Here is a 115,343-nt window from a genome sequence, read left to right as displayed (position 1 = left end):
CGACAACTTCCAAACTTTCCGCATAGGCCTGTTTGGGCTGGATAAGCTGCACCATACGGAGCGCAGCGTGGAGAGCCTAGAACAGGCGATCAAGGCAGTCTTATAAGATAAAAAATGCCCGCTATTGCATAGTTGCATAGCGGGCACGATCAACGACTCCCTCAACACTATTGGTCTGGTTACGAGAGGAGTATTCAGTCCACAGGAAAGGCGCTGTCAAAGACTATATATACCCCACACCCCGAGGCATCATGCCCAGGTGGTTTTCAACTCGGGTAACGCCCGGCACGTTCTCAGCAGCCACCGTCACCGCCTGTTTCTGCTCAAGGGATTCGACCAACCCCCAGACGGCCACCACGCCGCCATCCACAATCACACTGATGCCTGCAGTTTGCACGCCTGTGTGGTGCTCCACCTCATTCAGAATGGCCTCCCGTATCTGGCGGTCATCCGTAGGCGACTGCGTTGATGCGACCACTGCGTTGGCAATACCTTGCAGCAAATTGGCGCGGCTGACGATGCCCACTAACCTGCCTTCACGCACAACCGGCACGCGCTTAATGTGGTGCTTTTCTAACAGCCGGGCAATGGTATGTAGCGGCGTGTTCTCTTCAACGGTCATGGGGTTCGGGGTCATCACTTCATGGGCTTTACGACCATGAGACTTAACATAGTCGCCAGCATCCTTGCCGCCGCTGAACAGCGTCAACCACCACGAGTGGCCATGCTCGCTGTCATCTTTTACCCGACGCATCAAATCGCCTTCGCTGACAATCCCAACCACCCGGTGCTCATCATCTACCACGGGAACCGCACTGATCCGGTGTTTGAGCAACAGTTGTGCAATGTCACGCACTTCAGCATCGGGTCCTACACTTACCACTTTGGGTGTCATGATATCGATAGCTTGCATGGTTATCCTCCTTGCGCCCAGCCCTTGAGTCAGCCCTCTTTTCAAGACTCACCTGCCTATTCTTTTAGACTAGTTCGCTGCAGAAAATTTATCCATACCAGCTAAGTATCTAAGCCCGCGCGTTGAGACTATTTTGATCTAACGCAGTTTATTGCCATTTTGTTCAGCGCTGCTCTCCGCGACTCTTTCCACCGCGACGATGCCAGAGCGGCTGACCACGACCTTCCAGCGCGCCAAATAAGGCGTATCTTCACTGCCCGTTTCACGGATTACCAAGTTGAATAGATGGCGCCGCTCCACACTCTCGCGCACCGCCTGACCATCTTTGAGCCGGTAGATGTGGTGCTTCTCTTTGCTCATTAGGCGGGTCAGCATCGAGAGGTCGATATGCAGCGTTTCTCGGGTGTGTTCATAACCACTGAGAAAGCGCGTTGGCGACATGCGCGAGCTGGAGCGATAGTGCATCACCACCTCGTCACGCTGGGCCACGGTGCGCCGCCGCATCTGCTGAATATCGTCACCCAGAGCGGAATAGCGCTTGTAGTCGAACCACTCAAGTTGCCGCCCTACCAGGGCGTTGCGGGTGGGGTCGATGTATTGGCGACGCCATTTGGGGCGGCCACGGCGCAGCCAGCGCCATAGCGTGTTACGCAGGTCATCTTTGAAGACTTCCCGCAGCGCATAGAGCAGCGCCATGGCCAGCACAAACAGTGCGGTGATATCTCCTAATGCGTTGCGTAGCTGCAGAACACCCAGTGACACAAACGCCATCACCACCGCCGTAGCCAGCGCTTTGACCGCCTTTTGTTCGCCGCTACCCAGCTCCAGGGCACGCTGCTTGAGGGTGATCGGTTGCTCAATCAGGCGCCGCAGCAGGCGCATTTTATTCGACATACGGGTCGGGTCTTCCATCACCCGTTCGGCGTTATACTCCTGCGCTTGGCGGTACTCCCCTTCGCGCTGGCAAATAATAATAAAGCGCCGCTTGATGTCACTAAACGGCCCGCCCCGTGGCATATGCGCGACTAGGGCTAATAGCTGCTGTTCGGTAAACCAGGAGAGGTAGTTGTCGATATTGGCAAAGTATTTGTACAGCCGCTCGTCACTGGGCGGATTGCGCCGTAGGCGTTTTAATATGCCGTCACTGAGATCGCTCATCTCGGCGAGCTGCTCGCTCAGCGCGTCGGCTTTCTCTTGCCAAGCGGAGGGGTCATCGCCTGGCTCCCGACGCAGTTTACGGGCATCAGAAAGCAGTTGTTGCGTGGTGCGCTCCAATGCACCCACGTATTGATAGGCGTAAAGGCTGAGGCTGAGGCGGTAAGAATCGCTGCCCAACTGGTTACGGCTGGCCAGTCGGCTATGGACCAGCGGCAGATGGTATTCATCGCTGTAGTAGGTGCGCGAGACGCTAATCGCACCGTGGTAAAATGCCTCTTCGGAGATGACTTGGGTGCTTAACCCCAGCTCTTTGGGCACAAACAGATACACATCAAGCGTATGCGACGTTTCTTCCTTTAGCCGCCGCGACAGGCGTAGCTGGAAACTATTTTTACGCTCAACGTTGATCACCTCACTAATCTCCTACTTCATTGCCAAACACGATGATATACCATGGTTAATTCGCCATAGTGGTCTGCTAAACAGAGGCTACGGTTTACTACTTCGCCTTGGAGCTAGGGAATGTCCATCGCCCGTTTTTCACCCTTTGAGCTGCTGCTGCTCAAAAGCCGCAGCCAAGTGGATACGGCTACACTGCTACTGCTGGGCTGGGTGCTGGTGCACCGCCAGCACGTCTCGGAAGGCCAGCGGCGTCGCCGTTTGGCCCAGGTGACGGCGCAGTTTCGCCACGGGCATGAACTAGGGCCAGTCATGAGCATTGCCCACAGCCAAGACCTGCACGCCATCCAGCTCGCCGCCGAGGTAGTGCGCAAAGAGTGCTCTAAAGAGCGTAGCCTGAGTGTGATGCACCAGGCGATTACTGTCGCGACAGACGACGGTGATATCTCGCTTGCCAACCATTATATCCTGCGTTTTTTAGCCGACTTGCTAAACGTAGCTCCGGCCACCTTGGGCACGCTTTTTCAAGAGCTGACCGGCCAGCCCTTGCGCCCACCAGAAGACCCAAGCCGAGACGCCTATTGGCAAACCCACGACCCGGCTTATTACGCCCAGAAGGCGCAAGAAGAGGCCGACGCCGCCCAACGCGAGAAGGCATCGCAAGAACAAGCTGAACAGCAGCAGCGGGCCAAAACGGATAAACAGCAGGAAAAGAAACAGAAGCAGCAGGAAAAAAAGCAGCAAAAAGAGGACGCCCGCCGTGCCAAAGCGCGGGCGGAGCAGTCCAGCGCCGAACAGGCCAAAGCGGAGAAGGCCAGAGCCGAGCAAGCGCGTCAGGAGCAGGCCCGGCAAGAGCGCCAACGCCAAGAGCAGGCGCGCCAGGAAGAAGCGCGACAGCGCCACTATCAGCGCAGCAGCCCGCCGCCACCTGACCGCACTACCCGCGCCCTGGCCGTGCTGGGGTTAACCCCCGGTGCCAGCAAAACTGACGTGCGCCGGGCATATCGGCGCATGGCTCAGCTCCACCACCCTGACCGTTTCTATTCCGAAAGTGAGCATCAGGTAGCGCTGGCGTCGGCACGTTTTCAACGTATCAAAAATGCCTATGATTACCTGATGCAAACCTATTAACCGTTACCACTTGGGGAGTGATCACCTAGATTATGCGCGACCTGTATCAACGCCTCGCTCTGACGCCGGATGCCAACAACCAGCAGATTAAGAGCGCCCTGGCCCGCTGCCCGAACAGCGCGCTACGCCAGGATGCCACGTCAGTGCTCGCCGTTGCCCCACACCGGGAAACCTACGACACTCTTCACCACACGCTGAGCGACATTGGACGTCTGCGCGCCCGGTTGGGCCTAACCCATGGCGCCCACTGGCAGGGCGATGTAGCCAATGATTTTTCGCTGCCGCCGGATAACGCGATCTCCCGCCACGATGAGCTAGTCGACCGCGTCAGCCACGCGGTCTCGCTCTATAACCGCTGGCGTCGCCTGCGCGGGCCTTGGTTACTCATCTCCGTTTTCACCGTGGGGGCGGGCATAGGCCTCGCTTTGGGGTTTGCCTTGAGCCTGGGGCTTGGAATGGGCTGAAGCACCGTTGCGCTCCCGCTCATCCTGGCGTATTTCTGCCTGGGTGGGCCGCGGTGCGGGCTTCGGCGGCGCAGGCTTTTTATGCGCCTCGTCCTGTGCAGAAGCGCTGCTCTCCTCGCCCCGCTCCATGCTTAAATCGGTGCCGGAGGTGTCTTCCATACGCGACTCAGAGCGTGCCTCCATGCTGACACTCAAACGCGGTACGCCCAGATCGATCTCTTGTGCTTCCATGCGCTGCTTCAGCAGCAGGTTGAAGGCGCGGGAAACATCCCACTGCATTTCCGGCGCGGTGCGAAAGCGCATCCGCAAAATCGGGCAGCCCTCTTCAAAGCCCTGCACGCCCTGCATCTCCAGCGGCGACCAAATATAGTGGCGCATCATCGGGTCTTTACGCAGCTCCTGGGCGGTCTCCTGCATGAGGGTAATCGCATCGTCGATTTTCATATCGAACGGAATACGAATACGCATCAGGGCAATGCCGAACTGACGGGACATATTGTGGATCGACTCAATGCGGCTAAAGGTGATGATATGCACCACGCCATCCAGGTCTCTAAGCCGCACGGTGCGCAGTGTTAACCCTTCTACTGTGCCCATATGGCCGTTGATTTGCACAAAGTCATCCACCGCCAACGAGTCTTCAATCAGAATAAAAATACCGGTGATTAAATCCTGCACCAGGGTTTGGGCACCAAAACCAATCGCCAGACCGATCACACCGGCACCCGCCAGCAGTGGCGTGACGTTCACCCCAAGGTTGGCTAGCCCCGCAATCACCGCGATGATCAAAATAGCGACAAAAATCACGTTGCGAATCATCGGCGTAATGGTTTGCGCCCGCGCCTGGTTCACGCGCCGCCCGCGGGAGCGAGCCGACGACGTCAACGCCCGCTGAATGGCCGTATCGGCAAAAATCCATACCAGCCAGGCCAGCAAAATCGTAGCACCAAGGCTCACCAGCGCTTGCCCGATCCGGGCGCTCGCCACGGCCTGCTGCCCCAGCCCAAACAGCGACCCTCCCCATACCTGCATGGAGAGCTCGGCAAACACCATCCACGCGCAGATATGCGCCAGCACAAAGCCAAAGCGCTCTAAACGCTTGCGGTACTGGCTAAAACGACGGCGATGACGGCGTTTATTAAGCCGCTCTGATTGCCGACGCAACAGCCCAGTGACCACTAGCGTTAATACCAGCAGGCTGGCAGAGACAATCGAGCGTGCCAGGGCCGTGCCCACATCGCCCACGGTAATAAAAATCGCCAGCAGCGAGCCGCCCACCATCAATAGCGCGGGGATATGCCAAAGCCCGCCCAGGGCACGAATCATCTCAACAGCGGCGCTGGCATCCCGGCGCTGCTTGTAGGGCCGGTTGCAAATCAGATGACGTATGGGGCGCTGAAACTTAAAGATAAAGCGCGCCGATAGCAGCGCTGCCAGCATATTCGCCAGCACCGATACCAAGCCGGAAAGCTCTGCGCCCAGTAGTTCTACTAAGCGCGTGGAGTTCACCGCATCGCCCAGAGCAATCAACGCGCCAATCACAAACAGGCCACGCAGCGCTTTATGCTGTAGCACCTGCACCGCAGGGAAGCGATGGCCCCGACTGAAGAAGGCGATCACGGTCTCAAACACTACCGAGAGCGCGCGGCCACATAGGCAGATATATGCCACCACCAGCACCACGGCACGCCCTGGGCTGTAAGGCAGGATTTGACCAATACCGAGCGTAATGGCAAATGACAGCGTCCACGGCAGCATGCGACGTAAAAAGTGCACCGCCAGTAGCCACGCTTTGGGGTCGCGGGGAAGATCCAACGGCCAGTGGCGACGCGTGGCGACTAAGCGGCCAAAGGCAATCATCACTACCAACAGCGCGCTCCATACAAAGGCCAGCACGGCGCCGTCGGCCACCGCGCGAATGGCCTCCCCTTGGTCAGCGCCATCATTTAAAGCGCGTAAGTCATCCGCCCCCTGCACTAGCTGGCGTGACCACTCGTCAATCGGTGAATCACCAGCCTGGGCCTGTTCGCCAATGTCGGTTAGCGTATCGGCCAGTGCACCTAGCAGGCCTTGCCTTACCACGCCCTCGTCTTCGACCGCATCGGTGCTTACCTGAAGCTCCCGCAGCGACTCAAGTAGCGCAGTACGCTGCTGCTCGTTTTCGAGCATGGAGATCACATCGCTAAGCGAGCGCTGAAAATCTTCGTTACTTACCTCGGCCTGTTCCGACGAGTCGCCACCCGTCAGGTTAGGCAAGGAAACACTCTGCGCCAGTGCCGCCGCGCTGAGCAGCATGCTGAGCACTACGCCTACGATGATTTTGGTTATCCAGTGCTGTCGCACACGTCACTCCCGACATAGACCGGCCACAGGTACCGGTGATTAACATTTACTTCGTTGATTACGCTCAGCCTCAACGCGTGACTATGATAGGCTGACCCTTCAAACGTTCCTCTCAAGGATACCGAGATGACGCTGCAAGCCCCACCCAAACGCGTAAATAAAGATGGCCAAACACGCTGCGTCGGCGTTGAAATCGAGTTTGCCGGGCTACCGCCCCGCGAGACGGCTGAGCTGGTGCGCACGCTATTTGGTGGGGAGCTTAACGTGGTCAGCCCTCATCGGCTACAGGTGGAAGGCACACGTTGGGGAGAGTTTGGCATTGAGCTGGATACCCAATACGCCCACCCTGATAAAGCACTGCTGGAAGAGCACCATGAAAGCGACAGTGAATGGGCGCGCCAGCAGCACCAGCGGCGAGTAGAGTTTCACCAAAAAACCCGCGAGCTGATCGGCGATATGGTGACCGGCTTGGTGCCCACCGAAATCGTCTGCCCGCCTATTCCTTGGGACGAGCTAGAAACACTCGATACGCTCTTTGAAACGCTGCGGGAAAAAGGCGCCAAAGGCACCGATGCCAGCCTGCTCTATGGTTTTGGACTACACCTGAACCCTGAGGTGGAAAGCCAGGAGGTGGAGTACCTGCTCGCCATGATGCGCGCCTACCTGCTGCTGGCCAATTGGCTGCGTGAAGAAATTAAGGTGGATATCACCCGCGAAGTGCTGCCTCACGCCAACCCGTTTCACAAAGAGTATGCCCTGAAGGTGCTGGACGTCCGCTACCAACCGGATCTAGATACCTTTATCGACGACTATTTACACTATAACCCGACTCGTAATCGGGAGTTGGATCTGCTCCCGCTGTTTGCCTATTTGCGCCCCGACCACCCCCACGAGCTGCTGCATGGCGAGCTCACCAAACCGCGCCCGACCTTTCACTACCGCTTACCTAATGCGCAGCTCTCTCAGCCGGGCTGGGGGTCAGTGGTGGAGTGGAACCGCTGGGTAGAGGTAGAGAAGCTGGCTGCTGACGACCAAGTATTGCGGGCGCGCTGCGATGAGTACATCGACGAGCATAGCAAGCCATGGTGGGCCCGCTTAAAAACTAAGCTACTGAGGCCATTTAGCGCTTCTTAAAACGACGCTCACCCTTCACCCTACTGGAAAGACGAGACGCCGCCTGCATGCCTCGACCACTCATCGGAATTACCACCTCGGATCGTAAAAGCCAGCTTGCCTGGTGCTTTGACTGGTTTGCCGTATGGCGTCACGGCGGCAAACCGCTACGTCTGTCGCCCTCTCGCCCTCTGCCCGAGCACCTGGATGGGCTGATCATCGGCGGCGGCGATGATATTCAAGCGCAACTGTACGGCGGCGAAGTCCAACTCGACGTGCGCTTGGACCCCGCCCGGGACGAGTTAGAATTGAGCTTGTTGAATCGGTTCATTCCGCAAAACACACCGGTGCTTGGCATCTGCCGGGGCGCTCAGTTAATTAACGTACATTTGGGTGGCACGCTGGACCCCGATATTTACACAACCCATGAAGGGTTGAAGCGGCGTCGCACCGTGCTGCCGCGTAAAACGGTGGATATCGCCGGAGACAGCCAACTGTATCAACTGCTGGGAGTGACTTGGTGCCGTGTGAATAGCCTACATCACCAGGCCGTTAACCAGGCGGGAAAAGGCATTAAAATCGTCGCGAGAGACAGAGATGGACTGGTACAGGGGATCGAGTCCGAAGCTCACGACTTTCTGATTGGTGTACAGTGGCACCCCGAGTGGCTGATTTTCAACCGCCCCCAGCAGCGCTTGATTAGCGCGCTGGTGGGGGCTGCCCAACAAGGGCGCGAACGAATTAGCCGTTGAGCACCGCGAGAGCCGCTTCGTAATCCGGCTCGTCTTTCAGCTCGCTTACCAGCTCGCTATGTAGCACGCGGTTGTCCGCATCCAGTACGACGACCGCGCGGGCACACAGCCCTTCCATGCTGTTGTTACACAGCGCCACGCCCCAGGCTTCCTGGAACTCCCGATGGCGGAAGGTGGAGAGCGTCTCAACGTTATCCAGCCCTTCGGCTCCGCAGAAGCGCTTGGCGGCGAACGGCAGGTCAGCCGAGACTACCAGTACAACGGTATCTTGCAGGCTGGAGGCCAGCTCATTAAACCGCCGGGTAGACATCGCACAGGTGGGCGTGTCCACACTGGGTATAATGTTCAACACTTTACGTTTGCCTTGGTAGGTGTCCAGCGTGACATCTTCCAGGTCGCTGTTGGTCAGCGTCATCGCCGGGGCAGCTTGCCCAACGACAGGTAGAGTACCTGCTACATCTATCGGCTGCCCTGCACGAGTAATCTGTTGCATATCAAGCTCCTAATGTATGGTAAAACGGTAATTAAACAAGACGTTTCAGCTTACAGCGTAATGACCTGATTCGGCTATCTTTCCACCGCCGCGACACGATAACGAGAATGCCATGGCCTCTTTAGTCATTATTAAAACCGGTGACGCCTTCCCTGAAGTGGTCGACCAACACGGTGATTTTGAGCAGCTGTTTATCCGGCGGCTGAACGATGCGCTACCCGAGCAGTTAACTCTAAAGGTGTGGGACGCGCGGCTGACGGCGACACCTCCCGACGACATTGCAGGGGCAGTGATTACCGGTTCGCACAGCATGGTGAGCGAGCAGCCCCCCTGGAGCGAGGCGCTTAAGCCCTGGCTGCAGCAGGCACTAGCCGATAACCTGCCGCTGCTGGGCGTTTGTTATGGTCATCAGCTAATGGCGGCGGCGTTTGGCGGTATTAGCGACTATCACCCCGCTGGCCGAGAATCGGGCACGCGGACGGTACGCTTAACCCAGGCAGGCCAGCAAGACCCGCTCTTTAGCCAACTACCTGGGCACTTTCCTGCCCACCTCACCCACGCTCAGTCGGTGATGCAGCTTCCTCATGGCGCTACTATTCTGGCCCACAACTGCCACGACGCCCACCAAGCGCTACGCTACGGGCCGCGCCAATGGAGCGTGCAGTTTCACCCCGAGTTTTCACCGCCCGTCATGCGCGCCTACATTGAGCGCCAGCGCGCTGCCCTGCGTGACCAGGGTGACAACCCAGACCAACTGCTGAGTGAGATTATTGAGACGCCAGAGGCGACCAGTCTGCTGCAGCGTTTCATCGGCTTTATTTAACGCTTCTTTTGATCTCGCCGCGATGCCAGCCGATCTGCCAAGCGGGTCGGCTCAGGCAGCTTGGTTGGGCCCAGGCAGCGCATTACCCACTCAAGGGAGGTATCCAGCGAAAGCCGATGCCCTGGCGAGACGAATACCGGCTTTACGTTCGCCCGCGAGCGTAGTACGGCACCAATCACCTCTTGCCCGGCCATGAGCGGTACCCAATCGCCCCGCGCTTCACCAACCTCTGCATGCTTACCAGTCAACCGTGACTTGGCGATACCGATGGTAGGTAGATCAAGCCAAAGCCCTAGATGTGCCGCGACCCCTAGCCGCCTGGGGTGGGCGATGCCTTGGCCATCGACCATCACCAGCTGTGGCTGAGTCTTGAGCTTGGCAAACGCACCTAGCGCAGCGGGGATTTCGCGAAAGGAGAGTAGCCCTGGAATATAGGGCATGCGTGTGGGTTCGCGATGCACCACTTGCTCGACCACCGGTAGATGCGGAGCCTCTTCTGGCAACCACTGCAACACCACCACTGCCGCCCGCGTCACCGCCCCGCCCTCTTCAAAGCCAATGTCTACCCCCGCGATATACGTCACCGGGTTGATGCGGTCACGGCTCTCTAACTGCTGGGCGAGTTGTGACTGCAGCGCAATCGCCTGTTTGGGTGACAGGCTCCATTCGTGTAGCGCAGCGTCCATGCAGGCTCCTTGTGACTATCAAAGTGAGGTACGTATAGCGTAGCCAAAAAAAATCCCCCTACGCCAGTTGGCACGAGGCCAGTGGCATAGGGGGATCGACGTGACTCAAGCGTTAGGCGATGTTAAGCGCCCAAGACTGAGTTACGCACGTTCGCGGCGGCGAACCGGCGCGTCACCATCGTCACGACGGCGGCGCGGTGCACGCTCAGGCGCACGGTCTTCGCTGATTTCCAGCGGGCGACCGGCCACACGGGCACGAGCCATTTTCGCTAGAATCGTGGAAGGCAGACCGCTAGGCAGTTCAACGACCGAGAAAGCGTTGCGAATATCGATACGACCGATACGTGCGCCTTCAATGCCGCCTTCGTTCGCCAGCGCGCCGACCAGTTGACCCGGCTTGACGCCGTCTTTATGGCCAACGGAAACACGGTAGCGGGTCATGCCTTCGCTGGGCGCGCTGGAGCGCTCGCGACGAGCACCGCCCGGCTTGCCCGGAGCGCCATCACGCGGTGCGCGCTCTTTACGCGGCGCCTGCAGGCGGCCAATCGGCGCTTCGTCGGCGCGGGCCATGGCGGCAAACGCGCAGGCTAGCTCAACGGCATCGTGACCCTCTTCCACCAAACGCTCGACCAGTGCGCGCTGCTCTTCTGCACCTTTCGTCAGCGCGGCAACAACGCGATGATGGAACACTTCATCACGGTGGGCGCGAATAGCGGCTTCGTCAGGCAGCGGCATTTCAGTCATTTTCTGACCGGTTGCCTGCTCCATCCAGCCCACTTTGCGACCTTCACGGAAGCCCGCGAAAGTGATTGCGATGCCGCTACGGCCCGCACGACCGGTACGACCGATACGGTGGGTGTAGGCTTCAGCATCTTGCGGCAGGTCGTAGTTGATGACGTGCGTAATACGCGGAACGTCAAGACCACGGGCAGCAACGTCAGTCGCAATCAGCACGTCCACTTTGCCACGCTTCAAGCGGGTAATCGTGCGCTCACGCAGGCTCTGATCCAGGTCACCCGACAGGCCCGCTGCGTTCACACCACGGGCCGTTAACTGCTCAACCAGCGTGGTACAGGCAGCACGGGTACGTACGAAGACGATCGCGGCATCTACCGGCTCAACTTCTAGGATACGTGCCACGGCTTCCAGCTTAGCGCCACCGTCAACGCGAACAATGCGCTGTTCGATGTTTTCACCCGTGGTGGTGCGCGACTCAATCGCTACCTTCACCGGGTTAACCAAATAACGGTTAACAATGCGCTCAATTTCAGTCGGCAGGGTCGCCGAGAAGAACACACGCTGAGCATCTTTCGGGGTATCGGCAACCACGCGTTTTACGTCGTCGATAAAGCCCATGCGCAGCATTTCGTCGGCTTCGTCCAGCACCAGCGCAGACAGGCCATCTAACTTCAGGCTGCCACGATCCAGGTGGTCAATCACGCGGCCCGGCGTGCCCACTACCACTTGGGCACCACGCTTCAGCGCGCCTAACTGCTCACGGTACTCTTGACCACCGCACAGGGTAGCAACTTCTAAGCCCTGCAGGTTTTGACCATATTTACTAAAGGAAACAGCGACCTGCTGAGCAAGTTCGCGGGTAGGTGCAAGCACCAGTACTTGAGGCTCGCGGCGCTGCATATCGAGACGCGACAGCAGCGGCAGTGCGAAGGCAGCAGTTTTGCCGGTACCGGTTTGTGCTTGGCCCAGCATATCGCGGCCTTCCAGCAACGCAGGAATCGTCTGCGCCTGAATAGGCGAAGGAATTTCATAGCCCTGTGCTTCAACAGCAGACAGAACGGCAGGCAAAAGAGCCAGATCGCCGAAGCTCGGCGAGGCGACAGAAGTCGAGGTCATTAATCACACCTTGGTAGGCCGGCTGTACCGGCAAAAAACATCGTAAGCGTCTCTGACTCTGTTTCATGCTGCGCGTAACGGTGCGCAACAAAAGAACAAGGGTCCGCATAGCGGATATCGTCATCAGTGGAGTCGGAGACGCCGGTCGCACCTAGCATTCGGTTGGCAACACCGCACTTGCGGGCCAACCGCTGTGGCGACCTTCTGCGCCGATTTCACCCGTTTGGTGAAATGCTGGAGGCGCGCCATCTTCACAGCAATGAACATCTGCAACTGGTGAGATGTTCCCGCAAACGTTTCTGCTTAGCGTGGCTATTGAGGCTCAGCGACAGCGAAGAACGTTTATCGTCATGATGGAGGGGTCAACACATGCGAGGAGGGCGCATCCTAACACTGCCGATAGGTTCTGACCAGCCTTTTTAATTTAATCCATATCAATACCCGAGCTTGCACTTGTGTATAGGTCGTCTAACCTGAGAGGTGCCTGATGACGTTCACAAACTTCAAGGAGTGATGCACATGAACTGGGATCAGATTGAAGGCAGATGGACTGAAATGAAGGGTAAAGCTCGCGCTAGCTGGGGCGAACTGACAGATGATGAGTTGTCGCAAATTGGCGGCAAGAAAGATCAACTGGTTGGTAAGCTACAGCAGAAATATGGCCTGGAACGCGAAGAGGCGGAGCGCCGTGCCGATGATTGGGCGAACGGGCTCTAAGGTCACCACCCTCTGCTGGCATACGATGCTCGGCAGCTAAAGCGAACCACCTTCATTGTTAGCGTTAAAACGCTACTTTTATAGCCACATGGAGAGAAGCTATGCGTAAATCAATCCTCACGACTGCAATTACAACGGCACTGCTTGGCGGTATGGCCTTTAATGTTCAGGCGCAAACAGAGCCGCAGGGTATGTACTCTGCCGATGATATCCTTGATGCAGAAGTGTTCTTTGCCAATGGGTCAGGCGAAGAGATTGGCGAAGTCGATGACATTTTGTTTGACGAAGAGATGCGTATTTCAGCCCTCGTAATCGAGAGTGGCGCTGTACTTGGCTTAGGCGGACGCGAAATTGTAGTGAACACTGACCAATTTACGCTTGAGACACATACTGAAAACGATGGCGACACTGAGCATCGCATCATGTTGGAAGCTACATCTGAAGAAGTGGAGTCTTTCCCAACGTATGATCGCGACTGGTGGGAACAAACCAAAGCGAACGCACGCGATGCTTGGCAAACCACTAAAGAAGGTGCACAGAGCGCTTGGCAGTCTACTCGTGAAGCAGTAGATGCCAATGAGTAACACGCTTATTTGCTGATACACAGCAATATAGAAAAGGGCCACCCAAGCGGGTGGCCCTTTTTCGTACATAGCGTACAGCATTTAGCGGCTTAGCGGCGTCGTATCCCCTGCCCCGGCAAACGCTCCCGGTCGTGCGGGCGCATAAAGTCCAGTAGCGGGCCTGCTGGTACAATACGCGTGGGATTAATCGTGTCGTGGCTGTAATAGTAGTGTCGCTTGATATGATCCATATTGACGGTCTCCGCCACGCCCGGCCACTGGTAAAGCTCACACACGTAGTTGGAAAGATTCGGGTAATCTTCAATGCGTTTGAAATTACACTTGAAGTGGCCAAAGTAGACCGCGTCAAAGCGAATTAGCGTTGTGAAGAGGCGAATATCCGCTTCGGTGAGCCACTCCCCCGCTAGGTAGCGATGCTCTGCCAGTCGCTTCTCAATACGCTCTAACGCATCAAAGAGTGCGGTCACGTGCTTCTCATACACCTGCTGCTCGGTGGCGAACCCGGATTTGTAAACGCCATTATTGATATGGTCGTATACGTCATCATTTACTTCGTCGATGACGCTGCGCAGATCTTCTGGGTAGAAATCCAGGTTATTGCCTGTCAGCTCATCGAAGGCTCGGTTGAAGATACGCAGCAAATCAGCGGATTCGTTATTGATAATCGCGCTGCGCTGTTTATCCCACAATACCGGCACCGTGACCCGCCCAGTGTAGGTCGGGTTGGTCATGGTATAGAGCTGGTGGTGAAACTCAGCGTGATTGATCGGATCGCCGCTGGCGCCTTCGTCTTGATGGTATGTCCAACCGTTGCCCAGCATCAGCGGGCTAACGTGAGAAGTACCTATCAACGGTTCCAGACCTTTCAGTTTGCGCATGATCAGCGCACGGTGCGCCCAGGGGCAGGCGAGCGATACATAAAGGTGGTAGCGATCCGCTTGGGCCGGATAACTGTCGCCTTGCGACTCTTCACTACTGCCCACCCAATCGCGCAGTTGCGCGGACTCACGTACAAACTCACCGCCATGCTTTTTGGTGTCATACCACTGGTCTACCCACTCACCGTTTACAAGCAGTCCCATCAGGCGTCTCCTACGTTGAACGTTTTATACTGTGATTGACGTTCAGCATACCCCCGACTGGTTCAGGCTCAAGCGCATGTTTTACGGCTGTTCATTCGAGGGAATCGAACGTTGCTCGCAGACTTCTTTTACTGCCCGCTTTAACGCTGCCGCCATGGCATGGGCCGCGGGGCCTGCGCGGTCACGGTCACGGAAGATCAATTGAACGGGGACTTCGCGTATACCCCCGGCGCTTAGCGGCAGCGGCTTCAACTGACCGCTGGCCAACTCATCGGCAATACGCGTTTCCGGTATCCAGGCAAACCCTAGCCCGCGCAGCAGCATATCCAGCGAGGTACTCACATGCCCGACCGTCCAGCGCTGCTCGGCTTTTAACCAGCCAGCGTTGGTAGACTGTCGTAGCGCCGAGTCGCGCACCACTAACTGTCGATGCTGCGCCAAGTCGCGCAAATCCAGCGAGCGCCCCAACTGATGCAGCGCATGGCGTGGATGCGCGACGGCCACAAAACGCACATTCACTAGCGGCTCCCCCAGAAATCCCTGCGCTTCGATGCCAGAAATCACCAAGTCCGCCCGGCCGTCGTAGAGCATTTCAGTACCGCCATTGAGCACGCTCTCGTGAAGCTGCACTCTGACCTGCGGGTAGGTGTCAGAGAAGCGCTCCAACGCTTTTGCCTGAGCAGCCGCAGGAAAAATTTGGTCGATGGCCACCACCACTTCAGCCTCTAAACCCGCCGCAAGCCGCGACGCTACATCTTCCAGTGACGCCGCACTCTCGATCAATTGGCGCGCACGGCGAAGCAGCAGCTCGCCTGCTTCTGTTAGGCGCACCTGTCGACCTACCGGCTCAAGCACCTGAATACCCAACTGCTCTTCTAATTTATGGACCGCATGATTAAGCGTGGAGGGACTTTTGTGGATAGCCTCTGCCGCCCGTGCGAATCCACCGTGATCCACCACGGCGGCCAGCATCTGCCACTGCGCTAGTGTTACCCGAGACATTTCGATTTCCTCGACGCCATACAGCGAAACAACCCACTTCATCTTCGAAAAAATACCACTAGAATGCCAGGAAATAGCGTCGAGTACTCGTTCGCTGACAAACACTGCGTAAACGGCAGCGCGCTAAGACAAAAGCTCACTCGCCAAAAATACAAAAAATTACAAAAAACCTGTTCGTTATCTTTAACGCTGCCTCAATTATTTGAGTAATGATCATCGTATAGGCTGCTAACGTGGTGTAGATCCTCTCGCTCAGACCCTGTTTGGCTGCTCATTAAAGTCGCAAAAAGAGATAAAAGTCTTTTAAATTAGACGCAAGCTGTATAGCAGCTTTCGCAATGCCTAACTTTCGTCTATGGTTAAGGGCAAAATAATGAGGGCCGTCGCACACCAGCATGCACGTTCAACGTTACTTTTGTTAGCAAACGGCGTTCATAAATCCTCACCCAAGTTGAATAATTCCGCTTTTTGGCGGAAGTATGTTTTGTGTATAGATATACAGTCTATTCACTCCTGCCTCCATGGGGTATGGTTCCCGAGTTTGCTTACTATCATGTTACTTTTATTTCACGAACTCGGCGGCCCATTTACCCATGTTGCGAATCCTTCATTCGCTGCCCCGCACGCATAAATTATTACTGTTACCCGTGGCCACCATGGTCACCGTGCTGGGCGCACAGAAACTTATCACCACGTACCACGATTTAAACCAACCCCAGACTCCGCTGGAAAGCGTGTTAGTTCCGCTTCCCAGTGATTCTGCCCCGGGCGTGCCTTCGCTTCGCCAAGAGCGAGCGCCCGTTGCAGAAGCGATTGACCGTGCCTCGCGCGCGCTCGACGCTACCCGGGAACATATCCCCTTAAGTGAATTAGCTGCCACCGAGATCGTTGATCTCGACGTGATTACCAGCGCAGAAGCCTCTATGGCGAGTGAAGCTGAGCCACGCGATGCCCAATCTCAGGTAGCGCTGCACGAGGGGGCACTGGATGACGGTGCCCTTCATATGGCCATCGTGTTAGGCACAATTACAAGCGGCATGCTCAATGTCGACGAACCCGTCGAAATCGCTGATGCCACTTCTTATGATGCTACTTCTTATGAAGATTATGGCGTAGAACTTTACGACGATGTCTCTTTCCTTGAACTAGAACTCGCGGCAGACGAGCCATTTGTTCCTGAGTGGGAAACACACATCGTTGAATCCGGTGAAACCTTTGCCGTGCTGGCGCAAAATGAGCTGGGCCTGGGTTACAGCGAAGTATTAGCACTACTAGATGACCTACCGGACCCGCGCATGCTGACTCACTGGAGAGCGGGCCACAGCTTCGATTACCAGTTGGATGAAGAGGGCCAGCTGCTAGCTCTGCGCATGATGAAGAACACCCGCGAAGGGGTTCTGCTTGAGCGCGACAGCGACCACTATGCTATTACAGCGATTGAGCGCCAAGGTGAGCCGGTACAGCGCCTTTATGCTGGTAACGTGAGCGGCAGCTTTGCTCGCTCAGCCCAAGCCACGGGTTTGAGCAGCAGCTCCGTCACCGAGCTGACGCGCATCCTGGAGAAGAAGCTGGATTTCCGTCGCGACAGCCGCCGGGGGGATCAGTTTCAGGTCTTGGTTGAGTCCGACATGATCGATGGCGAAACCCTCGACTCCCGCGTACTGGCAGTGAAGTACGATGGTGATCGGATGGACCTAACCGTAGTTCGCAACGCCAACGATGATAACTTTTATACCCCAGAAGGCAGCAGCCTCGACCCTGCATTTGCGCGCCGTCCGTTTGAAGGCAGCTATCGCCTGAGCTCCAACTTTAACCCGCGCCGCCTGCACCCGGTCACCGGTCGCGTTAGCCCGCACAACGGCACCGACTTTGCGATGCCCATTGGCACGCCCATCACAGCGCCAGCCAATGGCCGTGTTGAGCGTGTCGGCAATCACCATGCAGCAGGGCGTTACATTGTTGTACGCCACGATAACGGCTACCGCACTCGCTATCTGCACCTCTCCCAGCCCCTGGTTAGCCAAGGCGAGCGTATAACGATGGGTGAGCGTATTGCATTGTCTGGTAACACTGGGCGCAGCACCGGCCCTCACCTGCACTACGAAGTCATCGTGAATAACACGCCAGTCAACGCGATGACCGTAGAGCTACCGGAAAACACCAGCCTAAGTGGCGATACGCTAATTGCTTTCCAGCGCCAAGCAGAGCCTATGCTAGCCGCGCTTGAAAGTGGTGAGACAGGCAACATTAGCGTCGCTAACAACCAGCGCGCTGATGAGAGTGACGAAAGCGTTCAGTAATCTCTTTTATCAGCGCTAACGCAATAAGCCGCCCACACGCAGGGGCGGCTTTTTTATCGTTGGCTTCAAGCAGCGCTTGCTATGCCGTTCCGGTAGAGAGCGCGGCTAGTAGCGCGGCATCGCGGCGGTAGACATCCTCTCTGAACACCACTTCTCCTTGGCTATTAGGCCAAGCAGTCAAATAGTGCAGTGCCACAGGAATACGCGTGGGCAAGCTAACGTTACGGTCACTGCGGCCACTATTGATCAACGAGCTGAGCTGGTAGCGGCTACCGCTATCTTGCAGCAACAGTTGCGCGAACTCCGTTACGCCTTCCACACGGACACACCCGGAACTCAGCGCCCGCTGATCCCGCTGAAAAAGCCCTCTAGCCGGGGTATCGTGCAAGTAAATCATATCGTTATTGGGAAAGCGCACCACTACACGCCCAAGTGGGTTACTGCTGCCCGATACCTGACGAAGCATCACCCCACCAGGGCGCTGCCAATCAATCGTTTGGGCATCCAACGTTTCACCGGCTAGGCTCACGACCTGAATATTCTGTCGCGTTAGATAGTCCACATCCTGGCGAACCCGTGGCAGCACATCTTCACGCATAATCGTAGGCGGAATCGTCCAGCTCGGATTAACTGTTAAATGGCTGATGGAGGAGTGAATAATCGGCGTTTCACGGCTGGGTGTCCCCACTACCACACGGGTATCCCAGTGCTGGCCGTTAGGGCGAACATAGTGCAACCGATAGCCCGCGATATCGACCCATACCCGAGGCTCAGACTGCTGTATCGGCCGAATCCAGCGGGCACGCTCCAGATTAACGCGCAGTTGATCAATACGCGCAGTTACCGGCATATTGAGCGCCAAGCGGGTGCGCTCGCCAACCACGCCATCCTCTTGTAGCTGGTGACGCCGCTGAAAACGCATCACCGCCCGCTCTACCTCACTATCAAAGGCGCGATGGTCGCCGCCGGCAGACTGCGCCCCAATCATAGGGTAAGCGCTGCTATCCGCCGCTAACAGATGCGGCTCCCCCCAGAGTGTCAGGCGCTGGCGTAGCGTTTGAACGTCGTCATCAATATCGCCGGGACGCAGCGACTCCTCACGCCCCGGTAAGTAAGGCACGCTGCCCTGCTCTGCCAAACGGCGGTAATGCGTCAACGCTTCGCGCAGCTGAGCATACTCAGGAGATGCGGGGCGAGCGAAAGCCAGCGCCTGATGCACATCACCCTCTTCAACCGCCTGCACTACCCGAGGAAGTGCATAACTCCGCTCAGGGCGTGGCAAGTCCCAGTTGGGCTCGACGTCTTTTGGATTCACTTTACCTAGCGATAAATGATCCAGTGCTAACAGCAGCGAACGGGTAGCGCGCACATCGAAACTTGCTTTCGCTTGGGCATCTAGCTGCTGACTAAGCTGAAAATCATCCAACAGAGAAGCGGCTTGATAATCACTCGGCGTTAAACCGTCATCCACGAGGCTATTCAATGCGCTGACCAGCGCTTCAACACGGTTGATAGCCTGCCAAGCAGGCTGCCCATCCCTCAGTTGGTAAAACGACTCTACCGGCAGCGCTTCTCCGCTTTGCTGAATGCGTTGTGTCAGCGCTTGCTGTAACGCTTCGCTAGCGGGTTCGCTTGCGGTGGCCATCAGTGGGTAGGTCAGCGTCAGACAGAGCGCTGCCCCTATCGCCCATCGTCTTAGTGGCTGATTGTCGTTCATCGCCTCTCCTTGCGTTACTATGCAGCGTTGTGGTGTGGCTTCACTCTTTTTGCTTAACGTCATATCAGCTGTTCCCGTACCGATACGCGTTTTTTATCATAGCCGTTTACATTTACTCGTGATGACTCTACGTGTGTACCCTTTTTTCGTCACTTTAGGCAGGATTGCACCCATGCTTTTTAGCTCACGCATAACCACTGTACTGTTTTCTTTACCTATCGTGTTACTTTCTTACCCGCTTCAAGCGGCGAGTTTTTTCTCCCAGGTGGCAACAGCACCGCCCGCAGGTGTTTCTCCTCTTCACCACCAGTTACTCCAGTTAGCACCAGGGGCCACGCCCGAGGCACTGCGCCTTGCTGCCCAGGCACTAAGCTGTGCAGACCCATCAGCAGAGCGCCTAGCCGTAATTGATTACTCGCTCCCCTCTTCAGAGCCACGCATGTGGGTATTTGACCTTCACCAGCATACCCTGTTGTTTGAAGAGCTGGTGTCACATGGCCAGGGCTCTGGCGATGCGGTGGCCAGTACTTTCTCGAATACACCTGACAGCCATCAGTCCAGCATTGGCCTGTTCCGCACTATGAATAGCTACTACGGCCGTAATGGCTATTCGCTGCGCCTGGACGGCCTGGAGCCAGAAGTGAACGATCTAGCTTTTGAGCGAGCAATTGTTATTCACGGCGCCGACTATGTTAGCGATGACTTTATTGCGCAAACCGGCCGCCTTGGCCGTAGCCACGGCTGCCCCGCCGTGCGTGAAGACATCACATATCCGCTGATTGATAGTTTGAAAGAGAACCAGTATGTCTTTGCTTACTACCCTGACGAGGAGTGGTTAGCTACTTCTCAGGTGATTAACTGCCCTACCGCACTGTCGTTAGCTCGCCGCTAAAGGGTAGGAACCAACTGCAACAAACACCCAGACAAGCTGGGTGTTTGTTGCTTCGCCCAAGGCTTAGAAGGAGTCCCACTCATCATGCTCGTGTTCGAGCTGACGACTAGGCGATCGAGAGGGCATGTTGCTAGCCGGTCGGGCGTTTGAAGTTTGGCTAGGTAATGCTGTTGAAGCTGCCGAATCACCCAATACAAACGCGGCTAGCAGTGTCGATAAGCGCTCCGCTCCCTCCCGCAGCTGCTGGGCAGCGGTTGCACTTTGCTGCACCATAGTCGCATTCTGCTGGGTCATGCTATCCATTTCCGCGACAGCTTTATTGATCTCACTAATGCCTGAACTCTGCTCACGGGCACCCGCACTGATTTCGGCAATGACATCGGTAACCCGTGTCACGCTGTCAACAATCTCCTGCATGGTAGCTCCAGCATCGTGCACGAGTTCACTGCCCTCGCGGGTACGCTTAACGGAATTATCGATCAATTGACGGATTTCACCTGCCGCCTCGCTGGAGCGACCCGCTAGCTTCCGTACCTCTTCAGCAACGACGGCAAAGCCACGACCATGCTCGCCCGCACGAGCCGCCTCTACTGACGCATTCAGCGCCAATATATTGGTTTGAAAGGCAATGGCATCCATCATGGTAATGATTTCGCCGATCTGAGTAGCTGATTGGTCGATTTCAGCCATGGTGCTTTCCACCCGCTGCATAGCGGAATTGCCCTGACGCGCCACGTCAACAGCACTATTGGACAGTTGAGATGCCTGCTCGGCACCCTCGGTGGTGTTATATACGGTGGAAGTAATTTCCTCTACCGATGAGGAGGTTTGCTGTAAATTAGCGGCTGCCTGCTCGGTACGGCTGGCTAGCTCGTTAGTGCCTTGATCAATCTCACGCGAGGCTAGCAACACACTTTGCGTGGTTCGATTAACATCTTGCAACGTCAGCTGGATACGTTCAATAAAGGCATTAAACTGTCGAGCCAAGTTACCCACCTCATCGTCTGTCTCGACGGTCAGGCGCTTCGTTAGATCCGCGTCACCGGAGGCTACCTCACTCATGGCAGCAGCAGCATGGCGTATCGGGCTCAGTGCGCGACGAACCAACAGTGCCATGACAACGCCCACAGTAATAAGCAGTAGTAGAGTCACCAAACCTTTCTGCCATTGGTCCTGCTTAAACTCTTGCCACGCCTGTGCTTCAACGGCCTCCAGACCTTCATCAATGTCGCTTAGGTAGATGCCCGTCCCAATCATCCAATCCCATTCTGGTATTGCAATGGAAAGCGAGTGTTTGGGTTCAATCTCTCCTGTCGCTGGGTTAATCCACAGGTAATCGTAGAAGCTATCGTTTCCGCTGCGCGCACGTTCAATAAGGTCATCCACAAAGGCGTTGCCTTCACTGTCGGTGATACCCGACATATTAGTGTCAATGCGTTGGGGCGCTGCAGCCAGTGCTTTTGCCGTGCCATCATAGCTAAAAGCAAAAACGTAGTTCTCGTTACCAAAGCGGAAGTTTTGCAAAATTTGCTGGGCCTCTGCCTGCGCGTCGGCTTCGCTTAGATTTGGATTGTCAACCAAATGCGAAATAGCATTACGTGCTGACTCTACTAAATAGTGTACTGTCGTCTCTCGCTCATCGACCAGTACCTCGCGCTGTTCCGCTAACGTTTCTTCAATCCGCGTCATGGAACTACGCACCTCCAGTAGCGATAGTACTAACGCAAGCACCAGCATAGGCAGTAGCGTCAACAGTACCATTTTGCTTTGTAGCGTCAGCTTTAACCGGGATGTATTCGCGACCTTCATCTAGACCTCTTTCACAGCTCATTATGATTATTGGTTAAAAAAACAGCTGCCTATCGCACCACCTTAGCGCAAAGGTAATATTTTCTTATTAGTTTAGTGCACCATAATTTACGGGATTAGCCAAGAATATTAAGGAAGAAATAGGTCATGCAATAGCAGTCAATTATCACTAATCATCGCTGAAATAGGTTTACTGCTTATATGTGGCGGCCTGAGTGCTAGGCGCTCGTCAGCAACCATAATAATTAAATAAGACTTAGGTATAAGATACTACCCACACTCATTAACAATTAAGAAAAGCAGTCGTGAGGCATGAAAATACTCCCTCTTTTTATATGCAAGAGGTTGATTTTGATCGTGAATCGATACTCTTTCCAGGCAGACATGGAAACCCTCTGCAATACTCTGTGACAAAAGATCACACAACGCTCCACTACTGCAGGTATTGGTCATGTTTGCCTTTATGCACCCCTTTCAAACGATCCGCCGTTTAGAGCATGAAGTTACCGAGCTGCGTACTCAGCTTGCGACTGAAAAAAACGTTCATGGTTGCCGTGCTATTAGCCTGATGACACCTGTTGAATCGATCAGCATGCTCCAGTCCAAAGGAGCAGATATGCTGACTTCATTAAGCACGGGGGCCGAACACCATGCCGAGCAGTTAGCGAGTGAACGGGCCACATTGTCGGACTTATTTGCGCGGCTTCATCATGCTGAACAAACGGCTCAGACGATCAAACACCAGTGTCAACGCTTCCAACAGGCAGATGTTCACTATGCAGCCCCACTCGCTAGCGAACAGGCGCTGCACGAGCTACGCAAAATCGGTGTAGAGCTATCCCGTAACGCCGGGCATACCCGTGCACTTGCCATGACCACGGCGCTAGAGGAGGCTCATATACACCAGGAGCCCTCTGGCTTACCTGCTATCGTCAGCGATATCCAGCACCTTGCCGACCATACGCAGCATCTAGGCCACCAATTGGATCACTGGATTGAGCAGGTTGCCATATTGCTAAAAGAAGATGCTCGCGTGCAGGCCCATCAGCGGGAAACATCTACGGCGCTGGCCAATGCAGCCCAAGCGGCAGAGCAGGTGATAGAGCAACTCACGGATCAAGCACGTCATATGTACAAAGTGATTCACCACAGCACCACGACGGCCTGTTTGCACGCTGCCAAGCTAGAGCACGCCGTTTGGAAAAGTCGGATCTACCACCAGCTACTGTCCGCCTATTTCGAGGATCACATGGTGGATCATCAGCACTGTACGCTAGGCCGCTGGTACTTTACGGGCGAGGGGCAGCGCTATAAACATACCGAGGCGTATCGCTCGCTGGCGGCTCCTCACCGCCGCTTCCATGAAAGCGGCTTGGACGCTTTGCGCTATGCACGACAAGGGGATCATACGGGTCAACTGGCCTCCCTAGCACTCATGGAGGAAGCAAGCGTAGCACTTGCTAAGCAACTTGATCAGCTTATGGAGCAGGCTGTTTATGAGATACCGATGTCAGCAAGTCATCCTTCACCGCTTGCTGATGCGCCTTAAATAGCTCCCCGTATAACACTCCTTCCGTAATGCGTTATTTATGCCATGCTGAGCATGGCACTCATAACGCAGACGGTAAGGATGACGATGGCAGCTGCAAAGAAGCTAGATCTCGCGCTACAAGGCGGTGGGGCCCATGGTGCTTATACCTGGGGAGTTATTGATCGACTTCTGGAAGATGACCGTATTGAGATTGAGGGCATTAGTGGCACCAGCGCAGGCGCTATGAATGGCGTAGTCATGGCAGATGCCCTTACCCGTGGTGGTAAACAGGCCGCCCGGCAATCTCTCAGGGATTTTTGGAAGGCGGTAAGCCGCGCGGGCATGGCAAGCCCTATCCGCCGCTCGCCGATGGATGTATTAACCGGCAATTGGAGTTTGGAGCACTCCCCCGGCTATATCGCCATGGACTTGATGACTCGCCTGGTGTCGCCCTACCAACTCAACCCACTCAATTTGAATCCATTGCGCGATATTGTGGCGGCCCACATCGACTTTGAGCGGGTACGCCAGTGCGACCAGCTAAAGCTCTTTGTGGCAGCTACTAACGTGCGCACCGGCAAACAGCGTGTGTTTCGTCGAGAAGAGATGAGCGTCGATGCGGTCATGGCATCGGCTTGTCTGCCCTTTATGTTCCAGGCTGTGGAAATCGACGGCGAAGCATATTGGGACGGCGGCTACATGGGCAACCCAGCCCTCTTCCCCTTAATGGAAGAGTGCAGCGCAAGGGATATTCTGTTGGTACAGATCAACCCGATTCGCCGTGATGAACTACCCACCTCCGCTTCGGCCATTATGAACCGCCTTAACGAAATCACCTTTAATGCCGCGCTGATTAAAGAAGTGCGCATGATCGCGCTGTTGAAACGTACCCTTGAAGAGCAGGATATTGAAAACTGCTACCAGCAGTCGCTTTTTCACCGCATTAGTGGCGACCAGGCACTCGATAGCTTATCGGTTTCAAGCAAACTCAACTCTGAATGGCCATTTTTATGCCACCTGTTTGACCAAGGGAGAGAAGCCGCCGACAACTGGATCACGGCTAACTTTGATGCCATCGGCCAACGCTCAACCCTGGATATTGATGCGGTATATCTGCACGAATAACTCCCTTCAGCCATCCAGCACTGCCCCAACTTGGCGCACTCTGCTCATGAGGAGTGCGCTCACTTGATGAATCTAGTGATTTTATTTCCCTTAGCACTGCTTTGAAAAAACATTAAGCAACTGATTTAAATATTTAAAAAGACAGATGGCGGAGTATTTGCTTATTGCTATGCAGTAGTAGTAGGCGTGGACCAGGCCCGCAAGGGTACGAGTGCGTCGAACCTGACCTTCAACGGCGAAGGCATGTTCTCGTAACCACGCAACGCCTGATGCGTTGTGTCTCGGCAAACTCGTTCTATGCTCTGTGAGGCCATCCATGGACATTCGCAATAAAGCCAACCGCATTCGACTGTTGAACTTCTCAACACCGCAAATGCGCGCGTTTCACCTCTCCTGGTTCGCATTTCATATCTGCTTTTTCGGCTGGTTCGGCATTGCGCCGCTGATGGCGGTGGTTCGCGAGGATCTATCGCTCACCCAAACCCAAATCGGCAATACCATTATTGCCTCGGTGGCGATCACCGTGGTGGTGCGCCTGTTGATTGGCGTGCTGTGTGATCGTATTGGGCCACGTAAAACCTACACAGGCCTACTGATGCTCGGGTCCATTCCGGTTATGGGAATTGGTCTGGCTAACAGTTTTGAAACGTTTTTGCTGGCCCGCCTAGCGATTGGCGCTATCGGAGCTTCGTTTGTGATTACCCAGTACCACACCACTATGATGTTTGCGCCCAATGTGGTTGGCACAGCTAATGCCACGAGCGCAGGTTGGGGCAACCTAGGCGGCGGCACCACACAAATTGTTATGCCGCTGATTTTTGCGGGCATGCTGATGCTAGGCGTTAATGAAGCGCTCGGCTGGCGTCTGGCCATGGTCGTGCCTGGCGTAGTGCTATTTTTTACCGGTATCGCTTACTGGCTGTTCACTCAAGATGCCCCAGACGGCAACTTCAGCGAGCTGCGCGCCCGCGGTGAACTACCGCCAGCCACCGGAGAGCATGGCGCAGCCCAGAGCTTTTTAGCGGCGGCGAAGGATATCCGCGTTTGGGCGCTGTTTGTGGTGTACGGACTCTGTTTTGGGGTCGAGCTGACCATCAACAATATCGCGGCAATCTACTTCTTCGATAAATTCGACCTTACCCTGGCAACCGCCGGCTTAATCGCAGGCCTGTTCGGCTTAATGAACATTTTTGCTCGTACCCTTGGCGGCGTTTTTTCCGACCTATTCGCTAAACAGGGTGGGCTAAAAGGACGCGTCCGCTGGCTCTTTATCGCACTAGTATGCGAAGGCATCGCTCTCGTCGCCTTCTCGCAAATGCATGTACTCAGCTTGGCGATTGGCATCATGCTGGTATTTAGCCTGTTCGTGCAGATGGCGGAAGGCGCCACCTTTGGTGTGGTGCCCTTTATCAATAAAAAAGCCTTGGGCGCAGTGGCCGGTATTGTCGGTGCAGGCGGTAACGTGGGCGCTGTATCGGCAGCGTTTCTATTCCGTAGCGAAAGCCTCAGCTACCAGCAAGGCCTCTTTTACCTCGGCTTAACCGTATTGGTACTTGCCTCCTGCGTACTGGTCGTTCGCTTTAGTGATGCCACCGAAGCAGAAGAAGCCAGCGCCTATCGTGATGCTGTAGGCAAAGACACAGGAGCAGGCGCGCTGTCATTGCGTTAATATTAATTAACACCGCCCCTGCATGCGCATCGCTGTGGGGGCTTTTTACCTTTAGGCGGCGAGTAATAAGGAAATCAACATGTCTTCTGCCCAACAGCTACTCTTAACCGCCCTGCGCTGCGACATTGATAACCTTCACCACTTAGCAACCACAGCAGATATCGTCAGCGATATCAGCCAGTTTATTCATGTGCTTCAACGCGAGCGAGGAGCCTCGACGATTTACTTAGCCTCAAAAGGCAAGCGTTTTAAAACTCGACGAGCCACTTACCTGCAGCATAGTCAAGCGGCGGAAGCCTCGATGCGTCAGCGTCTCGAAGCGCTTAGCCAGGAGTCACGGCCACAGGCGACAGCGCGCTTATTACGCCGCATTGCTGCCGTCTGGCTGTCACTGGATGAACTAGATGTATTACGGCATGCAATTGAGACCTTCAACATATCGCCAGATGCAGCAACTCAAGCGTTTAACCATCTCATTAGCAGTCTCTTAGCGATTGTTTTTGAAGCGGCCGACACAGCGGTCGACCCAGACATTACCCGTGCCCTGGTCGCTATTTTTCATCTTATGCAGGGTAAAGAGCTGGCGGGGCAAGAGCGCGCCTGCGGCGCCTTTGGTTTTACTCTCGGTCATTTCGACAATGCCCACCGTACGCTGCTGAACCAGTTGGTTGACGCTCAACAGCGCTGCTTTGACACCTTTGTAGAATTTGCCACCCCAGAGGCTCTGGGGACTTGGCAACAATCCCTCTCTCCTAGAACACTGGCGGGCATTTGTCAGTTGCGAGATATTGCTTGCCAGCGTTCTCACCACCAAACGGCATCAGGCAATACGGGCAATACGTTAGGTGAAACCTGGTACGAGCTCACCACCCTGCGTATTGATACGATTAAAACGGTTGAAGACACCCTGAATACCCAATTAACGGCCCTTTGCCATCATAAAATTGTCCAGGCCCAAGCAGAGCTAGAACAGACGAAGGCGAAGCCTGACAGACCGCTGCCTGCGCCCTGTGAACAGTTACTAGCCCTTCACTCTACTCAGCCGCTTGGAGACCTAACCGCCAACGCCCTCAACTCTCCGCTTAGCCGCTCACTACTGGAGCTCACTCATGCTCAATCCAGCCGCTTACAGGGGCTAAGCGACGAGCTGGAGAATACCCGCAAGGCTCTCCGTGAACGCAAGCTAATTGAGCGGGCAAAAGGATTAATCATGGCGCATCAGTCCATGAGTGAAGAGGAGGCCTACCGCTTTCTGCGAAAAACCTCAATGGACCAAAGCAAAAGCATGGCGGAGATGGCACAGTCGATTCTTGACCTCTCTGCCATGCTGCAACGTAAAGAGTAAAACAGCAGCGCTGAGCCCGATTTGCAACCTGATTAGGTTTTAGCCATGCTGAAAGCTCACCCAGTTTAATAAGCAAGGAGAGCAAGCGATGCATGACCGCGTACTGTTAATTACCGGCGCTTCCAGCGGCATTGGTGCGGCCACCGCTCGTGCAGCGGCTCGTGAAGGCTACCAGTTGGTACTTGCCGCTCGTTCAGCCGATAAGCTGACATCGCTTGCTCAAGAGCTTGGTCCAGAGAACGTACTCACCTGCGAAGTTGATGTCACCGACTTAAGCCAGCAGCAAGCTATGGTGGAACAGGCGATTGAAACCTTTGGCCACATTGATGCAGTATTCGCCAATGCAGGTCGCGGTGGCTCACCGGGTGGGTTTAGCAGCGCCGATCATGTTGCTTGGCGGGAGATGATTCTCACCAATGTCTACGGCGTTGGCCTTACGCTGCAAGCCTGCTTGCCAGAGCTAAAACGCCGCCAGGGTCATATTCTTTTAACCGGCTCTGCCGCAGGCCGCACCACCATCCCAGGCTCCATGTATAGCGCCACTAAGTGGGCAGTAACGGGTATTGGTTATAATCTGCGCGAGGAGTTACGCGGCACCGGCATGCGGGTGACGCTGATTGAGCCTGGCATGGTCGATACTCCCTTCTTTGATGAACCACCCGAGTACGCGCTAGCAGACCGCGATATCGCCAATGCGGTGATCTATGCTCTGTCGCAACCACCCCATGTTGACGTTAATGAAATCCTAGTGCGACCCACACCGCCCCGAGAGTAACTCTGCTCGCTTGACGCCTTGTTTTTGCTCGTTGCTGCCCGCATAAACATAGTATTATGAAGCGTGCTAACAACTTGGCCCGCCGACCATGCATGTTTATTAGGTGACTTATGAGCCAACTTGCCTCAACCGTCCTCTCTGTTCTTGACCTAGCGCCCATCCGCCAAGGCGGCAGCGCTGCTGAAACGTTTCGTGATAGCGTCTCTTTAGCCCAACACACAGAGTCTTTGGGCTACCAGCGCTATTGGTTAGCTGAACACCACAACATTGCTGGCATTGCCAGTGCGGCCACCGCCGTACTGATTGGCCACGTGGCAGGCCAGACGTCCACTATCCGCGTGGGTAGCGGGGGTATTATGCTGCCTAACCACCCACCGCTAGTGATTGCCGAGCAGTTTGGCACGCTGGAAACCCTCTACCCAGGGCGAATTGACCTTGGCCTGGGCCGCGCGCCTGGCTCAGATGGTGCCACCATGCGGGCTATGCGCCGCCACGCCCATGCAGGAGTTGATGATTTTCCAGAGCTACTTGAAGAGCTGCGCCGTTATTTAGACGATGCGGACCCTCGCCAAACCGTTAAAGCCGTTCCAGGCCAAGGCACCCATGTCCCCATCTGGCTACTGGGCTCCAGCGGTTACAGCGCGCAGCTCGCAGCAAAGCTCGGCCTACCCTTCGCCTTTGCTGCGCAGTTTGCGCCGGGCTATCTCTTTGAAGCACTGCGCCTATACCGAGATAATTTCCAGCCATCTGAGCATTCAGAGGCACCTTATGCGATGGTGGGCCTGCCTGTCATGGCGGCGGAAAGTGACGAGATGGCGCACTACTTGGCCACCACCGCTCAGCAAAAATTCTTAAACTTGATTCGTGGTAAACCGACCCAGTCACTGCCCCCCGTCGACACGTTAGACTGGTCCCCCATGGAACGCGCTCAAGTAGAGCAGTTTTTGGGGGCAGCTATTATTGGCGGCCCGGAAACAGTAAAAGCGCAATTAGAAGAGTTTCAAGCACGTACCGGCGCTAACGAACTTATGATTAATAGCGACTTTTATAGCCACGCTGATCGGCTGCGTAGCTATGAGATTGTTGCCCAAGCCGCACGTTAAGCCGCTCTATTCACCCTTTCGCAACGAGAAAAGCACCTGCCGCTACCATCAGCGAGCCTGCGGTACGGTTGGTGCCTTTCTGAGCGCGCGCCGATTGAAAAAAGCGCCGCGCAGAGGAAGCAAACGATGCTACTAGCATTAAGCCCATCATCAACCCAACCAGCGTTAAGCCCACCACCAGAAACATATCGCTCCGGTTTAGCACGGTGAGATCGATAAAGGTGGGTAAAAACGCAATATAGAACAGAATGACCTTCGGATTAGAGGCCGAAATCAGAAAGCCTTGTAGAAAGCTCTTAAAGATATCCCGCCGCCAAGCGCCGCTACTAAGCGGAATAGTATCTAGGGCGTGAGGCGTCACGTCCGCGGTCCACATCTTCCAGCCCAGGTAAAACAGGTATGCGGCCCCCGTATAGCGCAGCAGCGTAAAAGCTTCTCCCCAGTTTTCGGCCAGCGCTGCTAGGCCATAGAACGCCAGCAATAAATAGATCACATCGCTCACCGTCATACCCAGCGCCAGCGGGATACACGGACGCGTACCCGCCGACATCCCCTTAGCTAGTAACGCAAAAATTCCTGGGCCAGGCGTCACGGCAAACACAAAGATAGCTAAAAAGTAGGTCAGTGCGCTCTCGATGGTCATTGCCAAGCCCTCTCGTTGTAATTTATGGCCCACTCGGTGGGGAACGATGCAACTGCGCTGAGCCGCATCAGAATATGCTAACGTAGCTTATGCCTTAATGAACGAGAAAAGACCCATGCAAACCCTTCAATTTTCACCAATGACTGCGGATGAGTTCGCCCTATTTTGGCCCACGTTCCAGGCCATTGTAGCTGCCGAAGAAACCTACGCGATAGATCCTAACATCACTTATGACGACGCTTTTTCACTGTGGTGCAAAACACCACTGCTCAGTATTGCAGTGAAAGACGAACAGGGGCAGTTGCTAGGTAGTTACTACTTAAAAGCGAATGCCGCTGGCCCTGGTAGCCACGTGTGTAACTGCGGCTATATGGTAACGCCGCACGCGCGAGGTAAAGGGGTTGCGCGAGCCATGTGCGAACACTCACAGCAAGCTGCGCGCCAACATGGTTTTATAGCCATGCAGTTCAACGCCGTAGTGGCCAGCAACCAAGTCGCCGTGGCCTTATGGCAACGTCTGGGGTTTAGCATCGTCGGCACCGTTCCCCATGCCTATCAGCACGCCTCACTTGGTTACGTTGATACGCACGTCATGCATAAATCGTTAACCGAACACTAAACAGCGTTATTCTTTTCATCGACAGGCCTCTGGCCTGCTGAACATTCAACGCTGCAAAAAATGGCTTCGTATCTCTCAACTTATCTCCCTTTATGTCGATAATATACAGGCAAGGCTCTCCTCCTTGCCTGTCAAACTCCTTACTTTCCTTGCCTATGAGAGCAATCAACATGAGAAACCTATCTGTCAAACATACATTGGCAGTGGTACAAGGCCTGATGCTAGCTGCACTACTGGCCATTGCAGCGACAGGTATTATGACAAAACTCGATGTTATGGAAAGTTTACGTAGAGTTGATGAAATTGCGGCACAGCAAGTCTCCGCCATTAACAGAGCTGAAGTTAATTTAATGGAACTAAGAGTACGGCTAGGACGCTTTAACGAATATAGCGAAGATGGTAATACTGTCGCCGCTCAAAAAACATTAGATCTCGCCCGGACGGCCCTAGAGCGTGCTGAATCTCGCTTTGCACAGTTCACAGCCGTCGAGGTACCTAGCACAGCTTTACGAGCTCCCATCATTCAAACGCTTCAGACGAACTTTGAACTGTTGGTGACCAATGATCTGCGCAGCGACTTAGCAACAGAAAATTTAGCCATATTAATGAGTCATCGTGATCGAATTAATGACAACTTTGGCCCCTTCACTGACGCGGTGCGTAATTTCAACCAACGTGCGCAAACCCTAGCGACGGAGGAAATTACCGCAGCAGAACGTTTGCATACCATTACAATGTTTATTAGCGGTGTACTGATTTTCCTCGCTCTGGCACTGTTTATTGGCGTACGTATTGGCATCAACCGCATTATTGTTCTCCCACTACAGCGCGCCGTTCAGCTATGTGAGAACATTGCCAAGGGAGACTTGACTAGCAAAATAGAGTCTCGTGGAAACAACGAAATTGGGCGCCTTTACAGTGCAATGCACGATATGCAGAACAAACTACAAGCAATGGTAGGTACGCTCTCCCAAAGCAGCATTACCGTGGCCGCTAGCTCACGGCAAATTGCCGACGGCAGTCAGGATCTTGCTTCACGTACTGAACAGCAGGCAGCCGCTATTCAGCAAACTGCCGCTAGTATGGATGAGATCTCTTCTATCGTACGTCAAAATGCAGACACTGCTGCTCAGGCTGAACTCCTTACCCAGGATGCCTCAAAAAAAGCCGCTCACGGCAAGCAAGAGTCCGAACAAACCAGCTTACTTATGCGAGAATTGGAAACTAGTTCACAGAAAGTGAACGAAATCATTCAGGTCATCGACTCCATCGCCTTCCAAACTAATATCCTTGCCCTAAATGCGTCGGTGGAAGCGGCACGTGCAGGCGAGCATGGTCGTGGCTTTGCCGTAGTAGCTAGCGAAGTACGCTCCCTTGCTACTAAAACGTCCAACTCATCGAAAGAAATTCGCAAGATGATTGAGGATATTGCTTCTCGCATCGCAGATGGTGCCGACCAAGCATTGAAAAATGGCGAAAGCATGGACGACATTAACCAAGCCATTATTCGCGTGAACGATATGATGCAGGAACTAGCACTTGCAGCGAAGGAGCAAGAGTCAGGCATTAGCCAAATCAGCACCGCGATTGCTGAAATGGATTCTGCCACTCAGGAGAATGTCTCCTTGGTGGAGGAGACCAGTACGGCGTCGGCTTCCCTACAAGATGAAGCTTCACGCTTGGCAGAACTGGTCGCGGCGTTCCGGTTAAACGCATCCAGCCGTCAGGCAACGCTTGCTCAACCCTCGGCCACTGCGCCCGCCCAACGTTTACATGCCCCATCGCAAAACATGAGCACCACACAGCGCCAGCGCCCAATCGCTGAACCAGAGTGGGAAGAGTTTTAAATAAAACCTAACAGACTAGCGCGGGCCATCAGCCGTTTTTGGCCCGCACAGTCAAATCTGCAGCGTTGACCCTCCCTATTAGTGCGATAACAAAAATTAAGATAGGGTAACCAATCATAACGACAACTCGCTTGGCCCCCTCAATGCCTCACCACTGCTCGCTCCTACGGCGCATCTCCCTACGCGCAAGAATTATTGGCCTTACGACCTCGTTGGTGGTCGCTCTTACCTTACTGCTTAGCTGGGTAGCCTCCCGAGAGGCTGCCATTCAGCTTGAAGCCAATATTGGCCACGACAGTGCTGATACCGCCTACCAAATGGTGGATAAACTCAACCGAAGTATGGATGCGCGGATTAAAGAGGTGCGGCTACTTCTAGGCATTAAAGAGTTTTCTGACTCTTCGGGTCGATTTTGGATACGTGAGCAATTAGAACACCTGCAGCGTAACTATGACGTACTCTCATGGATTGGCGTGACAGATGCCGTTGGTACCGTTATCGCTTCAACTGGTGGCATTCTGGAAGGCAGTTCGATTGCCCAGCGGCCTGTGTTTATGGAGGGCCAGCATGCACTGTGGGTGGGGGATGTGCACAATGCCGTGATGCTGGCGCAGCTACTGCCTAACCCCACGGGGGAACCTATCCAATTTGTAGATATTGCCGCGCCTCTCCACAACCAGCGCGGTGAGTTTACTGGCGTTCTGGGGGTTCATCTAAGCTGGGAGTGGGCGACTCAAGTGAAAAACTCTATGTTTTCACCAAAACTGCGCGACCAACAAACGGACCTGCTCTTGCTCTCATCGGAAGGCACTGTGATTTTGGGTCCTGACGAGATGATAGGGCAACCTCTGGCGTTTATTCACTCTTCTTCGAACAGCACCACCCCTGAATGGTCTGTCGAAACTTGGCCGGATGGGCAGCGCTACGTCACAGGCGTCGCTCGTAGCCAAGGGTTTGGAGACTTTCCAGGACTGGGCTGGGTGGCCGTGAGCAGGCAGCCCGTGGCCACCGCCTTTGCCCCTGTTGATAAGCTTTACGAGCTCATTTTAGGTACTGGTTTGCTGGTGGCGTTGCTATTTTCCATTATCGGATGGATTGTTGCCTCTCGCTTAGTCGAACCCCTGTCCCGCCTTGCCAGAGCCGCCGATAACATCCAAACCGTCAAAAGCCGCCTTGAGTTTACCCAGGAAAACGGTTCTCCCGAACTTAAACGGCTCTCTACCTCTATGCGCGATATGGTGGAGCGTCTGATTGACCAGCGCCAAACCATTAGCCGCCTAGAGGACTTGGCCAATACCGACCCATTAACAGGCCTGCCCAACCGGGCTTTCTTAAATCAATATCTTCAACACACCCTGCCAGAAACAGAACGTCAGCAGCAAAGTATTATTGTGCTGCTCTTTGATCTGGATGGTTTCAAACGTGTAAATGATGAGTTAGGGCATCATGCAGGGGATTTACTGCTTATCGAAATTTCGCAGCGGATAAAAGCAACGCTACGCAGTGGAGATGTGGTGGCGCGACTAGGGGGCGATGAGTTTGTGATGGTGTTAAAGAGCCCTTCATCCACCAGCGCTGCATTAACTCATGAAGTTAGCCAGCGCTTACTCACTCGCATCGCTACCCCAGTGAATCTACCGGATGCTCAAAACGCCCATGTAGGCTGTAGCCTAGGAGCCTCTATTTGGCCCCAACATAGCAATGACATTCAGCAAGTTTTTCAACTGGCGGATACTGCTCTATACGCAGCTAAGGGCAAAGGCAAACACCGCTTGGTTATTTATGGAGAGTCGGGTTAAGACACTGCTGTAGCTGTGCTTCAGCGGCTTCACTACCTAACTCGGTGAGATAGGCGATATTGCGCTCGGGGATAGCCGCGGTATCGCCATAAAAAGCGATGGCCTTCTCAACGCTGGCTTCGCGCAGCAAATGCACCATGGCATAGGGCGAGCGGTTTGAGTAATTCGCTGCGTCCTCTGGCTCTGCATCGGCAAAACAGTAATCAGGGTGAAACGTCGCTAGCTGGTAAATACCTTCGTAGCCCAACTCAACGAGCAGTTGCTCGGCAAGCTCTACATAATCCAAGTAGTGGTCGAAGCTTTTAAAAAGTGTCGGAAACACCAGTAGGGTAGTTTCTGCTTCAGGGTGCTCGTTAAGCCACTCCAGCTCCGCCACTAACTCCTCAAGGGCCACATCCACTTTTTTCGAGCGCACAACTTCAACACGAATCGTATTGCTATCCAGCTCACGTTTAGCAAAAGGGCAAATGTTGTGTCCAACAATAAAATGGCTCACCCATGCCAGCGTTTGGTCCACTACCTGCTGATCTGCTTCTTGCGTCATACCCGTTCCACCTACGACCTACTGCTATTTTGAATAAGTATGGCAACTGCCACGTACTAAGCACCAGTGTACAGGCAAGCCCTCACAAATACGCTAAGCATGCTGCTGATAACGGGCCAATGCGACTTCATAGGATTTATGAATATGATCGTCCATCAATGCTCGTGCGGCTGACGCGTCGCGCTGAAGCGCCAGCTCCACTAACTGATGGTGCTGCTCATCTAACTCTTGGCGAATGGTGGGCATTTTTGGCCCCAAGCGCCGATAACGATCAAACTGGTCGTGCAATTGCTCAATAAAACGCAGCAGCCATACTGAACCGCAGGGCGCTACCAAGGTACGGTGAAACTGAGTATGCAGGCGCTCCCACTCTTCGCCTTTATCTAGTGTAATGTCTGCACGCTTTAGGCGATGTGCCGCCGCCAAAAGGTCTGCTTCCCATACCGCATCGCCATGAGTAATAGCTCGCTCCAGTGCCATACCTTCAAGCTCGGTGCGCAGTCGCGCAATATCGTCTAACTCTTCACGTGAGAGCTTAGGCACTCTGAACCCACGCTGATTCTCTTGGATCAGCAGGCCGTAAGCCGCCAGTTTATTAAGCGCTTCACGCAGCGGACTCAGCCCTACCTGGTACTGCTCCTTGAGCGTATTAATGGCGAGTTTCTCACCTGCTTTAAAGCGCCCTCCCACCAAATCGCGGCGCAGTAAATCATAGATAGAGCTAGATGCTTTCGTGGAGGAAAGCTGCATTGGCTTGTTCATACCGGAGTCCTTTTGCGTACCTTCGCAAGGCATCAGTTGACGGAGATTCCATGACTAGGTGTTGACGCCTCTTGTCTGGCTCACCTATATTCTATTTTAGACAGAATAATCGATTTTTTAATCTACAAACGATAAATAGGCAATCTCGATGCTTTTTACTGTGATGCTACCGCTGCGGGCAATGAGCGTATGAAGCAAACAGCACTTTTTTGGGCGTTTTTCCGCGTCGGCATTTTCGGCTTTGGCGGTGGGCCTGCCATGATACCGCTGGTGAGAGCGGAAGTCGTGACACGCCACCAGTGGCTAACCGATGAAGAGTTTGCCGATGTGCTGGCGATTGGCAATACCCTCCCCGGTCCCATCGCCACCAAAATGCCTGGCTACATCGGCTACCGAGTAGCGGGCATTAGCGGCTGCGCGGCAGCCGTCATTGCCGTCATCTTACCGATGATTGTGGCCATGATTGTGATGTTAGGCATTTTTAGCCGCTACCGCGACGTTGGCTGGATACGTGGCATGGGACAAGCGGTCATTCCCGTGGTGATGGTAATGATGGGCCAACTCACCTGGGACTTCTTCGATAAATCTAAGGCCGCCCTTGGCTGGCTAACCAGTGCCTTGATGGCGGTGGTCGCCGGCGCGGTAATTTACTGGCTCGGCGTGCACCCCGGCTGGGTGATCGGGGCTATTCTGCTGGCGGCCCTCCTACGTCCATCCCGTAAAAAACGCGCGGAGGGTGCCGCATGATTTATTGGGATCTCTTTTTAGCGTTTTTCATTCCTAACATCATTGGCTACGGCGGTGGCCCCGCCATCATTCCGCTGATCGAGGCGGAAGTGGTAGGCCGCTACGGCTGGATGACCTCACAGGGCTTTGCCGAAACCTTGGCGCTCGGCAATGCGCTCCCTAGCCCGATCGCCACCAAAATGGCGGGCTATGTGGGCTACGAGGTCGCCGGTATTGGTGGGGCGTTCGTTGCCGTAGCTGCCACAGTGGTTCCCTCCCTGCTGCTCATGCTTGGCGCACTCGGGCTTCTCTATCGCCACCGCGACTCCCCGCGCGTCAAGCGCATGAGCCAGTGGGTACGACCAGTGATTGCCATGATGATGGCGTGGCTTACCCTCGGTTTTTTCACGGAAAGTTTGGCGGCAAGCGGCCTCCTCCACACGCTGATTATCGGTATCGTGGCCGCGATTGCGCTTGTGCGCTTTAACACCCATCCCGCCTTTGTTGTTATCGGCGCCTTGGTTTATGGAGGGCTCTTCTTAGGTTGACCTGTTGTGCACTCAAGACCATTCACTGCAGACAATAAGAACCCAATATGGGACCACGCGCTCACCACACCGCTGCTTAATCTCAGCGGATCACCACACCAACTCAATCAAAAAAGGTGTATAGAGAATGACGCGTTCAAAACTTGCTCTAAGTACGACACTCGCCGCCATTGGACTCACCTCCAGCCTGACGTTCATTTCCACTGCCCATGCGGACTATCCTGAGCAGGATGTTCGTTTAATTATTCCTTATGGGCCCGGGGGTGCCACGGACATTATTTTCCGTCTGGTATCACAAGAGGCCGAACAGCACTTAGGCGCCTCGATTGTTCCGGTCAATATGGCTGGGGCAGGCGCGACACTGGGGTCACGCAACGTCAAAGATGCGACGCCTGATGGCTACACGCTGCTGGGCAGTCATGACACGATTGCGCTTTCAAAGCTCGCAGGCACCGTCGATTACTCCTACGACGCTTTTGAACCCATCGCCCTGCTCACACAAACCATCAATATCCCCACGACTTATGCCGGCCACCCAGTAGAAAGCGCGGCCGATATTGCTGACTACGTGCGAGAAAACCCAGGCCAAGTACGTTTCAGCATGATCCCAAGCTCCACCGACCACTTCTTTTGGGCGCAGTTTTTCCAGGAAGCCGGTATTGATATGGCAGATGTGCGCTTAGTGGGTTACCCCGATACCGGCCAACAAGTATCGGCGTTGATGGCAGAAGAAGTTGATTTTGCCATGTTCAACCTGCCATCTGGTGGCGCTTTTTACGAAGATGGCACCTTTAAACCCCTTGGCATTGCGCATCCCGAGCGCCTAGACAGCATGCCCGACGTCGCCACCCTGCGAGAGCAGGGTATTGAGATGGACCACTCCACCAGCCGTGGCATCTTTGCGCCTAAAGACACCCCCCAAGAGGTATTAGACGCCGTGGCTGATGCCTATGGGCAAGCACTTGAGGATGAGCAGGTACAAAGCCGTATCGAAAATGAGTTCGGGTCGGTTGTGCGCTTCCTAGCCGGTGATGACTATCAAGCGTTCCTAGATGAAAACGAAGCGGCGCTCTCTGCCGCTGCCGAAAACATCGAGTTTCAAAACTAAGCGCTTTACATGTCATTACTCGCTAATGCTCCCAGGTTTCGACCTGGGAGCTCATGGAGGCATCGCTAATGCTAACGCTTACCAAAGACCGCGCGCTGGCGCTGGCGCTGCTATTGATGGTGGCTGTCATGTGGGTGGAGTCGGGGTCTATTCGCCCACCGACTAGCTGGCAGCCCTATGGATCAGCACTGTTTCCACGCATCTTGCTAGTGACGATCGGTCTCTTATCAGTACTGCTGCTAGTCCGCTCTCTGTTTACCCGCGTCACTCCTGTGGCGTCATGGCGTACAGAGATCAGCGATTGGTTTACTCGACGTAAAATCGTCGTAGCGCTGTTTGTACTGTTTGGGCTGTATGCAGCACTTCTCCCCTTACTGGGCTATATCGTTGCCACCATCAGTTTTTTAGTGGCGTCTTTTGCCTTGTTATTGGGCATAGATACAAAGCGTAAATGGGCAATCAACCTAGGGATCAGCCTCACACTTGTGCCGCTGGTATTTGTCATTTTCCGTTACGGCTTAAACGTATGGCTGCCCTAATGTTGAGGACCAACAAATGACTAATTTCTTTCTTCAAGCACTCAGCGAAGTCGGAAGCTTCTCGGTAATGGGCTTGATCATACTCGGCGTGCTATTCGGAATTATAGGCGGGAGTATTCCAGGCTTTACCGTGACCATGGCTATCCTAGTGGTATTCCCGTTCACCTTTGCCATGGACCCGGTCAGCGGCGTATCGCTGATGGTGGGTGTCTTCGTAGGTGGGTACTCGGGCGGTATTGTATCGGGTGTTATGCTGGGAATACCTGGAACACCCTCCTCCATTACCACTGTCTATGACGGCTACCCCATGGCTCAAAAGGGTGAGCCCGGCCGAGCCTTAGGCATCGGTGTCATGTCCTCCTTTCTTGGCACCATTATCAGCGTGGCCGTGCTGGTCTTTTTTGGGCCGTTAATAGCCAGCTTTAGTATGAATTTCCGCCCCTGGGAAATTACCGCGCTGATTATCTTTGCGCTAACACTGGTGGCAGGCCTATCAAATGGAGCACTCCTAAAAGGGCTATTAGCCGCCGCGCTGGGCTTACTGATCACCACTGTGGGGTATGACCGCAACAGTAATCTGCGCTTTGATTTTGATCTGCCCGCACTCAGCTCGGGGTTTGAGATGCTGCCCGTGATGATTGGGGTGTTTGCGTTCTCTCAACTGCTCGGCAATATCGAAAAACTGCGCGACGGCGATGGTAACGGCAAAGGCGTGGACACTAACGTGTCAATTCCTTACCGCCAAATTATGAAAGATATGGCAGGTCAAAAACTCAACACCTTGCGCTCTTCTTTAATTGGTAGCCTGATCGGTGCGCTACCGGGAACTGGCGGCACCGTGGCTAACTTTGTGAGCTACGACCAGGCGAAAAAGTTTTCGCGCCACCCTGAAACGTTTGGCACGGGCACCCCTAGCGGGATTGTGGCTTCCGAGGCATCTAATAGTGCCGTTGCTGGCGGTGCATTCGTGCCGACCTTAGCACTGGGCATTCCGGGTGATCTGCCGATGGCCATCATGATGGGCGTGCTGATACTCCACGGCATCACCCCAGGCCCGATGATGTTTGAACAAAACCCGGTGCTGGTGGGCGCGATCTACGCAAGTCTCTTAATCGGTGCGGTGGTCATGGTGCTGTGTAATCTGCTGCTCGTGCGCTGGTTCGCCAAAATCTCGTTAATCCCACAACAAATCCTAGTGCCGGTTGTGCTGATGCTCTGCGCCATTGGTGCCTATGCGCTCAATAACAACCTGTTTGATATCTGGGTGCTGTTTATTTTCGGGGTGATTGGCTACTTGCTTTGGAAAGCGGGTGTTCCTCTTACACCGCTCATACTCGGCGTGGTGCTGGGCAACAATTTAGAACGGCAGCTTTTCCGCGCGCTAGAGCTCGACCCTAACTGGCTAACCTTCCTGACACGGCCACTCTCTGCACTGTTCTTAGTGTTGGCTGTTGCTTCGGTCGTTTTTTCGCTCTACCAAGACCGTAAGCTGAAACGTCTAAAACCTGCGACATCCCAATAGCGATGACTCATCGACGCAAAGGATCATAAACATGCACAACGACGCTCTCTATTACCCCAGCGCCTCGCGACGGATGGCCACCTTTGGCAAACGTGGCATGGTAGCCACTTCCCAGCCGCTCGCCGCCCAGGTAGGTATCACTATTTTGCAGCAAGGCGGCAATGCCATTGATGCGGCGATTGCCACCGCCGCCGCGCTTACCGTGGTAGAGCCTACCTCAAACGGTATTGGCAGCGACGCCTTCGCGATTGTGTGGGTCGATGGAAAGCTACATGGCCTCAACGCCAGTGGCCCTGCTCCGCAGGCGGCCACCATTGAAGCTTTGAAAGCGCTTGGCCATGACGCTATGCCTAACCATGGCATGCTGCCGGTCACCGTGCCTGGCGCGCCTGCGGCCTGGGCAGCACTCTCTGAGCGCTTTGGTAAACTGCCCTTTGCGGATCTGCTAGCGCCTGCCATCGCGCTGGCAGAAGAAGGCTTTGCGGTGACGCCGGTGATCCACCAAATGTGGGAAGAGGCCTTCCATAACTACGCGACCTACCCCGACGCGGCCTTCCAACCCTGGTTCGATACCTTTGCGCCCAAAGGCCGGGCACCGCGCCCAGGCGAGTTATGGTCCGCTCCTGACCACGCGAAAAGCTTGGCCGCGATTGCCAACACAAACGCCGAGGCGTTTTATCGCGGTGAACTGGCTGAGGCCATCGATGCGTTCTCCCGCGAACATGGCGGCTTAATTCGTAAAGAGGATTTGGCCGCTTACCAGCCCGAGTGGGTCGACCCAATTAGCGTGCGCTATCAAGGCCATGATATTTGGGAAATTCCACCGAACGGCAGCGGTATGATCGTGCTGCAGGCGCTCGGCATGCTGGAACGGTTAGACCCGTGCCCAGGCGATGCGGTTGAAACCCTGCACCGCCGGATTGAAGCCACTAAACTTGCCTATATGGATGGCTTTAAACACATCACCGAACGCAGCGCGATGGCTCCCACCACCGAGCAAATGCTGGATGATGCCTACCTGAAAGCGCGCGCAGCGCTGATCGGCGATCAGGCCGTTGACCCGGCACACGGCAACCCGTTGCAAGGCGGCACCGTCTACCTAGCCACTGCCGACGACGAAGGCAATATGGTGTCGTTTATCCAAAGTAACTTTAAAGGCTTTGGTTCCGGCATGGTCATCCCTGGCACCGGGATTAGCCTGCAAAACCGTGGCTGGTCATTCTCGCTAGACCCGGAGCATGCGAATGCCCTGGCTCCCGGCAAGCGCACCTACCACACCATCATTCCCGGCTTTATCACCAAAGATGATCGAGCCGTTGGGCCCTTTGGCGTCATGGGCGGCTATATGCAGCCTCAGGGCCAAGTGCAGGTGGTCACTGCGATGATTGAGGATCAGCTCAACCCACAGGCCGCATTGGATATGCCCCGTTGGAAGTGGACGACTGGCAGAACCGTGGAAGTGGAAGCCGACTTCCCTAACCACTTGGCACTGGCCCTCGCTCGGCGCGGCCACAAGATTGTTAAGGTGGCGGATTCGATTAGCTTTGGCCGTGGCCAAATCATTCTCCGTAATTCTGATACCGGCGTGCTGCAAGGCGGTACTGAACCACGCACCGACGGTGCAGTGCTACCGCTGTAGCGGCTGGTGCTGTGTCGCTACTGCCCACCCAGGTGGGCAGTAGGCTCGCGGAATCAACCGCTATCTCCTCTGGCTATCTCCTCTGGCTATCAACGCCGAAGCCACGCATCATGGCAGCCTCTTTTTGCTTACCTTGATGTTGCTAACGCCATGATGCCGTCCTATTCCTCCCCCTCCCCCTTCAGCGGCTTCTTTAGCGTGTTTCGCTATAGCCGCCGTGCGCTGGCCTTGGTATGGGAAACCTCCCGCTGGATGATGCTGGGCTTGGCGCTTTGCACGCTGGTGGCTGGCGTGCTGCCCGCTGTGGCGGCTTATGTGGGCCAACTGATTGTTGATGGCGTGCTGGCGGCGATGGAAAGCTATGAGGCAGCGAGCAACCCTGACTTATGGGCAACGCTCACTCCAGTGCTGGGGTTAGTGGCGTTGGAAGGCGGCATCATTGCCCTGATGGCGTTAGCCCAGCGTGGCCTCTCGGCCCAGCAGTCGCTGTTAAGAGCGCTGCTCGGGCAGAAAGTGAACGTGATGATTTTGGAAAAAGCGAGCACGCTGTCGCTGAGCCAATTCGAAGATTCAGAGCTTTATGATCAGCTCACCCGCGCCAGGCGTGAAGCATCAACCCGCCCACTAGCGCTGGTCAATAAAACCTTTGGGCTGCTGCAAAATGCCATTTCCCTTGGCAGTTTTGCCTTCCTGCTGGTGCAGTTTTCTCCCTGGGCACTGCTGATTTTGGTAGTGGGGGCGCTGCCGGTGTTTCTTTCTGAGGCGAAATTCTCCGGCGATGCCTTCCGGCTATTTCGCTGGCGCTCGCCGCAAACCCGCATGCAGATGTACCTGGAAACCGTACTGGCTCGTGAAGACAGCATTAAAGAGGTCAAACTGTTTGGTTTAGAGCAGCGCTTTCTTCAGCGCTACCGGGCTATTTTCCACCAGCTATTTTCCGAAGACCGCCGCCTGACCCTACGCCGAGAGAGCTGGGGGTTTATTCTAGGGCTACTGGGCACGCTCACTTTCTATGCTGCCTATGGCTGGGTCGTGGTGGAAACCGTGGCAGGTGCGCTAACGCTAGGTCAAATGACCATGTACTTAATGGTCTTCAAACAGGGGCAAAGCGCGTTATCTGCCAGCCTCACAGCCGTGAGCGGCATGTATGAAGATAATCTCTACCTCTCCAATTTATATGAATACCTGGAACAGCCCACCGAAGCCGACGCTGGCCATTTAACCCAAGGCGCAGTACCTAACGACGGGCTGCGCTTTGAGCACGTGAGCTTTGCTTACCCCGGTGGCCAAGAGGTGCTGCACGATATTTCGCTACACATTGTGCCCGGTAGCAGCTTAGCCCTGGTGGGTGAAAACGGTTCGGGCAAAACCACCTTGATTAAGCTCTTAACGCAGCTCTACCGCCCCACTCAAGGGCGAATTTTGCTAGACGGCAGCGACCTCAACGACTGGGACACTCAGGCGCTAAGAGCACGGGTGGGCGTGATTTTTCAGGACTTTGTACGCTATCAGCTCACCGTGGGTGAAAACCTTGGAGTGGGCGATACCACCGCCTTCGATGATCAGCAGCGCTGGCAGCAGGCGGCGAAAGACGGGCTGGCCGATCACTTCATCAAGCGCATGCCCGACGGCTACCAAACCCAGCTAGGGCGCTGGTTTAAAAACGGCCAAGAGCTCTCCGGCGGCCAGTGGCAGAAAGTGGCACTCTCCCGCGCTTATATGCGCAAAGATGCCGATATCTTAGTGCTGGACGAACCCACTGCCGCCATGGATGCGGCCGCCGAGGCGGATGTCTTTGCCCGCTTTCGTGATCACAGCCACGACAAGATGACGATTCTGATCTCCCACCGTTTCTCGACCGTCCGCAGCGCCGACCAAATCATCGTCATTGATCAAGGACGCATCATCGAACGCGGCACCCATGAAACGCTGCTTGAAGACAATGGACGCTATGCGTCGCTGTTTCATTTGCAGGCTGAAGGGTACAAATGAGATTTATTTTCATTTTAAAATTCATATAGAGAGCCAAACGTAAACAATAGTGACACTTCCCCGCGTATTATCGATAATAAATTGATCGAATAGTATATTCAAAGCATCCTAAATCCGGGGTACAGGGTGCCTGAAAATGAAAATGGTTAACAAAATCAGCTTTAAATATGCAGCCGCTTTTACAACAGTTGCTCTATCATTATTAGCTGTTGTAGCTGCTGACTTTTTACTTGTGAATATGGCAAAAGATAAATTTCATGAAGTTGTTGATATTTATATACCTGCCATGTCAACCACTCTTAATGCTGACAGAGATCTTTATCAAGCTCGTGTAGCTGAAATTGAATATGTTCTCACTTCCTCTTCTTCAAGCAGAAGTGCTCAGCTATTAGCCAGCTATGAAGAAAATGCGCAACAAGCTTACGACCGGATGCAAGCGTACTTTCAAAGCATGCAATCTCACCCTGAGCTTTTAGCACAACTCTCTAATTTTGAAATCACTTATAGTAAGTGGAAGCAAGAAAGCAGCCGTGTTTTTGAGCTTCATCAATCAGGTGATATTAATAGTGCTTTAGATATTCTTTCAGGCTCATCTCTTGAAAGCTTTGAAGAATTGCGCTCTCTGTATGACATTTCAGGACAAAATGTTGAAGCAGTAGTATTAGCCACTGAGCTAGCGGTAGCCGACAGAATAAAGCTACAACAGGCTTCTACATTAATTTTTTCTTTAGCCGTATTTGCTCTCGTCATGTTGGTAGCAGTCATGGGGCCTAAAATGATGTCCAGAGCAATACAACAAGTAAGCGCAAGAATTCAAGAAATTACTGAAGGTGATGGCGACTTAACGGCACGCATTGACAGTAAACGTAAAGATGAAATTGGTGAGCTAGCCGCACAGTTCAATGCTTTTATCAAGCGTATCGACGACACGCTGCAGTCCGTCAGCCAGAGCACTGTGAGCCTTCAGCACGCCTCCACAGAAATTGCCAAAGGCAGCCAAGAACTTGCTTCACGCACCGAACAGGCCGCTGCAAATCTTCAGCAGACTTCCGCCTCTATGGAGCAAATTGCGGCGGTGGTGAACAATGCTTCGGAGTCTGCCCAACAAGCCAACCAGCTTGCACTATCGACTCGCGACATTGCACATCAAGGTTTGAATGCCATGCAGGGCGTTCAGAAAACCATGGGCAGCATTAGCGAGTCGTCCAGCCAAATCGGTGAAATCGTGACCATGATTGAAAGCATTGCCTTTCAAACGAATATTTTGGCACTGAACGCCTCAGTGGAAGCGGCACGAGCGGGAGAGCATGGCCGAGGCTTTGCCGTCGTCGCACAGGAAGTGCGTATTCTAGCCAGCCGCACCAGCGAAGCATCAAAGAGTATTTCAGAGTTAATCAGCACTTCGTCTGAGCGAACACTCTCTGGTGTATCCCAGGTTAAAGCAGCTAGCGATACGTTACACAGCATGATGCAAAGTATTGAACGTGTCGCCGATGTGGTCGCAGAGATCAGCGCAGGTGCCAAAGAGCAGAGCGTGGGCATTGGTCAAGTCAATGACGCGGTGAACGAACTGGATAGCATGACGCAGCACAACGCATCGATGGTAGAAGAGTCTAGCGCCGCTGCCGCTGAGCTGCGTGAACAGGCGGATCGACTGAGCACATTGGTGGGCTCTTTTAAACTGAGCAATAGCCCATCCATCGTTGATTCAGGGCGTCACGTATCTCTTGATCAAACTAATAAAAGCACACTACAGTTAGCTTCAAAGCTACCTAGAAATTTGGTTCGTCAGCCTTCCCCTGAATGGGAGTCTTTTTGATGATGCCCACTAAGCCAATCGTTTAGCCCTATTCATCTCTGCGTCTTCAGGCTCCTCCCCTGGCACCTGAAGGCGCTTTTGCATTGCCGACTCAGGCATTGCGTCAGTGCGCTGGCAATAACACTTACTTAAAACGCTGCGCGTACCTATTTGAAAGGACATATCATGCCGCCCAGTGCGTTAGTAATTGATGATGACGTCGATATCCAGCTGCTAGGCAAAATGTTGCTAAGCCGCCATGGTTTTGACGTTGCCACCGCCGGATGCTTGGGAGAGCTGGCGCGTAAACCTGCCCTACTTAACACTAACCTGATTGTGCTGGATTTTGGCTTGGGCGATTTTACCGGGCTGGATATCCTGGATTATCTCTATGATCTAAAAATGAATGCCCCTATTTTGCTGTTAAGCAGCTGCTCTGATGAAACGGCCGCCCACGCAATTGCCGAAGGTAAATCTAAGGGGCTAAAGATGCTGGGCTTTTTACCTAAAGCCAAGCTAATGACCGGCCTTAGCGCGTTTATCGAGCAAATTGAGTCATCGCCGAAACCACCCTCGGTGGGCGAGCTGGCCCAGGCAATCAAGCAGCAGCATATTTGCCTAGCACTGCAGCCAAAGGTATCGCTGGCGACAGGCGCGGTTGTAGGCGCAGAGGCCTTAGTGCGCTGGGAAGATCCAACGCGCGGTACCATTTACCCTGATAACTTTATTCCCCTGGCCGAAAGAAGCGGACTGATGGTGCCGCTGACTTGGTGTATTTTAGAGCTCTCGTTTGCACAGCTGGCTGCTTGGCATGCCCGTGGGTTGCCGCTAAGCATCGCAATTAACGTGCCTGCAGAATTTATCAAAGCCGAAAAAATGCTGTCGATGTTCGATACGCTATGCAGCCAGTATCCCATCGATATGACTAACGTTACGCTGGAGCTGACAGAATCCGTCGGCGTGGAGTGCTTGGGCTATGCTCGACACGTCTTGGATGAACTACGTAAACGGGGATGCAAGTTAGCGCTTGATGACTTCGGCACGGGTTACTCATCGTTAACACAGCTCTACCGACTGCCGTTTGATGAGTTAAAAATTGATCGAAGCTTTGTATCTCTCATCGATAGCGAGCCCAGCGCCCAAGCTATTACGCTCTCCATTGTCGAGCTTGGCGCGCGTCTCGGGATGAGCGTCGTGGCAGAGGGGATCGAAAGCGCAGAGCAGCAGGCGCTGCTCGCCAAAGCGCACTGCCCCATTGGGCAAGGCTACTTCATCTCTCGCCCTCTCTCGTCAGTGCAGTTCGATGGGTGGTTGGATCATCAAATGACAATCGCTAAGCGCGCCTACTCGACACCAACGATTCTCTTGGCCAAATACTTCCAGCGCTACCCCGAATAGCGCTGGACATGGTCTTATACCGCCAACAACCCTTGGTCTAAAAGTGCTTGCTGAGTGATGAGTTTCAGCGCTTCCAGCGCATCCAGCAACCCAACGACTGACGCTTCCCCTTCCTGACTAGCGCCTTTTTCCAACAATGCAGCCCTTTCGGCAATTGCCGCGCAGCCTAGCGAAGCGGCGGCCCCTTTTAGTGAGTGAGCCTCTTTACGTAACGACTCATTATCTCCCGCAAGCCAACACGCCCGCAGGCGAATTAAACGCTCCTCCAGCCGGGTCAAAAACGCGTTCAACAGCGCATTGAGTGACGCTGGATCAAACGCCTCCTGAAGCTCTGCGCAAATTTTGCGATCCAGCACGTCCAGTGCGTCTCTCTCTGTTGGTGAGTCACCTAGCGCACTCTCCTGCTCGCTGACAGCGCGTCCGCTTTGCTCGACACTCTCCATCGTTACGTCAGCGGTGGGAACGTAGCGACTGATGAGTTGATACAGCTCTTCTCGCGTGAACGGCTTGTTGATCATGTCGTCCATACCGCTTTCAAAGCAGCGCTCGCGATGTTCGGGCATAACGTTTGCCGTCATCGCTACAATAGGCAACCTCGGCAGCGCGTTCGCGGTTTCAAAAGCTCGCCAGCGCTGTGTGGTTTCTGGGCCATCCAAAATCGGCATTTGCATATCCATTAATACGAGATCAATGGCCGAATACTCCTCTTGAAGCTGTGTAAGCGCAGACTGGCCGTTATCGGCAATAGTCACGCGCTGCCCAAGCTGCTCCAACATGACTTTCGCGACGGTCTGGTTAATGGGGTTATCTTCCACAATCAGAATATGGTGGTTATCCACCAGCGCTGCTTGCTGTTCGCTGTGGTGATAGACCTCCATAGCCTCTGCTTCCGGTAACGCCACCGCAAACCAGAAACGGCTCCCCATCCCTACTTGGCTGGTCACGCCAATCTCACCGCCCATGGCATGCACGAGTCGCTTACAAATGGCGAGCCCCAGCCCTGTGCCTTCGTGGCGACGCGCCATCGAAGTATCTACCTGCGAAAAGGCTGAAAAAAGACGCTCTTGATCTGCCGCTTCAATACCGCACCCCGTGTCGTACACTTCGAACAGCAGTCGATGGTCATCACCTGGCGAGGCGTGAAACTTCACAAAACCCTCTTCAGTGAATTTCAGCGCGTTATTGATCAGATTCATCATGACTTGGCGAAGGCGAGCGATATCGCCCACCACAAACCGAGGCAGCGACGGATCAATGGAGTAGTTAAACACGACCGATTTGCTCTTCTCCTGCAGCACATAGCCTGTACAGAGCGCTTCTATACATTCACGCAGATCAAAAGTACGAGCATCCAAATCAAGCCGTCCGCTCTCTATTTTGGTGTAATCCAGAATATCGTTGATCACGGCGCGCAGGCTCTCAGCGCTGCGTTTGAGTGCCGATAGGTAAGCGTGGGCTTTAGGAGTATGTACTTCTTCACTCAGTAGGTCGGCCATACCCACCACACCGTTGAGCGGCGTGCGAATTTCATGGCTCATCACTGCCATAAACTGGGATTTGGCCTGGCTGGCGATTTCAGCGCGCTTGGCCGTCTCTTTCAGCTCTCGGCTCTTCACCTCTAACGCTTGGGCCTTACGAATGCTGACCTTCCCTTCGATAAGCAGAGCGCGAACCAATAGACCGCCCGATAACATCAACGAGAGCAGTATGATTAATGCCAGCCCGTAGAGCTGTGTCATCTTTTCACGCTCTAGCGTGCGCAGTCGCGCCACGCTTGCGTTGGTCTCTATCAAGATGGTGCCGGTTATTTGCTGCAGTTGAACCGTGCGCTCCAAGGCTTGACGAATTAGCTCGTCGTTTAGGGCGTTAGCATCGTCCCAAAGCGGCTCGATCAGGTGGTCGATCTCATGAATCACGGCGGCGGCTTGTTCTACCAGTGCATTCACGCCCTCAATTTTAGACACTGCCAGGTTGATTTCCCCCTGCTGAAACAGCGTCTTCCGGCTAAACAGTATTTCAAAACGCAGCAGCAAATCCTCGCTGCTCATGTGACCCAGCTGGCTATCCACCAGCGTCAGGTGAAACTCGCGCACTTCCCTATCAAACTGATACCCCGTCCACACGAGGTTTTCCAACAGGCGATTTTCGATGGCGTGCTGCCGCTGGAAGATGACTCCGCCCGTAATAATGGCAGATAGAAAAAAGAGGATTGCTGAAAAGGTAGCAACCCTCACACGACGCGAAAAGTAGTGTCTCAAAATGGGCAACATGGCGTTTACCTAGCAGACGCGACCGTTACTCGACCTCTATTCGCTTAACCTGCCATACGGAGCGGGTAAGGATCTCTTCGTTCAAGAGTGAAGGATTTTCATCGAAGGGATAAATGATAAACAGCGGCCCATGATCGCGAACTCTCAGCGGTTGACCATCTGCGCGCATGGCCAAGATGACCTCATGATCGTAAAAATCACTGACCGGCACCATAGAGGAGTAGTCATTGAGCGCCACCACGTTCAACTGCTCCCCTTCAGCGCCCACGGCTTCTAATAATGCCCTTCCCAGCGGCCCCTCAAAGCTCACCACACCATCATGCCAAGGCGTGCTGGTGTCAGTGGTACGCTGCGTTAACGCTTCTAGCATGACTTTATCGAAATGCGCTTCATCCCCCACGTTGGTTTGGGTAATGTTGCCGGTCACTTTCAAAATGACGCTACCGGTAGGTGAATCGAGCGCTTGCGCGATGTTGCATACAAACGCACTAACCACTACAAGAATAGATCTATTAATCATATACTTAGACATTTTTAACCTCCTAATTGTAAACGAATTATAGCGCTACGACTTAAGCGTTAACTGTAAACCTTTGTGTCGTTCCCCTTACCTAAACTAGAATTAACGCATGAGTAGTCCCTCCCGGTGGTGTGAGATGTATCACACGATAAAAAATAGGTAATTCACTATGCATATCGGCGTGCTGGAAGATGATCTCGACCAACAAGCGTTTATCGAGCAGTGCCTGCTTTCTGCAGGGCATCAGGTGTCTCTGTTTGGTAGGGCAAGTGAGCTAAGACGAGCTACGCAAGAGCAGCGCTTCGACTTTCTAATTATTGACTGGCGGCTGCCGGATGGTTGCGGCATGGATGTGGTCAGCCATTTACGTCAAAACGACGGTTGGCGTGGACCCATTCTGTTTATTACGGCAAGTCAGGGGGAAGATGACGTGGTAAAGGCACTGGAACAAGGTGCCGATGATTTTCTAGCGAAACCACTGCGCCCTAAGGAGTTTCTGGCGCGTGTCAGCGCGCTGGGTCGGCGTGCCGGTTACGACACTCCCCGCCCTTCAGCGACCTGCCCCAGAGCGTTTTCGATTAATACCGACGAGCACACTATTAAGGTCGATGACCACACTGTTGAGCTAACCGAGCGGGAGTATCGATTGGCAACCCTGTTCTTTTCCAAAGTGGGTGAGTTGTTAAGCCGCGCGCATTTGCTGGAACTGGTATGGGGAATAAAAGGCGATGTATCAACGCGCACAGTTGATACCCATGTAAGCCGATTGCGCCGCAAATTAGAGCTGGATGGCAGGCACGGCTTGCGCCTACGTAGCGTGTATCAATCGGGTTACCGCATGGAAGTGTGCAGTATCTCTACCGTAGAGCAAGCGGCCAATTGACATAAAAAAGCCGACCTTGCGGTCGGCCAAAAGCTGATGAGAGTCTGCAGACTGGCAAATTGCCTGCAGCGATGCCTGGGGAAGGCATCGCCAAAACGCTGATTTAAGCGGCTTGGCGATGCCCTCTCAGGACGCCGTAGCAAATAGAAGGTTGCCCCTTCTGTGCATGACGCCCTTTGCGAGAGTAGCTGCCTTTGCCTTTCTTGGGCATTTGCTGCTGCATTTTGAACATGGGTGTGCGTAACTTGGCTTTCAGCGCGTTATCGCGAACCTTATACTGTTTCACACTGTACTCCTGGTTTATTAAGAGAAGCTTAACAGGGCGGCGAGTAACAGCCACCGCCCTTAAGAACACCCTCTGCGCCAACAGTTTCCCTTAGCGCGCAGGTTTTACAATAGAGTGGACTGCCTAGCCACCTAACGGCTGGTCGTCCCACTGTGGGGCAAAATCTGGGTTTGCAATACGCTCATGGCGATCCAGCTCAGCAATCTGTGCCATTTCTGACTCACTCAGGGTCAGTTTGAAAGCGTCGATGTTGCTTTGAATATTGCGCGCCTTGGTGGACGACGGAATAGTCAGGTAGCCCAGTTGATGGATCCACGCCAAGGTCACTTGCGCCGGGCTGGCCCCATGTGCATCCGCAATGCGCTGCAGCGCAGGCTCATCGAGCACTTTGCCAACAGCGAGCGGCATAAAGGCCGTCACTTTGATGCCGAGCTTTTCGCAGTGCTGCACTAAGCGGCGATTTTGCAGGAACGGGTGAACCTCAATCTGGTTCGTAAAGATCTCGCCAGCGCCTAAGATATCCACCGCTTCATCGAGCTGTGCAATGGTAAAGTTCGACACGCCGATATGTCGCGCTTTGCCCGCCTGCTTCACTTCTTTTAAGGCGGTTAAGTAGTCCGCCATAGGCACCGCATCATCCGGCGATGGCCAATGGATAAGCAGCAGGTCTACATAATCGGTGCCCAGCTTTTCCAGGCTTTCATCGACGCTGGCCTTCAGCGCGGCGGGTTCGAGCTTGTCGAACCACACTTTCGTGGTCAGAAAAATCTCTTCACGGGGAACGCTGCTAGAGGCAATCGCTTTGCCAACGCCCGCTTCGTTATCGTAAAACTGAGCGGTATCGATATGGCGGTAACCGGCCTCCAGGGCCGCGTGAATGCTCTTCGTTAACGTGTCGCCTTCCAGGCGAAAAGTGCCAAAACCGGGGTTCGGAGCGTCATTGTGCATCCCTTCTCTCCTTTGCTTCATTTGATAGCGTGTTAACGAATATGGGGAGAGCACTCCAGGACTTCAACCCTGGCTTTTAACATTCTTTCGTAAAAAAACAACACCCCGCCATCAGGCCTGCTGACAATGCTGCTCCTGTGCGCCCGTAGCAGCTGGGCTATGGGTCACCATACTGACCACACTGCCCACCATAATGAGGCAGGGCGATGGCAGCGGCTGAGCGGCGAGGCGTTCGGGCATATCGGCTAGCGTGCCCACCAGGGACTGCTGCTCGGGCTGGCTGGCGTTGGCCACCAGCATGATAGGCCACGTATCGGGCAGGCCCGCTTGGCGCAGGCCATGGCAAATGGCAGCCACTTTGGAGAGCCCCATGTAGAACACCAGGGTCTCGTCTTGACGCGCCAGCGACGCCCAGTCCGGCATACCGCCTTCCCGGCATAGCTGAGCCGTAATAAAACGCACCTGCTGGGCGTGGCCGCGATCAGTAAGCGGGATTCCCATCCCCGCCGCTGCGGCGGAGGCGGCGGTAATACCCGGCACAATCTCTGCGGGCAGCTCGGCCTCTGCCAGAGCCGCTAACTCTTCGCCCATGCGCCCAAACACGCCGGGGTCGCCACCCTTCAAGCGCACTACCGATTTGCCTGCCTGGGCCAGGGAGACGATCAGCGCACCAATTTCTGCCTGAGGCATGCTGTGATGGCCGCTGGCTTTGCCGACGTAGTAGCGCTCGGTGCCCGGAGGAATGAGCCCTAACACCTCGTCCCCGACAAGGCGGTCATACACTACTGCGTCTGCCTGCATTAGCAACCGCGCGGCTTTTAACGTCAGCAGCTCGACATCGCCGCTGCCTGCGCCGACTAAATAGACGGTTCCCGGCTGGCACTCACCGCTTAACGGCAGGTGTAAACGAGCGGCGGTGTCGCGACTAAAAGGCGCCCACGCCCTCTGACCCAAGCGCCACAGCGCTTCAGGCCACTTCTGTGTTAGCTGTTTGCTTAGCGCGCGCATGGGGCCGCTCCTCTTCAAGTATCGCTTTTAGTTCGGGTAGGCAGCTGCCGCACTGGGTGCCGCAGGCCAGTCGTGCGCCTAACGCTTCTACGCTGGTATCGCCCGCATGAATCGCTTTCACAATGCTGGCTTGGCCAACCTGGTGGCAGCTGCACACCACCGGGCCGATATCAACAGCACCATCATCGCACCCGGCCAGCAGGCGTCTACGGTGCTGTGTCTCCAGGGTAGCGTCAGTGAAGCGCGCTTCAAGCCAGGCAAGCCCGGGCAGTTCGTCGGGTGGCCCCACCATCAACCACCAGCGCAGCCGCCCGTTCACTACTCCCGCTGCGCGCAGCCTACCCGTTGCCGGGTCGTCACACCACAAAGAGACAGGCATGCCGCACCACGCTTCCACCTGCGCCAGCCAATCCTTAACTGGCTGGCTATCCGCTAGCTGCCAACGGGTGCAGCTTGCCATCGGAATGCGCGCCCAGTAGTCGCTGCGACACCAGGGCGATGGTTGCGTATCCAACTCGTTGGCTAGCAGCAGCGTCGCCTGCCAAGCAATGGGGAGCTTACTCACCGCCACCGCCCCCTGCTTGGCTTCCGGCTGCCCGGAGAGCGGGTCGGTATAGCCTTTAATCAGTGCACCGCTGCGACCCTGCTTGGTAAAGCAGTCGGTCCAGTGCATCGGCACGAAGACTTCGCCTCGGCGCTGGGCGTTGGAAACCCGCACCCGCCCACGGTACTCCCCGGCGGCAGCGGTCAACGTCGCCAAACCCTGATCCGTTAAGCCTGCCTGAGCCGCATCGTCTGGGTGCAGCTCAATGAACGGTTCGGCGCGGTGGTTCATCAAGCGCGGCGCACGGGCGGTACGCGTCATGGTATGCCACTGATCCCGCACGCGACCGGTATTCAAGCGCAGCGGGTAGTCGTCGCTCAGCGGCTGCTCCGGTGGTCGCGGAGTAATCGGCAGCAGTTTGGCTCGGCCATTCGCCGTAGCAAACCGGCCATCTTCGAACAGCCTTGCCGTGCCGCGAGGAGCCTGCTGAGTCACGGGCCACTGGATTGGTGCGAGCGCATCATAAGCCGCTTGGCCCAGGCCTACCAGCCCTGAGATATCGAACAGCCGCTGGGTCTCGCCGCTATTCTCATAGCCAGAGAGGCGTGCGTGCTCATCGAAAATCTCCCACGGGTGGGTATAGCTGAACGCCTCACTAAAACCTAAGCGCTTAGCCACTTCGCAGAGTATCCACCAGTCGTGCTTCGCTTCTCCGGGAGGAGGCAGCATCCCCCGCTGGCGGGAAATTCGCCGCTCTGAGTTGGTCACCGTGCCATCCTTCTCCGACCAACCCGACGCGGGCAGCACGATATCCGCAAAGGGCAGCAGGTCAGTATTGGCGACGCACTCCGAAACGATCACCAGCGGGCATTTTGCCAGCGCGCGGCGCACTTTCTCCCCATCCGGCATGCTCACCGCCGGATTGGTCGCCATCACCCACAGAGCGGTAATCTCGCCACGCTCGATGGCGTCAAAGAGTTCTACCGCCTTGTAACCCGGGGCGTCAGGCAGTGCCGGGGTTAAATGCTTGGTGGCCCAGAAGCGGCTGACTAATTCACGAGCGCCCGGCGTGTGGTAATCCATATGCGCCGCCAGTTGATTGGCCAACCCACCCACTTCTCGCCCGCCCATGGCGTTGGGCTGGCCGGTGATTGAAAACGGCCCCGCCCCCGGCAAACCGATTTTCCCGCCCGCTAGGTGGCAGTTGATAATCGCGTTGCACTTATCGGTACCGCTGGAGGATTGATTCACCCCCTGGGAGTATAGCGTGACCACATGCAGCTGGCTGGCAAACCAGTAGTAGAAGGTTTCCAGGCGTTCAGGGTCCACATCACACTCGCGGGCGACGGCTTCCACACTGTCTGCACTCTGCCTAGCAGTGCTCAGCGCTTCGTCTACCCCCTCTGTGTAGCGTTCTAGGTACACGCTATCCAAGCGGTTGTGGTCAGCCATCCACGCCAACAGCCCGTTAAACAGGTAAGCATCGCTACCCGGACGAATGCCCAAATAGAGATCGGCAATTTCGCAAGAGTCGGTCACTCGCGGGTCGATCACCACGACCCGCATGAGCGGGTTGCGCTCTTTGGCCACCTTCAATCGTTGATAGAGCACCGGATGATTCCAGGCAAGGTTAGAACCCACCAACACCACCAGCTCCGCCTCTTCTAGGTCTTCATAATTGCAGGGCACCGCATCGGCACCAAAGGCGCGCTTGTAGCCCGCCACGGCGGACGCCATGCAGAGCCGTGAGTTGGTATCCAGATGAGGAGTGCCTAAGAAGCCTTTAAACAGCTTATTGGCAACGTAATAATCTTCGGTTAAGAGTTGCCCAGACAGATACGCCGCCACCGACTGCGGGCCATGGGCGCTGCGCTGCGCTTGCAAGCGTTCGGCGGTGGTGGTGAGCGCCTGCTCCCAAGAGACCTCTTGGCCGTCCACGCGCGGCTTCAGCAAGCGCCCCTGCTCGCTCAGCGTTTCGTGCAGCGCGGTGCCTTTCACGCACAGGCGGCCATAGTTGGCTGGGTGCTCGCGGTCTCCTTCGACGGCGATGAGCTGCCCGTTCTCCAGCGTGGCGGTAACGCCGCAGCCGACGCCGCAGTAGGGGCAGGTGGTTCGGGCGAGCCGATTGGCCTGTGGCATGGCAGTTTCCTCCGGCGTTAAAAAGCAAAAAGCGCCCAAGCCAGCCTCGAAAGAAGCCTGCCTGGACGCCGTTGTCTCAGGAGCACCGCTTACCGGGTGCCGTACTCATCAGTGATTTGCTGCAGTTGGTATTATTCGACGCAATTAGTCGTTGTGATCGTTATGGGCAAAGACCCTGCACTGAGCCGTTGTTGCTTGTTACTGGAATAACTGCAAACCCTGCGCCCACGCTGCTCTAAAACCATTAAAATACTTAATAAACAATCATTTATAAACGCAGCCTGCATTTCTACTTTTCGCGAAAGGCATGCCCTTTGTCGAATAATCGGTTGAAGAGAGTGCATTAACCGCCGCTTAAGCACCAAAGTGGGGCAAGCCTAGCTAACCATGAGCGGCCTGCCGCTTCTTCATAAACGCTTAATACCCTGATTAGGCTGAATTAAATCCACCGACGGCAAAAGCTGGCGGGCTTTTTGCTCACCGTAAGGCAAGACAGTTCGGCAGCCAACGGCGGTTGCTGTGCGTTATCAACGACGCCAACGGGCAACGACGCCCCTGATACTCCCTTCTTGAAAGGGCTGTGTCAGGGGCGTTTTTTATTTGCTGAACATTATGTTTCAACTACAGGAGCTACCTATGGAAACCGCTTCCCGGTGCTCACCGAACGAACACCTCGTCATTATCGGTAACGGCATGGCTTGCCACCGACTACTTGAAGCGCTGGTTAAACATTCGCAGCGCCCCCGCCGTATCACAGTGGTGGGTGAGGAGCCGGTACCTGCCTATAACCGCATTTTGCTCTCTCCTTTATTGGCGGGCGAACTGGCGCCTGAGGCGCTCACTCTGCAAGACGCCTCCTGGTACGCCGATAACAACATCACACTGACGCTTGGCGACCGCGTGACCTCCATCGACCGCGAACGCCGCCTGCTCCTCACGCATCGCGGCGACATCTTAAGCTATGACCGTTTAGTGATGGCCACTGGCTCGCGCCCCACGCTGCCAGCGGTGCCTGGCATCACTCTTGACGGTGTTCATACGTTTCGTGACCTACGCGATGCCGACGCCTTAGAAGCTATTGCTCAGCAAGGCGGCAACGCCGTGGTGATTGGCGGCGGCTTACTTGGATTGGAAGCCGCTGAAGGGCTGCGCAAACGGGGCGGTAGCGCGCTCACCGTCAGCGTTTTACAGCGCAGCGAGCGGTTGATGAACCGCCAGCTAGACACCACCGCCGCCCAATTGCTGGAAGCCACGCTGCGCGAGCGCGGCATCATCATTGAAACCGGCGCATCGCTTGCTGCCTTGGAAGATAACGGCCATGGGCAGGTGCAGTCGGTCACACTGAGCGATGGCCGGAAGCTAGCTGCCGACAGCGTGATTGTAGCGGCGGGTATTACCCCCAATGCGGAGCTGGGCCAGCAAAGCGGGCTTATGTACGACCGCGCCATTGTGGTGGATGGGCACCTCACCACCTCAGACCACCACATTTATGCGCTGGGCGAATGCTGCCAGTTCGAGCAGCACACTTATGGGCTGGTGGAGCCAATTTGGCGGCAGGTAGAAGTGCTGGCCGCCGTGCTGTGTGGTGAAAATCCAGCGGCGTATCAAGAAGCCCCCACGGCCACCAAACTCAAGGTCAGCGGAGTGAGCCTGTTTGCCTTTGGCCCCACCGAGGCCGCCGCCAAGCACGAAGAGCTTCGTTATCAAGACCCGGAAACCGGCGACTACTGCCGCCTGCTGCTCCATCAAGGCCGCCTCATCGGCGCGGTGCTGTATGGCGATACCCGCCACGGCCCCTGGTATTTCGAGCAGGCGCTGGCCGCGACCGACTTAACCGCGTGCCGCCACCTGTTGCTGTTTGGCGCAACCGATGCCCAAACAGCGCTCGACAACCCTCTCGACACCCTGTCATCCCCTTTATCTCTCACCCGTGAGGCGGCTTAGCTATGGTGAATCACACAATGTCTACTCCAACCACGTCTTCCAACACGCAAAAGTTGATCATCGTCGGCAACGGCATGGTCGGCCACCATTTTGCCGAGCAGCTCGTGGAAAGCGGCGCGCTGGCGGGGTTTGAGGTGACGATTTTTGGCGAAGAGCGCCACCGCGCCTACGACCGCGTGCACTTATCCGAGTACTTTAGCGGCCGCGATGCGGAGTCACTGGCGCTGTGCGATGGCGATTACTACCACACCCACGGCATTCAACTACGCAGCGGTGAAGCGGTCACCGCGATTGACCGCGAACAGCAGCTGGTGGTGACCGAACAGGGCCACTACGCCTATGACCAGCTAGTGCTGGCCACCGGCTCCTTTCCCTTTGTGCCGCCCATTCCCGGCAACGACAGCGAAGGCTGCTTGGTCTACCGTACGTTGGATGACTTGGATGCCATTCAGGCAGCGGCCAAAAACGCCACCAACGGCGTGGTGGTCGGTGGCGGCTTGCTCGGCTTGGAAGCCGCCAACGCGCTGCGCGGGCTGAACCTGGATACCGCCGTGGTGGAGTTCGCCCCGCGACTGATGCCCATGCAGGTAGATAGCGAAGGCGGCGAGCTGCTGAAAGAGAAAATCGAAGCCCTCGGTGTTCAGGTACTCACCGAGCGGGCCACCCAGCGTATCGAACCCGGCGACACCAGCCGCCTGCGGATGGTCTTCCAAGACGACAAAGTGCTGGAAACCGACCTGATCGTCTTTTCCGCCGGTATTCGCCCGCAAGATACCCTCGCCCGGGAGTGCGGCTTGACCATTGGCGAGCGCGGCGGCGTAGTGATCGATGACCAGTGCCGCACCAACGACCCAAATATCCTCGCCATCGGCGAGGTAGCGCTGTGGAATCAGAGTATCTTTGGCCTCGTGGCACCTGGCTACCAAATGGCCAAAACGGCCGTCGCCACGCTGACGGGGGGCGATACCTGCTTTAGCGGTGCCGATATGAGCACCAAACTAAAACTGCTGGGCGTGGATGTCGGTTCTATTGGCGATGCCCACGGCAATCAAAATCCTGGCGCCCGCATGTTCCGCTACCTCGACCCGCTCACCCAGGTCTACCGCAAGCTGGTCGTCACCAGCGACGGTAAGAAGCTGCTGGGGGCCATGCTGGTGGGCGATAATAGTGTCTACGACACGCTGTTGCAGTACTACGCCAACGGCATCGAGCTTCCCCAAGAGCCCGCATCGCTCATTCTGCCGCAACAAAGCGGTGCTGCCCCGGCGCTGGGGCCGGATGCCTTGCCGGAAACGGCGATGATTTGCTCCTGTCACAACGTGACGAAAGGCAGCATCTGCAGTGCCATCGACGCAGGCGCGGCGGACCTTGGCAGCGTTAAAGGCGCGACCAAAGCCAGCACCGGCTGCGGCGGCTGTGCGGCGCTGCTCAAAAGCGTGGTGGATCACGAATTGGAAGCCCGCGGCGTCGAAGTGGATAAATCGATCTGCGAGCACTTCGCCCATACCCGCCAAGGGCTTTACGACATCGTACGTGTCGAAGGCATCAAGACATTCAGCGAGCTAATGGAGAAGCACGGCAATGCCGAGACGCATCGCCTCGGCTGCGATATCTGCAAACCGGCGGTGGCCTCGATTCTCGCCTCCTGCTTCAATGAACCGATTACCGATGCCGCCCACGTGCCGCTGCAGGACACCAACGACACCTTCATGGCCAATATGCAGAAAAACGGCACCTACTCGGTGGTTCCGCGCATTGCGGGCGGTGAAATTACCCCCGACAAGCTGGTGGTGCTAGGGCAAGTGGCCCAGAAGTACCAACTCTACACCAAGATTACCGGCGGCCAGCGCATCGACCTGTTCGGCGCACGGCTAGAAGACCTGCCGGCCATTTGGGGCGAACTAATTGAAGCGGGCTTTGAGACCGGCCACGCCTACGGTAAGTCGCTGCGCACAGTGAAATCCTGTGTGGGCAGCACCTGGTGCCGCTACGGCGTGCAGGACAGCGTGGGCATGGCGATTCAGTTGGAGAACCGTTACAAGGGCCTGCGTGCACCGCACAAGATCAAGTTCGGGGTTTCCGGCTGTACCCGCGAGTGCGCCGAAGCGCAGAGCAAAGACATTGGCATTATCGCCACCGAAAACGGCTGGAACCTCTACGTGTGCGGCAACGGCGGTATGCGCCCCCGCCATGCGGAACTCTTCGCCACCGATTTAGATGACGAGCAGCTCTACCGCACCATCGACCGCTTTTTGATGTTCTACGTACGCACCGCCGACCGCTTGCAGCGCACCTCGGTATGGCGGGAAAACCTGGAGGGCGGCCTGGACTACCTGAAAGAGGTGATTCTGGAAGACAGCCTGGGAATCAGCGATGAGCTGGAGCGCCAAATGCAGCACGTGGTGGATAGCTACCAGTGCGAGTGGGCCAACGCCATCAGTGATCCGGAAAAGTTAAAGCGTTTTAGAAGTTTCGTGAACGATGCACGGCCCGACCCTTCCATCATCATGACTTCCGAGCGCGGCCAGCTACGCCCTGCTTAACCCAGTGACCAAAGAATCGAGGACGACCATGACCGCCACCGCACTTAAACCGACGAACCGCAACGACACTTGGCAGCCGCTCTGCACCAGAGCAGACCTCGTGGCCTTTTCCGGCGTCGCCGCATGGCTAACTACCTCAGCAGGCCCTGCCCAAGTGGCGCTGTTCTATTTGCCCGGCCACGCGCAAGAGCTCTATGCCCTGGACCACTTCGATCCTTTCTCGAAGGCCTATGTGATTGCCCGCGGCATCGTCGGCGATATCAAAGGCAGCCCCGTGGTGGCCTCTCCGATCTACAAGCAGCACTTCCGCCTGGAAGATGGCCAGTGTTTGGAGGAGGATGAGGTACAGCTACGCACTTGGCGCGTCGCCTTCAAGGGCGATGAAGTGTGGGTGGAAGGCTAGCCGAACGCTTACCTCTAACGCCCCCGCAACGCAAACAGCCGCGCCGCCTATCCAGGCGGCGCGGCTGTTTGAGAGTGACGCTACTTATTGATCCAAAAACCGAATCAGCGCCTGATTGAATGCCTCGGGGTGGGTGGCGTTAAGCCCATGCGGGCCACCCTCGATCACTTCTAGCGAAGCGTTGGGCAGCAGCTCAGCGGCGCGCTTGCCGCTCACTTCAAACGGAACAATGCCATCAGCATCCCCATGGAGAACCAGCGTCGGAATGTCGACCTTGGGTAAATCCTTGCGGAAGTCGGTGTAGCTAAACGCTTTGATACAGTCGTAGGTCGCTTTGGGCGAGGCGAACGCCGCGATATCGCGGTGATAAAGCCGGTTCGGTTCGCTGATCAGGTCGCTCTTGTCGTTGGCGGTAAAGAAGCTCTTGGTGAAGTCATCCAAGAAGGCGATGCGGTCGCCCTTCACGCCTTCCAGGAACTGGTGAATCGTGGCATCGTCCAGGCCGCCTTCCGGGTTGTCGTCGGTTTTATACAGATACGGTGGCACCGCCGCTGCCAACACCGCCTTGTTGACACGCTCGGTGCCGTAGCTCGACAAATAGCGAGCGACTTCGCCGCCGCCCATGGAGAAGCCCACCAGGGTCGCGTCGTTAAGATCCAGCGCGTCCAGCAGCTTTTTTAGGTCAGAGGCGAGGGTATCGTAGTCATAACCGCCATCCGCTTGGGTCGAATGGCCAAAACCACGGCGGTCATAGGTCACCACCTTGTAGCCCGCATCCACCAGCGCAGGCACCTGCTTCTCCCAAGAGCGGCCACTCAGTGGCCAACCGTGAATCAGTACGACCGGTTTTCCTGCCCCGTGAACCTCGTAATAAATCTCAACCGGTGTGCCCTGCTCCGTCCCTGCATTCAGAAATGGCATCGCATCAACCTCCTGGTTTGGCGTTTACGGAAAACGTTATTCAAGGCTAGTACAACGCTTTCCCGGTTGCCAAATAGCTCTGCGAGGCGTTCATTCAGCGGTATCATCGGGGCAAAGTTGCTATGCTTGCCAGCCTCTTGATTCGGTAGGCATGGGAGCCATACGTTCGTGAAGACAGAATCCAGTACGTTAGCCTTTTCCGCCTTCATGGCGCTGCTCATTGGCTGTGCCGGTATCGTGGCCACCCTGGCCTCGAACTCCCAGGCCATCCTATTGGATGGCTTGTTCAATCTTATCTACTTTAGCGTATCGCTGGTGACCATCAAGGTCAGCAAGCTTGCCAGCCGCCCAGATAGCGAGTCGTACCCCTTTGGCTACAGCTACTTCGAGTCGTTGGTTAATTTATGCAAAGGTTTGCTGATTTTGGGGGTATCGATCTTCGCACTGGTGGATGCCGTGGCCGCACTGCTTACCGGTGGGCGAGAAATTTCCGCAGGGCTTGCGGTGATTTATGCACTGTTCGCGACCGCCGCCTGTTCGCTGACCGCTTGGGTTATGCACCGCAGCCAGCGCCATGTCAGTAGCCCCTTGGTGGCCGCCGACAAACTAAACTGGCTGGTGAACAGCGTGATTTCAGGGGCCGTCCTGGCGGCTTTTTGCTTAGTGATGCTGTTTGAACGCCTCGGCTGGCAAGCTGTTTTGCCCTATGTGGATTCCGTATTGGTGATTGCAGTGGTGGTGCTCTGCCTGGGGGTACCCGTGCGCATGGCGTCGCAAGCGTTAAGAGAGCTGCTCAACAAAACCCCGGAAGAAGCCGTCGCTGAACCGGTGCGCCAAGCCGTCGCCCGTGGCCTTGCCGATATCGATACCCTGGAGGTGCGCGTGCGTATGGTACGCCCCGGCCGCCTGCTTTACGTCATCGTCCACGTGGTACTCCCCAAAGAGCTGCCCGAAGCGACCCTGGCAAACCAAGACGCGCTGCGTCAGCGCATCGATGAAGAAGTGCGCCGCTACTACTCGCCCGTGGTATGCGACGTGGTTTTCACCGCTGACAACCGCTGGGCAGCGCCCTCTTGTGGGCTGCTGGTGGATACACACGCCTCCTCGCCAACTAACAATGCTTAACGGACTACAGCGAGCGGCGCAGCAACAGCGCCGTTATCATCACACCGCCCAAGAGGGCTAATCCAAACAGAGACAACGCCAGAACATGACCGACTGCATCAATGAGTAGTCCGGTCATGATCACCGGGAGACTGAAACCAATATATGCCATCAAAAAGTAACCGGCGCTGGCCTGAGAAACAGCAGCCTCGCCCGCTGCCAACACACCACTCAACCCACCCAGGTAGATAAACCCGTAGCAAGAGCTGCTGGCGGCAACCGTTCCCACCAGCACTGCCGATAGATAGCCTTGAACAGCACCCCAGGCGATTAGCGTATAGGCCATTGGCAAAATGGCCAGCCCCAGTAGCGTTGCACTGCGTGGTGTCAACTTTCTTGCCCAAGGTTGAAACAGCACACCGCAACTGCAAATACCAAACGTGGCGAATCCACTCCAGACAGATAAACCGTGGCGCTGCAGGGCGGAAGGGAGTGTCGCAATCACTAACCCTACTGTTGCCCACGCCAGTAAAATGGCTAGCCCGAAGGCGAAAGTACCCCGAGGGAAGCTTGGCAAACGCAGCAGAGAGCGCTTATTGGCACTCGGTGGGGTATCCCCCAGAGTAGAAACCGCTATAAGCGCCAGCGTCGCGGCAGCCATATAAATCCACAAACTGGGGGGCGACATACTAGTGGTATGGAAGAGAAACAGGCTAGTGACCGCGGCTCCCAGACCAAAACCCAGCGAGGTACTGGCCGTTACGTAGTTGGTGGCAACACGGTTATCCTCCGGGCTCACGAGCAGTTGCATATAAGCAGGCGCGACTGCCGACGTCAGCCCCATGCTGATGCCCAGTAGAAAGCGGGCTACTCCTAGTGCCACCAAACTGGGGGCTATTAAGGTCGTTGCAGTCGCCATTAGACTTAGCAGTAGCGCGGCCATGATTAATGGCTTGCGCCCCACTCGATCTGCCAGTCCGTTTAAACCCAGCAGAACCGGCAAGACACCCACTACGTAGCAGGCAAAGGCGATCGTTGTCGCCCCTACCCCCAAGCCGTCGCGCGCGGCGAGTGCATCGTAGAGCGGAGCCTGTAAATTAACCGCTGTGGTAATCATGCACAGCGCAAAGGCCAGATAAACAGCACTGCGGACAGTGGCTCGAGGTAAAGCGCGGTTCATAGCGTTATCCTAAATAAGCAGGTATTTGAACCACTAAGCTCCCACGCTTGCCGATCACCGGTAAGATACACTTGGCAACCAATTTCAAGACACTGTTCCGCCCTTTTCGAGAACAGTTTTACAGCACAGTTTTAAAGAAAGACTGTAGAGAACCGTTGTGAGCCACAGGGTCCACTATGAAGCTCAAGGTTAACCGCGACTCCCCTACCCCTATCGCGCAACAGATTGAAACGGGCGCTCGCGCCTGGATCGCAGCACATGGTGCTGGCGGAGGCCGCCGTTTACCCTCAATTCGTCGCTTGGCGGCAACCCATCACATTAGCCGTAATGCCGTGATTGAAGCTTACGAGCGACTGGTCGCTGCGGGCTTAGTACGCTCACGGCCCGGTTCAGGGTTTTACATCGCGGATAGCGCGGCAGCACTAATATCACAGCCAGTAGCCACGAGCGGCCTGGAAGAAGTCACCAACGGGCTTTGGGGGCTTTTCAATGCTAATGAGCACACGCTCAAGTTGGGGTGCGGCTGGCTGCCAAGCGATTGGCGAGAGGGAGACGACCTAACCCACGCCATTCGCCAAGTGGCACGTAAAAGCCGTTCGGGAATTTTCGAGTACAGCACTCCTCAAGGGCCGCAGGATTTGCGTGATTTAATACAAGAACGCCTGCGCCTATTAGCGATTAACGCCAACGCCCAGCAAATAGTCATGACCGGCGGTGGTAGCCATTCACTCGATCTTTTGGTTCGAATGCTGCTTGAGCCCGGCGATGTTGTCTTCGTAGAATCGCCAGGCTATTACAACCTGTTCGGCCTGTTGCACTTGCAACGCATACATGTGGTTGGCGTACCGCGGCTAGCCGACGGGCCAGATATTGAGCGTCTGGAAGCGTTGTTGGCTCAGTTCCAGCCCAAACTATTTTATATCAACAGCGTGTTTCATAACCCTACCGGTAGCACGATTACCCCAGCAGTAGCTCATCGGGTGCTGCAGCTCGCCCAACAGCACGACTTTCAGATCGTTGAGGATGATATCTGCGCGGATTTTCAGCACGCACCAACGACTCGCCTAGCTACATTAGACGGCTTGAATCGTGTGTTCTACCTGGGCAGTTTCTCCAAAAGCCTCTCTTCTTCGCTGCGGGTAGGGTTTATAGCTTGCCCCCTTTCACGGGTACAACGCTTGGTCGATATTAAGATGCTGACCAGCATTTCCGCATCTCGCTTTGCAGAGCAAGTGGTCACTACGATGCTCCAGAACGGCAGCTACCGAAAGCTGGCCGAGCGGCTTCGTGGCAAGCTTTCCTACCAAATGGCGTTGGCGCTAAACATGCTTAAAAAGGCAAACTGGGCGATCCATACCGAACCGGCTGGAGGAATGTTTGTGTGGGCTAAACCTCCGGTCGATATGACGCCTGAAGCGCTAACTGAACTGGCCGAGAGGTGCGCAGTGACACTGTCACCGGGCCACCTGTTCTTTGCGGATCATCAACCCACTCCCTGGATACGTATTAACGTCTCCTACATACAAGATCCTAGAGCCAAAGAGTTTATTGAGTTGGCGAGTTAGCAGATTAAAAAAAGCGGCCTTTTGCGATAGCGAAAAGGCCGCTCGTCACACTTTTTATCTATTCGCTTTATCTATCCGCTTCTTTAGCCTCTCTCACCGGCCACACATCCTCATCCACCAACTCTGGATTTTTAAGTATGGCGGGGTCGAACAGCGGTTCCTCAATGCCCTGGCGACGCTGGCGCTCGTAATCCTTCAACACCGAGACCGCAATCGGTGCCATCAGTAGAATGGCAAACAGGTTGGTGGTGGCCATTAGCCCCATGGCTAGGTCGGCAAAGTCCCAGACCACGCTGAGTTCGGCAACAGAACCTAGCAATACCATGGCGAGGATAATGATCTTAAACACACCGACCGCTTTTTTGGCGTGGTGGCGGAACAGGTATTCAATGTTCACAGAAGAGAACGAGAAGTTCGCCAGAATGGAGGTAAAGGCAAAGAACAGAATCGCGATAGCGATAAAGATCTCACCAAAGCCCCCCAGATGATCCACCATGGCATCTTGGGTGAGCTGAATGCCTTCGATACTCTCCCCCGGCGACTCGGACAGCAGCCGCTCGTATACACCAGAGAGTAGAATTACCACCGCTGTGCAGCTACAAATCACGATGGTATCGACAAAGACCCCAAAGGATTGCACCAGCCCTTGGGCCGCTGGATGCTTCACGGTGGCCTGGGCGGCTGCGTTCGGGGTCGAGCCCATACCGGCTTCGTTAGAGAAAAGACCGCGCTTGATGCCGTTTTCCATGGCGGCTTTGATGGCATAGCCTGCCGCGCCACCGACCGCCGGGCCTAAGCCAAAAGCGCTCATGACGATCAATGACAGCATGTCGGGCACGGCGGAGAGGTTGGCAAACAGAATCCATAGCGCCACCAGCAGATAGGCAATCGCCATCACCGGCACGATCTTCTCGGCCGTACGTGCTACCGATTTCAGGCCGCCATAGATGACGACACCGGCCAGTGCCGCAATCACCACACCGGTCACCCAGTTGGGAATGCCAAAGGCGCCGCTCATGCCCTGGGCAATGGTATTGGATTGCGCCGCGTTGAATGCCAGCCCATAGGCAATGATCAAGAACACCGCAAACAGTGAACCAAGCCAGCGCCAACCCAGGCAACGTTCGATATAGAACGCAGGACCACCGCGAAAGACGCCATCTTCATGGCGGTGCTTATACACCTGCGCTAACGTCGATTCGATAAACGACGTTGCAAACCCCAATAGCGCGGTCACCCACATCCAAAAGATCGCACCTGGCCCGCCAATCCATAGCGCTAGAGCAACCCCCGCCAAATTACCGGTACCGACCCGTGCGGCCATGGAAGTCGCGAACGCCTGAAAGCCACTAATGCCATCCCCTGCCCCGCGGGCGGTAAAGGTCACGTGGGCCATGTGCCGAAACAGACGAAACTGCATACCACGTGTCATGACCGTGAACAGCAGGCCTGCACCCAGCAACAGGTAAACAAGAATATAGCTCCAGATAAAGTTGCTGACGGGCATCATGACTGCATATAAACCATCACGAAGTGGCCCTAGCACTGTTTCTAATAATTCCATCGCCTATCACTCCCTGTGGTTGTATGAGCAACTGTTATCGTCACAGGTAGGAGTGTAGCTAGGTTATAGAGCAGCGCGTCATTTCAGCCCTTATTCGCCCACAGTGACCACCCAATCAGGCCGAAACAGCGACGGCGAAAACTCCTCCGGGTAACCACCCGGGTTGGCGATGACGCGCGTGCCGCTGTGCCTTGTATCCACCGGCTCGTGGACGTGGCCGTGAATCCAAAGATCCATCTTGCCCATCAGTTGCGGGAGGTGGGAGGCAAAGGCGGGTGAGAGCGCGTCGCCTATGTACTGCTCGGGAATGCAACCGTGCAGCGGGGCATGATGGCTCACCACTACGCGGGGGCCATCGAAAGGCTGTTGAAGCTCGCGACCCAACCACTCTATCGCCTCACAGTGCATGTCTTGGCTGGCTGGGGGCGTGAACACTTGGCCGGGAGCCGTGGTAATGATGCGAAAATCGGGCATATAGCGCAGCGCTTTCGCTTCGGTATCTAAGGGGTTGCGGGTAGGGTCGTCGGCATAGAGCGCAAAATCTGTCCAGAGCGTTGTGCCGTAAAAGCGTACTCCGCCAATGGTCACGCTACGATTATCCAGCAGCTCAATATCATACCGAGCGGCTTCTAGTGCTAACTCTTGGCGCAGCAGCGGCATGCAGGTGCCGTAGAACTCATGGTTACCCGGCACGTAGAGAATCGGCAGGTCGGAAAACTGCTGCCGCGCCCATGCCAGCCCTTCTGCTCTGCGATGAATATCCCCTGCCAACACCACCACATCCGCCTCGGCAGGCGGCAGTTCGCGGTGTCCGTCAAAATGTTCTAAATGAAGATCGGATAAGACTCTTAAGCGCATAGAACGTCTCTCATGGTGCTTACATGGGCTTGAGATTAAGCCGTTAATAGGCAAGGCGAGCGATAAATTGGCGGGCAAACTCGACCACCACGGCTTTGGCTTCCCGGTGAGGAATATGACCGATGCCGGGTAACATTTCGCAGTGAGCGGGACCTTGGGTATAGCGGGCAATACGCTCTGGCTGACGATGAGACCCGTACTCGTCTTTTTCGCCATGCAGCACGAGTGACGGGCACTGTACTTTTTCAAGCGCAGGGATGAGTGACCACTCTGCAAACGCGGGGCTTAGCCATGTGTCCACCCAGGCGTTGAGTACCCAGCGGGCTTTGTCGCCGTGGTACCTGGCCAGCTTGGCGAACTGTTCCGGCGCCTGAAAGGCAACGTTTGCCTCCTCAATCCCCTGCCGTGTGCGGTTTTCGTTAAACGCTTGGGCAGCAATGGTCACCAGCCCTTGGCACTGATCCGGGTAACCCCCAGCACAGTGCACCGCCATGCACCCCCCAACGCTATGGCCCAGGGCGATAAAGCGTTTGATTTGGTAGGCCTCGCGTAGTGCTGCAAAGCTTCCCGTGGGTTCATCGTCGATAAAACTGAGCGGCAGAGGCGTTGGATACGCATCGGAGCGGCCAAAGCCAAGCCGGTCGTAAGCAATAACCCGTTGTCGCGTTGCGGCGCAGAGCGCCGCGGGAAAGCTGCGCCATAGATCTACACAGCCAAGGGAGTCGTGAAACAGCACAATAGGGACATCCGAACGAGTGCTGCCTGATTCCCAAGTCCGCGTAAATATTCGACCACTGGTTGTATTCACCCAGCGGTCATGGTGATGAATAGCCGACGTTAGCGTCATAGCATTGCTCTTAATGTTGTCAGTTTGTCATGAGCCACTGCCAACATAGCATGCGACAAGCCGCTAGCGTTTTAAGAAGTTACTTTTGACTAAGTGAACCACCTCGTCCATGCGCCCGCTCAATACGGCTTTAGCAGAGTAGAGCGCTGTTGAAGCGACCTGCCCGGCCTCTACCTTGGGAGGCATCACCAGCTCCATGGGGTTCACCACCACATCTAATAAGGCAGGCCCCGGCTGGGCAAGCCACTGGCTAATCGCTACATCCAACTCGGCCTCCTGCTCGACCCGGCGCCCCCATAACCCCATGGCGGTGGCGACCTCGCCAAAGTTGGGGTTTTTAAGCTCCGTGTAAGCATCGAGCAACCCTTCTACTTTTTGCTCTAACTCTACAAAACTTAGAGAGCTGTTGTTATACACCACAATTTTTAGCGGAATTTGCTGCTGCACTAAGGTCAATAAATCCCCCATCAGCATGGTTAACCCGCCATCTCCGCACATGGCAATCACTTGGCGGTGGGGATACGCCAACTGTATCCCCAACGCCTGAGGATACGCATTGGCCATGGTGCCGTGCTGCAAACTCGCCAGGGTGCGCCGCTGCTGGGAGGCGCGAATATGGCGCAGCATCCATACGTTGACGCTGCCGGTATCAGCCGTAAAAAAGGCATTCTCCGCCGCGTGGCGGTCAATGGCCAACGTCAGCTCTTGTGGGTGAATCACTTGGCTATCGCGGCTTTGATGGGCCGATTTTTCCAACGATTTGGCGTAGCGCTTGCGACACTTCTCTAGCCAGTGGCTGCGCGTATTCTCCTTAACAACTTGAGTGAGCGCCTCGCAGGTATCCCGCGTGCTGCCGACGATGCCTACGTCCACCGGATAGCGTTTGCCGATATGCGTAGGGTCTTGGTCCACCTGAATAATCGTCGCACGCTCTGGGTAGAACTGGCTAAACGCAAAATTACAGCCGAGTAGCAGCAAGGTGTCGCACTCGGCAACCGCGTGATAGCCGCCTTCCAGGCCATACACGCCCGTCATGCCAACGTGATAAGGGTTGTCGTGCTCTATGAAATCCTTCGCCCGAGAGGTCCAGGCAATCGGGGCCTGCAGTTTTTCCGCCAGGGCGATCACCTGTTCCCGCGCATCCTCGCAGCCAGCGCCGGCAAAAATAGTGATGTTGCCGCCTTTATTGAGCTGCTCGACGGCGGGCACCAGCGCTTGTGCCGTTGGCCGTAGCGAGTAGCTAAACCGATGCGTGCGATAGCCCAACTGATTATCCGGCGTTTGCGTCATCACATCGCCCGGTACGATCAGCACCGCAACGCCGCGCTTGGCGAGCGCCGCCTGGGCGGCTAAAGCGGCCATACGGCGCGCCTGCTCGGCAGAGACAACGGTTTCACAAAACACGCTGTACTGTTTGAAAATGGCGCTTTGATCGACTTCCTGGGGAAATTGGCTACCGGTATCACTGAGCCCAATTTGCGAGGCGATTAGCACCACGGGAGAGCCATTACGGTGGGCATCAAACAACCCGTTCACAAAATGCAGGCTACCGGGGCCGCAGGAACCTGCGCATAACGCTAGCTCCTGGGTCATATACGCCTCGCCACCGGCTGCAAAACCACCCACTTCTTCATGACGGACGCCAATCCACTGGATATCGCTTTGCCGTAAAGCGTCCGTAAAGTGATTCAAAGTATCACCCACCACGCCGTAACAACGCTTTGCAGCGTTTCGACGATGATTTCAGCGACATTTGTGCTCATGTGCGACTCCTTTCGCAGGGGAAAATGAACAGATCAGCCTGTCAAGGCTAGCTGCAGATGGGATATTTTGCTGGGTAGTCTTCATATCCCAAGCATTATGCTGCAGCGCAGCAAGAAAGGGACTACACTGTTGAGTGTTGTCCCACAGGAGGACCATGTGATGACAATCATGAAGGCAATCCCAGCACGTAATGATGAAGTGCTCGCGTTTTGGCAATGTCAGGCGCAGTGGCAACGCGCCGCTAATGACGCACTCGCTAACTTTTACTGCTAACGAGCGTTTTCTCGCCTGTTTTACCCCCTATAGACGAAAAGATAACACCCCAAGCCGACGACTGATGTCGGCTTTTTTGTATTATGAAAACCTTTTCCATTCAATAAGCTAGACAGAAGCGGTGCTTTTTTTATCCCATTTTGTAAGCTATTTCTTACGCGCCATGGCATATCACTTACATCTTTTGGACTAGCCACGCCTTGCTAAAGCGCCTAATATTCATATCACAGCTATTTTACTGCATTGCACAACGCAAACTGTGTATAACAAAAATGATTCCTCTACCCCTGTACCAGGAGTGTTCGCCATGAAAAATGCCGCTACTCAGCAACCGGCCATGGAAGTCGATGTTATGGAAGTGTGGGCAAAACGTGCTCAGCAGCAGCGCGCTGCCTTTGATGCTCTGGCAGCGTACATGCGTCAGCAATAAAGCACCTTCCGTGCCCCGGTGGGCAACATGTTACCCACCGGGGTGCTGTGGTCATCTCATCATTAGCCCCAACCGCCCTCTTCCTCTGGCTGCGGGCCTAGCTGAGCTAAATAGGTGTCTTGCAGAATATACATTCGCTTCACATCACGGTATTTGCCGTTGATGAAAAACTCCTGCACTAAATGTCCTTCTTCTATAAACCCACTCTCCTCGTAGAGGTGGATCGCTTTTACATTCTGGACCGCCACAATCAGGTAGACCTTATGGAGGTTGAGAATCGTAAACGAGTAGTGCAACGCCTGACGAATGAGCGAGCGAGCAAACCCTTTGCCTTGATGTTCAGGTGTAATAATGATTTGAAACTCGGCGCTGCGATGGATGTAATCAATTTCAATCAGCTCTACTAAGCCAATCGCTTCCCCGCTGCTGTCTTCGGCAACAAAACGCCGCTCCGCATTGTCGTGAATATGCTTGTTATACAGCTCCTCAAGCTCATCAAACGACTCATAAGGCTCTTCAAACCAGTACGACATAATGCTCTGATTATTGTTGAGCTCATGCACAAAGCGCAGATCGTTACGCTCTAGAGCACGTAAAAACAGGGTGGGGCTCATGAAAACACTCACTTATCAATTACATAATGCTCACCAGCAGGCAAGACGCACCTGCTGACAAAACACACATTCATCCATATTCGTAGTGTAGCGGTTTACTTACCGATAGGTGATTGGCCAGACACTACCGCTGAAATGAGAATAGCGCGCTTAACGGGTGCTGACGGCCTTCAATGAGCGCGCGCAGCAGTTGTGCGCCTATCATGCTGTAGGTAATGCCGTTGCCACCATAGGCCATGGCAAAATGTACCCGTGGCCCTAGCGCCTCATGAGGCCCGAAATAGGGTAAACCGTCGTCCGTTTCCGCAAAGGTGCCGCCCCAACAAAACGTCGGGTTGATCTTTAAACCCGGCCAGAGCGTTTCCACCTTTGCGGCCAGCGTCTGGGCTTTTTCCATCACACGCGCATCCCGGCGCTCCGGAATATCTTCCTCATCATCTTCACCGCCGATGAGCAGCCGCCCATCCTGGGTAGAGCGTAAGTAGAGATATGGCCGCGCCGACTCCCACACCAGGGTATGGCTTAGCTTGCCCAGCACATCAAGTGGCAACGGGTCAGTGACAAACGCGTAGCTGCTGCGATTTTCGGCTACCTGTTCAGGCAACCACGACTGGCTCTCGTAACCCGCTGCGATAATCACCTGTTGGCAGCGCAGCGTCGCTCCGTTGCGCAAGATCACCTCGACACCCTCGGCGTTCGGCTCAAGCCGCTCGACCTGTGTGCGATCAAACACACCTCCGCCACGCCGCACCACATTCTCCAGCAGATGATACGCCATACGGTAAGGGTCGATGCTGGCGGCCAGCGAGGAAAGAATCGCCCCTGGGGCTGAAAAACCGTAGCCGGATTCAAGCGCACGCTGGTCAAGCCAGACAACGTCAAAGCCAAAGCGCTTGCGCATCGCAAGCTCCGCTTTCAAGGCCGCTACATCGCCGTCATGACTGGCGAAATAGAGGCTCTCTTGACGGCTAAACGCCACATTGCCAAGTTCCGCTGCGAGTCGCTCCAGTGAATGAATCGCTTCGGCACAGCTGCGATAAGCCATCACCGCATTGGCCTCCCCGTACTGCTCGGCCAAGTGCACCATGTGGGTATCAATCTCGTACTGCAGCAGCGCCGTACTGGCCGCAGAACTGCCCCACCCTACGTCCCTGCGTTCAAGTACCACGACTTGATGACCGTGGCGACTTAGCTCGTCGGCAATTAACGCTCCCGTAATACCGCCACCGATAATCACCGTTTCCGTTTGGTGATCGTGGGTAAGCTGCGGGAAAGCCGTTAACAGACCATTTTTCACCGTCCAAAACGGGTAACCACTTTTAAGATCCATCTAATTGCCTATGCTAGGTTGCCATGCGGTAGGAGTTGGTTATACAAACGATGATCAATGTTTGCGATAGCCATGTTTGCGATAGCTATGTCTGCGATAACCATAGCTGTTAATATCCATAGTGCCCTGTTCGGGAGGGCCGCCGGGAGAGAATCATATGATTGATTTACGTAGCGATACGGTGACACGCCCTACCGCCGCCATGCGCGACGCCATGATGTCGGCGCCGCTAGGAGACGATGTGTGGGGCGACGACCCGACGGTGAATGCCTTTCAAGCCACGTTGGCCGAGCGAGCTGGTAAGGAAGCCGCGCTGCTATTCCCCAGCGGCACCCAGAGCAACCTGGTGGGATTAATGGCCCACTGCGAGCGAGGCGATGAATATATCGTGGGCCAGAGCGCCCACACCTATCGCTATGAAGGGGGCGGTGCCGCCGTATTGGGCAGCATTCAGCCGCAGCCGATTGAAAACGCCCCAGATGGCAGCCTGCCGTTAGAAAAAATCGCCGCTGCCGTGAAAGCCGACGATTTTCACTTTGCTCGTACCCGGCTCTTGGCGCTGGAAAACACCATTGGCGGCAAAGTACTGCCGACCGAATACGTTCAGCAGGCCACCGAGCTTGCACACGCACACGGGCTGGCTACTCACTTGGACGGCGCCCGGCTCTTCAATGCCGTTGTCGCAACGGACACCTCATTAAAGCAGCTTTGCCAGCCCTTCGACAGCGTTTCACTATGCTTTTCGAAAGGGTTAGGCACGCCGATGGGTTCGGCACTGGTGGGCTCTCAGGCATTGATCGACCGCGCTCGGCGCTGGCGTAAAGTAGTGGGAGGCGGAATGCGCCAGGCAGGTATTATTGCCGCCGCCTGCCAGCACGCGCTGGATCACCATGTAGCGGATTTGGCACACGATCACCGCCGTGCGGCCCGCTTGGCGGAAGGCTTGGCCGCCTTTCCCGCCATCGAGGTGACCTCACAGGCCACCAATATGGTGTTTGTTCAGATCGACAAAGCGCATGTCGCGCCGCTGGCCGCTTGGCTTAAAGAGCATGGCGTACTGATAGAGCTGCTCTACGCCACGCGTATGGTGGTGCATCGTGATATCAGCGACAGCGATATTGAGCAGGTATTAGATATCATCAAGCGCTACTTCGATCAGGTGTAACGCGTCAATCAACCCCTACAACAGCGCCGAGCCGAGTGCGAGGTGCACCGCGATGGCAGCCATCATCAGGCCAATCAGCCCATCGATGGTGCGCCAAGCGCCGGGGCGAGAGAGCCAGGGCGACAGCGCCGCCCCGCCCCAGGCCAGCAAGCTAAACCAGAGAATCGAAGCCGTTGACGCTCCGGCAACGAACACACCGGCGCTCTCCTGCTGAGCGCCAATGGCGGGAATTAACAGCAGCGTATCGAGGTAGACTTGCGGGTTAAGCACCGTGACTGCCAACGTAGCCAATAACACGCCGCGTAAGCTGCGCGCTTTGGCACTGTTGGCTTTTAAACCTTCGCGGCCGCTGGCAGCGCGCCATAGTGCCTGTGCGGCCAGCCAGCTCAAAAACAGCACGCCTACCCAGCGCATGGCTTCCATGGCATTGGGCATGGTGAGCAAAAACGCGCTGGCACCAAACATACCGGCCGTGAGCAGGATGATATCCGCGCTAATACACAGCCCCGCCGACCACCAGTGATACTCGCGGCGAATGGCCAGCCCCAGCACATAGGCGTTCTGCGCCCCAATCGCCATGATAATGCCGCCGCAAACCACTAAGCCCGTTAGATAGCTTTCCCACATCGCCACTCGCCTTATGCTTGAGTAAAGAAGGCGCTAGGGTAAGGGAAAGCATACATAACGAAAAATCATCCTGCTAATGGTGTATTAGCAAAGCTTATGCACATCGACACTGAGCGCTTATAACCGCCGCAGCCCCCACATAAAGTAGGCCCCACCGATCAGCGAGGCCACTAAGCCTGCGGGAATCTCATAAGGGAACATGATTTGACGGCCTACCCAGTCGGCCAGCACCATCAACAGCATACCAATCAAGGCAGCGCCTACTAAGTGCTGGCGGGCGCGGGAGAAGCCCATTAGCCGAGCCATATGCGGGGCCAACAAGCCAATGAAGGAGAGCGGCCCCACCACTAGCGTGGCGCAGGCGGTGAGCAAGGCGACCAGCAGCAGTAGCGCTAGGCGCGCACGGTTCAGACCAATGCCCAGAGAACGCGCTGTGGCGGTACCCAGCGGCATAATATCTAGCCAGCGGGTGAACGGCAGCGATACCAACGCAAGCCCCGCCGCAATACTGCCTACGAGCAGCGCGCTGCCTACATCCACGTAATAAGTAGAGCCTGCCAACCACGCAATAACCTGCTGGCCGCGCGGGTCACCGCCCGCCAGCAGCACGCTGCGCACCGCATCGAATAGCGCGCTAATCGCTACGCCGCTGAGCAGTAAACGCTCAGGCACAAAGCCACTCTTACGGTTGAGCGCTACCAGCACCAGCAGCGTCGCCAGCGCCCCCAGTGTGCCTATCGCCACCAGCATGGCATTGCTGGGGGCAGGGAGCAGGTAGATGCCTAAAATCAGCGCAATGGCGCAGCCACCGCTGATACCCAGCACTTCGGGGCTCGCCATGGGGTTGGCCGAAAGGCGCTGCAGAATAGTGCCCGCTATTGCCAGCATCAAACCGCTGGCCGCTGCCGCCATCACGCGCGGAAAGCGCCACTCAATCACCCCCCAATTCGTCGGGGCGATGATGCTCCAGCCGTTGGCCCCTTGCCCCACTAAATGGCCCACCACCATGGCTGCCACCAGCGCCAGCAGTAGCCCAGTGGCTAATCGATGGGGCGCGGCATGGCGCGTGATCACCACGCCGGAGGCCTGGGGAGGACGGTCGCCCTGCAGTTTAAGGCGCGGAATTAACCACATCAGTAGCGGTGCGCCTAAGGCGCCCGTCACGGCCCCGGTGGGAATCAGCGTCGCCACCATGCCGGAAAAGCGCTGCAGTAAGAGGTCCGTGGTGGCCAACAGCACGGCGCCTAATAACGTCGACCAGAGCAAGCGCGCACGCAGCGTGCGTGCCCCCGCCATACGCACGATATTGGGAGCCGCTAAACCAATGAAGCCGATAATACCCACCACACTCACCACGCTACCGGTGATAAAGACCGCCAGTCCTAACCCGGCAAAGCGCAAATGCTTCAGCGAAATCCCCAGGCTTTTGGCGCTGGCGTCGTCTAACTCTAAAACGGCCAAAGGACGCAGCAGCAGCCACGCCGCCAAGCCGCAAATGGCTAGCCTGGGAGCCAACGACGCCACGCCATCCCAACCATTTTGCGCCAGGGAGCCAGCCCCCCAAATCAGCAGACCCGCCAGGGTTTCGTGATTGAACAGCAGCAGGGCCGTCGAGAGCGCCCCCAGATAAAGATTGACCACCAACCCCGCCAGCACCACCGCAATGGGCGCCAACCCACGCCGCCACGAGAGTGCAAACACCAGCCCCATAGCGGCAGCGCCACCCAGCAGCGCAATCCACTCACCGCCAATCGCAAGAACGCCAGGGGCCAATAGTGTGGCCACCATCAGTGCCAAGTTAGCGCCCGAGGCAACGCCCAAGGTGGTGGGCGATGCCAGCGGGTTGCGAAGCACCTGCTGCATTAGCACGCCAGCCAGTGCTAGACCACCACCGGCTAATAGCGCAATGGTAAAACGCGGCCACCAAGCGAAGTGCAGCAGCAGCTCATCGACGTTATCGAGCGCGGGAAACAGCAGCGCCTGAACACTCTGCGCGATACCGCCCTGCTGCTGAAGGCTCAGCCCCAGCAGCACCATCAACGGCAAGCTCAGCAGTAAGCAGATATGAGCGGGAGAACGGCGGCCCATCAGATGCATGACAATATCCCGTCAACGAGGACAGCGGAGGCACGAGCAGGCATTGTCATTGGCGCGACCTTGGCAATCGAGGAAACAGAAAATAAATCAAAGGGCGAGATTCTAAATGATAAGTATTCACACTACAATCTTGGCTCCGCCCATTACCGCTAAGTCTCGTTATGAAAGCTGCTCTCTCCTCTACACTGTTGCCCACTGCATGGCGCGACACTCCCCATCATTACGGTGTCGTCAGTCGTCTACTGCACTGGCTCACTGCGCTATTAGTGCTTACTCAGTTTTTTGTCGTGGTCATGTGGCGTGTGTTTGGCGAAACGAGCGTGACGTTAATGCTGTCACGGTTAGCGCCACACGGAGCGATTGGCCTACTGCTATTGGTCATCACCTTAGCGCGATTAGTCTGGTGGTTTAACCAGCGTGGTCAGCGGCCTCGGCAGCTGCGCACGTTACGTGGCCGGCTGGCTAGCGCCGTGCATGGCTTGTTTTATGTGTTGTTGATGCTGATTTCCAGTCTTGGATTAATCAGAAACCACGCCGGCGGCTGGCCACTCAAGGTCTATGGTATTGAGGTGATTCCTGGTGCAGAAAACAACCTCCCAGCGCTTATGCTCCCTGCCGACCTGCTGCACAGCCCTCTTTCTTGGTTACTGCTCCTGCTGGTCGTCGGGCATATCGTGATGGCCATCGCACACAAACGCCTGCCGTTGATGACAAAAGCAGGCGCACGGTCACGGAAAGATTTCTAAATGATAACTATTAACGATACAATACGCTTTTCATTAGCGCGATGTCCGCTTGGCCAGGAGTGACGCATGTTTAACGTTCAGGGTGCCACCTTCGCCATCAACGGCAAGCCCCTTCTTCAACCTATCCACCACACCTTTGAAGAAGGCAAGGTGTATGGCCTGATTGGTCATAACGGTTCTGGCAAATCGACGTTGATTAAGTTGCTGGCCCAGCAGCAGCCCGTCAGTGAGGGCGATATTCACTTCGATCAACGTCCTTTACAGGAGTGGGGCAACCGCGAGTTTGCACGCCAAGTTGCCTACCTGCCCCAGCATCTACCCAGCGCCGAAAATCTCACCGGACGCGAGCTGGTGGCGTTTGGGCGTTACCCCTGGCACGGTCTACTGGGTCGCCATAATCAAACAGATAAAGACGCGATTGAGCGGGCAATTACCCTCACCCACACGGAAGCCTTCGCCGACCGCTTGGTAGATACGCTTTCAGGCGGTGAACGCCAACGGGTGTGGCTCGCTATGCTGATCGCCCAAGGCAGCCGTTTTTTACTGCTGGATGAGCCGCTCGCAGCGCTGGATATCTCCCACCAAATGGAAGTATTGGCGCTGATTCGTAAGCTCTGCGATGAGCTGAATCTGGGCGTGATCATCGTGCTTCACGATATTAATATGGCGTCGCGCTACTGCGATGAACTCATGGCGCTTCACAGCGGCCGCCTGTTGGCCCACGGCACACCCGATGCCTTGATGCAAAGCGCCACACTGGAAGCTATTTACGGGCTGCCTATGCAAGTCATGAAGCATCCTAACGGCGAGCACCGTATTGCTGTGGCTCAATAGACGCTGTCGGCTTGAAGAAGAGTCGTTCTCAATTAACTCTTCAACTGATAAGCATTATCGCTTATGCTGACGCCCTGCCCTCGTGCTCTTATCACGTCTTGGAGTTCGGTTATGCCTCTCGCCTTGCGCCAGCCCGACACCGCCATGCCACTTACGCTCGCTGATTGCTATCAGGGGCCGCTTGAGCACTTTACGCCGCCATTGATCGGTGGTGCGGTGCCGCATGGGGCTATCAAGGCATCTCGTTGGCGCAACGCTGCGCTGCTCGAAGAGGATATGGCGTGCTACGCCAGCCGCTACCCCGGCGGAGATAAGCGAGCCATTGCCTCGCTCTGGTCGAAGTGGCACTTTAGCACCGTTACGGTTCCCACGCTGACGGCTCATCTGCTGCTGAACCGCGACCTACCCGTCGGGCTGGACGATCTCTATGTGATGCAAAACGAGGAAGGCTGCGCTCAAGGGCTTTGGCTGCCCCATGAAGGCGAGCGCTTTACAACGCAGGACACCACCGAGCGCTTTACCACGCTCATCGAGCAGCACTGGGCACCGCTCATCGAGCGTCTCTCGGCCATTTCTGGAGCCGCACCACGGGTATTTTGGAGCAACGCAGGTGGCTACGTGGATTACTACGTTAACGCCCTAGCCGCGCATCCTTTGGTTAACCAAGAAGCCCTGGCCGCCACGCGCGCGCTGCTGGAATCGCGTACTCTCAACGGGCAGCGCAACCCGCTATTTGAGCCGGTGCGCACTTATCAGCCCAGCGGCAGTGAAGAGGTTAAGCGGGTGCGCAAGCTCTGCTGCCTGCGCTACCTGCTTGATGAGTTTGACGTGTGTGGTAATTGCCCACTGGAAGGGTGCGACCGCCAGGCGCGTCGCAAAGGATAAACCGCCCATTACGAGCTGATCTGCGCCACCGCATCTTCACTGGCCTGTGCCCGCTGCTCTCCCGTCAGCTCACTCAATTGCCCCTTGGACATCTCCAATAAGCGGTCCGCATGGACGAAGTAGCTGTCGTCGTGGCTAATGGCAAACACGGTTTTGCCCATCGCTTTCAAGTGAGGTAACAGTTCGCGGTAAAACAGCCGCCTGAACTGCGGGTCCTGGTCCGCCGCCCACTCATCCAGCAGCAAAATATCCCGCTCTTCGGCAATCGCCAGCAGCAGTGCCAAGCGCTTACGCTGCCCTTGCGAGAGCTGCGTATTCACCACCCGGTCATCTTGCCATTCAAGCTTATGCTGCATCTGCAGCCGCTCAAGCCAGGTCGCGACCAGTACCGGGTCGGCCGCGTTGCCGCCCGGCCCCATGGCTTGGTCGAACTGGTGAAAATCGGTAAAGACGCTAGCAAAACGCGCCCGAAACGCAGCCCACTCTGGCGGGCTAAGCTCTTTGCCATCCACACTAATTTGGCCACTTTGCGGGCGGTACAACCCTGAAAGCAGGCGCGCCAGCGTCGATTTACCGCTGCCGTTACCGCCAATCAGAAACACCTGCTCGCCACGGATTAGGGTGAGGTTCAACGGCCCCACCTGGAAACCTTCTCCCCCAGAGGACGGCGTGTAGCGATACACCACGTTGGTGAGCGTTAAGCGCTGCCAGCCATGGAAACGATCTTCCACCTCGAAGCCCGGCTGGTACTCGGCCAGCTCTAGGCTTGCTAGTTTATCGAACGCCACTTGGGCGCTGATTAACGTGGGCCATGCGCCCACGGCCTGAATCAAGGGCGTGCGTAAAAACAGCAGGGTTAGAGCAAAGGTGGCTGCCACCGCCGAGCTTGCCCAGCCCAGCACGTTGGCCATGAAGAACACCACGCCAATAGCGCCCAGCATCATGATATTGGACCAGTTATTGGCGCTGAGATGGTAGGTGTCTGCGCGAATAATATGGTGTCGATACGCTTTTGCGTTATCCGTGTAGGATTCATCAAAAAAGCGCCGCGCGCGGTCACGGTTAAGCGCCAACTCTTTGCGGCCCTCAATCGCCGATTGATAATCCTTATACAGCCGATCCTCGCTTTCGCGCACCTGATGAAAGTGGCGATACACCTTCGACACTAGCACCCAGCCAACGCCCATAGTGAAGGCCATCCACAGCACGGTAATCACCACCATCTGCGGCGAGAGCCACGCAAGGTACGCCACTGAGGCCAGCGTCAGCACTACGCCCTGCACCAGCTCAGGTAAGCGCACAAAACCGATGGTGATATTACGCACATCGCTTGAAAGACTTGCCAGCAGCGTGGCGTTACCAAGCTGCTCTAACCGTTCGATATCGGTATCCAGAATCCGCTTCACCAGCCGGGAGCGCAGGTCGAAGACGAAGTAGTGGCCCAGCAAGGTAAGCGCTAGCTGCGTACCCAGCGTGACTGCCAGCAGCAGCGCCAATAGCCCTAAAAACTGGGGCAATGCGGAGAGGGCGCTGCCCGCTTCGATCAGCCGCTGGTTGATGAACGCAATCACCCCCACCCCTAGCCCGGCACTCACCAGGCTCAGCGCTAGTGCGCCTAGAAACGGCCAGCGGTAGTGACGAAAAACCACCCGCAATAATTCCATGCTGCATCCCCTTTACACATAAGCGGCGAATTGTGACGCACTTCCCCGGCAAGTCAAACAAAGAGACTGATTTTCATTTACGCAACGTGATGTGCATGCCTTTACTCACCGTTGCGGGGTTGGTTAACTGCCCTAGCCAACAACAGAGAGAACGCCATGGTGGATTACAAATTACTGCATGCACTGGCCACCGTGGTGGAGTGCGGCGGCTTCGAGCGAGCAGGCGACGTGATGGGCCTTTCGCAATCAGCCATCTCTCAACGGGTAAAAGCGCTGGAAATTCGCTTGGGCCAGCCGGTGCTGGTGCGCCACCCCACTCTCGCGCCCACGCCTGCCGGCCAGCGATTATTGGCTCATTACCAGCAGGTGCAGCTCTTGGAGCGCGATTTACACGATGCTCTTCCCTCTCTAGAAAAAGCCGCGCCAAGGCTACGCATTGCCCTGAATGCCGATAGCGTGGTGACCTGGTGGGCCGACGCCGTGGCGGATATCTGCCAAACGGAAGAGGTGCTGCTGGATTTGGTCATTGAAGACCAGGACGTGGGGTTGAAGCGCCTGCGGGATGGCGATGTTGCCGCCTGCCTATGCGCCACACCCAACCCTATTGCCGGTGCCCGCTGCCTACACGTGGGGGATATGTCTTATCAACCGCTGGCATCGCCCAGCTATGCCGCACACTTTTTTCCGGCAGGCCCGAGCGCAGAGGCCTTTCAAAAAGCCCCCGCTATCGTCTTTGGCCCCCACGACCAGCTACAGCACCAGTTTTTGGCCCAGTGCGGCTACCAGGGGCACTTTCCCTACCATTTGTGCCCTTCTTCAGAGGGCTTCGTGCGTTTGGCCATGGCGGGCATTGGATACGGCATGATTCCGCAGCGCCAAGCTGCCGAACAGTTGCAAGCAGGCCAACTGGTGAGTATCGCGCCGGGGCACAGATTAACCGTACCGCTCTACTGGCACTTTTGGCGTCACAGCGGGCAGCTGATTCAGCGGCTCACGGAAAGGCTGAGCCATCTCACGCTTTAACATCATGTTTACTCAAGGCTCTAAAAAGAGGCCTACACTCAAGGAACCAGAGCAGCCCCATTACTCTCCAACGGCAGCTTATGGGTACGGAAAAAGCACGCCAAACCACCCGTTTTTATGGCTATGGTTCAGCGTGACTTAGAAGATGCGTAGGCAGCGATTTAATCAAACAGGCTCATGCGCTTCATCACGTTATCGCGCTTAATTCGCCAATGAAACAGCGCGCCAGCCACATGCAGCGTAATCAGCACCACCAGTGCCCAACCTACACGCTCGTGCCACATAAACAGCGTTTCCGAGAGCGCCTCATTCTTACCTAGTAGCCCTGGCAAATGCCAGTGGAAAAACTCCACCGGAAAACCGCCTGTGGCGGTGGCTGCCCAGCCGAGGAGCGGCATAACGACCAGCCCCACATAGAGCAAATGGTGCACGCTGGTGCTCACAATGCGCTCAAAGGCATTCAGGGGCGGATCGTGATCCGGTACTACAAAGGCAATTCGGGTAATAATGCGCAGCGTCATCAGCAGCAAAATCGTGACGCCCAGGGTCTTATGGCTAGTATAAAGTAGGTTGGTCAGCGTATTCCCGACGAGCGCTACAGTACGTTCATAGCCCAAAAACCCAAGGGTTAAGCCACTCGCTAGCGATAGCAGCACCGCCAGTGCTACCAGCCAGTGCAGCACCCGATGTGGGTAGATATAGTGATCTAACTCGTGCATTCAAAACTCCCTGCCCAGTAGCGTCGTCACCGTTAGCTTAGTTCAGCGGCGTCACGATAGAAAAATGATTGTTAGGTAATGACATACCTTATAACGCTTCGCTGGGAGCCGCTAGCTGTTCGCGAATCAATTCACCCAGCCGTCGAGCTGGCTCTGAAGGCCGGTGCGGCGCACGGTGCAACGCCAGCTCAATCATCGGCAAAGCAGGCAGCCCGCTACTCTCATCTAACGGTCGCAGCGTAGGTGTGAGCATACTCCGCGTCACAACCACCACTGCCAACCCTGCCGTCACAATCGGCGCAAGCCCCGCCATAGACTGGCTAGTGTAAGCCACTCGCCAATCCCGCCCGGCGGCCTGTAAGGCCTGCTCCGCCACCTCACGAAACACATCCGCCCCTGGGGAATATAGCGCTAGCGGAATAGGGTCGCTCAATGATGGCTGCTGGTGCACCCCTACCGCCCAGACCAGCGGCTCACGACGAATTACATCGCCCCCTGGGGAGTTGCGCTGGCGCGTTACCAGTGCAAGATCCAGTTCCGAGGCTTTCACTTGCTCGACCAAATGAGCACTGGTGCCGCACTTAACGGTTAATCCCACCGCCGGATAGAGCTGGTGAAAGTAGGCAAATACCGACGGTAGCAGCGAGGCATAATCCTCAGGAATGCCGAGGGTGAGATCGCCGGTAATCTGGCGGGCCTGCATATCGCTCCAGGCCTCATCGTTGAGTGCAAGCAGCCTTCGCGCGTGGGCAAGTAAGCGCTCACCTTCTGCGGTAAAGCGCAGCCGCCGCCCATCTCGCTCGTGCAGGCTGACCGCTAACTGCGCCTCTAACCGCTGTAGCTGCATACTTACCGTGGACTGCGTATAGGCCAGCCGTTTCGCCGCTGCGGTCACGCTTCCGGTATCCGCAATCGCCACTAGCGTTCGCAACAGCGTTAAGTCAAACGTGGGTACGCGCATATATCACCATTGTTGATGATATTGATCATAAAAGATCGTTATCTTGATGAGTGGGTGATGAGTATGCTGCGCGGCATAGGATCATTACAAGACTTGGTCCTCTTCAAAGTTTGGATCACTGAAGGCTCCAGGAGGCGCGTCATGCATCCCATTCACTCCCCAGTAGTCATATCCCCGAAATTCAGCGTCTGCGCCGCCTTGGTGGCGGTGACGCTGTGGAGCATTGCGCCGCTGCTGGCGGAGTTTGCCCGTGCCGCCGCTCCTTTGCAGCTAACCGCACTTACGCTGTTGGCAGGTGCGCTGACCACGCTGCCGCTGAGCCGCCGTGTGTCGGTAAAAACGTGCTCGCTCGGCTGGCAATTAAGCGTATGGCTGGGTACTCCGTTGCTGATTGTAGGGGCCGTTAGCAGCTACTTCATCGGTATGCGCTTTGCCCCCGCCGCCGAAGCGGCGTTGATTACCTACACGTGGCCGGTGCTATTTGTGCTATTGAGCCAATGGAGCCGCTGGGGTCGCCTGAGGTGGGCTAGTGTGGCTGGCGCGCTAATTGCCTTTTCAGGCGCAGCGCTTCTGCTGCTGCCCCAAGCGCTGAATGGTAGTTTTGGAGGCGCTGTATCCGGCTATGGTTTGGCACTGCTCGCCGCCTTCTGCTGGGCGCTTTATTCCTGGCTTGGGCAGGCAGCACCGGTTTCTTTAACACCGTTGCTGCCGCGTTTACTATTAGTGGCCTGTGCGATCACCTGCGCGGCAAGCCTACTATTGGAAAGCAGTGCCTCTCTACCCCGCGGTGAAGCGCTGCTAGCAGGTATCGCGTTGGGATTGGGCCCATATGGCATTGCTATGGTGGCCTGGGATAAAGCGCTGCGCTTTGGTCAAGCAAGCTTAGTGGGCAGCTTGGCCTATGGTGTGCCTATCCTGGCGGCCTTACTGCTCGTACTTGCCGGGGTAAGCGTCTTTGACTGGCGCCTACCCACAGCCGCCCTGCTGGTGGCTGTGGGTTGTTTAAAGGCGAGCCGTTGAGGTCGGCATCATCATTTCGCTAAATAGCACACTGGCCAGTAGCTCAGGTAGCCAAGAGGGGGAAAACTCTTCTGAATCGGTGCACTGCATCTCGGCCAGCGGCCACCACTGATAAAGAGGCTCAGCGCCGCTGGCTGCCGTTAGCAAAAGCTCCCCCTGAGTGCTCTTTTGATCACTGTCTTGAACGCTAGGGCAACGTACTAGGAAAAAGCGCTCTTCTACTGAGTAGTCTGACTGTTCAGTGAGGTCACGTTGCCTCAGTAACGGCCCAAGGGGACAGCTTAGCTCGGCTTCTTCGTGTAACAAGCGCATTGCCGCTGCGGGATAATCTTCATCGCTTAACAACTCGCCCCCTAAGGGTAACCACTGGGCGGAGTGAGTAGGCGAGTCGTAACGTTTCAACAGCAGGCGGCCTTCAGGGTCAACCGCCAGCAGGCGTACTAGCCGACGTACTGTATTGTTAGGTGTCATAAGCGATCCATGCCTATTAGTGATAGATAAAACCAGCTCACCCATGATGGCGTTTCGGTGAGCTGGTTTAAACATAGCTGGTTTAGGGCACTTACGCGCGGCGCTCCCTATCTACTCATCACCTCCCCGACCCAAGTAGCGCGGTTTGGCGACGCCCTCTAACGCTTCAAGTGGAATGGTGAGCGTGGGCTGACCAACGGCATAAGGGGCTATCTCATAAACGTTGTAGGTAACTTCCCAACTATTTTCCAGCGGGGCAATATTGTGGCTCTGGCTAAGCGGCCAGTTGGCAGTAAACTGATCATCGAAGCCCATCTCACCTATCCAGCGCTGATGTGCCTGTACCAGCAGTGCATCGAATGCCGCCTCCTGGCCGTCTAGCAGCATCTCATCCGCTTCAACTACGCGCCGCTCCCGCTCGTCAATGACCATGTATTCCGTCAGAGGTAGCCCATGGGCTTGGCCTGCGTGGTAGACATAGCTATTCAGCTCGACCACTAAGAGGTCGTGGTGACGCGCGTGAATCGTCGCTTCCAACAGCGCTTCACTGGTCATGTTGCCTGGCGCTGTACGGTTATCCTCTTCAGCGAGCGCGAAAAAACGCTCTGCATAACCTTCCCAGCTTTCAGCAGGCTGGGCGGCCTCTTCACTGATCGACATTCCCAGCGTCAGCAAGCGGGTTTGTAGCGCTTCGCTTAACGCCGGTGATTGAGGAAACTCTAGTGCAGAGATCGTCACTGTTGTGCACTGCTCACCTTGGCAGTCAGGTGCAATATACTGCTTTTCAACGGCCAGGGATGCCAGTGTGAGCGGCTTGGTGGGTGATGTATCAGCGGCTAAGCAGCCGCCCAACAGTAATATCCCTACGAGTGATAGACCCACTCCTAACGTTCTGAAAAAGCGCGGCATAATAACCTCCTTGTGGATCACTCACCCTTATTAGGCTAGTTGATCATAGTAAAACGGCAACGCCCCTGCGGTTACACGCAAGGGCGCTGGTATGAAGCGTGAAAGAATGAGCTTTACGTTTAGGTATCTGGCTGCATTTCGGTGGGTTCAGCACTCACTTGCAATTCAAACATGCCGCTGCCACTTGCACTAAAGCCCCGCGCGCTAACGGTATAGGTGCCGGGTAGCAGCGCCTGTTCTAAACGGGCATTAGTACCACCGCCGCTGTCGTCGTCAGTATAGGACACTCCTTCACCGTACAGTTCAAGGTAAGTATCAAAGTCACTAGAACTCATGCTCAGCGTGACGAGAGAGCTTTCTTCTAACGTGAGCTGATAGGTGAGCGCTTCACCACTGTACCAGCCATTGAGCGTTTCATCGGGAGTGAGCGCGCCTTCGTTGCGTAGTTCGACATCGTTCGGCAGGTCACGTGGTTCAATAGCCAGAGTGAACAGCCCGCTGTCGGTGCCGTAGGCGGTTCTAGCCGTTAGCTGGTAAGTGCCCGGCGCGAGAAAATCAGCGATCCGCGCATCCAAATTACCGGCGCTATCGTCATCTTCACGGTAGTAGCCGTTGGGGCCTTCGAGTACCAAATAGGCATCTACATCGCTGGAGCTCATGTCGATCTGATACATGCCCGCTTGGTCAATCTCTAGGTCATACGTCACGTCTTGGCCGCTGTACCAGCCGCTCAACGTCTCGTTAGGTGTTACGGTGCCATCGTTGCGCAGCTCGCCATCTCCCGGCAGCTCTCGCGGCTCGGCCATCAAGGTGAACAGACCGCTGCCGTCGCCATAGGCGGTGCGTGCGGTTAACGTGTATTCACCTGGGGCGAGGAAGTCGGAAATACGTGCGTTTAAATTACCCGCGCTGTCATCATCTTCGCGGTAGTAATTATTGGGGCCTTCCAGCTCTAGATAAGCATCAAAATCATCCGCCCGCATTTCGATCTGATACATGCCCGCTTCTTCGATAGTCAACGTGACCTCGCGGGCAGTGCTGTTTAGCCAGCTATCAATCGGCGTGCCCACGGTCATGGTGTCCGCATCGCTCAGTTCGATGGTGCGACTGTTGACGTTAAACGGACCATAGCTATGGGCATCAACACCGCTGATCACCACAATGTAATCGCCCCCCTCTTCAATACGGTGGCGTACCGTTTCAGCGTTGGCCAATAGCTGGAGCTGGTCGTCATACAGCGCGACCGTACCTTTCAGTGCACCGCTTAAAGCGATTTCCACCAATGTCTCTTCTTCAAGTGAAATAGCGTAGCGAGTGAAGCGACTGCCATCCTTACCGTTAAGCTCGCTGGCAGAAGTGATTTCACCCCGCGCACGCTCGCCCAAGGTCAGATAATCCAGGCCTTGTAGCGCAGCAGGCGTAGTGTCCTGCTCAGCGGCAGTTTCTGCTACAGGCTCTTCCATAGCGGCCGCTTGGTTGGGTAACGCTTGCGCGGCAAAGTAGCCAACGGCAACGCCGCCCACCGCCACAATCAAAAGAGTAAGAGAGGAAGACTTAGCCATGGGTGCATCCTTGTTCATTGGCGAGATAGTGGTCAGCAGTAGAGCGCAGTGATGTCGTACATGAATTATATGGCGCTAAACGAGTTAAAGTGAGCGTTTAATGAAAAATATTGCACCGCACAAATATCATCATTAACTGGCTTCATGGGAACGGCATAACTCACTGAAACGCAAGGGCATACCGGCATGTGATAAAAAGTGAAATTATGCGGCCAATTGCGCCGATCTTCTTAAAGCTTGCCGACTCCCATATCGCAAGCTACTATCCTTACGCCTATCTGGCACCTCATCGATGAATGTGGAATCCGCTTTACGAACCACTGAGGTACTCCTATGGGAGCCCATAAACGTATTATCCGAACGAGCTGTTTGGCGATATTACTCCTGCTTTTCACCGCAAATCAGGCAGTTGCCAGCCAAACAGAGTCAAATACCGAGTTACAAGCAGGCGTCGCTTCGTTTTACAGCGATCGCTTTCAAGGGGCCACCACCGCTAGTGGCGAGCCCTTCGACCAGCAGGCACTGACCGCAGCGCATCCTAGCCTGCCCTTCGGCACCAAAGTGCTGGTCACCCGCCCGGATACCGGGCAAGAAGTGGAAGTACTGATCAATGATCGCGGTCCGTTCGTCAAAGGACGCATCATCGACCTTTCCAAGCGGGCAGCGCGGGCACTCGGTATGATTCGCCGAGGGACGGCCCCCGTGATGATCACTCTGGTAGATTAACGGATAACACACCCGCAAGCGTGTGATACCCCTTAAACGATCAGCGTTGCCCCAGGGCAACCCCTGCTGAGCAAAGCGGCCCGTTCGGGCCGTTTTTTTTGGTGTGAACGTCTGGCGAACTTGCAAGCGTGCTAATGGTCTCTACCCTGCAAGGAACGTTACGTTTACTTCAATGCAGGAGGCAGCCATGCAATCTCATTTTTATACCCTCACCGACTACCCGACCGGCTTACCCAAGCGCGAGCTATTCTCCCTGGAGAGCCAAGCGTTACCCGAGTTAGAAGAGGGCGAAGTGCGTATTCGCAACCACTGGCTCTCGGTCGACCCTTACATGCGTGGTCGTATGAGCGGCGTGCACACCTACGTCGCCCCCTTCGAGCTTGGCAAGCCCATGGAGGGCGGTGCGATTGGTGAAGTCATCGCCTCGAACCACTCCAGCTTGAAAGTAGGCGATAAGGTGAGCCATATGGGCGGCTGGCGCGATGTCGCACAGTTGCCGGGGGACAGCGTAACGGCCCTTCCCGACACGAACGTGCCCGACCAAGCCTACCTAGGAGTGCTCGGCATGCCCGGCATGACCGCCTGGACAGGCCTTAACCTGATCGCCGAGTGCAAACCGGGCGATAATGTCCTCGTCAGTGCTGCCAGCGGCGCAGTGGGCTCCTTAGCCGTACAGCTAGCAAAAGCGAAAGGCTGCCACGTGGTGGGCATCGCGGGCGCTGCCCATAAGCTTGCTTGGTTGGAATCCCTCGGCGTCGAGCCGGTCAGCTACCGTGACCGCAGCGCGCAAGAATTGAGCGATGCCATCAAGCTCGCCAGCCCCAACGGCATCGACGTCTATTTTGAGAACGTAGGTGGTATCTGCCTCGAAGCGGCGCTCAGCCAGCTCAACGAGGGAGCGCGCATTGCCGTCTGCGGCATGATCGACAGCTACAACGCCGAAGCGCCCACGCCGGGGCCAAATAACCTCTCGCAGCTCGTGGTTCGTAAGGCCAAAATGCAAGGGTTCATCGTGGCCGATCACTGGTCCAGCTACCGCTACTTTTTGAACGAGGTCGCGCCGCAGGTCGCCGATGGCAAGCTGGACTACAAAGAGACCGTTAAAGAGGGACTCGACAATACGCCCGATGCCTTCCTGGCGCTCTTTGAGGGGGGCAACACCGGTAAAATGCTGGTTAAGCTGAACTGATACGCCCTCCCCCCAGGCAGGTTACGCTAGGTTAAATCTACCTATCATCGCTTCCCCTCCCTTCTAGCCGCGCTATGTTGAGTAGCGCGGCTTTTGGCATTGGTATCGATTAGCCAGCAAAGTATTAGACCAAAAGCGAATTGATTATTAAAATCACAGCTAATCAATGTGTGTTTTAACCCATCGGCCCTGCCGATGGGTTAGGGCACGTTGTGGAGCCGCCGCAGACCTTGTCGGTTAAGCGGCATCAACTCGTTGTTAAGAGGGGTTTACCTCATGGATGAACACACGCGTGCTCGCGGCAAATGGCCAGCCTTGGTGCTGGGTTTGCTGCTGGCGTTAGCTGGCATTGCACTTGCCGTAGGTGGCGGCCAACTGCTCATGCTAGGCGGTAGCGCCTACTACTTGATCGCTGGGGCGGGCTTAGTAGTGGCCGGGCTGCTGCTGGCCTTGCGCAAAGGGGCGGCACTTTGGCTGTACGCCCTCATTTTGTTCGCCACCCTGGTGTGGGCACTTTGGGAAGTCGGGCTGGATTGGTGGCAACTGGTACCTAGGGTCGCCATTCCCTGTCTCATCGGCATCATCATGCTGCTGCCGTGGTGGCGCAAACCGCTCAACTCGCGGGGTGGCAGCTTGGCGCTCATGGCCAGTATTGGCGCGGCGATCATCGTTGCTATTGCCAGCCAGTTTAGCTACCCAGGCACGGTGGAAGGCACCATCGAGTCCGCCAATAGCACCGAGGCCGTCAACCCAGCCCAGGTCGCGGGCGACGACTGGCCTGCCTACGGCGGTACCAATGCCGGCACCCACTACTCGTCACTCGACCAAATCACGCCCGAGAACGTTGGTGAATTGGAAGAAGTGTGGCGCATCCAAACCGGCGATGAACCCGGCCCCAACGCCCCGCCGGAAATTACCAACCAGAACACGCCGCTGAAAGTCAACGACAGCCTGTATATCTGCACATCGCATAGCCGTGCCATGGCGCTGTCACCGGAAACCGGCGAAACCCTTTGGGAGTTTGATCCCAATATCAGCACCATGGGCGCAGACGACTTCTCCGGCTGGGCACACATGACCTGCCGCGGTCTCGCCTACTATGATGCTGCTAACTACGATGCCGCTAACTACGCTTCTTCTAACGACGAAGCCTCGAACGACGACGCTGACAACACCGACAGCAGCGCTAACGATGGCACGACGCCTGCGGAAGACGGCGCGGCCGCCGCTCGCGTGCTGTTTGATGACGGCAGCCAGTTCGACCTGGACCTGGCCTTCCTGCTCTTCATCAGCGGCCTAGGCGACAGCCCAGCGTCCGATGACGGCGGTGAAGCGGCCATGCTCAGCGCCACGGACGTAATGTGCCCGCGCAGGCTCTACTTACCCACTGCCGATGCCCGCCTGATTGCGCTGAATGCCGATACCGGCGAGCGCTGCGAAAGCTTTGGCAACAACGGCGAAGTGGATCTCACCAATAACATTGGCGAGTTCTCCCCTGGCGGCTACTACTCCACCTCTCCGGCCACGGTGACGGAAGACTTGGTCATTTTGGGCGGCCACGTCACCGACAACAGCTCCATCGACGAGCCGTCCGGCGTGATTCGTGCCTTCGACGTGCATACCGGCGAGCTGGTGTGGAACTGGGACAGCGGCAACCCAGACGACACCGCCCCACTCGAAGAGGGAGAAACCTATACCCGCGGCTCTCCCAACGTGTGGGCACCGATCAGCGTCGATGAAGAATTGGGGCTCGTGTATCTGCCCATGGGCAATGCTACCCCGGACCAGTACGGCGCTGACCGCTCTGAAAACGATGAAACCTACAGCGCAGGGCTCGTAGCGCTGAATTTGGACGACGGCCAAGTGGCCTGGGTCTACCAGTTCGTTCACCACGACCTGTGGGATATGGACACCCCGGCTCAGCCGGTTCTGATCGACCTAGCAACTGAAAACGGCACCCAGCCCGCCGTCATTCAGCCCACCAAGCAGGGCAGCCTCTACGTGCTCAACCGGGAAACCGGCAAGCCCATCGTGCCGATCGAAGAAGTGCCCGCACCGCAAGGGGCTATCGAAGGCGACTGGACCGCAGAAACGCAGCCACGCTCGGCACTGAACCTGCTGCCGCCGCCGCTCACCGAGCGGGATATGTGGGGCGCGTCACCGTTCGATCAGATGATGTGTCGTATCCAGTTCCGCTCGCTGCGCTACGAAGGCCAGTACACGCCGCCCTCCTTGGAAGGCAGCATCGTCTACCCGGGTAATGTGGGGGTAATGAACTGGGGTGGCGTTGCGGTGGATCCTGAGCGCCAGGCACTGTTTACCGGAGCGAAGTATCTTGCGTTTGTTTCTACGCTAGTGCCTCGTGACCAAGTGCAAGAGGGCCAAGGCTCCGCCAGCGAGCAGGGCCTACAGCCCAACGAAGGCGCGCCCTATGCGGTAGAGCTAGGCCCGCTGCTTTCCGTACTGGGCTTACCCTGCCAAGCGCCCTCCTGGGGCGATGTGGCAGGTATTGACCTGCAGGATGCAGAAGTGGTGTGGAAACATCGCAACGGTACCACCCGCGACAGCATGCCCTTTGGCCTGCCGATTGGGTTGAACGTGGGCGTTCCTGCGCTGGGCGGCCCGCTGACCACCTCTGGCGGCGTCTCTTTCTTGAGCGGCACGCTGGACCAGTACCTGCGCGGCTACGACATCACCACGGGTGAAGAGCTGTACAAAGCGCGCTTACCCGCCGGTGGTCAGGCCACGCCGATGACCTATACCGGCGCCGATGGCCGCCAGTACGTGGTGGTGACGGCCGGTGGTCACGGTACCTTTGGCACCAAGATGGGTGACTACGTGATTGGCTACGCATTACCCGAGTAACCGCTAGCTCCACGGAGTCAGCTAGATAGAAAACGGGCGGCCATTGGCCGCCCGTTTTCATTAAGGTCATTCACGCACTTAAGGTGAGACGATCTGAGTAGCCCGTAGCGGGGGTCTTTCGCCATGGATGGCGAAAGTAGCGTCCAAGGAGGGATTCACAGCGCCCCCGCCTAGGGTTACTCAGATCGTAGGCACACCAAGCGATAACATCGATTTTTTCTGATTAAAAACTCAACTCTACGCCACCATAAACGCTGCGCCCTGGAGCGGGTTCATAAAAGCGCCCAAAGGTGCCGTTCAAGCGCACATTGGAGTAGTGCTCTTCATCCAGCAGATTTCGCAGGCCCACATAAGCGCTTAGCCGAGTCTGTTGGCTCAGCTGCCAGCCGTCGCCTACCCGCAGGTTCACCAGCCAGTAGCTATCCACCGATGTCTCGTTGGCGTTATCGGCCACCAAGTCACCGACGTATTCGGTCTCTAGCGTGGCGAAGCGCTCGTCGAGGTTCTCCCACGTTAGCTGGTTCACCCAGGTTTGTTCCGGCAGGCCGGGAATGCGGTTGCCATCGAAGCGTTCAGAAGGAGTGGCAAACTCGTCGAACTCGTAGCGCGCCAGGGTCAGCGCACTGTCCAAGCGCCACTGGTCGGCCAACTGCCACCCCAGCGCCAACTCGACACCATCACGGTTGGTATCCCCGGCGTTCTGGTAGAACGTGCGGCCGCCTTCGTCGTAGGGCACCAGCTCATCGCGCACACGGACGGAGAAGAGCGCTACATCGTAATCCAGTGCCAGCGGCTCGATATAACCGCGCAGCCCCACTTCACGGTTCCAGGCTTTTTGCGGCTCTACGCTGGGGTTGAAACCACCGCCAGCGGGGTTGGCAAACTCAGAGAACGTCGGCGTCTCAAAGGCGGTACCGGTATTGATATACGCTTGATGCTGCGGGCGGTAGCGGTAACTCAGCCCGGCAGAACCGCTCCACTCGTTAAAGGTGCGTTGGCCGCTCTGGTCACCGTCGGCGGCAAAATCGTCGTCGACATCAAGGTCTACCCGGTCAAACCGCGCGCCCAACGACAGTGTCAGAGGCTCCGACAGCACTAAATACCCCTGGGCAAACACGCCAGTGGAGGTCGCGGTTTGGGTTTCATCGGCGAGGGGCTCGCCCACCTCCCCTTGGGGATTCACATCGTTGCGGAAGCGGTCATCTTTCTGGCGTGCGGCATCCACCCCAACGATGTAATTCAGCGGCAGGCTGCCTAGCGTTACCTCGTGGTGATACTCGGCGCTGGCTCCCATGTAATCGCGCTGATAGCCCAGGCGGCTGCTGCCCACGAACGGTAGCTGTTGCTCAAAATCCCGCTGAGCGATAAAGCCTTTCAGGTACAGCTCGCCCCCTCCTGCGGACAAATCCTCGTATTGAAGGCCAATCAACTGCTGGTCGACGGTTTGACCGGCATCCAGCGCCAGCGAGTTCGGTGCGGCTTGGTCGCGCCCTTCGGCAACCTCGCGGGCGTTGAGCGCGCCGGGGTCTTCCGAGCGGGGATTATCCAGCAAGTTGATGATGGCAGTGAGTGCCCGATCGCTGCCCAGCTCACGGCGCAGCTTGGCATTGAGCAGATACTTCTCGGTGGAACTCTGCTCCCGGTAGCCATCTACGTTCAGCGCAGTGAGGCTGATATGGTGCGACCAATCCCCCTGCACGCCGCCATTTTGCAGCGCCATTTTCTGGTAGCCATCGCTACCGGCGCCCATGCGCAGCCGAGTGCCGGGGTTGTCGCGTCCATCGGCGGTGGTGATGTCGATCACGCCACCCGCAGCGTTGCCGTAGAGCACCGCGGACGGCCCACGAATGACCTCAATACGCTCAGCGCTATCCAAATCAATCGCATCTAGCTGGGCCTGCCCATCCGGCAGCGTGTAAGGAATACCGTCCACCATCACCGTAATGCCACGCACCCCAAACGGTGCGCGGGCACCAAAGCCGCGAATCGAAATACGCTGCCCCTGGGCAAAATTATCGCGGTTCTGCAGGAAAACGCCCGGCACCCGGTTGAGCGACTCATCCAAACGCACCCGCTGCTGGCCTTGGGCAATGGCGTCTTGATCTATCGTCGAGACCGCAGCAGGCGTGGCGTAAAGCTCACGCGCCAAGCGCGGTGCGCTGACTTCTACAGTGGGCAGTACGGCTTCTGTATCGGTTTGTGCCCATACGGGGGCGGCAAAAGCGGTGCTGAGTAACAATAATGAAGGAGGGAGATAGCGAGTCATGGCATCCTTTCCAATGAAAAATCCCAATGAATCATCAGTGAGCGCTCAACGTTATGACGTTCATCGGGGAACGGCTACGAAAAATGGTAGTCGTATGATGGAGTGACTAATTAGCCAAGTGTAGGGATTAGTTCTACACTGGCGGCTGGGCAACATTATACTAACGGTGTAAGCAAAGGAGGCTACATGGCGTTTACCGCGACTGACCCGATCAAGATGATTTTTGCGGTTATCTTTCCCCCGCTAGGGGTGTTTTTTGAGGTCGGTTTCAAAGGACACTTTTGGCTCAATATCCTGCTGACGCTCTTTGGCTTCATTCCAGGCATCATTCACGCCTTCTACGTCATATTGAAGCACTAGCCTCTCTCATTGCGTCATTAGTTTAACAAACGCCGCCTTGCATTGCGCAAGGCGGCGTTTTCGTTTAACTCTGGTTGAAACGGCGTAGCTACTTGCCGTGCAGGCGTCGATGCAACGCGTGTACTTGCTCGTCCAACCCTGGCACCGGGCCATCTACCGCAAGCCCTGGCACTACGTCGTTGATCGGCAGCGTAGCCACCGGCGGCGGTGCTACGCCCCACTCGGCCAACCACTGCCCTAGCTGCTTGGTCGAGCTGACGTAAACGATCCGCCCCAACCCTACCCAGCCATGGGCTGCCGCACACATGGGGCAGTGCTCCCCGGAGGTATACACCGTGGCGGCCGCACGCGCTTCTGGTGACAGGTGATTGGCTGCCCAGCGGGCTAACGCAAACTCAGGGTGCTGCGTGGCGTCGCCTCCGGCAATACGGTTGCGGTCTTCCGCCAGTATCTCGCCCTGGGCGCTGACTAATACGCTGCCAAAGGGTTCATCACCGGCGTTGAGCGCCTCTTCTGCCAGCGCCACGGCGCGTTCTAAGTAGCGATACTCATGATCGTAAACCATACTGACCTCCCCTATCGTCTGAATACGGATTAGCCGTTCTCCACCGCGTGGCCGCCTTCTTCATCAGGCGCTTCAGCCAGCGTATGCCCTTCACTTCGGGCAATCACAGTCGTGCCGACCAAGTCTCCCGTGACATTCAGCGCCGTTGCACCCATGCCTACCAGGGCATCAATGGCGGTTAATAGCGCCACGGTTTCAATGGGCAGGCCTACTTGAGCAAACACGGTGGCAATCATGATAATGCCCGCCCCCGGCACCCCTGCCGTGCCTACCGTGACCAGCGTGCCGATCAGCACAATCTGCACCATGCTCATCAAATCCAGAGGCGCGCCAATCACGTTGGCGGCAAACACCGCTGAAATGGCAATACGGATGGCGGCACCGTCCATATTGAGCGTTGCTCCCAGCGGCAGGCTAAAGCCATAAATGCTTTTCGGGATGCCTAAACGCTGCGCGGCGTTAATCGTGACAGGCAGTGTGCCGGAGCTGCTTTGGGTTGCAAACGCGGTGGCCATCGGCGTGCGCGCCTCACCAAAAAAGCTGCGTAACTTCACGCCAAACAGCAGCATCACCGCGCAGTAGATCAACAGCTGTGCGCCGAGTGCGATGTACAGCACCATCACCATGTCACCCAACGAAAGAAGCGTTTCCATCCCCTGCTGGCTCACCGTTTCAGCAACAATGGCAAAGACGCCAATGGGCACAAAATGCAGCACCCCCGACATCACTTTCAGGGTCACCTCGTTTAACCCTTCAATAACTTGATAAAGCTGCTCGCCAAGCGCGTGCTGCTGCTCGGATTGGCGCATTTTCAGCAGCGCAATCCCGAACACCAGCGCGGTAAAGATGATGCCCAGCATATTGAGTTCGGCAAAGGCGGCCACGATATTGCCCGGCACGATATTGAGCAGCGCATCGACCACACCGGGATTCTCGGGTACCGAGAAGCTCGCGCTGTCGTTGAGCGTCATGCCGCTGCCTGGGCTAAATAGCGTTGCCACGGTTAGGCCCACCACAATGGCGAATGCAGAAGAGGCCAAGTAGTAAATAAACACCTTGCCGCCAACGCGCCCGGCACTGCCTTCCCGCGACTGATTCACCCCTACCATGAGTGTAAACAGTACAATCGGCACGATGAGGAAGGTGAGGAGACGAAGCAGTAAATCACCCAGCGGTGCTAGCCAAACGGCCACCCAGTCACCGCCCACAATACCCACCAGAACCCCCATCACCAGCGCAATGGTGACGCGCAAAATGAGTGACGCTTGAAGGTAGCGCTTCCATAAATATGTCATTGAATGCCCTGTTGGTTTAAATCAGGTTGGTATAAATCAATGGAAAACCACGTCATGTAGCATCATCGCGGGTTGCCAAACCAGCGTGGCGTTTGCTTGAGCTCCATTACGCCGACTAAATAGCTTAGCATGGAGTCTCCCGCCACTTTAGCTAGGGCAGACGGCGTGCCCCTCCTCAACACTATTGACAGGAGCCATCATGAATACGATCAACCCTAACAAGCTCCACCACAGCAAATGGACTTCCATAACGCCACGCAATAAAGAAAAGCACTTTATCGTGACTAAACTACTGCGTGATGAAAATGAAAACGTAGTAGACGTGGTACTAGAAGCGGTTCACTCCCACCGGGAAACAACGCTGGCATGGCAAGCGCTAAAAGACGATAGCACCTGGAAAATGGGTTGGAAGTAGCGAACCTACCACTCCCTGCCCTATGAAAATAAATGCAGAAAGGCTTTGACCTAGGCTAAGAAGCATGACACTGTAGCGTCAGTTGGTTAGCAAGCAGCATGGTTTCAGAAGTGTACGATCTTTTTCGGCAGCCTGATATTGTATTCCTTGTTTCACCCGCTACTTCATCTGGGTAATACCAGGAATTTTATTACGGCGCATTAGCGCGAAAGGATTTACACAATGGCAACTGGCACAGTTAAATGGTTTAACGACACCAAAGGCTTCGGTTTCATCGCTCCTTCTGACGGTGGCGACGATCTGTTTGCACACTTCTCCGAAATTCAGTCTGACGGCTTCAAAACCCTTCAGGAAGGCGCTAACGTCTCTTTCGACGTTACCCAGGGTAAAAAAGGCCTTCAGGCTTCTAACATCAAGCAAATCTCCTAAGTCCTATCTTCTTAGATAGCACTGAAAAGTTTGCTAGAACCCTCACCCATTAGGTGAACGGTTCGAACAGAAAGGCCCGCCTCGGCGGGCCTTTTTGCGTTTGGGTATTAAATCCTCTCCCATACGATCAGTTGAGCATCAATAGTCAGCGTTAGCTGCTCCAAGTTAGCTGCTCGCTCGCGCCCCTCCGCACTGGCACGATACAAATGCGGCGTCATGGTCAGCAAATCGTGGATAACGTCTGCCCCTTCTAGTGAAATAGCGTAGCTAATCTGCTCGGAAGCTCGGTGGGCAAACCCTTCCGGTACATCAGGCGCTTTCTCACGTGCAGGTTTTAAGGTGGGATAAATAATTTCCCGTAGCTCGCGCAGGTGCTCCGGCCCCGCTTCTACTTGAAGCAACTGCCCGCCCGGCTTAAGCACACGCGCAAACTCACCGTGTACCGGAAAGCCAAACATACACAGCACGCTATCCAGCGTTGCTGACTGCACCGGCAATTGGGCGTTACTGCCCACTACCCAACGGCTGATCGGTGCGTGCTTATCGTCTTGCTTCGCCGCCGACTGCACCGCCCACTTCGAGATATCCAGCCCCATCAGTGAAAGCGCCTGCGCGTCTGGCAGCTGTTGGGCCAGTTGGCGCAGGTAGTAACCCTCGCCACAGCCTGCATCCAGGCAACTGTACGTTTCTGCCTGCTCACAGTGGCGCATCACCGTCTGGCTAAGCGCCTTTGCAATGGACGCATAGTCACCCGCCGCCAAAAAGCGCTGGCGTGCGGCCACCATGGCTTTGCTGTCGCCGGGATCGGTGGAGCGCTTTTGCTGCACGGGCAGCAGGTTCACGTACCCTTGCTTGGCCACATCGAAACTATGGTTTGAGGCACACCGCCACGTGCCACCTTCCAACTGGAGCGGTTCGCCGTCTAATGGGCAGGCCAGGGCCTGAAAAGGGGTACGATTCATCGGAAGTTTCTCGTGACGGCTTTTTCTGGTGTGAATAGACGGGCAATATGCTGACACATCATCGATGGGCATCAGGCATCTAAACATTAACGATACCGGAATGCCCATATAACTCAACTTGAACGGTGAGTGTTGCAACACTCACCCCGTTTGCCGACAGTGCGTTAACTTTCGGCGACTAAGGCAACATACCATGCAACCTTTGCTGCGCATCGCGGGCGCTTGGCCCTACTTGATGGCCATCTTTCTCAATGCCTTCGTAGATCTCGGGCACAAAATCGTCATTCAGAATACGATTTTCAAAAGCTACGATGGCGCGACCCAGGTCGTGCTTACCGCTCTGGTGAATGGGCTAATTCTGCTGCCGTTTATTCTCCTCTTCAGCCCGGCAGGCCATATTGCCGACAGCACTCCCAAAGTACGTGTGCTAAGGCTCTCCGCCTGGGCTGCGGTGGCGGTGTCGCTGGGCATTACCGCCGCCTACTACCAGGGCTGGTTCTGGCTCGCTTTTGCGATGACGCTGCTGCTGGCTATTCAGTCTGCATTCTACTCACCCGCCAAGTACGGCCTAGTGAAAGGGCTGTTTGGTAAACCCCGGCTAGCCGAAGCCAACGGGCTAGTGCAGGCGGTTACCATTGGTGCAATCCTGGCCGGTACGGTGGCGTTTACCGCCCTGTTTGAACACTGGGTCACCCCCAGCGCCAGTACGCCAAGCGACCTGCTGCGCCATATTGCCCCGCTGGGCTGGCTGCTGGTGCTTAACAGCAGCCTTCAGGTCGTCGCCCTTTATCAGCTCCAACTGGATGAAGCACAGCCAGCGGCTACCCCGCTCACCTGGGCACGCTACCGCAGCGGCGCTGCGTTAAAAGAGAATCTACGCATTCTTGCCCGCCAGCCGGTGCTGCGGCTCTCTATTATTGGGTTGGCGACGTTCTGGTCGGTGGGGCAAGTGCTGCTGGCCGCTTTTCCCGCCTATGCCAAAGAGGCGCTCAGCATTGAGAACACGCTGGTGCTGCAAGCCATTCTCGCCGCCAGCGGTATCGGCATTGCTCTCGGTTCGCTGTTAGCCAGCAAGCTCTCCCGCAACCGTATTGAAACCGGCTTGATACCGCTCGGCGCTGTCGGTGTCGCCGTCGGGCTTTGGTGCCTTCCTCTCCTCACCACGCCCACCAGCCAAGCGCTCAACTTTGTGTTCATCGGCATGATGGGCGGGCTATTTATCGTGCCGCTCAACGCATTAATCCAGTTTCATGCGGCGGATCACGAGCTAGGCACCGTGCTGGCCGCCAATAACTGGATCCAAAACCTGTCGATGCTGGGCTTTTTGGTGCTCACTGCGCTGTTCGCGCTGGCGGGGGTAGATAGCCACTACCTGCTGCTGTTGGTCGCCAGCGTGGCGATGGTGGGCGGCGGCTACACCATTTTCAAACTGCCCCAGAGCTTAGTGCGCTTTATTCTCAGCTTCCTGATTACCCGCCGTTACCGCGTAGACGTTCACGGGCTGGAAAACCTGCCCGCCCAAGGCGGCGTGCTGCTGCTGGGCAACCACATTAGTTGGGTAGACTGGGCGATGGTGCAAATTGCTAGCCCGCGCCCGGTGCGCTTTGTGATGCTGAAAAACATCTACCAGCGCTGGTACCTACGCTGGTTCTTTAAAGCGCTGGGCTGCATTCCCATTGAGCGCGGCGCAGGGGCTGAGAACGCACTGGCCGCCGTGGCCGAGCAGCTCAACGCAGGGGAAGTGGTTTGCCTGTTTCCCGAAGGAGCGATTAGCCGCAACGGCCAGTTGGGCGAGCTGCGCCGAGGCTACGAGCGCGCCTGCAAACACGCCCACCCAGACGTGCGCATCGTGCCGTTTTACCTGCGTGGCCTGTGGGGCAGCCAATTCTCCCGCTCGTCTAGCAAACTCAAAGAGCTACGCAATGCGCCGCTGCACCGCTCGGTGGTAGTCGCCTTTGGTAAACCGCTGCCCAAAGACACCCCCGCCGACGTACTCAAACGGCGTATCTTCGAGCAGGCGACCCACTCGTGGCAACACGCCATGGAGGAGCTGCTTTCGCTGCCTGAGGCCTGGATCAACAGTGTCAAACGCAGCCCAAGCGCCCCAGCGTTGGCCGACACCTTGAGCCGCTCACTCAACGCAGGCCAAGCGCTCACCGCTAGCCTGCTGCTCGCCAAGCGTTTTCGCCACCGCAGCCTCAACGAATCGACGCTTGGCCTTCTGCTGCCTACCAGCACTGCTGGGGTACTGGCCAATATGGCCACACTGCTCGCGGGTAAAACGCTGGTGAACTTGAACTACACCGCCAGCCAAGCTGCCCTTGCCTCTGCGCTGCAGCAAGCCGATATTCGCACCGTCGTCACCTCGCGCCGCTTTGTGGAAAAGCTGAGCCAACGGGGGCTGGCAGTGGAATCGCTGCTGGAAGGCAAGCAAGTGATCTGTTTGGAAGATCTACAGGCGGGGATCTCCCGGTTTGAGCGCGTCAGTACGTTTCTTGCCGTGCGCCTGCTGCCCGCTTGGTTGTTACAAGCGCTGTTCTGCTATGGGCGGAATGCGGACGCCACGGCGGCCATTCTGTTCTCCAGCGGCAGCGAAGGGCAGCCCAAGGGCGTGATGCTGAGCCACCGCAACCTGATGGCCAATATCAAACAGACCTCCGACGTGCTCAATACCCAGCACGACGATGTGGTCATGGCCTCGCTGCCACTCTTTCACGCGTTCGGCTTTACCGTCACCCAGCTACTGCCATTGATCGAAGGACTGCCGCTGGTCAGTCACGCCGACCCCACCGATGCCCCAGGTGTTGCCAACGCGGTCGCCAAGCATAAAGCCACCATTATGTTCGGAACCTCCAGCATGCTACGGCTATTCAACCGCAGCCCAAAGGTACAGCCAGCCATGCTGGAAAGCCTGCGCGTTGTGGTGGCTGGCGCCGAGAAACTGGATGAAAGCGTACGTGAAGGGTTTGCGCACAAATTCAATAAGGCAATTTATGAAGGCTACGGCGCGACAGAAACCGCTCCAGTGGCGGCCGTTAACCTACCCGACGCCGTCGGCGTTCACTACCAGCAGGTTCAAAAAGGCAATAAGCCCGGCACCGTGGGTATGCCGCTCCCCGGAACCAGCATTAAGGTCGTCGACCCTGAGCGCTTCGAGGAGCTACCCACCAACGAGCCCGGCATGATTGTGATTAGCGGGCCGCAGGTGATGCAGGGCTATCTCAACGACCCTCAGCGCACCGAACAGGCCCTCAAAAGCTTCGACGGCCAGCGCTGGTACGTTACCGGCGATAAAGGGTTTATTGATGAAGATGGCTTTTTAACACTGATCGACCGCTACGCCCGTTTTGCCAAAATCGGCGGCGAAATGGTCAGCCTCAGCGCCGTCGAAGCCGCGGTCAGAGCGGTCGTCGACGACCCCGACATACCGCTGATGGCCGTCAGCCTGCCCGATGCAAACAAAGGCGAGCGCATCGTCCTACTTAGCGAAGCAGCGCTAGACGCCAAAAAGCTCAAAACCGCCCTGCGCAGCCACGGCACGCCATCGTTAATGATTCCCAGCGACTGGCTCACCGTGGAAGAGATACCCCGTCTAGGGTCAGGAAAAGCAGACTTTGCTGGCGCGAAACGGCTTGCCGAAGCGCAGCTGGCGGCTGAATCATCTTAGTAAAAAGGGCAGCGGCATGGCCGCTGCCCTTTCTGGCGAACTTACTCAGCGCTGCCGTCCTGTGAGTCACTTGAGTCGTTTGACTCACCGGTTTGTCCAGTCGCACCTTTCTGTTGGCCGCTTGATTGTTTGGCATGCTCCCCACGCGCAATATCATGATGGCTAATCACCACCACGTCGCGGGGCCACCATTCCGGATGTTCGTCGCGGATATAAGCCATTAGCTTCTCACGCACGTTCATCTCAGCGGTCCAGCCTGCCATTGGGTCGGAAGTCATTAAGTAGCAGGTGACCGTTTGCGCATGGGCGGTTTGGCCGGTGACGTAGCAGAGCAGCTTATGGTGCTCAATCACACACTCTTCTTCCTTGGCGAAATCTAGAAACTTCTCGCGTACCTGGGAGATATCCGCGCTCAGGTGCAGGGTTAACTCCATAAAGCGATACATTTTGGTGCTCTTCACCGAGAGGTTTTCAAACGGCTTGGAGGTGAAGTACGTGACCGGCACGATCAACCGCCGCTCATCCCAGGAGCGTAGGCGGATGAAGGTGTAGAAAATCCCTTCCACATAGCACCACTGTCCTTCAAAGATCACCAGATCGCCAATGCGGATGGGTTTGGCCAGCGAGAGCTGAAACGATGACAGGATATTACCCAGCACCGTCTGCCCCGCAATACCCACCAGCACGGCCAGCACACTGGCCGAGGCCAGAATGGAAAGCCCTAAAGATTCAAACAGCTGGATTTGCCCCAGCACATACACCGAAACCGCCACCACGGTGATTAAAATAATCACCCGGCGCAGGGCGTAGAGTGAGGTTAGCAGCCGGCGTTTGTCTTTGGGTTTGGTATCGTCGATTTCCCCCACCAAGCGGCGGGTCATGCGCAGCATGATGGTATCGACCAGCCGTAGCGCAATGGTGCCTGCGCCCCACGCCATGATACTAATCAGTAGCACCCTAAACGTCGTGGTCGCTACCGCTGAAAACGAGACCACGTAATCCAGCAGCATTTGGGTGACCAATGACATCACAATCATCGCTACCGGCACGCCGATTTGGTCGGCAAAAATAGTGGAAATACCGGAGGGCAGAATGCGCGCAATAAGGCCTACCAAATAGTAAGTAGCGATACCCGTGACGCCAATCGTGATCAGAAAAATAGGGATCGCCAGCCACTCCCAGACCTTCAGCACGCCAAACGACGCTTTGAGCTGCTCGGGAATGTAGCTCTCTAGCATGGAGGGTCCGTACTCTTCATACAGCGCAGGAATTGACGAGACGCTCTCCGGCATAATGAGCCATATGGGGTCTTCTTCGCCTACCCGATAGCGCCCTAGCCGCACATCGTAGGCCTGCCCCTCTATTTGCAGCGCGGCCAGCTCAATGTTGCGCCGTGGCTCGCCAGCCAAAGGGTTTTGACCAGAAGGATCTTCAATGGCGGCATCTTGGCGACCCGGCAGGTTAGAGGCGTTCAGCCACTCACCTCGTCGTAATACCTCCGCCAGTTGCTTGGCTAGCTCCGTACCCCGCGCGGGCTGCTCGCTAGGGTCGATATCAGCCAGGTTCAACAAATGCGCCGCATCGGCGTAATTTTCATCGTCGGTGAAATTCAAAAAACTGCGGATGGTCTCCCGGGGCGACATACGTTTCGCCTCTTCCGGCACCTCATCCAAGCCTGAGTTGATCGCATCCATGGTGAACCAACGCGGGTCCTCGCTCTCATCGCCTTGCGTTTGCGCCATGCCTACGCTAAAGAACAGTAGCGTGACGACCAGCACACCCCAAACGGGCCACGAGCTGTAATTTTTCATACTTGCCTTATTCAGTAAAAGTGAGCCAATACCCGCCATCAACCAACGGCTTGTGCCGCCCGCCCACTTAAATCAGTGGGCTATCCGTGTCGATGGTTGGTCAAAGTACAGACCACGTTACCTTATCCGGCAAGCAATAGCGGCTCTAGCGCTTGTTGGCGTAAGGCGAAGGCAAGAAATGGCCGCTTAGTTTTTCACTCAGTTTTCCAAATTCCCTAGGCGATTAAACGCGTCGTCATACAGCGCGGTGAGCAACAGCTCACCCTCTTTATTGACGCGAAACTCGCCGTAATAGGCCGCTTCATAGCGCTCGGCGTGGCCTTCCTGAAAGAAGAAGGCGTTGGTGGCAACTTGCACCTGCCCATGGCGCAGGCGAAACTGTAAGCGCCGCTCATCCGCTTCTAGCGGCGTGCCATCATCTATTCGCTGGAAGTGAGCAACTCGAGCGCTATCGACACGGACGACCACGTCACCATTCATAGAGGCTGAGAGGTTCTCAGCGCGCTGATACAGCTCACTTTGCAGGCGGTTCGCCAGCGCAAAGTTGAGCGCCATATAGTCGCCCTGCATTAGGGAACGGGGGTCGACCGGGGCGAGCTCTAGGTAAACCACTTCCCCTTGCGCGATATGACGCTCCTTCTGCCAAATGGCGCTGTTGACCACGACCAAAACCGCCAGCGTGGCCAGCAAGACCACCCATCGAAAACGCCTAACGCTAGCGGCCATGGTGTTCACCTCTTTTTGTTATCGCGAAGCACCAGCGTTGCAACCCCCAACGCAGCGCTAACAGCACGCTGCCCAGCACACACAGCAGCGCTGCCTTATGAAGTAGCGAGATATCTAACCAGTAGTAATAGGCGCTGATCGCCGCTAGTAGAAGAAGTATGCCGCTGGCCATTAACACCCGATGGCTAATCGCAACGCCCAGCAGCAGCACCGTGATGCCGCTACTCAGCCCCGGCACAAAATAAGCGAGCACCGCCACCAGCAAGGCAGCGCCATACGCCGCCCACATCACACTGCTTGAAGGCGAGTGGCGGCTCAGCGCCGTATGTGCCACCCATAACAGCGCCACGCCTGCCAACGCCGTACTGATGCTGCGGCTGAGCATCGGGGAAATCGCATCAATTTCAACAAAGTGGCCTAACCACAGCGCCTGCCCTGCATGGGCAACGCCTTGCAGCATAAGCACGCCCACTAACAGGCCCACGCCCCAGGCATGCATATCACTCAGGCGCTCCGGCCAGCGAAACTCGTTCAACCACAGCCCCACCAGCGCTAATACCACAAAGCCACTAGCCACCTGTGTCAACCCGCTGGCGGCAAGCGAAAACTCCAAGGCAAGGCACGCCAACACCACGGCCACAAAGCGGTGAAGGTGGCTTGGCATCCCCCATGCAAAGGCCATTTGCATGATTACCAGTGCCCAGCCTAAGCCCACAGAAAAGCTAAGCGCATCCGCTAGCGGCCACGCGATCAACAGCTGCCCCACCAAGCTAAACGCCAGCGCCATATGTTCCATGACATCGCTATCGGGTGAACGTCGCAGCAGCGCATACGCGCCTAGTACCATCAATCCGCCGACCAGTAATGCAGCGAGCGGGCTTTCCAGCACCCACACCACGCCGGTGGCGATAAACCCCAACAAAAACAGCGCGGCCAGCCAGCCCGATAGCGCTTGAACGCCGCGCACGAACCAGGGCATAGAATGCGTGGCAGTGGCCCGCTCATTCAGAACCACTCCCGCTTGCGCGAGTGCTTGCTTCAACGGTGAATATTGTTGGCTCATTGGATAGCCTCACGCTGTAGGCGTTTTAGCCACGCTACGGCTGCCGCTCCTAGCGCAAATACCGTCACGGCAACGATCAGCAGTCCGCCTGGATCGCCTTGCCCCTCCCACATCACCATGCGAGCCATACAAAGCGTCAGCACGGCGATAACCGATACGCAGCCACCGGCCAGCATAAACAGATCCAACCGCCACCAACGGTAAACGCCATAAAGCGCAGCCAACCAAACGGGGTAAAGCAACGCGCTTGGCGTGACGCCAAAGGTGAACCCAGCCACCCAACTCATCATGAGCAGCGTGATGGGTAGGCCACTGCCCAGCGCCAGCGTGCGTATTGCCCAGCGCCCTGGCCAGCCTCGTCGCTGGGCGCCCCACTCCCACACTGCTTGCGCCGCTACGTTGGCTGCCCAAAGCCCCCATAAGCCCGACTCCCCGGCGAGAAAGCGGCCATTCACTCCCCAGCCCCATACGCTGGCATGCAGCCAAATCGCCAGATTCCCCACGCCCAGCCATACCAGCCAAAGCGGGCTAAAACGCGCCGCCCACACCCACGGCAGCCCCAAGAGGGCCCAGGCGAAAAAGAGCTGCCACGGGTCTGCGCCGGTTTGGTATACCTGCCCTACTAGCGCCAGCAGAACGCCCAGCAGCACAAAGGCAGCGGTCAGCGCGACCTGAACCACCCGGCGGCTGGCTGGCCACCAAACCGCTGCCCCAATGGCCACCAATAGCGCCGCTTGCACCAAGCCAAAGCGCAGCCAGTGGCCCATCGCCACCCAGTGGTACGCCACGAAAAACAGCACCGCAAAGGCCAGTGCTAAGCCGCCTAGCCACAGCAGCAGCCTATCGAGCAGTGCCGCCCAGGCGTGAGGCGCAGGATGCAGGCCTGCCACGCTCACGGCCTTGGCTACCTGCTCAGGGGCCATCGCCCCTTGCTCAATCAGCGAGACGAGTTCACGGCGGTTCGTGGTCACAGAGGTTCCTTATGCACAGTTTTTATGCACAGTCGTTGTATCTACCGGTATTCGCAGCGCTGCGTTATACATTCGTTAAACTTGCGAGATAAACTCTTTAACACCCCGTGATGTTCCCGTGACGCGGAGCGCCGAGACTAACAGTGAGCCTACCAACCCGGCAGGTCTTCTCTCGGAGAGTTAAGCACATGAACAAGTTCACTACTCTGGCAGCATTATGCCTATTCAGCCTGATGGCAATGGTCAGCCATGCAGAAGAGATGAAAAACGATGGCGGCATGATGCAAGACAATATGCAATCCGATGGCATGAGCCACTCCATGGACGACATGAGCATGGAGAGCGGTCACATGGACTCCACCGACAGCATGAAAGAGTAACGCCCCTTTCGAGAGCCAGGAAGCTATGACGCGAAACGTACTGATCATCGAGGACAATCCAGGTATTGGCGAGCTGGTTCGTATGCACGTGGCCGAGCTGGACAGAGTGCTGAGGCTGGAAATGGGAGCGGATGACTATCTCAAGCGTGGCAGAGCTTTCCGCCCGGGTAAAAGCGCTGTTTCGGCGAGTGGATGCTATGGCTTACGCCTCACTTGAAAAAATCAGGGCGTATCTTTCTGCCTGCGTCTACCGGCTCATTCACCGTGTAAAGCCTGAGCCGAGAGCGCTAAGCGTGGCACAAAAAAACGCCCACCGACGTCGGTGGGCGCTTGTGTTGATGCGTGTGTGAATGCTTTAGCAGCGTGGCGAATTAACCAAACACACGGCGCAGGTGCGTACGGTAAGCGGCTTTATCACGCTCTACATTCGGCACCTTCATCACATCATTGGCAATAAAGGTCGGCTGAGCCTCAAGGCCAATAAACTCCTGAGATTTGTGGAACGGGAAGTAAACGCCATCCACCCCACGGCCTTCAAAGAAGTTATCCGGCTCGTCGAACGCTTCAATCGGCGCGTTCCAGGTCAGCGACAGCATGTAATGGCGGCCTTGCAGTAAGCCACCGCTGCCATACTGCTTGGTCGGGTCTTGGCGAGAGCGGCCATCGCTGGCGTACAGAGAGCCATGACCTTCAGTAAAGACTTCATCAATGTAGCGCTTTACGGTCCAGGGGGTGCCCATCCACCAGCCGGGCATTTGATACACAATGCTGTCCGCCCAGAGGAAGTTTTGCACTTCGGTGGCAACCTCATAGCCCTGCTCGATGACCGTTTCGCGCACTTCATGGCCTAGCTCTTTCAGCGTATCCACCGCCACGGCATGCAGGGTATTGTTGAGTTCACCACCAGAGTGGGCAAACGCTTTACCACCATTGATTAACAGTATCTTCATTGCTTCAACCTCACCGAGTATCGTGACCGCCCCGCTTAAAAGAAGTAAGCAGGGCATTAATTGGCAAGCATTGTGCAGTGCAGAGCAACAAAGAAAAACCAAACATCTAGCAAGAGACTTTTGCGCTAAAATCAACAATCAACCTTTTATCGAGGCACCCCAAACCAACAATGAAAAGCACTCTGGAAGAGCAGCAAGCGTTTATCACCGTGGTGGATTGCGGCTCGATTACCGCCGCTGCCGAACGGTTGGGCATTACCGTGTCAGGCGTCAGCCGCGCACTAAACCGCCTGGAGCAGAAGCTCGGCACGACGCTGCTGCGCCGCACGACCCGCCGTTTGGAACTGACCGAAGAAGGGGAAACCTTTCTCGCCCACTGCCGACGCATCCTCGCCGCCGTGGAAGAGGCCGAAGAGGCCCTGCTCGACCGCCACGACCAGCCTAAAGGCCGGCTGCGGGTCAACGCCGCGCCAAGCTTTATGCAGTATGTGATTGTCCCGGTGATTGGTGAATTTCGCGCCCGCTACCCTGGCATTACCCTAGAGCTGGATACCCATGACCGCTTTGTGGATTTGCTGGAGCAGCGGGTCGATCTAGCCATTCGCATTGGCGCATTGGAGGACTCTTCCCTTCACGCCCGCCCCCTTGGCCATAGCGCACTGCGGGTGCTGGCCAGCCCCGCCTATTTAGCCCGCCACGGCACGCCGCAGCAGGTAGAGGAGCTTTGCCGCCATAGCCTGCTCGGTTTTAGCCAGCTCGACCACTTGAACCACTGGCCGCTGACCTGTGCCGATGGTAAGCGCTTACATATCACGCCCACCCTCGCTGCCTCCAGCGGCAGCACGCTGCTGGAGCTCGCACTCAAGGGTGAAGGGATCGTGTGTTTGGCTGACTTCATGACCCGCGCGCCCCGGCAAAACCGCACCTTGGTAGAGGTACTGCCCGACCACACCGAGCTCGTCACGCAGCCGATTAACGCGGTTTACTACCGGCAAGCCACCCTGTCTCAGCGTACACGGCTGTTCATGGATTTTTTAGCCGAGCGGCTCCCCGCGCAGTATGCCCACGGCCCGTGAGAACGCTAAGCGCCGCTTGCTTCGCTTTGGGTAAAACTCGGCCACTGACCTACACTGGGTAGGCAACACAGGAGGCCGTTGCTTGGCGGAACGCCCATCATCCCATTAGCCAAGCATGGCCATTCGCTAGATCAGCATAAGGAGCATGCCGTGACAGCCACCCACACGCATACCTATCAACGTGGACTGCCCCTCTTCCATGCGATTTTTCTGGTGGGGTGCCTACCGCTGTTTCTAGGCGCAACGCTCAGCGACTACGCCTACTCCAACAGCTACCAAATACAGTGGGCGACCTTCGCCTCCTGGCTCAACGCAGGCGGGCTAGTGTTTGCCGGGCTAGCGCTGATCAGCGCGCTGATTAGCTACTTCCGCGCCCAACCGCGCAGCATTATGCTGCTGATCTACCCAGCGCTACTGCTACTGACCTGGGTACTCGGCTTTGTGAACGCCCTGTTACACGCACGGGATGCCTGGGGCATGATGCCGATTGGTTTTGCGCTCTCCCTGGTGGTCACCATCTTTGCGGGCACCGCCGTTTGGGTCGGTTTTTCCCGCTTTGGCCACGGAGGCAAACCATGAAGGATGCCATTCAGCTCCCTCGCCTTTACGCCGCGCCGCTCTGCCTGCTATTGGCGGCAGGCAGCGCCAGCGCCCAAGAAATAACGCGCTACGGCCCCAACCCCACGCTGCCCGAGCCTTCCCGTGGCCTGCTGCCGGATATGAGCGTGCCCGAACCCGCCGAGTGGGGCGACACCCTACCCAGCGTGCCGGAGGGCTACACGATTACCGCCATTGCCACCGACCTGCAGATCCCCCGCCAAACTCTGGTCCTGCCCAACGGCGATATTTTGGTGGCAGAAGGCAGTGGCGGCAGCGCGCCGCAGCTCAAACCGAAGGACTTCATTGCCGGGCTGATTAAATCCCAGGGCACCACCTCGGTGCAGAGCGGTAATCGCCTGACTCTGTTGCGCGATGCCGACGGCGACGGTCGTTATGAAGAGCAAACCACCTTCGCCGACGACCTCAACGCCCCTTACGGCCTCGCGCTGGTGGATAACAACCTCTACGTGGCCAACCAAGATACCCTGGTGCGTTTTGACTACGAAGAGGGCCAAACCCAAGCCAGCGAGCCACCGGAGGTAATTACCCAACTCCCAGCCGAGATCAACCACCACTGGACCAAAGCGATGACCGCCAGTGCCGATGGGCAGTTTCTCTATGTGGGGATTGGCTCCAACAGCAATATCACCGAGCGTGGTATGGAGGCAGAGGTCAATCGCGCGGAAATTTGGCAGATCGACCCTAACACCGGCATGCACCGCCCCTACGCCACCGGCCTGCGTAACCCCACCGCTATGGCGATTCAGCCCGGCACCGAGCAGCTATGGACGGTCGTCAACGAGCGGGACGAGCTAGGCCCCGACCTCGTGCCCGACTATCTCACCACCGTGCAGGAGGGCGGCTTTTACGGCTGGCCTTACAGCTACTGGGGCCAACACGTAGACTCCCGCGTGCAGCCCCGCAACCCAGAGAAAGTCGAGAGCGCCATCGCGCCGGATTACGCCTTGGGTTCCCACGTGGCACCGCTAGGCCTCGCCTTTTCTATCCCCGAAATGGGCGATGAGTTCGCTGAAGGTGTGTTTATTGGCGAACACGGCAGCTGGAACCGTGCCGATCCGGTGGGCTATAAAGTGGTCTTCGTACCGTTCAGCGACGGACAGCCCAGCGGCGACCCCATCGATTTCGTCTCGGGCTTTCTTACAGATGATGGTCGCACCCGTGGTCGCCCGGTAGGCGTGACCGTTGACCCAGATGGCGCGCTAATCATTGCCGACGACCTATCGAACGCTATTTGGCGGGTGACGCCGGATAGTCCATAAGCCCTCGGCGGGTGGCCTGCCACCCGCTCACTCCTCACCTGCCCACCCCCACATTGCCTCCCCATCGCGCACTTGCTTAGCGGCACTCACTATAGTTTATTAAGTGCTATCGCTACGCGGCGCTTAGCGCCTTAATGCTCACCTCGCTGATAAGAGACCGCCTATGCCCGCTGCCAATGCGCTTCACGCTCCGCTGTTTCACACCCACCATGCGCACGGGCACGGTGCCTGCTGCTGCGGTTCACCTATGCTGCAGCAGTTTCACGAGCGGGTAATGGCCGACCTCACGCGCCGCCAAGTTCTGGGCGGCACCGCTGCGTTGATGGCGATGTTTGCCGGGCTCAGCGTGCCCTCGGTGGTGAGTGCGCAGCCCCGCCAAACCAACGGCCCGCTGCTGCTCACCAACCTGCAGCTTTTCGATGGCAGTGGCAGTGCCCTGCAAAGCGGCGTTTCGGTACGTATCGAAGAGGGCCGGATTCACTCCATTCTCCCCGCCGATGCCGCCGCCGAAGGGGCGGAAGTGTTCGACTGCGGAGGCAGGCTACTGATGCCGGGGCTCATTGATGCTCATTGGCACACAACGCTGGCGGCGATTACCCAAACCGCTGCCATGACTGCCGATGTGGGCTATGTCCATTTAGTCGCGGCCCAGGAAGCCAAACGTACGCTAATGCGTGGCGTTACCTCGGTGCGGGATGTAGGCGGGCCTTCGTTTGCGCTACAGCGCGCCATTAATGAAGGGATTGTGGATGGCCCGCGCATTTTCCCCGCCGGGGCGATGATCTCGCAAACCTCCGGGCATGGCGATTTCCGTATGCGCCACGAGATTCCACGGGGCACCAACACCCCGCTCAGCGAGCAGGAGCGCCAAGGGGTAGCCGCGATTGCCGATGGGGAGGATGAAGTACTGCGACGCACCCGTGAGCAGCTCATGTTAGGCGCTTCACAAATCAAGCTGATGGCCGGTGGCGGCGTGGCCTCGCTGTACGATCCACTCGACAGCACCCAGTTTACCGAACGCGAACTGCGCGCCGCCGTAGAGGCCGCCGACGACTGGGGTACCTACGTCATGGTGCATGTGTACACCCCAAAAGGCATACAGCGCTCGCTGCGGGCAGGCGTCAAATCCATCGAACACGGCCAGCTGGCCGATGAAGAAGCCGCCCGCATGATGGCGGGCGAAGGTTCCTGGTGGAGCCTGCAGCCGTTTTTGCAGGATGAGGACGCCAACGTTTACCCCGACGCCGCCCGTCGCGAATCACAGTGGCAAGTGGCCGAAGGCACCGTGCGCGCCTACGAACTCGCCCAGCGCTTCGACATCCACACGGCCTGGGGCACCGACATTCTGTTCAGCCCACAAAACACACCTAACCAGCTGCGCCAACTGGCCAAACTCACCCGCTTCTACGACCCGCTCACGGTGCTGGCCATGGCCACCAGCCGCAATGGCGAGCTGCTGGCGCTTTCTGGCCCGCGCAACCCCTACCCCGGCACGCTAGGCAAGATCGAACCCGGTGCCTGGGCCGACCTGCTGCTGGTAGACGGCGACCCCAGCCGCAATCTGGATTTTCTGCACGACCCAGAGCAAAACCTGCGCATGATTATGAAAGGCGGGCGTATTTACAAAGACACCCGCTAAGCCTCGGTTAAAAGCTCATTATCGGTTAAAAGCCTAGTAAACGGCGACGCACCGGCCGGATAGCCACCAGAGCCAACATCGCCAAAGCCAACCACTCTAACCAGTGGGGCAGCAGCTCTTGCACTTGGCTGGCCTGCTCCACCGGGTTCCAGCCGGCTATGCCAACGGCCACATCAAACAGCCAACCTACCAGTACGGTCACTACCAGCACGCTAGCCAAGTAAACCGCCAATGCTGGGTTACCCAGCTCGCGGCGCAGAATGGCCAGCGTTGCTAGGCTGGTAATCGGCCCCGCCAGCAAAAACACTAGCGCCATCCCAGGCGAGATACCCGCTAACAGTAGCCCGGCCGCCACTGGTGTAGCTGCCGCCGCACAGATATAAAGCGGAATACCCACCACTGCCATCAGTATCAGAGCCAAAATACCGCCCGAAAACTGTGCCAGCATATCCGGCGGTACCAGAGTGACCAGCACACCGGCAAGCAGCAGCCCGGCAAACATCCACGCGCTGATATCATCCAACAGATCGCTAAACGCATAACGCAGCCCCGCACTGAGGCCGCTAGGTTCGCCGGTGTCGGCGTGGTGATCGTGGCAGCCATGCGACGAGCAGCAGCCAGCAGTGGCTGCAGGCGCAACGGCCTCTGCTTCGCGGGTAAAGCCCACTAGTAAGCCAGTCACAATGGCCGTTACCAAGGCGCCGCCAACACGTACCACCGCCATCAGCGGCCCAAGCAGCACGCTGGTGAGCAGAATCGAGTCCACACCCACGCCTGGGGTGCTGATTAAGAACGAGGTAGTCGGCCCGCGCCCCGCACCGCCCCGATGCAGCGCAATCGCGGTAGGAATCGCCCCGCAGGAGCACAGCGGCAGCGGCATCCCAATCACTGCCGCCCGTACAATACTGCCCAGGCCGCGTCCGCCCATCCAGCGCTGCAGTAGGCGCTCTGGCAACCACGCCTTAATCAGCCCGGCAATCACTAGCCCCAACAGCAGCCACGGGGCCGCCGTTAAGGCAATTTGTAGCAGCTCGGTTATCAGCGTCATCTCATCACCTACTTGTTCACGGTGGGAATGAGGACTAGCCTAAACCCTGTAATCGTTACAGGGTCAAGCCGATGACTACGTATTACCGCATTGGAGATGTTGCTGCCCGCACAGGCTGCTCACCAGAGAGTATTCGCCACTATGAAAAGCTGGGCCTATTGCCACCACCCAAACGTGGGGAGCAAGGCTACCGGCTGTATAGTCAGGCCGCGCTGGAACGCATTGGGTTTATTCGCCATGGCCGCAGCCTAGGGCTAGACCTACACAATATTCAGGAATTGCTCGAGCTTTCCGACCACCCAGATACCGACTGCAGCGCCGCCGATGAGATCGCCAGCCGCCATTTAGAGCACCTAGAAGAGCGTATTGCCAAGCTTCAGGCGCTAGCCGACGAGCTGCGCCAAGTGGTTCATCAGTGCCGGGGCGGTAAAACCGCCGACTGCCAGATTATTCAAACCCTCTACGACCACCAACCCACCTGCAGCGAGCGGGGGTGTGGGACAAAACCCAATACATAAAAAATTGGTCTAAAAATATTCAAAAAAAGGTATTAAAGTCATGCAAAATACCGAAATACCCTGAGGTCTTCTGCAATTTTTCCCGTAACTACTTACTAAGTAGTTACTACATACTTGACAGTTTTTAACAATTTTTAAAATCCCCATTGCTCATACACAAAAAAAGCAGCTGAAATAGTTGAACAACGCACCTCCCTAAGAAATTGACATAAATCATTTTTCTGCCTCCCATTTAACATTAGTTTACAATGCTGTAGTTACTCAGTCTTAGTAAGTGGTTACAATCTTTCTTCAATGGGAACACCACTTTAGCAAATAAAAATCAAATAAGAAGCATAATCACTTACTCCAATACCTCTAAGGCCAACCTGCACATAGCAAAGGGACTACAATGGGAAAAATCATTCACAACCTGTCAATCAAAAAAACGTTAACCATCGTTATGGCAACTTTGGTTTTGTTTATGCTCCTGCTTTCTGCACTGAGTATTGTCATTAACAAGAACGGCTCTAACTCACTGCATGAAATTGCCGACGTTGGTGTTGTGCAGATGAACGCCATTTGAATCGCCCCAGGTTTCATAGACACCTCCAGGCCTTATACTAAAGGTATCTAGGAGGATCCATGAGCCGTCCCCGTTACACTGAAGAATTCAAA

101 protein-coding genes (1 of these 101 running past the window's edge) are annotated in these 115,343 nt (G+C 56.1%); 56 read left to right on the top strand and 45 right to left on the bottom strand.

Annotated elements, in window-relative coordinates; genetic code table 11:
- A protein-coding gene (locus ACIGG6_RS06105; protein ID WP_399843190.1) for an aminotransferase class V-fold PLP-dependent enzyme crosses the window boundary here: on the top strand, positions 1 to 106 show its final stretch. 1,019 nt of this gene lie to the left of the window's left edge; the window shows 106 of its 1,125 coding nt (coding positions 1,020–1,125); its start codon lies off the left edge, out of view; its stop codon occupies positions 104 to 106.
- Between the two features lie 117 nt (positions 107 to 223).
- On the opposite strand, the gene ACIGG6_RS06100 is transcribed toward ACIGG6_RS06105, so the two are convergent.
- Together ACIGG6_RS06100 and ACIGG6_RS06095 are read right to left on the bottom strand one after the other, a co-directional pair.
- Positions 224 to 913 carry a CBS domain-containing protein gene (locus tag ACIGG6_RS06100; RefSeq protein WP_399843188.1) on the bottom strand — a complete coding sequence of 230 codons (690 nt, stop codon included), beginning with the start codon at positions 911 to 913 and terminating at the stop codon, positions 224 to 226.
- Between the two features lie 138 nt (positions 914 to 1,051).
- Positions 1,052 to 2,482 (bottom strand): hypothetical protein, encoded by a 1,431-nt coding sequence (locus tag ACIGG6_RS06095; protein ID WP_399843187.1) that lies wholly within the window; start codon positions 2,480 to 2,482, stop codon positions 1,052 to 1,054.
- Between the two features lie 111 nt (positions 2,483 to 2,593).
- Between ACIGG6_RS06095 and ACIGG6_RS06090 the strand changes: the two genes are divergently transcribed.
- A complete protein-coding gene (locus tag ACIGG6_RS06090; RefSeq protein WP_399843184.1) occupies positions 2,594 to 3,601 on the top strand; it encodes a DnaJ domain-containing protein in 1,008 nt (335 codons plus the stop codon).
- Between the two features lie 32 nt (positions 3,602 to 3,633).
- On the top strand, positions 3,634 to 4,065 hold the full coding sequence (locus ACIGG6_RS06085) for a hypothetical protein (RefSeq protein WP_399843182.1): 432 nt from the start codon (positions 3,634 to 3,636) through the stop codon (positions 4,063 to 4,065).
- Here the strand turns inward: ACIGG6_RS06085 and ACIGG6_RS06080 are convergent.
- Positions 3,982 to 6,408: a mechanosensitive ion channel domain-containing protein gene (locus tag ACIGG6_RS06080; protein ID WP_399843180.1), complete on the bottom strand. Its 2,427-nt coding sequence runs from the start codon at positions 6,406 to 6,408 to the stop codon at positions 3,982 to 3,984. The genes ACIGG6_RS06085 and ACIGG6_RS06080 overlap by 84 nt on opposite strands.
- Positions 6,409 to 6,534: 126 nt before the next feature.
- Between ACIGG6_RS06080 and ACIGG6_RS06075 the strand changes: the two genes are divergently transcribed.
- Both ACIGG6_RS06075 and ACIGG6_RS06070 read left to right on the top strand, forming a co-directional pair.
- The gene (locus ACIGG6_RS06075; protein ID WP_253503965.1) at positions 6,535 to 7,542 is read left to right on the top strand and encodes an amidoligase family protein; all 1,008 of its coding nucleotides are present in this window, start codon (positions 6,535 to 6,537) and stop codon (positions 7,540 to 7,542) included.
- A gap of 47 nt (positions 7,543 to 7,589) precedes the next feature.
- A complete protein-coding gene (locus ACIGG6_RS06070) occupies positions 7,590 to 8,273 on the top strand; it encodes a gamma-glutamyl-gamma-aminobutyrate hydrolase family protein (RefSeq protein ID WP_399843177.1) in 684 nt (227 codons plus the stop codon).
- On the opposite strand, the gene tpx is transcribed toward ACIGG6_RS06070, so the two are convergent.
- Complete coding sequence (tpx, locus tag ACIGG6_RS06065) at positions 8,263 to 8,766, bottom strand: thiol peroxidase (protein ID WP_054645311.1); 504 nt, start codon at positions 8,764 to 8,766, stop codon at positions 8,263 to 8,265. The two genes, ACIGG6_RS06070 and tpx, sit on opposite strands and share 11 nt — an antisense overlap.
- A 112-nt stretch (positions 8,767 to 8,878) precedes the next feature.
- On the opposite strand from tpx, the gene ACIGG6_RS06060 reads away from it, so the two are divergent.
- Positions 8,879 to 9,589: a glutamine amidotransferase gene (locus tag ACIGG6_RS06060; protein ID WP_399843174.1), complete on the top strand. Its 711-nt coding sequence runs from the start codon at positions 8,879 to 8,881 to the stop codon at positions 9,587 to 9,589.
- Here ACIGG6_RS06060 and nfi read toward each other — a convergent pair.
- Together nfi and ACIGG6_RS06050 are read right to left on the bottom strand one after the other, a co-directional pair.
- The gene (gene nfi, locus ACIGG6_RS06055; RefSeq protein WP_253503962.1) at positions 9,586 to 10,275 is read right to left on the bottom strand and encodes a deoxyribonuclease V; all 690 of its coding nucleotides are present in this window, start codon (positions 10,273 to 10,275) and stop codon (positions 9,586 to 9,588) included. The genes ACIGG6_RS06060 and nfi overlap by 4 nt on opposite strands.
- Before the next feature lie 141 nt (positions 10,276 to 10,416).
- On the bottom strand, positions 10,417 to 12,129 hold the full coding sequence (locus ACIGG6_RS06050; RefSeq protein WP_399843172.1) for a DEAD/DEAH box helicase: 1,713 nt from the start codon (positions 12,127 to 12,129) through the stop codon (positions 10,417 to 10,419).
- Positions 12,130 to 12,648: 519 nt separating this feature from the next.
- Between ACIGG6_RS06050 and ACIGG6_RS06045 the strand changes: the two genes are divergently transcribed.
- Both ACIGG6_RS06045 and ACIGG6_RS06040 read left to right on the top strand, forming a co-directional pair.
- Entirely contained in the window at positions 12,649 to 12,846 is a 198-nt protein-coding gene (locus ACIGG6_RS06045) for a CsbD family protein (protein WP_253503956.1), read from the top strand.
- 101 nt (positions 12,847 to 12,947) lie between these two features.
- On the top strand, positions 12,948 to 13,430 hold the full coding sequence (locus ACIGG6_RS06040; protein WP_083025134.1) for a PRC-barrel domain-containing protein: 483 nt from the start codon (positions 12,948 to 12,950) through the stop codon (positions 13,428 to 13,430).
- An 89-nt stretch (positions 13,431 to 13,519) separates the two neighbouring features.
- On the opposite strand, the gene ACIGG6_RS06035 is transcribed toward ACIGG6_RS06040, so the two are convergent.
- A complete protein-coding gene (locus ACIGG6_RS06035) occupies positions 13,520 to 14,512 on the bottom strand; it encodes a glutathione S-transferase family protein (protein ID WP_253503953.1) in 993 nt (330 codons plus the stop codon).
- 81 nt (positions 14,513 to 14,593) lie between these two features.
- Positions 14,594 to 15,514: a LysR family transcriptional regulator gene (locus ACIGG6_RS06030; RefSeq protein ID WP_253503949.1), complete on the bottom strand. Its 921-nt coding sequence runs from the start codon at positions 15,512 to 15,514 to the stop codon at positions 14,594 to 14,596.
- Positions 15,515 to 16,107: 593 nt separating this feature from the next.
- Between ACIGG6_RS06030 and ACIGG6_RS06025 the strand changes: the two genes are divergently transcribed.
- A complete protein-coding gene (locus ACIGG6_RS06025; RefSeq protein WP_399843168.1) occupies positions 16,108 to 17,814 on the top strand; it encodes a peptidoglycan DD-metalloendopeptidase family protein in 1,707 nt (568 codons plus the stop codon).
- A gap of 79 nt (positions 17,815 to 17,893) precedes the next feature.
- On the opposite strand, the gene ACIGG6_RS06020 is transcribed toward ACIGG6_RS06025, so the two are convergent.
- Positions 17,894 to 19,531: a murein L,D-transpeptidase gene (locus ACIGG6_RS06020; protein WP_399843165.1), complete on the bottom strand. Its 1,638-nt coding sequence runs from the start codon at positions 19,529 to 19,531 to the stop codon at positions 17,894 to 17,896.
- Positions 19,532 to 19,703: 172 nt separating this feature from the next.
- On the opposite strand from ACIGG6_RS06020, the gene ACIGG6_RS06015 reads away from it, so the two are divergent.
- Entirely contained in the window at positions 19,704 to 20,423 is a 720-nt protein-coding gene (locus ACIGG6_RS06015; RefSeq protein WP_399843163.1) for a murein L,D-transpeptidase catalytic domain family protein, read from the top strand.
- Positions 20,424 to 20,486: 63 nt separating this feature from the next.
- Here the strand turns inward: ACIGG6_RS06015 and ACIGG6_RS06010 are convergent, their stop codons facing one another.
- Entirely contained in the window at positions 20,487 to 22,232 is a 1,746-nt protein-coding gene (locus tag ACIGG6_RS06010) for a methyl-accepting chemotaxis protein (RefSeq protein ID WP_399843160.1), read from the bottom strand.
- 616 nt (positions 22,233 to 22,848) lie between these two features.
- On the opposite strand from ACIGG6_RS06010, the gene ACIGG6_RS06005 reads away from it, so the two are divergent.
- The 6 genes from ACIGG6_RS06005 to ACIGG6_RS05980 all read left to right on the top strand — a co-directional run bounded on the left by ACIGG6_RS06005 (position 22,849) and on the right by ACIGG6_RS05980 (position 29,780).
- Complete coding sequence (locus ACIGG6_RS06005) at positions 22,849 to 23,781, top strand: CZB domain-containing protein (protein ID WP_399843157.1); 933 nt, start codon at positions 22,849 to 22,851, stop codon at positions 23,779 to 23,781.
- Positions 23,782 to 23,868: 87 nt separating this feature from the next.
- Complete coding sequence (locus ACIGG6_RS06000; protein WP_399843155.1) at positions 23,869 to 24,888, top strand: patatin-like phospholipase family protein; 1,020 nt, start codon at positions 23,869 to 23,871, stop codon at positions 24,886 to 24,888.
- 316 nt (positions 24,889 to 25,204) lie between these two features.
- Entirely contained in the window at positions 25,205 to 26,557 is a 1,353-nt protein-coding gene (locus tag ACIGG6_RS05995; RefSeq protein WP_058575935.1) for a NarK family nitrate/nitrite MFS transporter, read from the top strand.
- A gap of 79 nt (positions 26,558 to 26,636) precedes the next feature.
- On the top strand, positions 26,637 to 27,902 hold the full coding sequence (locus tag ACIGG6_RS05990) for a nitrate- and nitrite sensing domain-containing protein (protein WP_399843152.1): 1,266 nt from the start codon (positions 26,637 to 26,639) through the stop codon (positions 27,900 to 27,902).
- Between the two features lie 88 nt (positions 27,903 to 27,990).
- The gene (locus tag ACIGG6_RS05985; protein WP_062361441.1) at positions 27,991 to 28,677 is read left to right on the top strand and encodes an SDR family oxidoreductase; all 687 of its coding nucleotides are present in this window, start codon (positions 27,991 to 27,993) and stop codon (positions 28,675 to 28,677) included.
- A gap of 110 nt (positions 28,678 to 28,787) precedes the next feature.
- On the top strand, positions 28,788 to 29,780 hold the full coding sequence (locus tag ACIGG6_RS05980) for an LLM class flavin-dependent oxidoreductase (protein WP_399843149.1): 993 nt from the start codon (positions 28,788 to 28,790) through the stop codon (positions 29,778 to 29,780).
- 10 nt (positions 29,781 to 29,790) lie between these two features.
- Here ACIGG6_RS05980 and ACIGG6_RS05975 read toward each other — a convergent pair whose 3' ends face one another.
- Positions 29,791 to 30,423 (bottom strand): LysE family translocator, encoded by a 633-nt coding sequence (locus ACIGG6_RS05975; RefSeq protein ID WP_399843262.1) that lies wholly within the window; start codon positions 30,421 to 30,423, stop codon positions 29,791 to 29,793.
- Between the two features lie 115 nt (positions 30,424 to 30,538).
- On the opposite strand from ACIGG6_RS05975, the gene ACIGG6_RS05970 reads away from it, so the two are divergent.
- The 3 genes from ACIGG6_RS05970 (at position 30,539) to ACIGG6_RS05960 (ending at position 34,688) form a co-directional block, all read left to right on the top strand.
- Entirely contained in the window at positions 30,539 to 31,042 is a 504-nt protein-coding gene (locus ACIGG6_RS05970) for a GNAT family N-acetyltransferase (RefSeq protein ID WP_253505639.1), read from the top strand.
- A 155-nt stretch (positions 31,043 to 31,197) separates the two neighbouring features.
- Entirely contained in the window at positions 31,198 to 32,889 is a 1,692-nt protein-coding gene (locus tag ACIGG6_RS05965) for a methyl-accepting chemotaxis protein (RefSeq protein WP_399843146.1), read from the top strand.
- Between the two features lie 215 nt (positions 32,890 to 33,104).
- Entirely contained in the window at positions 33,105 to 34,688 is a 1,584-nt protein-coding gene (locus tag ACIGG6_RS05960) for a sensor domain-containing diguanylate cyclase (protein ID WP_399843144.1), read from the top strand.
- Here the strand turns inward: ACIGG6_RS05960 and ACIGG6_RS05955 are convergent.
- Positions 34,666 to 35,232, bottom strand: a complete 567-nt coding sequence (locus tag ACIGG6_RS05955; RefSeq protein ID WP_399843143.1) for a DUF1415 domain-containing protein — start codon at positions 35,230 to 35,232, stop codon at positions 34,666 to 34,668. The two genes, ACIGG6_RS05960 and ACIGG6_RS05955, sit on opposite strands and share 23 nt — an antisense overlap.
- A gap of 93 nt (positions 35,233 to 35,325) precedes the next feature.
- Positions 35,326 to 35,994 (bottom strand): GntR family transcriptional regulator, encoded by a 669-nt coding sequence (locus ACIGG6_RS05950; RefSeq protein WP_399843141.1) that lies wholly within the window; start codon positions 35,992 to 35,994, stop codon positions 35,326 to 35,328.
- Between the two features lie 189 nt (positions 35,995 to 36,183).
- On the opposite strand from ACIGG6_RS05950, the gene ACIGG6_RS05945 reads away from it, so the two are divergent.
- From ACIGG6_RS05945 to ACIGG6_RS05905, 9 genes are all read left to right on the top strand, one after another.
- On the top strand, positions 36,184 to 36,741 hold the full coding sequence (locus ACIGG6_RS05945; protein ID WP_399843139.1) for a chromate transporter: 558 nt from the start codon (positions 36,184 to 36,186) through the stop codon (positions 36,739 to 36,741).
- Positions 36,738 to 37,268, top strand: coding sequence for a chromate transporter (locus tag ACIGG6_RS05940; protein WP_399843138.1), 531 nt, complete (start codon positions 36,738 to 36,740; stop codon positions 37,266 to 37,268). The genes ACIGG6_RS05945 and ACIGG6_RS05940 overlap by 4 nt, the downstream gene beginning before the upstream one ends.
- A gap of 127 nt (positions 37,269 to 37,395) precedes the next feature.
- On the top strand, positions 37,396 to 38,376 hold the full coding sequence (locus ACIGG6_RS05935) for a Bug family tripartite tricarboxylate transporter substrate binding protein (protein ID WP_399843137.1): 981 nt from the start codon (positions 37,396 to 37,398) through the stop codon (positions 38,374 to 38,376).
- Positions 38,377 to 38,444: 68 nt separating this feature from the next.
- Positions 38,445 to 38,915: a tripartite tricarboxylate transporter TctB family protein gene (locus ACIGG6_RS05930; protein ID WP_083025111.1), complete on the top strand. Its 471-nt coding sequence runs from the start codon at positions 38,445 to 38,447 to the stop codon at positions 38,913 to 38,915.
- Between the two features lie 16 nt (positions 38,916 to 38,931).
- Positions 38,932 to 40,437 carry a tripartite tricarboxylate transporter permease gene (locus ACIGG6_RS05925; RefSeq protein WP_399843134.1) on the top strand — a complete coding sequence of 502 codons (1,506 nt, stop codon included), beginning with the start codon at positions 38,932 to 38,934 and terminating at the stop codon, positions 40,435 to 40,437.
- Between the two features lie 31 nt (positions 40,438 to 40,468).
- Positions 40,469 to 42,076 carry a gamma-glutamyltransferase family protein gene (locus ACIGG6_RS05920; RefSeq protein WP_399843131.1) on the top strand — a complete coding sequence of 536 codons (1,608 nt, stop codon included), beginning with the start codon at positions 40,469 to 40,471 and terminating at the stop codon, positions 42,074 to 42,076.
- Between the two features lie 150 nt (positions 42,077 to 42,226).
- Positions 42,227 to 44,068 carry an ABC transporter ATP-binding protein gene (locus ACIGG6_RS05915; protein WP_399843128.1) on the top strand — a complete coding sequence of 614 codons (1,842 nt, stop codon included), beginning with the start codon at positions 42,227 to 42,229 and terminating at the stop codon, positions 44,066 to 44,068.
- A 136-nt stretch (positions 44,069 to 44,204) separates the two neighbouring features.
- Entirely contained in the window at positions 44,205 to 45,887 is a 1,683-nt protein-coding gene (locus ACIGG6_RS05910; RefSeq protein ID WP_399843125.1) for a methyl-accepting chemotaxis protein, read from the top strand.
- Positions 45,888 to 46,052: 165 nt separating this feature from the next.
- Positions 46,053 to 47,264, top strand: coding sequence for an EAL domain-containing response regulator (locus tag ACIGG6_RS05905; RefSeq protein WP_399843123.1), 1,212 nt, complete (start codon positions 46,053 to 46,055; stop codon positions 47,262 to 47,264).
- Between the two features lie 14 nt (positions 47,265 to 47,278).
- On the opposite strand, the gene ACIGG6_RS05900 is transcribed toward ACIGG6_RS05905, so the two are convergent.
- Together ACIGG6_RS05900 and ACIGG6_RS05895 are read right to left on the bottom strand one after the other, a co-directional pair.
- Complete coding sequence (locus ACIGG6_RS05900) at positions 47,279 to 49,534, bottom strand: ATP-binding protein (RefSeq protein ID WP_399843120.1); 2,256 nt, start codon at positions 49,532 to 49,534, stop codon at positions 47,279 to 47,281.
- 25 nt (positions 49,535 to 49,559) lie between these two features.
- Positions 49,560 to 50,066, bottom strand: coding sequence for a molybdopterin-dependent oxidoreductase (locus ACIGG6_RS05895; RefSeq protein WP_399843118.1), 507 nt, complete (start codon positions 50,064 to 50,066; stop codon positions 49,560 to 49,562).
- A gap of 157 nt (positions 50,067 to 50,223) precedes the next feature.
- On the opposite strand from ACIGG6_RS05895, the gene ACIGG6_RS05890 reads away from it, so the two are divergent.
- Entirely contained in the window at positions 50,224 to 50,937 is a 714-nt protein-coding gene (locus ACIGG6_RS05890; protein WP_253506302.1) for a response regulator transcription factor, read from the top strand.
- A 103-nt stretch (positions 50,938 to 51,040) separates the two neighbouring features.
- Here ACIGG6_RS05890 and arfA read toward each other — a convergent pair whose 3' ends face one another.
- The 4 genes from arfA to ACIGG6_RS05870 all read right to left on the bottom strand — a co-directional run bounded on the left by arfA (position 51,041) and on the right by ACIGG6_RS05870 (position 55,862).
- Positions 51,041 to 51,223, bottom strand: coding sequence for an alternative ribosome rescue factor ArfA (gene arfA / locus ACIGG6_RS05885; protein ID WP_399843115.1), 183 nt, complete (start codon positions 51,221 to 51,223; stop codon positions 51,041 to 51,043).
- A gap of 123 nt (positions 51,224 to 51,346) precedes the next feature.
- A complete protein-coding gene (dkgB, locus tag ACIGG6_RS05880; RefSeq protein ID WP_399843113.1) occupies positions 51,347 to 52,171 on the bottom strand; it encodes a 2,5-didehydrogluconate reductase DkgB in 825 nt (274 codons plus the stop codon).
- Between the two features lie 111 nt (positions 52,172 to 52,282).
- Positions 52,283 to 53,179, bottom strand: coding sequence for a uroporphyrinogen-III C-methyltransferase (cobA, locus tag ACIGG6_RS05875; RefSeq protein WP_399843110.1), 897 nt, complete (start codon positions 53,177 to 53,179; stop codon positions 52,283 to 52,285).
- A complete protein-coding gene (locus ACIGG6_RS05870) occupies positions 53,139 to 55,862 on the bottom strand; it encodes a nitrate reductase (protein WP_399843107.1) in 2,724 nt (907 codons plus the stop codon). The genes cobA and ACIGG6_RS05870 overlap by 41 nt, the downstream gene beginning before the upstream one ends.
- Before the next feature lie 636 nt (positions 55,863 to 56,498).
- Here ACIGG6_RS05870 and ACIGG6_RS05865 point away from each other — a divergent pair.
- Genes ACIGG6_RS05865 through nirD form a run of 3 tightly spaced genes read left to right on the top strand, consistent with a single transcriptional unit; the run spans position 56,499 to position 60,752 of the window.
- Positions 56,499 to 57,806: an NAD(P)/FAD-dependent oxidoreductase gene (locus ACIGG6_RS05865; protein ID WP_399843104.1), complete on the top strand. Its 1,308-nt coding sequence runs from the start codon at positions 56,499 to 56,501 to the stop codon at positions 57,804 to 57,806.
- A 17-nt stretch (positions 57,807 to 57,823) separates the two neighbouring features.
- A complete protein-coding gene (nirB, locus tag ACIGG6_RS05860) occupies positions 57,824 to 60,349 on the top strand; it encodes a nitrite reductase large subunit NirB (protein WP_399843102.1) in 2,526 nt (841 codons plus the stop codon).
- A gap of 28 nt (positions 60,350 to 60,377) precedes the next feature.
- Positions 60,378 to 60,752, top strand: a complete 375-nt coding sequence (nirD, locus tag ACIGG6_RS05855) for a nitrite reductase small subunit NirD (protein ID WP_253506652.1) — start codon at positions 60,378 to 60,380, stop codon at positions 60,750 to 60,752.
- Between the two features lie 84 nt (positions 60,753 to 60,836).
- On the opposite strand, the gene ACIGG6_RS05850 is transcribed toward nirD, so the two are convergent.
- A complete protein-coding gene (locus tag ACIGG6_RS05850) occupies positions 60,837 to 61,673 on the bottom strand; it encodes an alpha/beta fold hydrolase (protein WP_399843099.1) in 837 nt (278 codons plus the stop codon).
- Between the two features lie 168 nt (positions 61,674 to 61,841).
- Between ACIGG6_RS05850 and ACIGG6_RS05845 the strand changes: the two genes are divergently transcribed.
- Positions 61,842 to 62,798: a cation diffusion facilitator family transporter gene (locus tag ACIGG6_RS05845; protein ID WP_399843097.1), complete on the top strand. Its 957-nt coding sequence runs from the start codon at positions 61,842 to 61,844 to the stop codon at positions 62,796 to 62,798.
- A gap of 4 nt (positions 62,799 to 62,802) precedes the next feature.
- On the opposite strand, the gene ACIGG6_RS05840 is transcribed toward ACIGG6_RS05845, so the two are convergent.
- Positions 62,803 to 63,957 carry an MFS transporter gene (locus tag ACIGG6_RS05840; protein WP_399843095.1) on the bottom strand — a complete coding sequence of 385 codons (1,155 nt, stop codon included), beginning with the start codon at positions 63,955 to 63,957 and terminating at the stop codon, positions 62,803 to 62,805.
- A 176-nt stretch (positions 63,958 to 64,133) separates the two neighbouring features.
- On the opposite strand from ACIGG6_RS05840, the gene ACIGG6_RS05835 reads away from it, so the two are divergent.
- Entirely contained in the window at positions 64,134 to 65,522 is a 1,389-nt protein-coding gene (locus ACIGG6_RS05835; protein WP_399843092.1) for a PLP-dependent aminotransferase family protein, read from the top strand.
- Positions 65,523 to 65,589: 67 nt separating this feature from the next.
- On the opposite strand, the gene ACIGG6_RS05830 is transcribed toward ACIGG6_RS05835, so the two are convergent.
- The 4 genes from ACIGG6_RS05830 to ACIGG6_RS05815 all read right to left on the bottom strand — a co-directional run bounded on the left by ACIGG6_RS05830 (position 65,590) and on the right by ACIGG6_RS05815 (position 70,483).
- A complete protein-coding gene (locus ACIGG6_RS05830) occupies positions 65,590 to 67,086 on the bottom strand; it encodes an alanine/glycine:cation symporter family protein (RefSeq protein WP_399843090.1) in 1,497 nt (498 codons plus the stop codon).
- A 90-nt stretch (positions 67,087 to 67,176) separates the two neighbouring features.
- Positions 67,177 to 67,944, bottom strand: coding sequence for a metallophosphoesterase (locus tag ACIGG6_RS05825; RefSeq protein ID WP_399843087.1), 768 nt, complete (start codon positions 67,942 to 67,944; stop codon positions 67,177 to 67,179).
- A 43-nt stretch (positions 67,945 to 67,987) separates the two neighbouring features.
- Positions 67,988 to 68,791: an alpha/beta fold hydrolase gene (locus ACIGG6_RS05820; RefSeq protein ID WP_399843084.1), complete on the bottom strand. Its 804-nt coding sequence runs from the start codon at positions 68,789 to 68,791 to the stop codon at positions 67,988 to 67,990.
- Positions 68,792 to 68,854: 63 nt separating this feature from the next.
- The gene (locus ACIGG6_RS05815) at positions 68,855 to 70,483 is read right to left on the bottom strand and encodes a thiamine pyrophosphate-dependent enzyme (protein WP_399843081.1); all 1,629 of its coding nucleotides are present in this window, start codon (positions 70,481 to 70,483) and stop codon (positions 68,855 to 68,857) included.
- Between the two features lie 652 nt (positions 70,484 to 71,135).
- Here ACIGG6_RS05815 and ACIGG6_RS05810 point away from each other — a divergent pair.
- Positions 71,136 to 71,258: a hypothetical protein gene (locus ACIGG6_RS05810; protein WP_301282080.1), complete on the top strand. Its 123-nt coding sequence runs from the start codon at positions 71,136 to 71,138 to the stop codon at positions 71,256 to 71,258.
- A 62-nt stretch (positions 71,259 to 71,320) separates the two neighbouring features.
- Here the strand turns inward: ACIGG6_RS05810 and speG are convergent, their stop codons facing one another.
- Both speG and ACIGG6_RS05800 read right to left on the bottom strand, forming a co-directional pair.
- Positions 71,321 to 71,872 (bottom strand): spermidine N1-acetyltransferase, encoded by a 552-nt coding sequence (gene speG / locus ACIGG6_RS05805; RefSeq protein ID WP_399843078.1) that lies wholly within the window; start codon positions 71,870 to 71,872, stop codon positions 71,321 to 71,323.
- Positions 71,873 to 71,996: 124 nt separating this feature from the next.
- Positions 71,997 to 73,202 carry an NAD(P)/FAD-dependent oxidoreductase gene (locus ACIGG6_RS05800; RefSeq protein ID WP_399843076.1) on the bottom strand — a complete coding sequence of 402 codons (1,206 nt, stop codon included), beginning with the start codon at positions 73,200 to 73,202 and terminating at the stop codon, positions 71,997 to 71,999.
- Positions 73,203 to 73,359: 157 nt separating this feature from the next.
- Between ACIGG6_RS05800 and ltaE the strand changes: the two genes are divergently transcribed.
- Complete coding sequence (gene ltaE, locus ACIGG6_RS05795; RefSeq protein WP_399843073.1) at positions 73,360 to 74,367, top strand: low-specificity L-threonine aldolase; 1,008 nt, start codon at positions 73,360 to 73,362, stop codon at positions 74,365 to 74,367.
- Positions 74,368 to 74,382: 15 nt separating this feature from the next.
- Here ltaE and ACIGG6_RS05790 read toward each other — a convergent pair whose 3' ends face one another.
- Complete coding sequence (locus ACIGG6_RS05790) at positions 74,383 to 74,994, bottom strand: LysE/ArgO family amino acid transporter (RefSeq protein ID WP_399843072.1); 612 nt, start codon at positions 74,992 to 74,994, stop codon at positions 74,383 to 74,385.
- A gap of 117 nt (positions 74,995 to 75,111) precedes the next feature.
- Positions 75,112 to 77,082: a Fe(3+)-hydroxamate ABC transporter permease FhuB gene (fhuB, locus tag ACIGG6_RS05785; protein ID WP_399843259.1), complete on the bottom strand. Its 1,971-nt coding sequence runs from the start codon at positions 77,080 to 77,082 to the stop codon at positions 75,112 to 75,114.
- A 170-nt stretch (positions 77,083 to 77,252) separates the two neighbouring features.
- Between fhuB and ACIGG6_RS05780 the strand changes: the two genes are divergently transcribed.
- From ACIGG6_RS05780 to fhuF, 3 genes are all read left to right on the top strand, one after another.
- Complete coding sequence (locus ACIGG6_RS05780; protein ID WP_399843070.1) at positions 77,253 to 77,837, top strand: cytochrome b; 585 nt, start codon at positions 77,253 to 77,255, stop codon at positions 77,835 to 77,837.
- 66 nt (positions 77,838 to 77,903) lie between these two features.
- Positions 77,904 to 78,671, top strand: a complete 768-nt coding sequence (locus ACIGG6_RS05775; protein WP_399843067.1) for an ATP-binding cassette domain-containing protein — start codon at positions 77,904 to 77,906, stop codon at positions 78,669 to 78,671.
- A gap of 111 nt (positions 78,672 to 78,782) precedes the next feature.
- A complete protein-coding gene (gene fhuF / locus ACIGG6_RS05770; RefSeq protein WP_399843064.1) occupies positions 78,783 to 79,556 on the top strand; it encodes a siderophore-iron reductase FhuF in 774 nt (257 codons plus the stop codon).
- An 8-nt stretch (positions 79,557 to 79,564) separates the two neighbouring features.
- Here the strand turns inward: fhuF and ACIGG6_RS05765 are convergent, their stop codons facing one another.
- On the bottom strand, positions 79,565 to 81,220 hold the full coding sequence (locus ACIGG6_RS05765) for a multidrug ABC transporter permease/ATP-binding protein (protein WP_399843061.1): 1,656 nt from the start codon (positions 81,218 to 81,220) through the stop codon (positions 79,565 to 79,567).
- A gap of 156 nt (positions 81,221 to 81,376) precedes the next feature.
- Between ACIGG6_RS05765 and ACIGG6_RS05760 the strand changes: the two genes are divergently transcribed.
- Positions 81,377 to 82,243, top strand: coding sequence for a LysR family transcriptional regulator ArgP (locus tag ACIGG6_RS05760; RefSeq protein WP_399843059.1), 867 nt, complete (start codon positions 81,377 to 81,379; stop codon positions 82,241 to 82,243).
- A gap of 161 nt (positions 82,244 to 82,404) precedes the next feature.
- On the opposite strand, the gene ACIGG6_RS05755 is transcribed toward ACIGG6_RS05760, so the two are convergent.
- Both ACIGG6_RS05755 and ACIGG6_RS05750 read right to left on the bottom strand, forming a co-directional pair.
- On the bottom strand, positions 82,405 to 82,962 hold the full coding sequence (locus ACIGG6_RS05755) for a cytochrome b (RefSeq protein WP_044628957.1): 558 nt from the start codon (positions 82,960 to 82,962) through the stop codon (positions 82,405 to 82,407).
- Positions 82,963 to 83,050: 88 nt separating this feature from the next.
- The gene (locus tag ACIGG6_RS05750) at positions 83,051 to 83,923 is read right to left on the bottom strand and encodes a LysR substrate-binding domain-containing protein (RefSeq protein ID WP_399843056.1); all 873 of its coding nucleotides are present in this window, start codon (positions 83,921 to 83,923) and stop codon (positions 83,051 to 83,053) included.
- A gap of 141 nt (positions 83,924 to 84,064) precedes the next feature.
- Between ACIGG6_RS05750 and ACIGG6_RS05745 the strand changes: the two genes are divergently transcribed.
- The gene (locus tag ACIGG6_RS05745) at positions 84,065 to 84,943 is read left to right on the top strand and encodes a DMT family transporter (protein ID WP_399843053.1); all 879 of its coding nucleotides are present in this window, start codon (positions 84,065 to 84,067) and stop codon (positions 84,941 to 84,943) included.
- On the opposite strand, the gene ACIGG6_RS05740 is transcribed toward ACIGG6_RS05745, so the two are convergent.
- The 3 genes from ACIGG6_RS05740 to ACIGG6_RS05730 all read right to left on the bottom strand — a co-directional run bounded on the left by ACIGG6_RS05740 (position 84,926) and on the right by ACIGG6_RS05730 (position 87,885).
- Positions 84,926 to 85,414 carry an NUDIX domain-containing protein gene (locus tag ACIGG6_RS05740; RefSeq protein WP_399843050.1) on the bottom strand — a complete coding sequence of 163 codons (489 nt, stop codon included), beginning with the start codon at positions 85,412 to 85,414 and terminating at the stop codon, positions 84,926 to 84,928. The genes ACIGG6_RS05745 and ACIGG6_RS05740 overlap by 18 nt on opposite strands.
- Before the next feature lie 111 nt (positions 85,415 to 85,525).
- Positions 85,526 to 86,323 carry an RsiV family protein gene (locus tag ACIGG6_RS05735; RefSeq protein ID WP_399843048.1) on the bottom strand — a complete coding sequence of 266 codons (798 nt, stop codon included), beginning with the start codon at positions 86,321 to 86,323 and terminating at the stop codon, positions 85,526 to 85,528.
- Positions 86,324 to 86,442: 119 nt separating this feature from the next.
- Positions 86,443 to 87,885 carry a hypothetical protein gene (locus tag ACIGG6_RS05730; RefSeq protein WP_399843046.1) on the bottom strand — a complete coding sequence of 481 codons (1,443 nt, stop codon included), beginning with the start codon at positions 87,883 to 87,885 and terminating at the stop codon, positions 86,443 to 86,445.
- Positions 87,886 to 88,218: 333 nt separating this feature from the next.
- Here ACIGG6_RS05730 and ACIGG6_RS05725 point away from each other — a divergent pair, with 333 nt between their 5' ends.
- The 3 genes from ACIGG6_RS05725 to ACIGG6_RS05715 all read left to right on the top strand — a co-directional run bounded on the left by ACIGG6_RS05725 (position 88,219) and on the right by ACIGG6_RS05715 (position 92,665).
- On the top strand, positions 88,219 to 88,611 hold the full coding sequence (locus ACIGG6_RS05725; protein WP_399843044.1) for a septal ring lytic transglycosylase RlpA family protein: 393 nt from the start codon (positions 88,219 to 88,221) through the stop codon (positions 88,609 to 88,611).
- 187 nt (positions 88,612 to 88,798) lie between these two features.
- A complete protein-coding gene (locus ACIGG6_RS05720) occupies positions 88,799 to 89,800 on the top strand; it encodes an NADP-dependent oxidoreductase (protein WP_399843041.1) in 1,002 nt (333 codons plus the stop codon).
- Positions 89,801 to 90,076: 276 nt separating this feature from the next.
- Entirely contained in the window at positions 90,077 to 92,665 is a 2,589-nt protein-coding gene (locus ACIGG6_RS05715; protein WP_399843039.1) for a membrane-bound PQQ-dependent dehydrogenase, glucose/quinate/shikimate family, read from the top strand.
- A gap of 223 nt (positions 92,666 to 92,888) precedes the next feature.
- Here the strand turns inward: ACIGG6_RS05715 and ACIGG6_RS05710 are convergent, their stop codons facing one another.
- Positions 92,889 to 94,931: a TonB-dependent receptor family protein gene (locus tag ACIGG6_RS05710; protein WP_399843036.1), complete on the bottom strand. Its 2,043-nt coding sequence runs from the start codon at positions 94,929 to 94,931 to the stop codon at positions 92,889 to 92,891.
- 186 nt (positions 94,932 to 95,117) lie between these two features.
- Here ACIGG6_RS05710 and ACIGG6_RS05705 point away from each other — a divergent pair, with 186 nt between their 5' ends.
- Positions 95,118 to 95,291, top strand: a complete 174-nt coding sequence (locus tag ACIGG6_RS05705) for a YqaE/Pmp3 family membrane protein (RefSeq protein WP_044629799.1) — start codon at positions 95,118 to 95,120, stop codon at positions 95,289 to 95,291.
- A gap of 88 nt (positions 95,292 to 95,379) precedes the next feature.
- On the opposite strand, the gene ACIGG6_RS05700 is transcribed toward ACIGG6_RS05705, so the two are convergent.
- Positions 95,380 to 95,856, bottom strand: a complete 477-nt coding sequence (locus ACIGG6_RS05700) for a nucleoside deaminase (protein WP_399843033.1) — start codon at positions 95,854 to 95,856, stop codon at positions 95,380 to 95,382.
- A gap of 29 nt (positions 95,857 to 95,885) precedes the next feature.
- Positions 95,886 to 97,151 (bottom strand): dicarboxylate/amino acid:cation symporter, encoded by a 1,266-nt coding sequence (locus ACIGG6_RS05695; protein ID WP_044629800.1) that lies wholly within the window; start codon positions 97,149 to 97,151, stop codon positions 95,886 to 95,888.
- A gap of 199 nt (positions 97,152 to 97,350) precedes the next feature.
- Here ACIGG6_RS05695 and ACIGG6_RS05690 point away from each other — a divergent pair, with 199 nt between their 5' ends.
- On the top strand, positions 97,351 to 97,566 hold the full coding sequence (locus tag ACIGG6_RS05690) for a TIGR02450 family Trp-rich protein (protein WP_399843030.1): 216 nt from the start codon (positions 97,351 to 97,353) through the stop codon (positions 97,564 to 97,566).
- A 222-nt stretch (positions 97,567 to 97,788) separates the two neighbouring features.
- The gene (locus tag ACIGG6_RS05685; protein WP_009095703.1) at positions 97,789 to 97,995 is read left to right on the top strand and encodes a cold-shock protein; all 207 of its coding nucleotides are present in this window, start codon (positions 97,789 to 97,791) and stop codon (positions 97,993 to 97,995) included.
- A gap of 107 nt (positions 97,996 to 98,102) precedes the next feature.
- Here ACIGG6_RS05685 and ACIGG6_RS05680 read toward each other — a convergent pair whose 3' ends face one another.
- Positions 98,103 to 98,957, bottom strand: a complete 855-nt coding sequence (locus tag ACIGG6_RS05680; protein ID WP_399843027.1) for a putative RNA methyltransferase — start codon at positions 98,955 to 98,957, stop codon at positions 98,103 to 98,105.
- A gap of 193 nt (positions 98,958 to 99,150) precedes the next feature.
- On the opposite strand from ACIGG6_RS05680, the gene ACIGG6_RS05675 reads away from it, so the two are divergent.
- On the top strand, positions 99,151 to 102,624 hold the full coding sequence (locus ACIGG6_RS05675; RefSeq protein WP_399843025.1) for an acyl-[ACP]--phospholipid O-acyltransferase: 3,474 nt from the start codon (positions 99,151 to 99,153) through the stop codon (positions 102,622 to 102,624).
- Between the two features lie 41 nt (positions 102,625 to 102,665).
- Here ACIGG6_RS05675 and ACIGG6_RS05670 read toward each other — a convergent pair whose 3' ends face one another.
- From ACIGG6_RS05670 to ACIGG6_RS05655, 4 genes are all read right to left on the bottom strand, one after another.
- Positions 102,666 to 104,435, bottom strand: coding sequence for a mechanosensitive ion channel family protein (locus ACIGG6_RS05670; RefSeq protein WP_399843023.1), 1,770 nt, complete (start codon positions 104,433 to 104,435; stop codon positions 102,666 to 102,668).
- A gap of 198 nt (positions 104,436 to 104,633) precedes the next feature.
- Positions 104,634 to 105,161: a GDYXXLXY domain-containing protein gene (locus ACIGG6_RS05665; protein WP_399843021.1), complete on the bottom strand. Its 528-nt coding sequence runs from the start codon at positions 105,159 to 105,161 to the stop codon at positions 104,634 to 104,636.
- Positions 105,151 to 106,224 (bottom strand): DUF4401 domain-containing protein, encoded by a 1,074-nt coding sequence (locus ACIGG6_RS05660; protein WP_399843018.1) that lies wholly within the window; start codon positions 106,222 to 106,224, stop codon positions 105,151 to 105,153. The genes ACIGG6_RS05665 and ACIGG6_RS05660 overlap by 11 nt, the downstream gene beginning before the upstream one ends.
- Positions 106,221 to 107,195 (bottom strand): DUF2157 domain-containing protein, encoded by a 975-nt coding sequence (locus ACIGG6_RS05655; protein ID WP_083025049.1) that lies wholly within the window; start codon positions 107,193 to 107,195, stop codon positions 106,221 to 106,223. The genes ACIGG6_RS05660 and ACIGG6_RS05655 overlap by 4 nt, the downstream gene beginning before the upstream one ends.
- Positions 107,196 to 107,383: 188 nt before the next feature.
- Here ACIGG6_RS05655 and ACIGG6_RS05650 point away from each other — a divergent pair, with 188 nt between their 5' ends.
- Complete coding sequence (locus tag ACIGG6_RS05650; RefSeq protein WP_399843015.1) at positions 107,384 to 107,575, top strand: hypothetical protein; 192 nt, start codon at positions 107,384 to 107,386, stop codon at positions 107,573 to 107,575.
- Between the two features lie 25 nt (positions 107,576 to 107,600).
- Positions 107,601 to 107,792, top strand: coding sequence for a hypothetical protein (locus ACIGG6_RS05645; RefSeq protein WP_399843013.1), 192 nt, complete (start codon positions 107,601 to 107,603; stop codon positions 107,790 to 107,792).
- A gap of 154 nt (positions 107,793 to 107,946) precedes the next feature.
- Here the strand turns inward: ACIGG6_RS05645 and ACIGG6_RS05640 are convergent, their stop codons facing one another.
- Positions 107,947 to 108,525 carry an NAD(P)H-dependent oxidoreductase gene (locus ACIGG6_RS05640; protein ID WP_399843011.1) on the bottom strand — a complete coding sequence of 193 codons (579 nt, stop codon included), beginning with the start codon at positions 108,523 to 108,525 and terminating at the stop codon, positions 107,947 to 107,949.
- Between the two features lie 170 nt (positions 108,526 to 108,695).
- Between ACIGG6_RS05640 and ACIGG6_RS05635 the strand changes: the two genes are divergently transcribed.
- From ACIGG6_RS05635 to ACIGG6_RS05620, 4 genes are all read left to right on the top strand, one after another.
- A complete protein-coding gene (locus ACIGG6_RS05635; RefSeq protein WP_137093401.1) occupies positions 108,696 to 109,601 on the top strand; it encodes a LysR family transcriptional regulator in 906 nt (301 codons plus the stop codon).
- A 150-nt stretch (positions 109,602 to 109,751) separates the two neighbouring features.
- Positions 109,752 to 110,180: a DUF2231 domain-containing protein gene (locus ACIGG6_RS05630; protein WP_399843008.1), complete on the top strand. Its 429-nt coding sequence runs from the start codon at positions 109,752 to 109,754 to the stop codon at positions 110,178 to 110,180.
- Positions 110,177 to 111,481, top strand: coding sequence for a PQQ-dependent sugar dehydrogenase (locus ACIGG6_RS05625; RefSeq protein ID WP_399843006.1), 1,305 nt, complete (start codon positions 110,177 to 110,179; stop codon positions 111,479 to 111,481). The genes ACIGG6_RS05630 and ACIGG6_RS05625 overlap by 4 nt, the downstream gene beginning before the upstream one ends.
- Before the next feature lie 163 nt (positions 111,482 to 111,644).
- A complete protein-coding gene (locus tag ACIGG6_RS05620) occupies positions 111,645 to 113,120 on the top strand; it encodes an amidohydrolase family protein (protein WP_399843003.1) in 1,476 nt (491 codons plus the stop codon).
- A 25-nt stretch (positions 113,121 to 113,145) separates the two neighbouring features.
- Here ACIGG6_RS05620 and ACIGG6_RS05615 read toward each other — a convergent pair whose 3' ends face one another.
- Complete coding sequence (locus ACIGG6_RS05615; RefSeq protein WP_399843000.1) at positions 113,146 to 114,168, bottom strand: SO_0444 family Cu/Zn efflux transporter; 1,023 nt, start codon at positions 114,166 to 114,168, stop codon at positions 113,146 to 113,148.
- Positions 114,169 to 114,239: 71 nt separating this feature from the next.
- Here ACIGG6_RS05615 and ACIGG6_RS05610 point away from each other — a divergent pair, with 71 nt between their 5' ends.
- Together ACIGG6_RS05610 and ACIGG6_RS05605 are read left to right on the top strand one after the other, a co-directional pair.
- The gene (locus ACIGG6_RS05610) at positions 114,240 to 114,686 is read left to right on the top strand and encodes a MerR family transcriptional regulator (protein ID WP_253507354.1); all 447 of its coding nucleotides are present in this window, start codon (positions 114,240 to 114,242) and stop codon (positions 114,684 to 114,686) included.
- A 391-nt stretch (positions 114,687 to 115,077) separates the two neighbouring features.
- Positions 115,078 to 115,251, top strand: coding sequence for a hypothetical protein (locus ACIGG6_RS05605; RefSeq protein WP_399842996.1), 174 nt, complete (start codon positions 115,078 to 115,080; stop codon positions 115,249 to 115,251).
- The last annotated feature ends 92 nt before the right edge of the window (positions 115,252 to 115,343 follow it).

Source organism: Vreelandella lionensis, assembly GCF_044543515.1.
In the GTDB taxonomy this organism is placed as follows: domain Bacteria; phylum Pseudomonadota; class Gammaproteobacteria; order Pseudomonadales; family Halomonadaceae; genus Vreelandella; species Vreelandella lionensis.
Note: the sequence above shows the minus strand (reverse complement) of the source record. Positions and strands in the feature narration are given on the sequence as shown.

Coding starts and splice junctions, on each gene's coding strand:
- ACIGG6_RS06100 (WP_399843188.1), bottom strand. CDS start 913: ATGCAAGCTATCGATATCATGACACCCAAAGTGGTAAGTGTAGGACCC.
- ACIGG6_RS06090 (WP_399843184.1), top strand. CDS start 2,594: ATGTCCATCGCCCGTTTTTCACCCTTTGAGCTGCTGCTGCTCAAAAGC.
- ACIGG6_RS06085 (WP_399843182.1), top strand. CDS start 3,634: ATGCGCGACCTGTATCAACGCCTCGCTCTGACGCCGGATGCCAACAAC.
- ACIGG6_RS06075 (WP_253503965.1), top strand. CDS start 6,535: ATGACGCTGCAAGCCCCACCCAAACGCGTAAATAAAGATGGCCAAACA.
- ACIGG6_RS06070 (WP_399843177.1), top strand. CDS start 7,590: ATGCCTCGACCACTCATCGGAATTACCACCTCGGATCGTAAAAGCCAG.
- tpx (WP_054645311.1), bottom strand. CDS start 8,766: ATGCAACAGATTACTCGTGCAGGGCAGCCGATAGATGTAGCAGGTACT.
- ACIGG6_RS06060 (WP_399843174.1), top strand. CDS start 8,879: ATGGCCTCTTTAGTCATTATTAAAACCGGTGACGCCTTCCCTGAAGTG.
- nfi (WP_253503962.1), bottom strand. CDS start 10,275: ATGGACGCTGCGCTACACGAATGGAGCCTGTCACCCAAACAGGCGATT.
- ACIGG6_RS06050 (WP_399843172.1), bottom strand. CDS start 12,129: ATGACCTCGACTTCTGTCGCCTCGCCGAGCTTCGGCGATCTGGCTCTT.
- ACIGG6_RS06045 (WP_253503956.1), top strand. CDS start 12,649: ATGAACTGGGATCAGATTGAAGGCAGATGGACTGAAATGAAGGGTAAA.
- ACIGG6_RS06040 (WP_083025134.1), top strand. CDS start 12,948: ATGCGTAAATCAATCCTCACGACTGCAATTACAACGGCACTGCTTGGC.
- ACIGG6_RS06035 (WP_253503953.1), bottom strand. CDS start 14,512: ATGGGACTGCTTGTAAACGGTGAGTGGGTAGACCAGTGGTATGACACC.
- ACIGG6_RS06030 (WP_253503949.1), bottom strand. CDS start 15,514: ATGTCTCGGGTAACACTAGCGCAGTGGCAGATGCTGGCCGCCGTGGTG.
- ACIGG6_RS06025 (WP_399843168.1), top strand. CDS start 16,108: ATGTTGCGAATCCTTCATTCGCTGCCCCGCACGCATAAATTATTACTG.
- ACIGG6_RS06020 (WP_399843165.1), bottom strand. CDS start 19,531: ATGAACGACAATCAGCCACTAAGACGATGGGCGATAGGGGCAGCGCTC.
- ACIGG6_RS06015 (WP_399843163.1), top strand. CDS start 19,704: ATGCTTTTTAGCTCACGCATAACCACTGTACTGTTTTCTTTACCTATC.
- ACIGG6_RS06010 (WP_399843160.1), bottom strand. CDS start 22,232: ATGAAGGTCGCGAATACATCCCGGTTAAAGCTGACGCTACAAAGCAAA.
- ACIGG6_RS06005 (WP_399843157.1), top strand. CDS start 22,849: ATGCTGACTTCATTAAGCACGGGGGCCGAACACCATGCCGAGCAGTTA.
- ACIGG6_RS06000 (WP_399843155.1), top strand. CDS start 23,869: ATGGCAGCTGCAAAGAAGCTAGATCTCGCGCTACAAGGCGGTGGGGCC.
- ACIGG6_RS05995 (WP_058575935.1), top strand. CDS start 25,205: ATGGACATTCGCAATAAAGCCAACCGCATTCGACTGTTGAACTTCTCA.
- ACIGG6_RS05990 (WP_399843152.1), top strand. CDS start 26,637: ATGTCTTCTGCCCAACAGCTACTCTTAACCGCCCTGCGCTGCGACATT.
- ACIGG6_RS05985 (WP_062361441.1), top strand. CDS start 27,991: ATGCATGACCGCGTACTGTTAATTACCGGCGCTTCCAGCGGCATTGGT.
- ACIGG6_RS05980 (WP_399843149.1), top strand. CDS start 28,788: ATGAGCCAACTTGCCTCAACCGTCCTCTCTGTTCTTGACCTAGCGCCC.
- ACIGG6_RS05975 (WP_399843262.1), bottom strand. CDS start 30,423: ATGACCATCGAGAGCGCACTGACCTACTTTTTAGCTATCTTTGTGTTT.
- ACIGG6_RS05970 (WP_253505639.1), top strand. CDS start 30,539: ATGCAAACCCTTCAATTTTCACCAATGACTGCGGATGAGTTCGCCCTA.
- ACIGG6_RS05965 (WP_399843146.1), top strand. CDS start 31,198: ATGAGAGCAATCAACATGAGAAACCTATCTGTCAAACATACATTGGCA.
- ACIGG6_RS05955 (WP_399843143.1), bottom strand. CDS start 35,232: ATGACGCAAGAAGCAGATCAGCAGGTAGTGGACCAAACGCTGGCATGG.
- ACIGG6_RS05950 (WP_399843141.1), bottom strand. CDS start 35,994: ATGAACAAGCCAATGCAGCTTTCCTCCACGAAAGCATCTAGCTCTATC.
- ACIGG6_RS05945 (WP_399843139.1), top strand. CDS start 36,184: ATGAAGCAAACAGCACTTTTTTGGGCGTTTTTCCGCGTCGGCATTTTC.
- ACIGG6_RS05940 (WP_399843138.1), top strand. CDS start 36,738: ATGATTTATTGGGATCTCTTTTTAGCGTTTTTCATTCCTAACATCATT.
- ACIGG6_RS05935 (WP_399843137.1), top strand. CDS start 37,396: ATGACGCGTTCAAAACTTGCTCTAAGTACGACACTCGCCGCCATTGGA.
- ACIGG6_RS05930 (WP_083025111.1), top strand. CDS start 38,445: ATGCTAACGCTTACCAAAGACCGCGCGCTGGCGCTGGCGCTGCTATTG.
- ACIGG6_RS05925 (WP_399843134.1), top strand. CDS start 38,932: ATGACTAATTTCTTTCTTCAAGCACTCAGCGAAGTCGGAAGCTTCTCG.
- ACIGG6_RS05920 (WP_399843131.1), top strand. CDS start 40,469: ATGCACAACGACGCTCTCTATTACCCCAGCGCCTCGCGACGGATGGCC.
- ACIGG6_RS05915 (WP_399843128.1), top strand. CDS start 42,227: ATGATGCCGTCCTATTCCTCCCCCTCCCCCTTCAGCGGCTTCTTTAGC.
- ACIGG6_RS05910 (WP_399843125.1), top strand. CDS start 44,205: ATGAAAATGGTTAACAAAATCAGCTTTAAATATGCAGCCGCTTTTACA.
- ACIGG6_RS05905 (WP_399843123.1), top strand. CDS start 46,053: ATGCCGCCCAGTGCGTTAGTAATTGATGATGACGTCGATATCCAGCTG.
- ACIGG6_RS05900 (WP_399843120.1), bottom strand. CDS start 49,534: ATGTTGCCCATTTTGAGACACTACTTTTCGCGTCGTGTGAGGGTTGCT.
- ACIGG6_RS05895 (WP_399843118.1), bottom strand. CDS start 50,066: ATGTCTAAGTATATGATTAATAGATCTATTCTTGTAGTGGTTAGTGCG.
- ACIGG6_RS05890 (WP_253506302.1), top strand. CDS start 50,224: ATGCATATCGGCGTGCTGGAAGATGATCTCGACCAACAAGCGTTTATC.
- dkgB (WP_399843113.1), bottom strand. CDS start 52,171: ATGCACAATGACGCTCCGAACCCCGGTTTTGGCACTTTTCGCCTGGAA.
- cobA (WP_399843110.1), bottom strand. CDS start 53,179: ATGCGCGCGCTAAGCAAACAGCTAACACAGAAGTGGCCTGAAGCGCTG.
- ACIGG6_RS05870 (WP_399843107.1), bottom strand. CDS start 55,862: ATGCCACAGGCCAATCGGCTCGCCCGAACCACCTGCCCCTACTGCGGC.
- ACIGG6_RS05865 (WP_399843104.1), top strand. CDS start 56,499: ATGGAAACCGCTTCCCGGTGCTCACCGAACGAACACCTCGTCATTATC.
- nirB (WP_399843102.1), top strand. CDS start 57,824: ATGTCTACTCCAACCACGTCTTCCAACACGCAAAAGTTGATCATCGTC.
- nirD (WP_253506652.1), top strand. CDS start 60,378: ATGACCGCCACCGCACTTAAACCGACGAACCGCAACGACACTTGGCAG.
- ACIGG6_RS05850 (WP_399843099.1), bottom strand. CDS start 61,673: ATGCCATTTCTGAATGCAGGGACGGAGCAGGGCACACCGGTTGAGATT.
- ACIGG6_RS05840 (WP_399843095.1), bottom strand. CDS start 63,957: ATGAACCGCGCTTTACCTCGAGCCACTGTCCGCAGTGCTGTTTATCTG.
- ACIGG6_RS05835 (WP_399843092.1), top strand. CDS start 64,134: ATGAAGCTCAAGGTTAACCGCGACTCCCCTACCCCTATCGCGCAACAG.
- ACIGG6_RS05830 (WP_399843090.1), bottom strand. CDS start 67,086: ATGGAATTATTAGAAACAGTGCTAGGGCCACTTCGTGATGGTTTATAT.
- ACIGG6_RS05825 (WP_399843087.1), bottom strand. CDS start 67,944: ATGCGCTTAAGAGTCTTATCCGATCTTCATTTAGAACATTTTGACGGA.
- ACIGG6_RS05820 (WP_399843084.1), bottom strand. CDS start 68,791: ATGACGCTAACGTCGGCTATTCATCACCATGACCGCTGGGTGAATACA.
- ACIGG6_RS05810 (WP_301282080.1), top strand. CDS start 71,136: ATGAAAAATGCCGCTACTCAGCAACCGGCCATGGAAGTCGATGTTATG.
- speG (WP_399843078.1), bottom strand. CDS start 71,872: ATGAGCCCCACCCTGTTTTTACGTGCTCTAGAGCGTAACGATCTGCGC.
- ACIGG6_RS05800 (WP_399843076.1), bottom strand. CDS start 73,202: ATGGATCTTAAAAGTGGTTACCCGTTTTGGACGGTGAAAAATGGTCTG.
- ltaE (WP_399843073.1), top strand. CDS start 73,360: ATGATTGATTTACGTAGCGATACGGTGACACGCCCTACCGCCGCCATG.
- ACIGG6_RS05790 (WP_399843072.1), bottom strand. CDS start 74,994: ATGTGGGAAAGCTATCTAACGGGCTTAGTGGTTTGCGGCGGCATTATC.
- fhuB (WP_399843259.1), bottom strand. CDS start 77,082: ATGGGCCGCCGTTCTCCCGCTCATATCTGCTTACTGCTGAGCTTGCCG.
- ACIGG6_RS05780 (WP_399843070.1), top strand. CDS start 77,253: ATGAAAGCTGCTCTCTCCTCTACACTGTTGCCCACTGCATGGCGCGAC.
- ACIGG6_RS05775 (WP_399843067.1), top strand. CDS start 77,904: ATGTTTAACGTTCAGGGTGCCACCTTCGCCATCAACGGCAAGCCCCTT.
- fhuF (WP_399843064.1), top strand. CDS start 78,783: ATGCCTCTCGCCTTGCGCCAGCCCGACACCGCCATGCCACTTACGCTC.
- ACIGG6_RS05765 (WP_399843061.1), bottom strand. CDS start 81,220: ATGGAATTATTGCGGGTGGTTTTTCGTCACTACCGCTGGCCGTTTCTA.
- ACIGG6_RS05760 (WP_399843059.1), top strand. CDS start 81,377: ATGGTGGATTACAAATTACTGCATGCACTGGCCACCGTGGTGGAGTGC.
- ACIGG6_RS05755 (WP_044628957.1), bottom strand. CDS start 82,962: ATGCACGAGTTAGATCACTATATCTACCCACATCGGGTGCTGCACTGG.
- ACIGG6_RS05750 (WP_399843056.1), bottom strand. CDS start 83,923: ATGCGCGTACCCACGTTTGACTTAACGCTGTTGCGAACGCTAGTGGCG.
- ACIGG6_RS05745 (WP_399843053.1), top strand. CDS start 84,065: ATGCATCCCATTCACTCCCCAGTAGTCATATCCCCGAAATTCAGCGTC.
- ACIGG6_RS05740 (WP_399843050.1), bottom strand. CDS start 85,414: ATGACACCTAACAATACAGTACGTCGGCTAGTACGCCTGCTGGCGGTT.
- ACIGG6_RS05735 (WP_399843048.1), bottom strand. CDS start 86,323: ATGCCGCGCTTTTTCAGAACGTTAGGAGTGGGTCTATCACTCGTAGGG.
- ACIGG6_RS05730 (WP_399843046.1), bottom strand. CDS start 87,885: ATGGCTAAGTCTTCCTCTCTTACTCTTTTGATTGTGGCGGTGGGCGGC.
- ACIGG6_RS05725 (WP_399843044.1), top strand. CDS start 88,219: ATGGGAGCCCATAAACGTATTATCCGAACGAGCTGTTTGGCGATATTA.
- ACIGG6_RS05720 (WP_399843041.1), top strand. CDS start 88,799: ATGCAATCTCATTTTTATACCCTCACCGACTACCCGACCGGCTTACCC.
- ACIGG6_RS05715 (WP_399843039.1), top strand. CDS start 90,077: ATGGATGAACACACGCGTGCTCGCGGCAAATGGCCAGCCTTGGTGCTG.
- ACIGG6_RS05710 (WP_399843036.1), bottom strand. CDS start 94,931: ATGACTCGCTATCTCCCTCCTTCATTATTGTTACTCAGCACCGCTTTT.
- ACIGG6_RS05705 (WP_044629799.1), top strand. CDS start 95,118: ATGGCGTTTACCGCGACTGACCCGATCAAGATGATTTTTGCGGTTATC.
- ACIGG6_RS05700 (WP_399843033.1), bottom strand. CDS start 95,856: ATGGTTTACGATCATGAGTATCGCTACTTAGAACGCGCCGTGGCGCTG.
- ACIGG6_RS05695 (WP_044629800.1), bottom strand. CDS start 97,151: ATGACATATTTATGGAAGCGCTACCTTCAAGCGTCACTCATTTTGCGC.
- ACIGG6_RS05690 (WP_399843030.1), top strand. CDS start 97,351: ATGAATACGATCAACCCTAACAAGCTCCACCACAGCAAATGGACTTCC.
- ACIGG6_RS05685 (WP_009095703.1), top strand. CDS start 97,789: ATGGCAACTGGCACAGTTAAATGGTTTAACGACACCAAAGGCTTCGGT.
- ACIGG6_RS05680 (WP_399843027.1), bottom strand. CDS start 98,957: ATGAATCGTACCCCTTTTCAGGCCCTGGCCTGCCCATTAGACGGCGAA.
- ACIGG6_RS05675 (WP_399843025.1), top strand. CDS start 99,151: ATGCAACCTTTGCTGCGCATCGCGGGCGCTTGGCCCTACTTGATGGCC.
- ACIGG6_RS05670 (WP_399843023.1), bottom strand. CDS start 104,435: ATGAAAAATTACAGCTCGTGGCCCGTTTGGGGTGTGCTGGTCGTCACG.
- ACIGG6_RS05665 (WP_399843021.1), bottom strand. CDS start 105,161: ATGGCCGCTAGCGTTAGGCGTTTTCGATGGGTGGTCTTGCTGGCCACG.
- ACIGG6_RS05660 (WP_399843018.1), bottom strand. CDS start 106,224: ATGAGCCAACAATATTCACCGTTGAAGCAAGCACTCGCGCAAGCGGGA.
- ACIGG6_RS05650 (WP_399843015.1), top strand. CDS start 107,384: ATGAACAAGTTCACTACTCTGGCAGCATTATGCCTATTCAGCCTGATG.
- ACIGG6_RS05645 (WP_399843013.1), top strand. CDS start 107,601: ATGACGCGAAACGTACTGATCATCGAGGACAATCCAGGTATTGGCGAG.
- ACIGG6_RS05640 (WP_399843011.1), bottom strand. CDS start 108,525: ATGAAGATACTGTTAATCAATGGTGGTAAAGCGTTTGCCCACTCTGGT.
- ACIGG6_RS05635 (WP_137093401.1), top strand. CDS start 108,696: ATGAAAAGCACTCTGGAAGAGCAGCAAGCGTTTATCACCGTGGTGGAT.
- ACIGG6_RS05625 (WP_399843006.1), top strand. CDS start 110,177: ATGAAGGATGCCATTCAGCTCCCTCGCCTTTACGCCGCGCCGCTCTGC.
- ACIGG6_RS05620 (WP_399843003.1), top strand. CDS start 111,645: ATGCCCGCTGCCAATGCGCTTCACGCTCCGCTGTTTCACACCCACCAT.
- ACIGG6_RS05615 (WP_399843000.1), bottom strand. CDS start 114,168: ATGACGCTGATAACCGAGCTGCTACAAATTGCCTTAACGGCGGCCCCG.
- ACIGG6_RS05610 (WP_253507354.1), top strand. CDS start 114,240: ATGACTACGTATTACCGCATTGGAGATGTTGCTGCCCGCACAGGCTGC.
- ACIGG6_RS05605 (WP_399842996.1), top strand. CDS start 115,078: ATGGGAAAAATCATTCACAACCTGTCAATCAAAAAAACGTTAACCATC.